Source organism: Jeongeupia sp. USM3 (assembly GCF_001808185.1).
In the GTDB taxonomy this organism is placed as follows: Bacteria; Pseudomonadota; Gammaproteobacteria; order Burkholderiales; family Chitinibacteraceae; genus Jeongeupia.
This window is the reverse complement of sequence record NZ_CP017668.1, coordinates 1,522,551-1,630,378: the sequence shown is the minus strand read 5'-3', so window position 1 is coordinate 1,630,378 and position 107,828 is coordinate 1,522,551. Positions and strand designations below refer to the sequence as shown.

Below are 107,828 nucleotides of genomic sequence, written 5' to 3'. Positions count from 1 at the left end.
TGCGTGGAAGGCGACCGCCGGCGTCGCCCGCGACGCATGCGCCGCCGCCGCGCGCTCGGCCGGGTACAAGCAGCTGAAGTTTCCCAGCCCGTATCAGGCCAGCAGCGGCGGTGTCAGCTGGTTTTTCAGCGGCCTGAAGAAGGGCGAGAGCGAACGTCAGCCGCTGTACTGCCGCTATGACGGCATGCGCAGCCGGGTCGAGGCCTTGCTCGCCTACAGCGCCGATTTCACGCCCGACTGAGCGGTACCGGTCAAAAGAAAAGCCCGTCGAATGACGGGCTTTTTTTTCGGCTGCACGATCCGGGTGCTTGTGGCGATCAGCCCGGCTGCTGGTAGATCACCAGCCGGATGCCCGGCGACAGCTTCTGCGGATTCCAGCGCTTCAGGTCGTCGGCATCGACGCGGTGTTTGCGCGCGATCGACGCCAGCGTGTCGCCGGATTTCACCACGTATTCGCGCTGGATCGGTGCCTTCTTGCCGGCAGCGGTACGCGTGACGCTGGCGACCTTGAGCGTCGTGCCGAGGCGGACATCGTCGCCGTCGAGCCTGTTCAGCTTGCGCAGGTCGGCAACGTTCATCCCGTAGCGGCTGGCGATGTTGTACAGCGTGTCGCCGCGGGTGACGCGATGCTTGAGGACGGCCAGCGGCGCGTCGCCGGCGCCGGTGTCGACCGGGTCGGCGGCGCGGTTGTCGTGCAGCGCGACCAGCGTCTGCCGGTCGGAGACATCGAGGCCCGGCACGTTCGGCACCAGAATGGTCTGGCCGCGCGCGATGCTGTCCTTGCCGATGTCGTTGATGTCCTTGAGCTCGTCGACGTCGATGCCGAACTGGCCGGCCAGCTGGGCGAACGATTCGCCGCGCTTGGTGACGTACGGCTGCCAGTTCAGCAGCGGCTTGTCGTAGTTGGCGAGGTTGCGCTGGAAGGCGGCGACCTTGTCGGCCGGGATCACCAGCTTGCGGTCGTCCTTGTACGCGATCACCGGGCGGATGAAGCCCGGGTTGAGCTTGAGCAGCTCCTGCACCGGGGTTTCCGACAGCTCGGCGGCGACCTGCACGTCCATGTGCCGGCCGGTGGTGATCGCGGCGAAGTAGGGCTTGTTCGGCACGCTGGCGAGCGTGACGCCGAAGGCCGACGGATTGGCGATGATGTTGCGCACCGCCATCAGCTTGGGCACGTAGTTGCGCGTCTCGTTCGGCATCTTGAGGTCGCTGTACGTCGTGCCGCCGCCGTTGGCCGCGCTCTTCTTCTGTGCCCGGGCGACGGCATTCTCGCCCCAGTTGTACGAGGCCAGCGCCAGTTGCCAGTCGTTGAACTGGCCGTGCAGGGTGTCGAGGTAGTCGAGTGCGGCGTCGGTCGCTGCGAGCACGTCGCGCCGGCCGTCGTACCACCAGGTGCGCTCGAGGCCGTACTGCTTGCCGGTCGCCGGGACGAACTGCCACATGCCGGCGGCCTTGGCCGACGATTCGGCCTTCGGGTTGTACGCCGATTCGATCATCGGCAGCAGCGCCAGCTCCATCGGCATGCCGCGGCGCTCGACGTCGCCGACGACGAAATACAGGTAACGGCTGCCGCGCTCGATGATCCGGTTCAGGTACTCGGGGCGGCTGGCGTAGTAGTTCTCCCATTTCTCGACCAGCGGGTCGTCGAGTTCGGGCATCGTGAAGCCGGCGCGCACGCGGCCCCACAGGTCGTCGTACGACTGCACCCGCGCGACTTCGCCGAACAGCACGTCGACGGTGCGGCTGGTGTCGTCGGTAACGCGGAACTGGGGGTTGTTCAGCTGGCCGTCAAGGCCGGAGGGCGCCGCGAAGGCGCTGGCAAAGCTCAGGCCGGCGAGCAGCCCGGCGAGGGGAAGGAACCGCATCTTGCGCGCTCGTTTTTTAATCAGTTGCAGGATGGTGCCGACCCCGGCGTGGCCTGTCAACGCAAGTGTCCGGTCTGGCGCCGGGCGGTCAGAACGTGTCTTTCCAGCGCCGGATCGCTGCGAGTACTTCCTCCCCGGTGTCGTCGATCGCACCATGATGTCGGGCTGCTCCAATCACGCCGGGCTCGGCGCAGCGCAGGTAGGGGTTGGTCGCCCGCTCCAGCGCCATGCTGCTCGGCAAGGTCGGCAGTCCCCGCGCACGTCTGGCCTGCTCGACCGTTTCGCGTTCGCGAAGGTCGGCATTGCCCGGCTCGACTGCCCTGGCAAATTTCAGGTTAGACAGCGTGTATTCGTGTGTACAGCACACCAGCGTGTCGCCCGGCAGTGCGGCCAGGCGGGAGAGCGAGGCGTGCATCTGCGCCGGCGTGCCCTCGAACAGCCGGCCGCAGCCGGCGGCAAACAGCGTGTCGCCGCAGAACAGCCAGGGCGCCGCGTGGTAGGCGAGGTGGTCGAGCGTGTGGCCGGGCACGGCGAGCACGTCGAAGTCGCGCCCGAGCGCGGTGACCGTCTCGCCTCCCGTCAGCGGCCGGTTGACCCCGGCGACGCGCGCCGGACCGTAGACCGGCAGCCCGGGGCGGGCGGCGACGAGCCCGGCGAGCCCGCCGGTGTGGTCGTGATGATGGTGGGTGACGAGCAGCGCGGCCAGTTGCAGGCCGCGCCCGGCGAGGAAGCGCTCGAGCGGCGCGGCCAGGCCGGGGTCGACGGCCAGCGCGTGGCGGTCGTCGTGCAAAACCCAGATATAATTGTCGTCGAAGATCGGCAACGGGGTGAGTGCCAGCATGACGGGTCCCGTGGACTGCAGTACATCGTTCGACCATTTTGCCGCCTGGCTGGCAACGCCGCTAGGGCAGGACGTCGCACGGCAGGAACGCGGCTGGTATGCGCGCACCGCGGCCGACCTGTTCGGCTACAAGGCGGTGCAGCTCGAACTGCCGCAGCTCGACGCGCTGGCGACCAACCGGATGTCGTGGCGGACCATCGCCGGCCGCAGCGCCGGCTGCGCGCTGCATTGCGTGCCCGAGCAGCTGCCGTTCGCGAACCAGTCGCTCGACCTGCTGGCCCTGCCGCACGTGCTCGACTTCTGCGCCGATCCGCACGCGGTGCTGCGCGAGGTCGAGCGGGTACTGGTGCCGGAAGGGCGGCTCCTGGTGACCGGTTTCAATCCGTGGAGCCTGTGGGGGCTGCGCAAATGGCGCGGCGGCGATGCGCCGTGGTCGGGGCATTTCGTTGCGCTGCCGCGTCTCAAGGACTGGCTGTCGCTGCTGGGCATGGAAACGGTGCGCGGCAGCTTCCTGTGCTACGGGCTGCCGGTGCAGCACGAACGCTGGATCGCCCGTGGCCACCTGTTCGACAATGCCGGCGACCGCTGGTGGCCGGCCGCCGGCGGGATCTACTGCCTCGACGCGGTCAAGCGCGTGCGCGGGATGCGGGTGATCGGTCCGGCGTGGCGCGGCAAGGTCGCGGTGCCGAAGGCCAAGCCGGCCGCGGCGATCGACCAGGTGGCGCTGATCGAGCGTTTGCGCCAGCGGGCCGGCAAGGACCGCTGCAAGTGAGCGCGGCTCAGGACGGGGACGGATCGCAGCGGCGCGAGGTTTCGACCAGCTCGCGCAGCAGCTTCTGGCCGTCGTCGCGGCCCTTGAGCGGGATCTTCACGTCGTGACCGCTGCCGAGGTTGCCGCCGCCGAAATAGAGCCGGGCCTCGGTGTCGGACAATTCGACATACTGGACCACGGTCAGGTTGACCCAGCGCTCGCTCTTGTCGGTGCCGGGCAGTTTGTACGGACAGAACGTCGCGGCCTGGGCCGTGGCGATACACAAAAGGAACAGGAGGGCGCGCATGGTCGCTCCTTCGCAAGCTATGACGACAGTTACGATTTATACCGATGGCGCCTGCAAAGGCAATCCCGGCCCCGGCGGCTGGGGCGCCTTGTTGCAGTACGGCGGGCAGGAGAAGGAGCTCTTCGGCGGCGAGCGCGACACGACCAATAACCGGATGGAGCTGACCGCGGTGATCGAGGCGCTGGCCGTGCTCAAGCGGCCGTGCGAGGTCGCGCTGTGGACCGACTCGCAATACGTGAAGAACGGCATCGAAACCTGGATCCACAACTGGAAGAAAAACGGCTGGAAGACCGCCGACAAGAAGCCGGTGAAGAACGCCGACCTGTGGCAGAAGCTCGACGCCGAGGTGGCGCGCCACGCGGTCGGCTGGCACTGGGTCAAGGGCCACGCCGGCCACGAATTCAACGAGCGCGCCGACCAGCTCGCCAACCGCGGCGTCGACATGGCGCTGGGGCGGATCTAAATGCGGCATCCTGATACCGGGTTCAAGCTCAACGAACACGCCGATCCGTTCGCGATCGGTGCGGCCGACGTCGCGATAGGGAGAGCCTGATGCGGCAGATCATTCTCGATACCGAAACCACCGGTCTGCGCGTCGAGGACGGCAACCGCATCCTCGAGATCGCCGCGGTCGAAATGATCGACCGCAAGCTGTCGCCGGCCGACCGCCACCTGCACCGCTACATCAACCCGGGGCGCGATTCGGAAGAGGGCGCGCTGAACGTCCACGGCCTGACGACCGAGTTCCTCGCCGACAAGCCGAAGTTCGCCGACATCGCCGACGAGTTCCTGCGCTTTGTCGACGGCGCCGAGCTGATCATCCACAACGCGCCGTTCGACGTCGGCTACCTGAACATGGAGCTCGGCAAGCTCGGCCGTGGCCCGATCACCGACTACGTGTCGGGCGTGGTCGACACGCTGAAGATGGCCAAGGACACCTTCCCGGGCAAGCGCAACAGCCTCGACGCGCTGTGCGACCGCTTCGAGATTGACCGCAGCGGCCGGACGCTGCACGGCGCGCTGATCGACTGCGAGCTGCTGGCGGAGGTCTACCTGGCGCTGACGCGCGGCCAGGACAGCCTGCTGATCGACTTCGCCGGCGGCGATGCCGGCGACGCCGCGGCGCTGTTTGGCAGGGGGAAACCGCGCAAGCCGCTGCTCGTGGCGGGCGTGCCGGCCGACGATCTGGCGCAGCACGAAGCCTACCTCGACGTGCTCGACAAATCGGTCAAGGGCACCTGCCTGTGGCGTGCGCTGACGGCGCCCGGGGCCGGGGAATGAGCGCGATCGCGCTGGTGCCGGCCGCCGGCAGCGGCAGCCGGATGGCGAGCGATACGCCGAAGCAGTACCTCGACCTGCTCGGCAAGCCGCTGATCTGGCACACGCTGAACGCCCTGCACCAGGTCGTGGCGCTGGAGCGCATCTTCGTCGTGATCTCGCCGGAGGACGAATGGTGGGACGGCTACGACTGGGACGGTTTCGGCCGGCTGGTGGTGATGCGCTGCGGCGGCGGCAGCCGTGCCGAGTCGGTGCTGAACGGCCTGCAGGCGCTGTCGCTGTTCACGCCGTCGGATGCCTGGGTGCTGGTCCACGATGCGGCGCGGCCGTGCGTCGATCCGGCGCAGGTCGACGGCATGATCGCGACGCTGGGCGATGACCCGGTCGGCGGCATCCTCGCGGTGCCGGTCGCCGACACGCTCAAGCGTGCGTGTAATGAGCCGCTCAAGCGTGCGCGCAGCGAGTCGCTCGGGCATGCCGGCGACGACACTCGGATCGCCGAGACCGCGCCGCGCGCCGGGCTGTGGCAGGCGCAGACACCGCAGATGTTCAGGCTGGCGATGCTCGCCGGCGCGCTCGAAACCGGCATGGGTCCGGACATCACCGACGAGGCAAGCGCACTGGAAAAGCAGGGCGCGTCGCCACGGCTGGTGATGGGCAGCCCGTGGAACCTCAAGGTGACCTATCCGCACGATCTGCAGCTCGCCGCGCTGATCCTCTCGGCACGAAAGGACGCGTGATGGCCGAAAGCCTGCATGTAGACGGTGACGACAAGGCGGCCCGCTACGCGTCGCTGCAGCCGCAACTGGCGGCGCTGCTGGCCGGCGAGCCCGACCTGACCGCCCGTCTCGCCAATGCCGCGGCGGCGCTCAGGCAGACCTTCGACTGGCTGTGGGTCGGCTTCTACCTCGTCGACGGCGACGAACTGGTGCTCGGGCCGTTCCAGGGGCCGGTGGCGTGCTTCCGGATCGCGCACGGCCGCGGCGTCTGCGGCAGCGCGTGGGCGCGCAACGAGACGCTGGTCGTGCCCGACGTCGATGCCTTCCCCGGTCATATCGCCTGCTCGTCGGCATCGCGCTCGGAGATCGTCGTGCCCTTGCACGACCGCGCCGGCCGGGTCGTCGGCGTGCTCGATGTCGACAGCGAACGGCTGGCCGAGTTCGACGAGATCGACGCCCGCGAACTGGCCGCCATCGCCGCCCTGCTGCCCGGATAAACCGTCCGGCGGCGGATGCGGACGGACGGCAAGCGGCCCGGCAGCGGCCGATGACCGCCTTCCTAAGCTGTAAGCATGAGCGCCGCCCCGATCGTTGCGGCGGCGTTGATGCTGGTGGGCTGCCACCGTCCGGATACGCAAGCCTGGCCTATCCTGCTGCACGCCGAAGCCAGGCTCAGCGACCGCGACGTGTTTGCCGCCCAGCGCGTCGATGCCGCACCGCAATCCCTGCCCTGGCCCCGCAGCCCCAAGCCGCTGGTCTGGCCCGGCCTGCCCGAAGCACAGGCCGGCGAGGCCCCCGAGGCGTGGCTGGCAAGGCAAAGCACGGTGGCCTTCCTGGTGATCAAGGACGGCCGCTTGCGCTACGAGCACTATTCCGGCGGCTATGCGGCCGGCGACCCGATTCCGTCGTTCTCGGTCGCCAAGTCGGTGGTGTCGGCGCTGGTCGGCGTCGGCCTGCAGGCCGGCTGGCTGCAGAGCGTCGACCAGCCGGTGACGCACTGGCTGCCCGAGCTGGCCCAGCGCGACCCGCGCTTCTCCAGGCTGACCTTGCGCGAGCTGCTGGCGATGCGCTCCGGGCTGGCGTGGGACGAGGCCGTCGGCAATATCGCCAGCGACGTTGCCTGGTACTACCTCGCTGCCGACCTGCGCGGCTGGTTCGATTCGCTCGACTTTGCCGGCGAGCCGGGCGACGCGTTCCGCTACCAGAGCGTCAACACCCAGCTGATCGCCGCAGCGCTCGAACGCGCGAGCGGCCAGAGCATCGCAACGCTGTTGCAGCGCTGGCTCTGGCAGCCGCTCGGCGCCGAGTACCCGGCGAGCTGGAGCGTCGATGCGCTCGGCACGGTCAAGGCCTTCTGCTGCCTCAACGCCGGTGCGCGCGATCTGGCGCGGATCGGCGAGCTGTACCTGGCGCAGGGGCGCTGGCGCGGCCGGCAGATCATCCCGTCGTCGTGGGTCGCCGAGAGCACGACGGCAATCGCCGGCGGCGAGTACGGGTTGCACTGGTGGACGCCGCCGAAGAGCGAGCCGCGGCGCGGCGACTACTACGCGCAGGGGCTGTCCGGCCAGTACCTCTACATCTACCCGGCGCGGCGCACGGTGATCGTCCGGCTCGGCGAGCGGAACGGCGAATGGTGGCCGGCGCTGATGCGGGCGATCGCCGAAGCCAACTGACGCGCATCCGCGCTACCATGCCGGGCTGTCAGAGCGAAGTGGAGAAAGGCAATGCGTATTGGTCAGGGTTGGGACGTGCACCGGCTGGTCGAGGGCCGGCCGCTGATCCTCGGCGGCGTGACGATTCCGTTCGAGAAGGGGCTGCTGGGCCATTCGGACGCCGACGCGCTGCTGCACGCAATCACCGACGCGGTGCTCGGCGCCGCCGGGCTCGGCGACATCGGCCGGCACTTTCCCGATACCGCGGCCGAGTTCAAGGGCGCCGACAGCCGCGTGCTGCTGCGCGAGGCGGTCCGGCGCGTGGCCGAGGCCGGCTGGCGCGTCGGCAATGTCGACGCGAGCATCCTGATCCAGCGGCCGAAGATGGCGCCGCACATTCCGCAGATGGTCGCCAATATCGCCGCCGACCTCGGCATCGAGATCACCGACGTCAACGTCAAGGCCAAGACCTACGAGAAGCTCGGCCCGGTCGGCGAATCCGAAGCGGTCGAGGCGCAGGCGGTGTGCCTGCTCGAACGCCGCTCGACCGTTTCCGGCCCCTGGGGCCGCTGAGACCGCCATGCGCGCGCCGCTGTCCGTGGTTGCCGCCATGCTCGCCGGTGTCACGCTGGCCGATGTCGTCGATACCGTCAGGTTGCGGCACAAGCCGGCGGCCGAGATCGTCCCGGCGCTGCAGCAGGCGTTTCCCGACGCCGGCATTTCGGGCTTCTACGACCAGTTGATCGTCCGCGCGCCCGACGCCGCGACGCTGGCGGCGATCGCCGCGCTGGTCGAACGGCTCGACACCAGGGCGCAGCGGCTGACCGTGAGCGTCGAGCAGCGCGAATCGGCTGCGACGGCCGGTATCGAGGCCGGTGGTGCGGTCGTCATCTCCAATCGCGGCAGTGCCGCTGCGGTCCGGCTGGGCGCGACGCAGTCGGGGGATACGCGCAGCGCGCTGCAGAAGGTCACGACGATGGACGGCGGCCGGGCGATGATCTCGCTCGGCGAGTCGCGTTTCGTTCCGACGCTGTCCTTCGTTTACCGGCCCGGCTACCGGATCGCCAGCTACGGCGGCCAGTGGCAGGACGCAGGCAGCGGCTTCTGGGCCGAGCCGCGGTTGCTGGGCGGGGAGGTTCGTCTGCGGCTGTATCCGCAAAGCAGCCGCTTCAATGCCGACGGCAGCGTGGCGTACCGGGGCGTCTACAGCGAAGTGGCCGGCGCGCTCGGCGAGTGGCTGCCGGTCGGCGAATCGACCCGGCAGGCGAGCGGCTCGGGCATCGGATCGCAATCGCAGTCGTCGACCCGCTATACGGTCTGGGTGCGCGTCGACGTGGCGCCCTGAGCCGGCGTTGACCGGACGGGGGGGTCAGGCCGTCGTGCCCGGGAACGGCCGGTCGTCGAGCGTGAGCATCGAGACGCCGTCTTCGGCGACCCGCAGGTAACCGCCGCTGCCGTCGTGCCAGTCGGGCAGCACCCAGCGCGTGCCGGCGGCTTCCGCATGTCGTGCCGGCCGGTGCGTGTGGCCGTGGATCAGCGTGGCGACGCCGGCATCTCGCATGGCCGCGGCGATCGCCCCGGCGTTGACGTCCATGATTGCTTCCGCCTTGCGCCGGTTCATCGCGGTCGATTTTTCCCGCAGCTTGGCCGCCTCGCGGTTGCGCCAGCGGTAGGGCAGCCGCCGCCACAGCCATTGCACCAGCGGATTGCGGACGATGCGGCGGAAACGCTGGTAGTCGGCGTCGTCGGTGCAGTAGGCGTCGCCGTGCGCGAGCAGCAGCGGTTTGCCGAACGGCGCAATCGTCAGTGGGTCGGCGATCAGCGTCAGCCCGGCCGCGGCGGCGAAGCTTTGACCGCAGAGGAAGTCGCGGTTGCCGGCCATGAAGTACACCGGCACGCCGCTGTCGGCGAGCGCGCGCAGTTCGGCGGCGCGCGCCGCGTAGAAGGGCTCGTCGAGCTGGTCGTCGCCGATCCAGACCTCGAACAGGTCGCCGAGGATGTACAGCGCCTGGGCGTGGCGGGCCCGGCCGGCGAGGAAGCGGCCGAAGGCGGCGACCGTCGCCGGGTCGGCAGGCGAGAGATGCAGGTCGGAAATCAGCAGTACGGAATCAGGCATCGGTTTCGCTGGCAGTGTGGCCGGTCGGCGTCGCGACGACGACGCGGTTTCGGCCGGTGGTCTTGGCATGGTACAGCGCCGTATCGGCCCTGGCGGTCAGTTCGGCCTGATCGCGGCCATCGTCCGGAAAGACGGCGATGCCGGCCGAGAACGTCAGGCCGGCCGGCTCGGCGGCATAGGCCAGCCTGAGCGCGTCGACGCGCGCGGTCGCCTGCACGGCGGCGCAGCCGGGCAGCAGCAACAGCCACTCCTCGCCGCCGTAGCGGAAGCAGTAGTCGTCGTGCCGGCCATGCTGCTGCCAGCAGCGGGCGAGATCGGCCTTGAGCGCTTGCTGCGTGCTCGCGTATTCGAACGCGGCCATGGCGCACCACTAGGTCAGCATCAGCGCACTGCCGGCGAGCAGTGCGAAGCTCGGCGCTTGCCAGGACCAGGTTGCGGACATCGGGGCCAGATACGACAACGCCGCCCGGACGGGGCGGCGCGGTCGCGGTGCCGTGGCGCTTAGGCGAGCACTTCGGCCTTGACGATCAGCACGTCGTCCTTCGGCACGTCCTGGTGGAAGCCGCTGCTGCCGGTCTTCACGCTCTTGATCGCGTCGACGACGTCCTTGCCCTCGACGACCTTGCCGAACACGGCATAGCCGTAGCCCTGCGGGGTCGGCGCGCGGAAGTTGAGGAAGTCGTTGTTGGCGACGTTGATGAAGAACTGTGCCGATGCCGAGTGCGGTTCCGGCGTGCGCGCCATCGCGACGGTATAGGCGTCGTTCTTCAGGCCGTTGTCGGCTTCGTTCTTGATGTTGTCGCGGGTGTCCTTCTGCTTCATGCCGGGGGCAAAGCCGCCGCCCTGGACCATGAAGCCGTCGATCACGCGATGGAACACGGTGTTGTCATAGTGGCCGTCCTTCACGTACTGGACGAAGTTGGCGACGGTGATCGGGGCCTTGACGTCGTCGAGTTCGAGCACGATGTCGCCGGCGCTGGTGGTGAGTTTTACCTGGGTCATGATTGATCCTCTGTCGTTGATATCGATAGCGTAGGGTTATTTGGCAGCTTTGCCGGCCGGCAGTTCACGTGCCGACTCGAGCACGACCGGGTCGACCGGGGCGTCGCCCGGCATCGTCTTGACCGCGCCGATCTTGTCGACGACGTCGAGGCCGGCGACGACCTTGCCGAAGACCGTGTAACCGGCGCCGTCGCGGCCGGGCCAGTTCAGGAAGTCGTTGTTCTTCAGGTTGACGTAGAACTGGCTCGACGCCGAGTTCGGGTCGCTGGTCCGCGCCATCGCGACGGTGCCGCGGTCGTTCTTCAGCCCGGCCTTGAACGCGGCCTGCGCCTCGTTCTTGATCGGTGCGCGCGTCGGCTTCTGGCTGCCCTTGGCGTCGAAGCCGCCGCCCTGGACGACGAAGTCGGCGATCACGCGGTGGAAGATCGTGCCGTCGTAATGCTTGTCCTTCACGTACTGCAGGAAGTTGGCGACGGTCACCGGCGCCTTGTCCGGATACAGCTCGAGCACGACCTTGCCCTTGTTGGTCACGAGCTCGACCTGCGGGTTGGCGGCAAAGGCGGACATCGCGGCCAGGCTCAGTGCGGCGGCGGCAAACAGCTTTTTCATCGTGTTCTGATCCGTGTCGGTGGCGGTGAAAATCCGCCGAATCATAGCATGCGGATAAATAGTAAAATCGGCGCCAAGGAGAACCGCTATGCTCAAACTGCCCGCCCTGCCCAAGCTGCCCAGCCTCGACGCCATCGTGACCGAGTTCGACACCGTGCTCCGCACGCTGGCGGCGCCGGCCACCAGCGGCCGCGCGCATCCCGACGCGCACATCGACGAGGCCGAGCTGAGCGACGCCGACAAGCACCACGCCGCCGGGCTGATGCGCGTCAACCACAGCGGCGAGATCTGCGCGCAGGCGCTGTACCAGGGGCAGGCGCTGACGGCGCGCGACCCGGCCAACCGCGAGGCACTGCGGCAGGCGGCGCAGGAGGAAGTCGAGCATCTGGCGTGGACCGAGCAGCGCATCGGCGAACTCGGCAGCCACAAGAGCGTGCTCAATCCGCTGTGGTACGCCGGCAGCCTGGCGATCGGCGTCACCGCCGGCCTCGTCGGTGACCGCTGGAACCTCGGCTTCCTGGCCGAGACCGAGCGCCAGGTCGGCGCGCACCTGCAGTCGCATCTGGACACGCTGCCGCCGCACGACGCCAAGAGCCGTGCCGTGGTCGAGCAGATGTACCACGACGAAATGCATCACGCCGAGCTGGCGGTCGGGCTCGGTGCCGCCGAACTGCCGCCGCCGCTGAAGGCGGTGATGGGGCTGAGCTCCAAACTGATGACATCGCTGAGCTACCGCTTCTGAGTGCGCGAGTGGCAAAGGTTGTGCACGGCAATCAAACTAGTCCGAAAGAACTAGGGTGAACCGCTTCGTTTGATCTGGATCAGTTCCGCTCGGTATTGGGTGCGCCGGGCGGAACTTGTACCAAAACTACATGATGGGCTCGGCGTATAACTCGACGTCATGTTCTATTGTTACAGGCCCGCCATGTCTGCCCCCGAAACGTCCTCGTCCGCACTCCGTTCCCCCGCGCAAATCGTCGGTTACATTGCCCATGCCGGCGCCGAAAAGGCACGCCTGCATCCGGGGCGGCTGATCGGCATCGCCGTGCTCGGCGGCATGTTCATCGGCATCGGCACCATCCTCGCCGTCATCGTCGCCGGTGGCTGTACCGGGCTGGCGGCGAGCAATCCGGGGCTGGTGAAATTCATCTTCGGCGCGCTGTTTCCGCTCGGCTTCATCGCGGTGACGCTGACCGGCGCCGACCTGTTCACGTCGAACTGTGCGCTCGGCGCATCGGCGGTGCTGCGCGGCGAACTGGGCGTCGGCGAGATGCTGAAGTTCTGGCTGCTGTCCTACTTCGGCAACTTCATCGGCGCGGTCGGCGCGGCCTACTTCCTCGTCTACCTGACACACCTGATCACGCCCGGCGATCCGGCGACCGCCTACCTGATCGGCATCGCGCAGGGCAAGACCTCGCACCCGTTCATGATGACCTTCATGAAGGGTGTGCTGGCCAATGTGCTGGTCTGCGTCGCGACGATGCAGGGCTACTCGGCCAAGGACACCTTCGGACGCGTGCTCGGCATCTGGTTCCCGGTGATGGCCTTCGTCACGCTCGGCATGGAGCACAGCATCGCCAACATGTTCATCATCCCGGCGGCCATGCTCGGCGGGCTCGACGTCAGCTGGGGGCACTTCATTGTCGCCAACCTGATCCCGGCGACGCTCGGCAACATCGTCGGCGGTGCGCTGGTCATCGGCCTGCCGTACACGCTGATCTACGGCGAGCAGAACGCACCGCGCTTCGGCCGGCCACGCCCGCAGGCCAAGGCAGAGGCGGAGCAGGGCGTGCCCGATACGGTGAAGTAGGCAGCAGGCCCGCAGCATGTAAAAAAGCCGCCATCGGGCGGCTTTTTGCCGGATGCAGGACGGCTCAGTCGGCCTCGACGATCTCGAAATCGTGGGTGATCTCGGCCATCTTGCCGAGCATGATCGACGCCGAGCAGTACTTCTCGGCCGACAGCCTGATCGCGCGCTCGACCTGTTCGGGCTTGAGCGCGCGGCCGGTGACGATGAAGTGCAGATGGATCCGGGTGAACACCTTCGGATCGACGTCGGCGCGGTCGGCATCGACCTCGACCACGCAGTCGCGCACGTCGGCGCGGCCCTTCTTGAGGATGTGGATCACGTCGTAGGTCGAGCAGCCGGTCATGCCCATCAACAGCATTTCCATCGGCCGCGGACCGAGGTTGCGGCCGCCGCCTTCGGGCGGGCCGTCCATCAGCACCGCATGGCCGGACTCCGACTGCGCCAGAAAGCTCACCGCTTCCACCCACTTCAGACGAACCTTCATGACTTCCCTTTCCCTGTGTGTACTGCCGACTCAAGCAAGGCCGAGATTGTAGTGAAACGCTTGATTAGGCGCAGCTTTTAAGGGTTTTACCTGATCAGTTGTTTGTCATTTTTGCCGCTTTGGCGTCTTGTTTGCCGTGGGCGCGCATGCAAGAATGGGTCTCGGCGTCGGGCTTGCCCGGCGTTGTCTCCTCCATCCTCCTTCTTTGGTGGAATTTACGCGCAATCCTCAGGGGTTGCGTTTTTTTTGGCAGATTGCGCTCGGCGGGTTTGACACGTTCTTTCTTGAAGGGATAAAATCTGCGACTTTCTCGAAATCGTAACGTGGACTAAGCAGTCATGAAAACCTTCTCTGCCAAGCCGCACGAGGTGAAGCGCGAGTGGCTCGTTGTTGATGCCACTGACAAAGTGCTGGGTCGCCTTGCGGCTGAAATTGCCAAGCGCCTGCGTGGCAAACACAAAGCCGAATACACCCCGCACGTCGATTGCGGCGACTACATCGTTGTGGTGAACGCAGACAAGCTGCGCGTGACCGGCGACAAGGCCCAATCGAAGATCTATTACCGTCACACCGGTCATCCGGGCGGCATTTACGAACGCACCTTCACCGAGATGCAGGACAAGTTCCCGGGTCGCGTGCTGGAAAAAGCCGTCAAGGGCATGCTGCCGAAGGGCCCGCTGGGCTACGCCATGCTCAAGAAGATGAAGGTTTATGCCGGTAATGAGCATCCGCATTCCGCGCAACAGCCGAAAGCGCTTGAAGTCTGAGCCCTGAACAAGGAATAGCAAAATGGTAGGTAAGTACAACTACGGTACCGGTCGCCGCAAGAGCGCCGTTGCCCGCGTGTTCCTGGCCAAGGGCTCGGGCAACATCGTCGTCAACGGCAAGCCGGTTGATCAGTATTTCAGCCGCGAAACCAGCCGCATGATCGTTCGCCAGCCGCTAGCCCTCACCGAAAACCTCGAAGCGTTCGACATTCTCGTCAACGTCAACGGTGGTGGTGAAACCGGTCAGGCCGGTGCGGTTCGTCACGGCGTGACCCGTGCACTGATCGACTACAACGCAGAACTCAAGGGCGCACTCAAGGCCGCCGGCCTCGTGACCCGCGATGCGCGTGAAGTCGAACGTAAGAAGGTCGGCTTCCACAAAGCCCGCCGCCGCAAGCAGTTCTCGAAGCGTTAATCGGGATTGCCTGCCACACCAAAGCCGCCTCCGGGCGGCTTTGTCGTATCCGGCGTCTGCGCCGGACAGCCGCCGCCCATCGGGGCGGCTTTTGTTTTATGATCGCAGCGATTGCTTACAAGGAGTTCGAGATGGTCAAGGTCGGGATTGTCGGCGGCACCGGTTACACCGGCGTCGAGTTGCTGCGTCTGCTTGCCGGACACGGCGGTGCACGCATCGAGGCGGTGACGTCGCGCAAGGAAGCGGGCATGAAGGTCGCCGAGATGTTCCCGAGCCTGCGTGGCCGTGTCGACATCGCGTTCTCGACGCCGGAAGAGGCCAGGCTCAAGGACTGTGACGTGGTGTTCTTCGCCACGCCGCACGGCGTGGCGATGGCGCAGGCGCGCGAGCTGCTCGACGCCGGCGTCAAGGTGATCGACCTCGCCGCCGATTTCCGCCTCAAGGACCCGGCCGAGTTCCAGAAATGGTACGCGATGGCGCACAGCTGCACCGATCTGCTCGACGAGGCGGTCTACGGCCTGGCCGAGGTCAACCGTGATGCGATCAGGGCGGCCCGGCTGATCGGCATGGCCGGTTGCTATCCGACGTCGGTGCAGCTCGGCCTCCTGCCGCTGCTCGAGAACGGCCTGCAACTGATCGAAACCGATACGCTGATTGCCGACTGCAAGTCGGGCGTGTCCGGTGCCGGCCGCAAGGCCGAGGTCGGCACGCTGTTCGCCGAGTCGAGCGACAATTTCAAGGCCTACGGCGTCAAGGGCCACCGTCATTCGCCCGAGATCAATCAGGGCCTCTCCGCGATCCATGGCGCGCCGGTGTCGCTGACTTTCGTACCGCACCTGACGCCGATGATCCGCGGCATCCATTCGACCATCTACGCACGCATCAAGCCCGAAGGCCGCGACACCGACTTCCAGAAGCTGTTCGAAGACCGCTACGCCGGCGAGGCATTCGTCGACGTGATGCCGGCTGGCAGCTGCCCGGAAACGCGTTCGGTGCGCGGCTCGAACGTCGCACGCATTGCCGTGCATCGTCCCGGCAACGGCGACCTGCTGGTGATCCTCGTTGTCGAGGACAACCTGGTCAAGGGCGCGTCGGGCCAGGCGGTGCAGGTGATGAACTTGATGTTCGGCCTGCCGGAAACGCAGGGTCTCGACGTCGTGCCGCTGTTGCCGTAAGCGTGCCGCTCAAGCGCCTGTACCGCCTGCAGCGCGCCCGGCTGACGGCGACACCGCTGACGCTGAGGCCGGCGCTGGACTGGCGCGGCCGGCTGTGGCGGGCCTTGCTCGGTCTCGGCCTGCTGGCCGTGGCGTTTGCAGCCGGCGGCTGGCTTGGCGAACGCCACGGGCGCGAGCGGGCGCAGGGGCAGGCGGCGCAGGAAAGGGCCGCGCTCGAGGCCGGGCTGGCGCAACGCGCGGCTCTGGCGGCGAATGCATCCGGCGTCCGGCAACAGCTCGACGTCAGCGAAGCGGCGCGCAAGGCGCTGGCGGCCGAGCTGGCCGGCGTGCAGCAGCAACTGGCGGCGCAGCAGCAGCGGCTGGCGTTCTTCGATACGCTGCTGACGCGCAACGACCGCAATCGTCCGGTCGAGCTGGTGCGCTGCGATTTCGAGCCGCTCGATGCAGGCCGCTGGCGCTGGCGCGTGCTCGCCACGCAGGGGGCCGGCCGCGATACGGCATTCGCCGGCCGGCTGCTGCCCGCGGCGACCTTGCGCGACGCCGGCGGCCGGCGTCGTGTCGAGCTGGCCGCTGCTCCGCTGGCCTTTCGGCATTACGGCAGCACCGAGGGCGAGCTTGCGCTGCCGGTCGGGGCAAGGATCGAACGGATCGAGCTGCGGCTCGTGACCGACAACGACAAGCAGCCGATCGCGAGCTGCAACAATCAGGAGGGATGATGTTCAAGAAGAAGAAGGGGAGCCAGCGGATCGACAGCCTGATCGGCCACGGTACGCAGTTCGATGGCGAGCTGCGCTTCTCGGGCGGTCTGCGCATCGACGGCACGGTGGCCGGCAGCGTCACCGCGCTCGATGCGCAGCACGGCACGCTGGTCGTGTCGGAGAAGGCGCGGATCGACGGTGGCGTGCGCGCGACGCACCTGATCCTCAACGGCGAGATCGCCGGGCCGATCGAGGTCAGCCACTATGTCGAGCTGCAGCCCAAGGCGCGCGTGCGCGGCGATCTGACGTACAAGACGCTGGAAATGCACCCCGGTGCGGTGATCGAGGGCCGGCTGATTCCGCTCGACGGCGCCAGGGTGATCACGGCGCCAGAAGTACCGGCGGACGCCGATTGACCCGCTGCCGGCGTCGGCGCGATAATCCTAGTTGTTTAGTCAACTATTACATGTGGAGTATGCGATGACCACCGCAACCACCGAGATGCCCAGCCCGTTCCTTTTCACCGACGCCGCTGCGAACAAGGTGGCCGAGCTGATCGCCGAGGAAGGCAATCCCGATCTCAAGCTGCGCGTCTTCGTGACCGGCGGCGGCTGTTCCGGCTTCCAGTACGGCTTCACCTTCGACGAGATCGTCAACGACGACGATACCGAAGTGAACAAGGCCGGCGTGACGCTGCTCGTCGACCCGATGAGCTACCAGTACCTCGTCGGCGCCGAAATCGACTACGTCGACAGCCTCGAAGGCTCGCAGTTCACGATCAAGAACCCGAACGCCCAGTCGACCTGCGGCTGCGGCTCGTCGTTCTCGGTCTGACCCGGTTTGCCCCGAACGAAAGGGAAGCGCCAGCGCTTCCCTTTTTCTTTGTCGCATACCTGAAACGGACTTGCCTTGTGGGCGCGCTTCGGACCGATAATGGCGGTTCGATACCCAAGGGGAGCAGCGCATGTTCGAATCGGCAAAACTGGGGCACAAGATCGCCAAGGACGACTATCGCAAGCGCGAGGCCGCACTGCGCGAGGCGCTGCTGGCGGCGCAGTTCAAACTCAAGCAGCTGGGCGAATTTCCGGTCGTGATCCTGCTTTCCGGCGTGCCGACCGGCGGGCGCGGCGAAATGGCCAGCCTGCTCAACGAGTGGATGGACCCGCGCCACATCGAGAGCCACGCCTTCGGCGTGCCGACCGACGAGGAAGCCGACCGGCCGCCGCTGTGGCGCTACTGGCGGGCGCTGCCGGCCAAGGGCAAAACCGCGATCTTCTTCGGCGGCTGGTACCTCGGCCCGGTGTGGGAGGCGCTGCGCGGCGGCCGCAAGGCCGATTTCGAGCGCGAGATCGAGCAGATCACCCGCTTCGAGCGGATGCTGGCCTCCGAGGGCGTGCTGCTGATGAAGTTCTGGCTGCACTTGCCCAAGGCCGACCTGAAGAAGCGGCTCAACCAGCTCGAATCCGATCCGCTGACCGCGTGGCGCGTCGGCGACGACGACCGCTGGTTCCTGAAGAACTATGACGAGATCCTCGGCGCCTGCCAGCAGATGCTGCAGGGCAGCAACCTCGCGTTCGCGCCGTGGCGCGTCGTCGAGGGCGGCGACGCCAACTACCGGTCGATCTCGGTCGGCCAGCAACTGCTCGACGCGCTGACCGCGCGTTTCGACAAGCAGTTCCGGCCCTACGGCGAGGCGGCGCCGCTGCTGCCGTCGGTCGATGGCGTCCGGCTGCTCGACCGGCTCGAGCTGAAGCACGCGCTCGACAAGAAGGACTATGAAAAGCGGCTGGCCGAAGCGCAGGGGCGGCTGAACCAGCTGACCCGCAAGCGCGGCTTCAGGAAGATGGGCGTCGTTGCCGTGTTCGAAGGCATGGACGCCGCCGGCAAGGGCGGCGCGATCCGGCGGATCACCGCCGCGCTCGACGTGCGCCAGTACGGCATCGTGCCGATCGCCGCGCCGACCGACGAGGAGCGCGCCCAGCCCTATCTGTGGCGCTTCTGGCGTCACGTGCCGCCGCACGGCCAGATGCGGATCTTCGACCGTTCGTGGTACGGCCGGGTGCTGGTCGAGCGCGTCGAGGGCTTTGCCAGCCAGTTCGACTGGATGCGCGCGTACAGCGAGATCAACGACTTCGAGGCGCAGCTCGACGCGGCCAACATCGTCGTGGTCAAATTCTGGCTGGCGATCGACAAGGACGAGCAGCTGCGCCGCTTCAAGGAGCGCGAAACGATCGAGTGGAAGCGCTTCAAGATCACCGACGAGGACTGGCGCAACCGCGACCGCTGGGACGACTACATCGTCGCCGCCAGCGACATGATCGACCGCACCAGCTCGGCGATCGCGCCGTGGCATCTGGTCGGCGCCAACAACAAGTATCATGCCCGCGTCGAGATCCTCGAGCGGCTGTGCGACGCGATCGAGGCCCGGCTCAAACGCAAGGAGTGAACATGTTCCAGACCCTGAGCGCCGCCGCGCTCGACCAGTTGTTCCGCGAGGCCCGCACCTTCAGTTATTTCGACGACCGTGCCATCGACGATGCGACGATCCACGCGCTGTACGAACTGACGAAGTTCGGCCCGACCTCGGCGAACAGCTCGCCGGCGCGTTTCGTGTTCGTGCGCTCGCCCGAAGCGAAGGAAAAGCTCAGGCCGGCGCTGTCGGAGGGCAACCGCGACAAGACGATGGCGGCGCCGCTGACGGTGATCGTCGGCCATGACCTGGCGTTCTACGACGCGCTGCCGACGCTGTACCCGCATGCCGACGCCAGGAGCTGGTTCGCCGGCAACGACGCGGCGATCCGGACCACCTGCCTGCGCAACGGCAGCCTGCAGGGCGCCTACCTGATGCTGGCCGCGCGTTCGCTCGGCCTCGACTGCGGGCCGATGTCGGGCTTCGACAACGCGGCCGTCGATGCGGCGTTCTTCGAAGGCAGCAACTGGCGCTCGAACTTCCTGGTCAACATCGGCTACGGCCTGCGCGAAAAGCTGCATCCGCGCAATCCGCGCCTGCCGTTCGAGACCGCATGCCGCATCGTCTGAACCGGTGCATGGCGCGATGACCGACTGGACGATCTGGCAGTCGCTCGACGACTGGCGGTCACGCCGGCGCGAACTCGAGCCGCTGTTCGCCCAGGCCGGCATCGCCCCCGAGCTGGAGTCGCAGGCCAACCGCATCCTCGTCGACCTGAAGCGCCAGCCACCGACGCCGCCGCTGGCATCGGGCGACAAGCAGCGCGACGAGGAGGAGCGGGCGCGCTACAACGCGGCCTTCGTGCGCCATTACGACGAGAGCCTGTTCAAGGCCGAGGCCCTGCTGCGCCTGCCGTGGGTGGCCGAGGCGGCCCCGATCGGCGATGCGGTCGCCGCCGAGGTCACGCGGCTGCGCGCGGCGCTGTTCGCCAATCCGGGTGCAACGCCGTCGTTTGCCGATCTCGAGGCCCTGCTCGGCCACTACCTGCGGCTCGACCATTCGCAGCTGACCATTGCGCCCGAGCTGCTCGCCGAGCGACGACGCCAGCTGGCCGAGATCGCCGGCTGGCCGCTGCTGGTCCAGCACGCGGCCACCCATCCCTTGAGCGACGAGCTGCCGCCGCTGGGTAGCGATGCCTTCCAGGCGCTGTATCAGCAGCAGCTCGAGCTTTACCTGGCGACGCCGTGGCTGCACAGCAAGGTCGTCAGCCAGTGGTACGCGACGCTGGCGCTCGACGCCGCGCTGGTGTGCAAGAAGCGCGAGGCGAGCGACGACGCGTTCATCGCATCGACGTTCACCCGCCGCTGGCCCAGCCTGTCGGCGTGGTTGCCGCGGCTCGAAATGGCCGATCAGCTCTGGTATCTGGCCTTGATCCTGGCGGCGATCGTCGCGCTGTTCAGCGAGCGCTGGCTGATCGCACTGGTGCTGATCGTCTGGCTCAACCTGTCGGTCGGCGCGCACCGGCGCCAGCGCAAACGGATCGATGCGCGGCGCGAGGAGCTGGTTGCGCGGGCGCAGACCCTGAAGAAGGTCCGCGACCGCTTTGCCGCCGGGCTGACCTCACCGGACAAGCTGGCCGTGCAGCTGCGCCAGCTCGATCCGGGCGACGAGACGTTCAGCGCGCTGTTTCATGCGCTGCTGCGTCTGCAACAGCGGAATCGCTAGCGCCGGCCGGTGCGCCGTCGACGAACATCAGCAGCTCGCCGGCGGCCATCCGGGTCCAGGTTTCGTTGTCGGTCAGCGGCTGGGTCGCGATCACCGCAACCCGGTCGTCGGGCGTCGTCACCGACGAGAAGTCGACGCTGACGTCGGCGTCGGCGAGGTGGGCGGTCGAGAACGGCGCGCGCCGGACGATGTAGTGGAGGTCCGTCGCGCAGCGTGCAAACAGCACATCGCCGTTCGAGAGCAGGAAGTTGAAGCTGCCGCGGCCGGCGAGCTCGGCGGCGAGCGGCATCAGCGCCGCGTACAGCTGCTCGCGCGTCGGTGCGGTCTCGAAGCGCTGCGCCAGTGCGTCGAGCAGCCAGCAGAATGCCTGTTCGCTGTCGGTGTCGCCGACCGGCTGGAAGCGGCTGCCCTGCAGCGAGGGCAGGCTGTCGAGATTGCCGTTGTGCGCGAAGATCCAGTACTGCCCCCACAGCTCGCGCCGGAACGGATGGGTATTGGCGAGATTGACGTTGCCCTGCGTCGCCTTGCGGATATGGGCGATGACGTTGCGGCTCTTGATCGGATAGGCGCGGACCAGCTCGGCGATCGGCGAACTGATCGAGGGCAGGTAGTCGAGGAAGAGCCGGCAGCCGCGCTCCTCAAAAAACGCGATCCCCCAGCCGTCGGCATGGTGGTCGGTCAGCCCGCCACGGCGGTGGAAGCCTTCGAACGAAAAAACGATATCGGTCGGCACGTTGCAGTTCATGCCCAGAAGCTGGCACATCGGCGTGCTCCGAATGGTGGTGATGTTTCATTGTGCACCGGCACGGGGCGGTGCTCAAAAGCAAAATGCCCGGCGCAGGCCGGGCATTTTGCAAGGGACGGTGCGGATTACTCCGATTTCTCGCCCAGTGCACCGGCGCCGATGCTGAAGCCGGCGTCGACGTGGAGGATCTCGCCGGTCATGCCCGAGGCCAGCGGCGACAGCAGGAAGGCGGCGACGTTGCCGACTTCTTCCTGGGTGATGTTGCGCTTGAGCGGCGTCGCGTCGGCGGCGGCCTTCAGCAGCTTGCCGAAGTTGGCGATGCCCGACGCGGCCAGCGTCTTGATCGGGCCGGCCGAAATGCCGTTGCAGCGGATGCCCTTGTCGCCACCGACCGCCGCAGCGATGTAGCGGACGTTGGCTTCGAGCGAGGCCTTGGCGAGGCCCATCACGTTGTAGTTCGGGATCGCGCGTTCGGCGCCCAGGTAGGACAGCGTGATCAGGCTGGCGTTCTGGTTCAGCATCGGGCGGGCGGCCTTGGCCAGCGCGGCGAAGCTGTACGAGCTGATGTCGTGGGCGATGCGGAAGTTCTCGCGGGTGACGGCGTCGAGGTAGTCGCCCTTGAGCGCGTCGCGCGGCGCAAAACCGATCGAGTGCACCAGGCCGTCGAGGCCGTCCCACCGCTTGCCGAGATCGGCGAACACCGCGGCAATCTGCTCGTCGCTGGCGACGTCACAGGGCAGCACGAGGTCCGAATCGAAATGCTTGGCCAGGTCGACGACGCGCTGTTTCAGGTCTTCGGACACATAGGTGAACGCCAGCTCGGCGCCTTCGCGCTTGCACGCCTGGGCGATGCCGTAGGCGATCGAGCGGTCGGACAGCAGCCCGGTAATCAGGATTTTTTTGCCGGCGAGAAAGCCCATGCGTGTAGTCCCCTTGGAGATATCGTTCTAAATAGAGTCGCGCGATTATAAACGAAACCGCCCGCGGCTGGCTGCGCGGGCGGTGCAGGCGGATTGCCGGTGATCAGTCGAGCGAGTAGGGCAGATCGAGCCGCGACAGCGCCGGGCCGTCGATGCTGCCCAGGTGCAGGCCGTGCTCGAGCGAGGCGGTCTGCGCCACGGCGAGCACCTCGAAGCCCCCGCGCGGGCTGGGCGCAGCGAGCATCAGTTGCCCGGAGGCCTGGCCGTTCATCTCCGGGCTGAACAGCGGATCGCCGGCCCTGGCCTCGGCGTCGACGTGCATCCGGAACATCCGGCGCTTGAGCTTGCCGAGGTATTGCGTCCGGGCGACGATCTCCTGGCCCGGGTAGCAGCCCTTGGTGAAACTCACGGCGCCGATCAGCTCCATATTGGCCATCTGCGCGACGAAGGCTTCCTGTGTCGCGGCGGTGATCCACGGCGCGCCGGCGCGGATTTCGGTCAGACGCCACACCGGCTCGCCGACCGGGCGTGCGCCGGCGTCGACCAGCGCCTGCCAGACCGAATCCGCCGCAGCGGCCGGGACGACGAGTTCGAAGCGGTCACCGCTCAGGCCGATCACCGTTGTGTGCTCGCCATGGATCACGGCCGTGGCAACCGCCAGCGCGGCCGGTGCGGCGGCGCCGGTGACGGCGGCAACCGTGGCTGCGGCATTCGGCCCGGCCACGCCGAGCAGGATGCGTTCGGCGCTGGCGTCGCCCGGCCTGGTCTTGGTGCGCAGGATGAACATGCCAAGGCGCTTCTGGATCGCCGGCTGCAGCTCGGCGGCAATCTGCAGGTAGTAGTCGTCGCCATCGCGGAACACGAGGAAGCTCGCGAGCATCCGGCCCTTGGGGGTCGAATAGCTCGAGTACTGCGCCGCATCGGCCGCCAGCGTGCGGACGTCGCTCGACAGCTGGCCATTGAGGAAGGCGGCGGTTTCCTCGCCGCTGAAACGGATCAGACCGAACTGACCCAGCGGAGAGACGACGGTCTGCGCGTCCAGCGCCGCCAGTTCGTCGGCGGCGTGGCCGAAATCGGTGATGCGGCCGGCGTCATCGCGCCGGGCGGATGCAAGTGTGTCGCTCCAGGACATGGGGGGCTCCATTGGCGCGGGATGGGAATGATCGTCAGATGGGGGCGGCGGGCGGAAAATCCAGCGCCGCCCCGGCCGGTCCGGGCGATTACGGTGCTTCCGGATCCGGGGTGTCGGTGCTCAGGTTGACCGGCTGCGGCTGCGGCCGGTTGGCGCTGGCGGTCGAGAGTTCGGGCGACTTGAGCACGCCGCCGGCGGTAATCCGGTTGGCAACGTTGATTGTACCGCCGGACAGCCGCGCGACGATCGCGCCATCGAGCTTGCGACCGGGGAGAATGCCCAGCTGACCGCTGGCGCTGAACTTGCCGCCGGCGAGTCTGGCATCGGCGATCCGTACGGTATCGCCGCGCACGACGAGCCGGCCGGTGAAGGTCTCGAAGCGCGTCTGGCCGCCGCGCGCGTACGTGGCCGGCTGGGTCGATTTCAGCGGCGTGACCAGATCGAAGTTGTGCAGCATGCCGTCGGTGACGTTGAATTGCGCGTCGATACCGGCGGTGTCGAAAATCTTGCGGTAGTCGTCGGCCTGGTAGGCGAAATTCGCCTCGCCGGTGAGGCGCCCCGAGACGTGGGTGACTTCGCTGAACACCTTGCTGAACGGTTCGGCCTGGATGCCGTTGGTGCGCAGCGTGCCGGCGAGTTTCCAGCCATCGCGCCAGTCGAGTTGGGCGCGGCCGGTCACGATGCCGCCGTACAGGTCGCCGCGGATATCCTCGATGTCGATGCCGTCGGCGTTCGCCAGCCCCTTCATCAGGAGGCGGTCGAACTGGACCGGGTAGCCGAACGGCAGTGCGTAGCCGCTCGCGGTCAGCGTGACCGCAAACTGCTGGCCCTTGGGCTGGACGTGGAAGTCGAGATGGCCGGCTTCGTCGCCGGCCTGCAGTTCGGCGAGCTGGCCGTCGGCGGCAAAACGCAGCGTGCCGTCGACCGGGCCGACCTTGCCGCTGCCGACCCGGACGGTCGACCGCTTGAGCTCGATCTGGGTCAGCCTCGGCTGATCGGCCTCGGGGCGGAGCTTTTCGGGCAGCTGCATCGCGAAGCGCGGGCTGAACTCGCCGCCTTCGAGGGTGACGCCGCGGATCTCGCGTCCCCAGTGCAGCAGGTTGTGGAGCGAAAGCGGGACGCTGATCCTGGCGATGCTGGCGGTCGCCGGGTCGCTGACGACGACGTCGTGCATCACCAGCGTCGGAGCAGGTGCGTATTCGATACCACTGTGGCCGATCTGGACCGGGCCGTGCAGTCGTTTCTGCAGCCCGTCGACGAGCTTGTTCCGGTAGAGCGAATCGGGAATGGCCAGCGGAAGCAGCCCGATCAGGATGATGATTAAAGCGATAAAAATCAGGATCTTCCGCGTTTTTTGCATGATCTCGTCAGTATTTATTGTTGGAATATGTTGACAACGTTCGAAACCGTTCCTATTATACGCATCTCTTCGGTTCCCCGATAGCTCAGTCGGTAGAGCAACGGACTGTTAATCCGTGTGTCCCTGGTTCGAGCCCAGGTCGGGGAGCCAACCCAATACCGAAGTCCCGGTCGAAGACCGGGATTTTCTTTTCCCTGATAGCTCAGTCGGTAGAGCAACGGACTGTTAATCCGTGTGTCCCTGGTTCGAGCCCAGGTCGGGGAGCCAAATACGAAAACCCCGGTCAGCAATGGCCGGGGTTTTTTGCGTCGAATGCTGCTGCACCCCCGGCAGGCGATCGGGCCGGTGCCGTTCTCGTCCGATGCGGACGGAGCCGGAATGGACGTGAAGTCCACGAGGACGCCCGAAGGGGGCGCCCCATGGGGCGCCGGACGAGGTGCACGAGGCTCGATTGCCCGGTGGGCAGGCGTTACCAGACGTAGCCGATACCGGCGCCGTAGGTCAGCTGGTTGCGGTCGCCGCGCTCGCGCACGAAGGAGCTGTCGGCCGCGTCGCCCATCAGCCGCTGCATGAAGGCGCCGGCGCCGCCCCACCAGTGACCCGATATCTGGCCGATCGCGCCGATCCAGCCGATCACCTGCTGGTTGCCGCCGCCGGCCTGGAACGGCGCCAGGCCCGACGCGGCCGCGTCGGCGTCGGTGACCCCGTAATAGGTATTCACATAGCTCGCGCTGGCCCACGTGGCGCCGATGCCGCTGCCGATGAAGAAGCGTTGCGACAGCGGCACCCACAGCGTTGCGCCGAGATTGAACCGTGCGCCGTCGTAGACCTGGCCGGCATTGGTCAGCACATTGGCGTTGACGCGGAAACGGTAGGGAATGCCGTGCAGATTGTCGTACTCGTAACCGATGAAGCCGCCGAACTCGAGCGTGGTGTCGATGTCGTGCAGCCTGTTGACGACATCGTCGCTGACGTCGCTGCGTCCCAGCTTGAGGTTGACGACCGGCCCCCACTGAAAGCCTGTCAGGCCGCCGAAGTTGTACTGCGCATACGGGCCGTACCATTCGAACAGCCGGCCCGATTCGGTCACGTAGCGGACGCCCGGCACCACGCCGACCGTCGTGTCCTTGCACCCCGAACATTCGGGCGTCACGCCGACGGCCAGACCGGCGAGGTTGGGCAGGTCCATCGACGGCAGGTCGATGGCGTGGGCGCCGGTGGCGGCGAGCAGCAGGGCAAGGCCGGCAAGCGGTCTGCGAATCCGGGACATGGGCGGGCTCTGGTGGTGTGAGGGGGTCAGTTCGGCGTGCGCGATTGCAGGAAGGCGAGGTACTTCGGGTCTTCGTCGTCGAAAATGCTGTCGTCGCCGTGGCCACGGATGCGCTGCAGCGATTCCGCGGCGAGGTCGAGCGCGCCGGTTTCGAACAGGGCTTGGCCAAGGCGCAGGTGGACGAAGGGGTTGCCCATGCCGGCCGGCGTGAACGAGGCCGCGGTCAGCGTCTCGACCGCCCTGGCGAAGTCGCCGGCGGCGAACTGCGTGTCGCCGATCGCGATCAGCAGGCTGGTACCGATCTCCCACTCTTCCTTCGGCGCCGGCACCAGCGCGTAGCCCGCCTTGTATCTGGCAATGGCCTGCGCGTAATCGCCGGCCTCGTACAGCGCGTCGCCGGCGTCGGACAGCGCTTCGATCTCGGCGAACAGTGTGGCGGGAATGGCGGGCATTGCTGGGCTTCCTGAAAGGGCGGTAGGCGATTCTACGACGAAACGCGCCCGGCCTTTCAGGCTTGCGCGAGCTTGGTCCGCGACAGCGGCGGGTTCTTGGCGAAATACGCCTTGATGCCGTTGACGATGCTCTGGGCCATTTTCTGCTGGTAGGCGTCGTCGATCAGCTTCTGCTCTTCGGCCGGATTCGAGATGAACGCCGTCTCGATCAGGATCGACGGGATGTCGGGCGCCTTGAGCACGGCGAAACCGGCCTGCTCGACGCTGTTCTTGTGCAGCCGGTTGATCTGCTTGAGCTGGCCGAGCATGGCGTTGCCGAACTTCATGCTGTCGTTCAGCGTCGCGGTCTGCGTCAGGTCCATCAGCGTCTTGGCGAGGTGGGCGTCCTTGACGTTGGCGATCTTCACCCCGCCGATCAGGTCGGCGTCGTTCTGCGTCTGCGCGAGCCACTTGGCCGCGGTGCTCGACGCGCCGCGGTCGGACAGCACGAACACCGACGAGCCGTTGGCGTCTGGCTTGATGAAGGCATCGGCGTGGATCGACATGAACAGGTCGGCCTGTACCGCGCGGGCCTTCTTGACCCGGACGCCGAGCGGCACGAAGAAGTCGCCGTCGCGCGTCATCACCACGCGCATGTTCGGCTCGGCCTCGAGCAGCGCCTTGACCTTTTTGGCGATCGACAGCACCACGGTCTTTTCATGGTTGCCCTGCGGGCCGATCGCGCCGGGGTCTTCGCCGCCGTGGCCGGGGTCGAGCACCACGGTGACCAGCCGGTCGATCTTCAGGTCCTTGCGGTCGACGGTCCTGGACGGCTGCTCGACCTGTTTGGGCGGGTCGGGCTGCTTGGCCGCCGGCGCCGGCGGCGCGGTCTGGTCGTCGAGGAAGGCGAGCAGCGGATCGTTCTGCACGGCCGGGTACAGGTCGATCACCAGCCGGTGCTGGTATTCGCCGACCGGTGCGAGCGTGAACACCTGCGGCTTGACCTCGCTCTTCAGGTCGAGCACCAGCCGCACCGTGCCGGGTTTGTTGCGCGCGGCGCGCAGTTGCTGGATGTACGGGTCGTCGCCGGCGACCTTGCCGGCCAGCGTCTGCAGCTCGCCGTTCAGGTCGATGCCGTCGAGGTCGACGACGAGGCGCTCGGGGTCTTTCAGCGAGAACTGCTTGAACGTCAGCGGCGCGGTCGATTCGATCGTGATCCGCGTATACGCCTGCGCCGGCCAGACGCGCACGGCGACGACGCGCGAATCGGTCGAGGCGAAGCCTTTCGGGATCACCGACAGCAGCAGGGTGGTGACCGCCGCGCGCAGCACGGTACGGCGGTGGGCATCGGGAATCAGCGGATGAGTCTGGCCAGGCATTGCGTTCCGTTCTTGGTCTTGGCGGTCAGGGTCAGGCGGCGGCCTTCGGCTTCGGGGGCGAGCTGGATCAGCCAGTCCGGTGCCGGGAGCAGCCCTTCGGCCTTGTCGGCCCATTCGATCAGGCAGACGCTGTCACGATTGAAGTAATCGCGGAAGCCGGCGTCTTCCCATTCGGATGGATCGCTAAAGCGATATAAATCAAAGTGATACAAGTATAAGTTCGAAACTGTATAAGGTTCAACCAGCGTATAGGTCGGACTTTTCACCCGGCCTTCGAAACCGAGGCCGCGCAGGATGCCGCGCGTCAGCGTGGTCTTGCCGGCGCCGAGGTCGCCTTCGAGGAAGATCACCAGGCCCGGCACGAGCGCCGCGGCCAGCCGTCCGCCCATCGCGAGCGTCCCGGCCTCGTCGGCGAGGAAGAGCGTGAAGGCGGTATCATCGGTGCTATGCATATGGATCTCGACAAGGGTCTCGACGTACGGGAACTGGCGGCCTCGATCAAGGCGTGGGGGCAGGCGCTCGGTTTCGCCAGGGTGGCGATTACCGGTACCGACCTTTCGCACGCCGAGCCGGGCCTGCAGGCGTGGCTGGATGCCGGTTTTCACGGCGAGATGGATTATATGGCACGGCATGGGCTAAAGCGTGCCCGGCCTGCCGAGCTCGTGCCCGGCACTAAAACCGTTGTCAGCGTCTTCCTGCCCTACCGGCCGCCCGGCGTGTCGTCGAGCGAGGCGGTGCTGGCCGACGGAGAAAAGGCGCACGTCTCGCGCTACGCACTCGGGCGCGACTACCACAAGGTGCTGCGCAACAGGCTGCAGAAGCTGGCCGACCGGATCGGTGCCGAGATCGGTCCGTTCGGGCACCGGGTGTTCGTCGATTCGGCGCCGGTGCTCGAGGTCGAGCTGGCGACGCAGGCGGGGCTGGGCTGGCGCGGCAAGCACACCTTGCTGATCAACCGCGACTACGGCTCGTACTTCTTTCTCGGCGAGCTGTTCACCGACCTGGCGTTGCCGCTCGATCCGCCCGAGGAGAACGAACATTGCGGCCGTTGCACCAAGTGCCTGGTCGCCTGTCCGACGCAGGCCATCGTTGCGCCGTATACCGTCGATGCGCGCCGCTGCATCTCCTACCTGACGATCGAGCTGCACGGCGCGATTCCAGAGGAATTCCGGCCGATGATCGGCAACCGCGTCTACGGCTGCGACGACTGCCAGCTCTGCTGCCCGTGGAACCGCTTTGCCGTCGATACGGCCGAGCCCGATTTCCATGTCCGCCACGGCCTCGACGACGTGACGCTGGTCGAGCTGTTCGCGTGGACCGAGGACGATTTCAGGGAAAAGCTCGCCGGCAGCCCGATCTACCGGATCGGCTATGCGCGCTGGCTGCGCAACCTCGCGGTCGGCCTCGGCAACGCGCCGTCGAGTCCGGCGGTGCTCGCCGCGCTCGCGTCGCGCGCCGATGACGGGAACGCGCTGGTGCGCGAACACGTCGGCTGGGCGCTGTCGCGTCACGCTGCACTGCAAAATGGGCCATGATGGAGGCATCGATGCCGATGCGATCCGCCATGCCCGAGTTGCTACCGTTCGTCCCCGTCACGATCCAGCCCTTTGGCGAAGCCGCGCTGGTCCTCAGTGTCGGCGTCAGCCTGGTGTTGCAACGGCGGCTGTGGGCGGCGTGGCACGCCTTGCGCGAGCGTGAACCGCAGGTCGAATGGGTGCTCGGCATGGGCAATCTGACCGGTTTTTTCGACCCGCTCGCGATTGCGCCGGCGCGGGTCGAAAAGGCGATCGAGCTTGCGTGGCAGGGCAGCGACGGGGCCGAGAGCGAAGCCGGCAAACGTGTCGAGATTCCGGTCGTCTACGGCGGCGAGGCCGGGCCCGATCTGGATGCGGTTGCCGAACACGCGGGCCTGAGCGCCAGCGCGACGATCGAATGCCATGCCGCGGCCGAATACACCGTCTACTGCCTCGGCTTCCTGCCGGGGTTCGCCTACCTCGGCGGTCTGGACCCGCGGCTCGCATGCCCGCGCCGCGCGTCTCCGCGCATTGCGGTGCCGGCCGGCTCGGTCGCGATCGGCGGTGCGCAGACGGCGGTCTACCCGCTCGCGTCGCCGGGCGGCTGGCAGCTGATCGGCCACACCGACGCCGCGCTGTTCGACCCGTACCGTGAAACACCGGGGCTGCTGTCGCCCGGTGACACAGTGGTTTTCGTACCGGTGGCGCGATGACACTGACCGTTCTCAAGCCCGGCCCGCTGACGAGCGTGCAGGATCTCGGCCACGGCGGTTACGCCGCGCTCGGCGTGCCGCATGGCGGTGCGTGCGACGCGCTGTCGTTGCGGCTGGCCAATCTCGTCGCCGGCAACGACGAAGGCGCCGCCGGGCTCGAGATCACGCTCGGCGGGGTGGCGCTGCGCTTCGAGTCGGCAACGACGTTCGCCTGGGCCGGTGCCGCGATGCCGGTGACGCTCGACGGCATCGCGCTGAATCCGGCGCACCGCTACACGGCCGGCGCGGGCGCCGTGTTGCGCTTCGGCTTTGTCGTACGCGGCGCGCGCGCGTATCTGGCCCTGGCCGGCGGCGTGGCGGTCGCGCCGGTGCTCGGCAGCCGCTCGACCGGGCTGATCGCCGGCATGGGCGGCTTTCACGGTCGGGCGCTGCGGCGCGACGACGTCATCGAATGCGGCGACGCCGGGCCGCGGGTGCCCGGGGTGGCCATTGCCCAGGCCGAGCGCGGCGAGCATCTGCGCGTGCTGGCGGGGCCGGACTGGTCGCAGCTCGGCCATGAGCAACAGCGCCAGCTGCTGACGACGCCATGGCAGGTGAGTCCGGCGAGCAACCGGATGGGAATGCGGTTGACCGGCGAGACGCTCGAACTCGATGCGCCGTCGCTCGATTCGCACGCGGTGATGCCCGGTTGCGTGCAACTGCCGCCGTCGGGCGAGCCCATCGTGCTGCTGGCCGATGCACAGACAACCGGCGGCTATCTGCGGCCACTGGTCGTCATCCAGGCCGACCTGTGGCGCGCCGGACAGTTCAAGCCCGGCGACACGCTGCGTTTTGTCGAAGTCGACCATCGCGCGGCGCTGGCCGCGCTGGCGGCGCAACGCGACTGGCTGGCGCGGCTTCGCTACGCGCTGGCCCGGGGAACCGCATGAATCAGCTGGAACTCAACGCCGATCTGGGCGAAGGCTACGAATACGATGCGGCGCTGATGCCGCTGATCGACGCCGCGAACATCGCCTGCGGCGGCCACGCCGGCGACGTCGATTCGATGCGCGACACCGTCGTGCTCGCGCGTGCGCATGGCGTACGCATCGGCGCGCACCCGAGCTATCCCGACCGCGAACACTTCGGCCGCGTCTCGCTGGTGATGCCCGAACCCAAGCTCATCGCCAGCCTGACCGCACAGTTGTGGGCACTCAAGGCCGTCTGCATCGAGGCTGGCGTCTCGGTCGCTTACGTGAAGCCGCACGGTGCGCTGTACAACGATGCGGCGCACGATCCGCCGCTGGCGGCGCTGCTGGCGCAGTCGATCTACGAGATCGACCCGTCGCTGGCGCTGATGGCGCTGGCCGGCAGCGAACTCGCCAAGGCCGGCGAAGCGGTCGGGCTGACGGTGATCCGCGAGGCATTCGCCGACCGCGCCTACCAGGGCGACGGCAGCCTGGTGCCGCGCGGCGAGCCGGGCGCGGTGCTCGACGACGTTGCCGCGATCGCCCAGGTCGAGAGCCTGTGGCGCAAGGGCGGCGTCTACGCGCAAAGCGGTGCCTGGCTGCCGCTGGCCGCCGATTCGGTCTGCATCCACGGCGACAATGCCCACGCGCTGAAATTCGCCCAAACCTTGCGCAAGCGCTTTCCCCGGCGCGTTTGATGCTGTTTTGCCCTTGCAGGCCGGCGTAGAATGCCCGCTTTCGGGGAACAGAATGCAGAACGCTCAACCATCGCACGCCATCGGCGTATTCGATTCCGGTGTCGGCGGCCTGACCGTGGTCCGTGCGCTGATGGACCGGCTGCCGTTCGAGAACATCATCTATTTCGGCGATACCGCGCGCGTGCCCTATGGCGTGAAATCGGTCGCCACCATCGAGCATTTCACCCAGCAGATCGCCGACTTCCTGCGCGAGCAGAACGTCAAGATGCTGATCATCGCCTGCAATACCATGGCCGCCGTCGCCGCCGACAAGGTGCGCGAGGCGTCGCCGGTACCGGTGCTCGACGTGATCGAGGCCGGCGCGTTCGAGGCGGCCCGGCGGACGAAGTCGGGCGGCATCGGCGTGATCGGCACGCCGACGACGATCAATTCCAACGCCTACGCCCGCGCGATCCACGCGCTCGAACCCGGCTACCGCGTCTATTCGCAGGCGTGCCCGCTGTTCGTGCCGCTGGTCGAGGAGGGCTGGATCGACCACCCGGTGACGCGGATGGTCGCGCAGGAATACCTGCGGCCGGTGTTCGTCGAAAGCATCGACACGCTGGTGCTCGGCTGTACCCATTACCCCTTGCTCAAGCCGATGCTGCTCGACGTCACCGGCAGCCGGATGCAGCTGGTCGATTCGGCGCTGGCGATCGCCGATCAGGCCGCCGGACTGCTGGCCGAGCAGGGGCTGGCCAACCCGAGCCGCGGCCGGCCGGACTATCGTTGCTATGTGACCGACGTACCGGTGAAGTTCCAGACCATCGGCGAACGTTTTCTGGGGCGGAGTCTGGGCAAGGTCGAACTCGTCAGCCTCTAGCGCGATGCATAAAACCCCGCTGGCTGCGTTGTGCTCGCTTGCCGTACTTGCTTGTACTGTCTGCGCTTCGCACGCCTTGCCAGCGTGGTTTTATGAATCGCGCTTGCCGCGTCGTCGGTGTGGTCGGGGTGTCAACGGACCGTTCGGGGGAGTTGCATAAGTGCTGTACGGATTCTGCGTGCTGGTGCTGTTCCAACTGATCGGCGAAGCCGGCTCGACCCTGCTGCACCTGCCGCTGCCCGGTCCGGTGCTCGGCATGCTGCTGCTGGCCGCATGGTGCGTCTGGCATCGCGAGGTCGACCCGCGGCTGGCGCAGGTTGCGCAGGGGCTGCTCGGCTATCTGGGGCTGCTGTTCGTACCGGCCGGTGTCGGGCTGATGCTGCTCGGCCCGGTGCTGCGCGATCAGGGCTTGGCGATGCTGCCGGTGCTGCTCGGATCGCTGGTGATCACCATGGCGGCGACGGCGCTGACGATGAAGGCGATGATGAACCGCCATCGCCGCAAACTGCGCAAGCGGGTGCTGGCGCGCCGGCAGAATCATCGGGGGAAGGCCGATGAACTTTGACGCCGCGTTCGCCTCGCTCAAGGCCGCACCGCTGTTGTGGCTGCTGGTCACCGGGCTCGCCTACCTGCTGGCCGAAAAGCTTTACCGCAAGAGCGGCCACAATCCGCTGCTGCACCCGGTGCTGGTCGCGATCGCGCTGATCATCGCCATCCTCGGCGTCGCCCGCGTGCCGTATCCGGATTATTTCAGCGGCGCGCGCTTCTTCCATCTGCTGCTCGGCCCGGCGACCGTCGCGCTCGCGGTGCCGCTGTACGACAACCTGCAGCGCGTGCGCTCGCTGCTCGTGCCGCTGTCGGTGTCGCTCTTCGTCGGCGGCGTCACCGGCATCGTCTCGGCGCTGCTGCTGGGGCGGCTGTTCGGCCTGTCGTGGCCGGTGCAGGTCTCGTTCGCGCCGAAGTCGGTGACCACGCCGATCGCCATGGCGCTGGCCGACAAGCTCGGCGGCTTGGCACCGCTGACGGCCAACCTCGTCATCATCACCGGCATCGTCGGCGCCATCATCGTCGTGCCGCTGATGCGCTGGCTCAAGGTCACCGGCGAAATCGAACAGGGCCTCGCGCTCGGCGTCGCCGCCCACGGCGTCGGCACTGCACGCGGCTTTCAGCTGTCGACGACAACCGGCGCGTTCTCCGGGTTGGCGATGGGGCTGAACGGCGTGCTGACGTCGATTGTGCTGCCGGTCATTCTGGCGTTCTGGCCGCATTGACGCTTGATCACTCCGGCCGCCGCCACAACCAGACCAGCACCACCGCCATCGAAATCCCGGCGAACCATACTGCGTTGCTGCGGATCAGCAGCGCGCTGATCACCAGGCTCGCGGCCATCATGATCGTCGCGAGCCATTTGGCCCGGCGCGGGACGGCGCCGCGGGCTTCCCAGTCTTTGATCAGCGGTCCGAAAACCCGGTGCCGCAGCAGCCAGGCGTGCCAAGCCGGTTCGCCGCGGGCGAAGCAGAACGCGGCGAGCAGGACGAACGGGGTCGTCGGCAACAGCGGCAGCACCACGCCGATTGCACCGAGCGCCAGTGCGATGACGCCGGCGATACGCCAGAAGTTGCGACGGACCATCGGCGTTCAGACCCGCAGCAGCGCTTCGCGCCCCGGCAGCCAGCGGTCGAGGTGCGGAATCGCCAGCTGCGGCTCGGTGGCGAGGATGTTCTCGGCGACCTCGCGCGCTGCATCCAGCAGATCGGCGTCGGCTTCCAGATCGGCGAAGCGCAGCATCGGCACGCCGGACTGGCGCACGCCGGCGAGCTCGCCCGGGCCGCGGATCTGCAGGTCCTGGCGGGCAATCTCGAAGCCGTCGGTGGACTCGTAGATGACCTTGAGCCGCGCCTTGGCGGTATCGCCCAAGGGGCCGGTGTAAAGCAGGATGCACAGGCTGGCGTGCGCGCCCCGGCCGACGCGGCCGCGCAGCTGGTGCAGTTGCGCCAGCCCCATCCGTTCGGCGTGCTCGATCACCATCAGGCTGGCGTTGGGGACGTCGACGCCGACCTCGATCACCGTGGTCGCGACCAGCACCTGGATTTCGTTGCGCTTGAACGCGTCCATCACCGCGGCTTTTTCGGCCGGTTTCATCTTGCCGTGGACGAGGCCGATGGCGATGCCTTCGAGTTCCTCGGTCAGCTGCGCGTGGGTGTCGACGGCGGTCTGCAGCTGCAGCGCTTCGGACTCCTCGATCAGCGGGCAGACCCAGTACACCTGTCGGCCTTCGAGCACCTTGCTGGCGATGCGCTCGATGATCTCGTCGCGGCGCGCGTCCGAGACGAGCTTGGTGACGATGGGCGTGCGCCCCGGCGGCAGTTCGTCGATGACGCTGACGTCGAGATCGGCGTAGAAGCTCATCGCCAGCGTGCGCGGGATCGGCGTCGCCGACATCATCAGCTGGTGCGGGCTGCCGCCTTTCTCGCGCAGCGCCAGCCGCTGGGCGACGCCGAAGCGGTGCTGTTCGTCGACGATGGCGAGGCCGAGGTTCTTGAACTCGACCGTGCCCTGAAAGATCGCATGCGTGCCGACGACCATCTGCGCATTGCCGAGCGCGGCGTCCTCGAGTGCGGCGCGCTTAGGCCGGGCCCTGAGGCTGCCGGTGAGCCAGGCGACCTTGACGCCGAGCGGCTCGAGCCACTGGACGAACTTGGCATAGTGCTGCTCGGCGAGGATTTCGGTCGGTGCGAGCATCGCGACCTGGTAGCCGGCCTCGATCGCGTGGCAGGCCGCGATCGCGGCGACGATGGTCTTGCCGGCGCCGACGTCGCCCTGCAGCAGCCGCTGCATCGGATGGCGCTGGCCGAGGTCTTTTGCGATGTCGAGCAGCACGCGGTTCTGCGCTTTCGTCAGCCCGAACGGCAGGCTGGCGACGAGCTGTGCGGCGAGCCGGCCCGGCGGTGCGATCACCGGCGCGGTGCGTTCGCGCCGCACCGCGCGCGCCATGCGCAGGCTCAGTTGCTGCGCCAGCAGCTCGTCGAACTTGATCCGCCGCCATGTCGGGTGGATGCGCTCGATCAGCTGGACGCGGGCGACGTCGGGCGGCGGGTTGTGCAGGAAGCGCACCGACTCGGCGAAATCGGGAAAACCGAAATCGTGGCGTACCGCGGCGGGCAGTGTGTCGGTGAGCGGCTCGTCCTTCAGCGCCTTGGCGATCAGTCTGGCAAGCTGCGCCTGCGAGAGGTTGGCGGTGGTCGGGTAGATCGGCGTCAGGCTGTCGTTGAGCGAGTCCTTGTCCGACAGCGTCTTGACCTTGGGGTGGACCATTTCGTCGCCCCAGAAGCCGTGGCGGATTTCGCCGTACAGCCGCACCCGCTTGCCGACGGCGAGCTGCTGGGCCTGGTTCGGGTAGAAGTGGATCAGTCGTACCACCAGCGTGCCGCTGGCGTCGCGAACCCGGGCGACGAGCTGTTTCTTCGGCCGGAACGTGGTCTCGCAGCCGGTGACTTCGCCTTCGACCAGCGCAGCGGTGCCGACCGGCGCTTCGGCGATCGGGTAGAGCTGGGTTTCGTCTTCGTAGCGCATCGGCAGGTGCAGCACCAGATCGAAGGCGCGGCTGATGCCGAGCTTCAACAAACGGGTGCGCAGGCCGGGCTGGAGTTGGGCAAGGTCCATCGGGCTAGAACGATTGTTCTGTTGCCTTGGACTGTAGCGGATTTGGCCGGTTTTGGCGAGGCGGGGCCGCGCCGGCTCAAGAATCGCGCCGGATTGCCGATGGCATGATATCCAGCAAGGAGCCTGTCATGTCGACGATCTCGGTCCCGAATCTCGGTACCACTACCCAGCCCGTTGCCGGCGGCGGCAACATCAACGAGCAGATCGAGCGGGTCAAGGAGAAGATTCAGGACACGCAGGACCGGATCAGCCAGCTCGTGCACGACGACTCGCTGGGGCCGAAGGAAAAGCAGGAAATCCAGCAGCTGCTGCAGGCGCAACTGGCGATGCTGCAGGAGCGGCTGCGCCAGCTGATCGAACAGCGCAGCGAGCGCGGCGACAAGCATGCGCCGGCCCGCGCAAGGCAGGAGGCCAACCCGGTGGCCGAAGCGGTGCGGGCGGTGACCGGTTCGGTGGACGTGAAGGTCTGAGCGCTTGCCTCCGTCCTGCGGGCGGATGAAAATCTGTTTGTTGATATTTCAGGATGAAATCATGACCGGTCCGGCGAACACCGAACAGCTCGGCAGCATCAACCGCAAGATCGTCGCCGACGGCGAAGTGCTGCCCGCGGTGCAGCTGAAGGACGGCAGCCGCGTCCAGACCGGCACCGTGGCGACGATGCTGCTCAACGTCGAGCTCTACAACAAGGGCGAGCGCGGCGCCGTCGAGGACGAGCTGAAACTGGCCGTGCCGACGCTGGCCAAGGTCGGGTTGTTCACGCTGTTCTCGCCGGACGAATGGATAGCCGGCGACAACGCCGGCCGGCGTTTCGTCGGCGAGCAGGCCAGGGTCTGGCTGGCGGCGCAGGCCGGCTGAACGAGTAGCTAACAAAACCCTGCTGGCTGCGTTGTACTCACTTGCCGTACTCCTTGTACTGCCTGCGTTTCGTACGCCTTGCCAGCACCGTTGCACTGGGTTTTGTTTGCCGCTCTCATTCCTGCGTCTGCCGCGCCAGCCGGACCAGCGCGTGCGCGACCTTCTCGACGCCGGCCTGCGAGCGGGTGTCGGTCAGCGCGCCGCCTTCGTCAAAGGCCTGATGCGCACCGCCGACCGCCTGCTGCTGCGGAGTCACCAGAAAGCCGAGGTTGCTCAGGTACTGGCGGCTGGCGATCAGCGAGCGCAATCCGCCCAGCGCGCCCGGTGACGCCGACAGCAGCCCGGCAACCTTGCCCTCCAGGAAACGCAAGCCGGACTGGCCGCTGGCATCGGCGCGGCTGACCCAGTCGAGCGTGTTCTTCAACAGCGGTGGAAACATGCCGTTGTATTCGGGCGTAGCCAGCAACAGGCCGTGGTGGGCGGCGAACTGCTGCTGCAGCCGCGCAGCGGCGTCGGGCAGGCCGTCGCGGGCTTCGAGGTCGCCGTTGTACAGCGGCAGCTCGTAGTCGAGCAGGTCGATCAGCGTGACCTCGGCGCCGGCATCGCGTGCGGCCTGTGCGCCGACGGCGATCAGCTTGCGGTTGAACGAGGCGATGCGGGTGCTGGCGGAAAAGGCGAGCAGTCGGACGGTCATGCTTTACTCCGTGAGGGTGGTGGCGATGGCGATCTGGCCGGTCAGCAGTTTGTGGACCGGACAGGCGTTGGCGATGGCCAGCAGCCGCGAACGCTGCTCGGTATCGAGCGCGCCGACGAACTCGACCCGACGCTCGATCCGGGCATCACCGTCCTTGTGGTCGGGCGCATAGGCAAGCCGAACCCGCACGTCGTCCAGCGGCCATCCCTTGCGCGCCGCGTACATCTTCACCGTGATCGCCGTACAGGTACCGAGCGCGGCGAGCAGCTGCGCGTGCGGGTCGGGGCCGGCGTCCATGCCGCCCGATTCGCGCCCGACATCGCCGAACCAGTCGTGACGGCCGTCGGTAAGCAGCGTGCGGTACGGCTCGCCGGACAGGTGGGCCTCTATGTGGTCGTAAGCCATCATTCCCCCCTCAGTTTTGGCACGGCCGGCGCCGGCAGCCGGTCGCCGTCGTAGCCGTGGACCTCGCCGAAGCGCGCGTCGCCGGCGTTCCATTCGTCGGTGGCTTCGCGGATGTCGGCGCCGTCGCGGCCGACGAAGTTCCAGTACAGGATCCGTTCGGACCTGAACGGCTCGCCGCCGACGATGAGGATGCGCGTTGCCGCGTCGGTTTCGACCTGCAGCGCATCGTGGCCGCAGCCGAAATACAGGCATTCGCCCGGCGCCAGCGGCTCGCCGTTCAGCCGCGCCTCGCCGACGAGCACGATCGCGCCGTATTCGAAGTCGCGGCGCAGCGGCAGCGTCGTCGCCGCGGCGCCGGCGGCGTCGAGGTCGAGCCCCAGCAGCGGCGTGTAGACGCGCGCCGGCGACACATGGCCCATGAGTTCGCCGGCGAGCACGGTGACCAGATAGCCGCCATCGTCGAAGGTCGGCAGCGTCGGATAATGCTCGAAGCCCGGCGGGCGCTCGAACTGCTCGTCCGGCAGCGCGATCCACAGCTGCGCGCCATGCATGATGGCACTGTGGTTCGGTGGCGACTCTTCCGAGTGGGCGATGCCATGGCCGGCGGTCATCAGGTTGACCTGGCCGGGGCGGATCAGCTGTTCGAAGCCGAGGCTGTCGCGATGGTAGACCTCGCCTTCGAGCAGCCACGAGAACGTCTGCAGGCCGATATGCGGGTGCGGGCCGACGCGCATGCCGCGGCCGCCGCTGATGTCGACCGGGCCGAAGTGGTCGAGAAAGCACCACGCGCCGATCATCCGCCGTTCGCGGTTGGGCAGCGCGCGGCGGATCTGCATGCCCTCGCCGAGCACGGCATTGTGCGCGGCAAAGCGCTGCACGAACGGCGGTGCCGGGCAGTCGGTCGAGATCGAGACTTCATGTTCGGTGCTGCTCATCACGGCTCCTTGTCATGGTTGCGCCCCGCACTTGGCGCGGGGCGACGTTGCCAGCCTGCGGTACTGCTTGGGTCAGAACTTGCCTTCCTGGTAGTCCACGAATGCCTGCTGGACCTCTTCGGCGGTGTTCATCACGAAGGGGCCGTAGCGGGCGACCGGTTCGTTCAGCGGCTTGCCGGCGACGACGATGAAGCGGACTTCCTCGTCCAGGGCACCGACAGCGATCGTGTCGCCCTGCGTCAGTGCAGCGAGTTCGCCCTGCCGCACCGGCCGCTCCTGCGGGCCGTCGACGATGCTTAGTACATTCTGGTAGACGTAGATGAAGGCATGATGTTCCGCCGGCATGGCCAGATCCAGCGTCGCGCCTGGCGGCAACACCACATCGTAATAACTCGGCTGCGTTGCCACGCCGCTTACCGGACCGGTCACGCCGTCAAACGTCCCGGCGATCACCTTGACCGAGCCGCCGCCGGCAAGCTGCACCTGCGGAATCTCGCCGGCGGCGAACTCCTGATAGCGCGGCGCGGTCATCTTGTCGCTGGCGGGCAGGTTCACCCACAGCTGGAAGCCCTGCAGCAGGCCGTTTTCCTGTTGCGGCATTTCCGAGTGGACGATGCCGCGGCCGGCGGTCATCCATTGCACGCTGCCCGGGCCGAGATTGCCGGTGTTGCCCTTGTTGTCGCCGTGCTGCATCTGGCCGGCGAGCATGTAGGTCACCGTCTCGAAGCCGCGGTGCGGGTGTTCAGGAAAACCGGCGATGTAATCGTCGGCGTTGTCCGAACGGAATTCGTCGAGCAGCAGGAAGGGGTCGAGCATCGGCATGTCCTGGCTGCCGATCACGCGGTTGAGCCTGACGCCGCCGCCGTCGGAGGTGGCCATGCCGCGGACGATGCGGGCGATACGGCGGTAGGAAGCGGTGGTCATCTCGGGGTCTCTCCAATCGGTTGCGATGGATTGATAATGGACCAGATGACAATGAATGATAATCCACCGCCATGACGACTGACTGTCCTGTCAGTGGAACAGTCACTGCCGCCGGCTAGCGCCGTGGCGGGGTTCGCTCCAGCTCGCCGATCGCATCGGTCAGCGTGTCGAGCCGCTTGGCGATTGCCGCCTGCGCGTCGAGCAGGCCGCGGTTGTAGCACTGCGTGCCGATTTCCTTGATGACGTAATCGAGCAGGAACTCGGCGTCGAAGCCGCCGAGCTCGAGCCCGATCTCGCGGTCGCACCAGTGGCGCAGCCGGGCGGCGAGTTCGGCACGCTCGGCCGGGTCGAGGCGGATCAGCGGCTCGCTCATTGCGCCGCCGCGCTTCGGGCGACGATCAGCGCCTGTTGTTTCTCGGCGATCTTCTGTTTGATTTGCGGAATCGCCGCCAGCGCGGCCTTCTCGCCCTCGAGGATGGCCTGGTTCTTCTGGTCGAAATCGGTCGGGCCGATCTTGCCGACCTTGGGCCGGATCACCACGTCGGCACGCGCCAGCTCCTGCTCGCCGAGCTTCTGGCCCATGATCACCACCGCCTGGTTGACGGTGCCGATCAGCCCGCTCGGCGCCTTGTTGCCGGCCTTGGCCGAGATGTCGACGGCGATCACCAGATCGGCACCGAGCTCGCGCGCCGCATCGACCGGCACCGGGCTGACCACGCCGCCGTCGACATAGCGTTTGCCGGCGATCAGCGCCGGCTCGAACACGCCGGGAATGCTGCTCGACGCGCGGATCGCCTGGCCGGCGTTGCCGCGGACGAAGACCGTGCGCTTGCCGGTGTCGAGCTCGGTCGCGACCGCGCCGAAGGGTTTGGCGAACTTGTCGATCGGCCGGTTGGTGACGAGCTGGTTGACGAAGTCCTGCAGCTTCTGGCCCTTGACGATGCCGCCGTTGAGCAGGCTGACGTCGCGGATCTGCGCCTCGTCGAGGCCGAAGGCCTTTTCCTGCAAGGCAAACGCATCCATGCCGCTCGCGTACAGGCCGCCGACGACGCTGCCGGCGCTGGTGCCGGCAACGGTGTCGACCCTGATGCCGTTGGCTTCGAGCATCTTGATCACGCCAATATGGGCGAAGCCCTTGGCGGCGCCGCCGCCGAGTGCCAGGCCGACGCGGACCTTGGGGGGCGGGGCGGCCGGGGTCGGCGGCGCGGGCGGGGTGGTCGTGCATGCAGCGAGCAGCACGGCGAAGAAGAGTAGGAGTGGCTTCATGTTGATCCTGCAGGTTCGATCGCGTCGACGCGGGCGATGCCGTCGGCGACGCGGAATTTCACGTCATAGCAATACAGGCGCACACCGTAGCTGCGCGCCGGGTCGTCGGCGTAGGCCGGGCGGGGGTCCTGTGCCAGCACTTCGTCGATCAGCGCCGCCAGTTGCGGGTGTCCGGGGGCCGCGACGGCGAGCTGGGCCAGTGCCTGCTCGCCGTAATGCACCGCCAGCCGGGGCGGCGATGCGTCGGCGAAGCCGCCCGCCGCGTCGGGCACGCTCTCGGCATAAGGCAGGTAGGGCTTGATGTCGACGATCGGCGTGCCGTCGACGAGGTCGACGCCGCGAAAACGCAGCACCACGCCGTCGTCGGTGTCGACACCGGCGAGTTCGACCAGCGAAAGGCCGAGCGAGTTCGGCCGGAACGGGCTGCGGCTGGCGAACACGCCGACACGCGCATTGCCGCCGAGCCGCGGCGGCCGCACCGTCGGCTGCCATTTCCCCTGGGTCTGGTGAAAGACGAAGGTGAGCCAGACGTGCGAAAACGACACGAGTTCGCGCACTGCCTCGCTGCGGTCATACGGCGGCAATAGACTCAGCGTGCCGACGGCATGCGGCGCAAGGCGCGGCTGGCGCGGAATGCCGAACTTGTCGGCAAACGGCGTCGAGATGTAGCCCAGTGGCGAAATCTGGAAGGTATCGGTGTTCACGGCAGGATTGTGCCTTCTCCGGCGTCGCCGACCAAGTGATGCACCGCACCAACGCCGCCCGCCCGTGCCGCGGATCGAGGCGGCAGGCGGCTTGGCCAGTGTTATATTCATCAAACGCAATATTCCCGAAGCGACGACGTGAAACGATTGCCCGCCGCCCTGAGCCGTGTGCCCCGCCCCAAGGCGCTGGCGCTGCTCGTCCTGATGATCGGCCTGATGATCTCCGCGCTGGTGTCGCAGCTGCTCGCACGGACCGAGCAGCGTGCGCTCGACGTCCGTTTCCGTTCCGAGGCGCAAAGCATCACCGGCCAACTGGCACGTGGCGTCACGCAGGACCTCGGTGGCCTGCGCGCCGCCGCACGTTTCATGGCGCTGTCGACCTCGGTGTCGGCGGGCGAGTTCGGCCTGTTCATCGAGCCTTACCTCGGTGCGTTCGGCGGTATCGCCTGGATCGGGCTCGACGCTGCCACCGACGGCGAATCGACGATGCGGGTCCGTTATGCCGAGCCTGGCGGCTCGCGCGGGTCCTTCGTCGGCACCGACCTGACCCGCGATCCGACACGCGGCCCGATCCTGCGGCGCGCGCTCGAGCGGCGCGCCCCGGCGACGTCGGCAACGATGCAGTTGCGCGGCGATTACACCGGCGAGCAGGGGTTCGCGATCGCGATTCCGGTCTTCCGTCCCGGTGCGGCACAGCCGATCGGCTTCGTCTGGGGGACTTACCGGCTCAAGCTGCTGCAGCAGCAGCTGACCCGGCTTGGCGAAGAGCGGCAGGTGTCGCTGGCGCTTGAGGACGAGCAGGGCCGGACCGTCGTTGCCGGCGACAAGGCCGATCCGGCCAACATGGGATCGCACTTCCAGCCCATCCTGATCGGCGACCGGGCGCTGACGCTGAGGGTGCAGGCCAATCGCGCATTCGCCCGCAAGGCCGACTGGGTCGATGTCGCGACGATCTGGGGGCCGGGCGTGCTGATCCCGGCATTGCTCGCGCTGCTGGTCTACGTGCTGGCCAACCGCCAGCGCTATGCCGAGTCGCTGGCCGAATCGCGCGCGCGCGCGCTGGGGCAGAACGAGGAGCGGCTGCGGCGCATCTTCCACGCGATCGACGATGCGCTGTTTCTGGTCGACATCCACTGGACGGTGCGCAAGGCGAATCAGGCCGGCGAAGCGCTGCTGGCCGACTGGCGCGTCGCGCCGGGCAAGGAGAAGGGCGCCTTCGTCGGCGTGGCGACGCTGGCCGGGCTGGAAGACGACATTGCCGCGCTGCTGGCCGGCGGCGAGCCGTTCCAGCTCGACCGGGCGATCGCTGGCCATAGCTACGCGGTATCCGGCGTGCGGGTGTCGCGCCCCGGCGCGAGCGAGGACGACGTGCTGATCCGGATATCCGACCTGTCCGAACAGCGCCGGACGCTGCTCGAACTGCAGGACACCCGCGCCTATCTGGGCAATGTGCTCGACGCGGCGTCACGGGTCGCCGTCGTCGCGACCGATCCGGACGGTACGGTGATGCTGTTCAACCGCGGTGCCGAGAACCTGCTCGGCTACCGTGCCGACGACGTGGTCGGCACGGTGTCGGTGCTGGATTTCCACAAGGCGGCCGAGATCGACGAGCGCATTGCCGAGCTCGGCGGCGAGTACGGCCGGGCGGTCGGCCGTTTCGAGGCGCTGACGCTCGGCGCCGAGCGCCACGGCATGGAAACCCGGGTCTGGAGCTATCTCACCCGCGGCGGCGAGGTGCGCCAGGTCGAGCTGACGGTGACGCGCATCGTCGGCGCGCAGGAGGCCCACGCCGGCTACCTCGGCATCGCCGTCGACATCACCGAACGCCGCGTTGCCGAAACCGAGCTGATCCGGCGTGACCGGCTGCTGTCCAAGCTGTCAGAGCGCGTGCCGGGGATGATCTACCAGTTCCAGCGCCACGCCGACGGCCGCTCGGTGTTTCCGTACGCGAGCGATGCGATCCAGCAGATCTACGGCATCAGCCCCGAGGCAGCCGCCGAGGATGCCCGCGGCGTGCTCGGGCGCATCCTCCCCGAAGACATGCCGGTGCTGGTCGAGTCGATCGACCGCTCGGCGCTGCAACTGAGCCTGTGGCGCTGCGATTACCGGGTCGACCTGCCCGGCCGCGGCGTGCGCTGGCTGCGCGGCGAGTCGTCGCCGGAGCGCCAGGACGACGGCAGCACGATCTGGTACGGCTTCATTTCCGACATCACCGAGCAGAAGAAGGCCAGCGAGCAGATTTCGCTGCTGGCGAGCGTGATCGAGGCCAGCTCGCTCGGCGTGCTGATCGTCGACGCCAACGCCGACGACCTGCCGCTGATCTTCGTCAACACCGCGTTCGAGCAGATGACCGGCTACGCCCGCCACGAGGTGCTCGGCAAGAACTGCCGCTTCCTGCAGGGGCGCGACCGGCTGCAGCCCGAGTTCGAAACGCTGCGCCGGCTGATCGCCGAGCACCGGGCCGGCCGGGTGAGGGTGCGCAACTACCGCAAGGACGGCAGCATGTTCTGGAACTCGCTGTCGCTGACGCCGCTGACCGATGCGCAGGGGCGGCTGACGCACTATATCGGCGTCAGCGAGGACATTTCGGACCGGGTCGAGGCGCAGCACGCGCTCGAAGCGAGCGAGGAGAAGTTCCGCACCTTCTTCGAGTCGTCACCGGTCGGCATGGCGCTGATCCGCCACAGCGACGGGCATTTCGTCGATGCCAACACGGCGTTCTGCAATCTGCTCGGCTATGGCGTCGACGAATTGCGCGCGCAGACGCTGGCGGCGGTCACGCCCGACGATTATGCGCAGCAGGACCGCGAGCTCGTCTACGAGCTCTACCAGCACCAGCGCTACGGGCCGTACGAGAAGGAATACCTGCATCGCGCCGGCCACCGGGTGCCGGTGCTGATCAACGGCTTCCTGATGCCGAGCAAGGAGGGCAAGGGGCTCGCGTGGTGCATCGCCGAGGACATTTCCGAGCAGAAGCGCCTGCAGCGCGAGCTGGAGCAGATGTCGATCACCGATCCGCTGACCCAGCTCTACAACCGGCGCTACTTCAATATCGCGATCGAGCGCGAGGTCGGCCGCGTCAACCGCTACGGCGTGCCGCTGTCGCTGCTGATGTTCGACCTCGACCACTTCAAGCGCATCAACGACCAGTTCGGCCACGACGTCGGCGACAAGGTGCTGCAGCATTTCGCCCAGCTGGTGCGCCAGCGGGTCAGGACGAGCGACATCTTCTGCCGGCTCGGCGGCGAGGAGTTCCTGCTCGTCTGCCCCGAAACGGCTTTCGACGCTGCAGAACTGCTGGCGCAGCAACTGCTGCAGGCGCTGCGCGACGAGCCGTTCGAGGTCGTCGGCCGGGTGACGTCGAGCATCGGCGTCACCCAGTACCAGCCGTTCGAGCGCATCGACGAGGCGCTCAAGCGCGTCGACAACCTCGTCTACGAGGCCAAGGAGCGGGGCCGCGACCGGGTCGCCGTCGCCTAGAGCGGCTATCCTGCTGGTGGTACTCACTTGCGGTGCTACGCGTACCGTTGCGACCGCAGGGAGTCCCCGTGGGACGTGTGCGTACGCCTTGCCAGCACCGCTGCGCTGGATTTGCGCCCGGCAGGAAGTGCCCTTGGGGCATTAGCCGCTCTTGGTACGGCGCCCGCTATTCCCGTTGCGCGCGTGGCCGGCGCGCAGCAAAAAGGCCGGCAATGCCGGCCTTTTTGTCGGGTCGCGATGCGACTCAGAGGTTGTGGTACCAGATCACGCCGATGACGATCGGCGCCAGCACCGCGCAGATCAGCCGGAATGCCGGCAGTACCGCGGCCGAGCCTTCGCTGGTCAGCTCGTGGCGGATCTTCGGCCAGATCGCCCAGCCGACGAACAGCGCGACGAAGAGGCCGCCGGCCGGCATCATCATGTTCGACGCGACGTAGTCCATCAGGTCGAACGGCGACTTGCCGAACAGCTGCACGTCGGCCATCGGCCCGAACGACAGCGCGGCCGGGATGCCGATCACGAACGAGGCGATGGCGACGGCGAAGGTCGCGGTCTTGCGCGACCAGCCGAACTCGTCGATCAGGAACGACACGATCGGCTCGAGGATCGACACCGACGACGTCAGCGCGGCGAACAGCAGCAGGAAGAAGAACGCGATGGCGAAGAACTGGCCGAAGGGCATCTGCGCGAAGATCGCCGGCATGGTGATGAAGGTCAGCCCCGGGCCTGCGGCCGGGTCGACGTGGAAGGCGAACACCGCCGGCAGCACCATCAGCCCGGCGAGCACGCAGGCGAGCGTGGCCAGCGAACTGACCCACAGCGTTGCGCCGACGAGCTTGGTGTCCTGCGGCAGGTAGGAGCCGTAGGCGATGATCATGCCGCCGCCGAGCGACAGCGAGAAGAACGCCAGGCCGAGTGCGTCGACGATCATGCTGGCGGTCAGCTTGGAGAAGTCCGGGGTGATGAAGTACTTCACGCCATCCCAGGCGCCCTCCAACGTCAGCGAGCGGGCGATCAGGATCAGCATCAGGATGAACAGCGCCGGCATCAGCACCTTGCTCATCCGCTCGATGCCCTTCTCGACGCCGCCCATCACCACGGCGACGGTCACGCCGAGGAAGGCCGCGGTGTAGCCGAGCGCCTGGCCCGGGTTGGCGATGAAGGCGCCGAAGGCGCTCGACAGCGCCTTGGTGTCGCTGGTCAGTGCCTCGCCGGTGATCGAGCGGAAGATGTAGGCGATCGTCCAGCCGCCGACGACGCAGTAGTAGGACAGGATGATGAAGATGCACAGCACCGACAGCCGGCCGGCCCACGGCCACAGCCCGCCCTTGAGGTCGCGGAAGGCGGTGGTGGCGGATTTCTTTGCGGTGCGGCCGATCAGCATTTCGGCGAGCAGGAGCGCGATGCCGATGGTGAACACGCAGACGAGGTAGGCGATCAGGAAGGCGCCGCCGCCGTTCTTGCCGGCGACGTAGGGGAATTTCCAGATGGCGCCGAGGCCCACGGCGGAGCCCGATGCGGCGAGAATGAAGCCCAGCTTGGAACCCCAGTTTGCCCGGTTGGCGGTGTCAGACATCAATATCTCCAATAAATCAACCGATTAGCTTGCCTGCCTGTTGCGGCGGATTTCAAGTGCAAAAAGCACCGATTGTGATCTTGCACAAACCCGTGCATGGGTTTGGCGACGCACGGGCGAAAAAAACGGGCCATGCGGCCCGTGTGAAGGTCGAGTGCTCTGATCGGTGACGTGCTATTTCGGGCCGCCGAGGACCGCAACCAGCTGGTTGTAGCGGCGGTAGAGCCGCTTCTCGCGATCGGTGCGTTCGGCGTCGGACTGTCTGGCGAGGTTGAGCTTGAACAGGTCGAGGTAGAGTTGCAGGTCGGTCACCTCGCGCAACTGGCGGTTGCCCGACGGCAGGAAGCCCGACAACTGGTCGGCATAGTAGAGCCGGGTCTTTTCCTTGGCCGCGTTGGCGCCGTTGCGGCCGTAATCGAGGAAGAAGCGCGCGATTTTCTGTCTGGTCGCCGCCGGCAGGTCCTTGCGGTAGACGAGCGGGTCGTACGAGAACGCCGGCGACTGCCACAGCACGCGCATGTTCTTGAAGTCGCGCGGATACGTTTCGCGCAGCTTGTCGAGGTCGTCGCTGTTGCTGACCGCGACATCGACCCGCTTTTCGGCCAGCGCCCGGAAGCCGTCCTCGGCGTTGCCGGTCTTCATTTCGCGGAAGAACGCTTCGGGCAGCACATTGCGCTTGGCGAAGGCGTGATAGGCGGGGATCAGGTAGCCGGCCGTCGACGTCGGCGCGCCGGTCGCGATCGTCCAGCGCTGCTTGTCGCGCAGCAGCGCGTTGAGGTCGGCCGGCCCGTCGTTGCGGACCAGCAGCAGCGAGCGGTATTCGGCGACGCCGCCGGTGAGCGCCAGCCGGGCGAAGATCTCGCCGTTGCCGTGCTCGATCAGCGACAGCGCGGTGCCGGTATCGGCACGGGCGATCTGGATTTCCTTGCTGGCAAAGCGGCGTGCAAGCTCGGTGTCGTCCTTGACCGCGACGATCCTTACCGGCTGGCCGAGCGATCTGGCGAGGTCGTCGGCAATCGGCTGCCAGTCGGCGACGACATCGCCTTCGCCCTTGCCGGCGAGCAGGCCGAGCGTGAGATCGGCGCGCGCCGTGCCGGCGAGCAGCATGCCCATCGTGAACCAAAGCCGCCATTGCCGCATCGCCGTCCCCCCGTGTTGTCAGGGGCGCGACTGTAAGCTTTGTTTATGACGTTGAAATGACAAGTCTGCGGGCGGTGCCGGCGGGCCGCCGGCCGGTACCGCCCGGGCTGCGCCGGGCACGATGACGCGGAGGCTGTTGGATCAGGCCGTGCCCGGCACGATGACGCGGAGGTTGTTGGATCAGGCCGCGCCCAGCACGATGGCGCGGAGACGGTGGGATCAGGCCGCGCCCGGCACGATGGCGCGGAGGCTGTTGGGTCAGGCCGCGCCCAGCACGATGGCGCGGCAATTGTCCGGCGTCAGCGTGCCGTGCTCGCCGAGCGCGAGCCGCTTGTGGCGGGTCAGCTGCGCGGCGACGCCGTCGGCCGCCGCCGCCGCGTCGATGCCGTAATCGCCAAGCCGGGTTTTCAGCCCGACCGACTCGAAGAAGCGCCGCGTCGCGACGATCGCGGCGCGCGCGACGGTGTCGTCGTCGCCGGCCAGCCCCCAGACGCGACGGCCGTATTGCGCCAGCTTGGCGCGCTTGGTCTCGAAGGTGTAATCGAGCAGGCTCGGCAGCGCCACCGCCAGCGTCTGCGCGTGATCGAGGCCGTACAGCACCGTCAGCTCGTGGCCGATCGCGTGCGTTGCCCAGTCGAGCGGCTGGCCGAGCGGCACGAGGCCGTACATCGCCTGGTCGGCGGCCCACATCAGGTTGGCCTGCGCGTCGTAGTCGCCCTGGTCCTTCAGCAACTGCGGCGCGATCTCGACCAGCGTCGACAGGATGCCTTCGGCCAGCCGGTCCTGCACGCGCGCTTCGGCGGGGAAGGTCAGGTATTGCTCGGTCGTGTGCACGAAGGCGTCGACAAGGCCGTTGCCGAGCTGGCGCGCGGGCAGGCTGGTGATGACGGTCGGGTCGAGCACCGAGAAGCGCGGAAACACCGCCGGGTTCTTGAACGACAGCTTGTCCTGCGTCTCGCGCCGGGTGATCACGCCGGTGAAGTTGGCTTCCGACCCGGTTGCCGGCAGCGTCAGCACGCAGCCGATCGGCAGCGCCGACTTGAGCGGCGTCTTGTTGCCGACGATCAGCCACGGGTCGATGCCCGGATCGAGCGCCAGCGCCGCGGCGATGAACTTGCTGCCGTCGAGTACCGAGCCGCCACCGACGCCGAGCACCCAGTCGACCTGCGCCTCCTTGCCGAGTGCGACCGCGTCCATCAGCGTTTCGAACTCCGGATTGGCCGGCACGCCGGCGAATTCGACCACGGTCCGCCCGGCCAGCGCGGCGATCACTTGGTCATAGACGCCGTTGCGCTTGATGCTGCCGCCACCGTAGACGACCAGCACGCGCGCGCCGGCAGGGATCTCGTTGCCGATCTGGGCGATCTGCCCCTTGCCGAAATGCAGGCGAGTCGGATTGTGGAAACTGAAGTTCTTCATCGGCGGAATCCTTGCGGCAAATCTCGACACTGGCCGCGCATCGATCAACCGGCGACCTCTTGCACATAGTGTATTGGGATTCGCCGTGGTGGTCCCGGCGCGCGGTAATTATTACCGCTCGTCGGATCAAGATCGAAAGTATTTATGCTTTTGTTTCTTCGATTTGTTTTTCTTTCATTTGTCATATATCCGAAACGCCGTTTTTCATTTTCCGGTAACAATCTTTCATATCCGGGGATTTCTCGGCATTCATCCGGCATCGTGTTTGTGCTTTCTTGATTGTTTATTTCGTTTAATCAGCATGTTGTGCTGTTTGTGGCTGTCCGGGCGGATTTGTAGTTTTACGCAAATCCGCCGCCGGAGCGGCCTGTCGAGTCGGTGGAAACTCGCAAGTTTTGATTGGCTTTAATCGAAAGTTGTTGCGTTGACCTGCTTTTGTTGTACGGCCTACAGTCTGGTCAACGCAATGCGCTGCAACGGATCCGGATCACCGTTCGGCGCACGAAAAACGGACGCCAGGACACAGCCATGGATCGGGTACAGCAACGCCGCAACCGCATCGTGCAACTGATGCGCGAACAGGAGAGCTGCAACGTCAGCGACCTTGCCGACGCGCTCGGCGTCTCGACGGTGACGATACGCGGCGACCTCGATTTCCTCGAAGACAGCGGCTGCATCAGCCGCAGCTACGGCAAGGCGATCCTCAGCCCGCATTTCGCCTTCGAGCTCGATTTCCGAGAAAAGGAAAAAACCCGCAGCGAGGCCAAGCAGCTGATCGGCCGCGCCGCGGCGCAACTGGTCGACGACGGCGATGCACTGATCATCGACTCGGGTTCCACCGTCGGCTTCGTGCCGCGCTACATCGAGCCGCACAAGCGCTGCACCTTGATGACCAACGCGCTGAACCTCGCCAACGAGCTGATCGGCGACGTGCGCTTCGAGCTGATGATGACCGGCGGCACCGTCCGCGCCGACTCGTACTCGCTGTGCGGGCCGATCGCCGAACAGGCGGTGCGGCTGCACCACTTCGACACGCTGTTCATCGGTGCCGACGGCATCGACCTCAAGGCCGGCGTGACGACCACCAATGAACAGGATGCCCAGCTCAACCGCGCCATGATCAAGGCGGCCGACAAGGTCGTGCTGCTGGCCGATTCGAGCAAGTTCGGCCGCCGCGGCTTCTGCGTGATCTGCCCGCTGCCGCAGGTGCACACGCTGATCACCGACAGCGGCATCACCGACGAATACCGACGTGCGCTGACGCTCTCCGGCGTCAACGTGATCGTCGCCGACGAATGAACAAGGAGAAAGCCATGAGTCTGTTGCTCGACATCATCCACAGCCACAAGGCCGGCCAGCCGACCGGGATCTACTCGGTATGCTCGGCGCACCCGCTGGTGCTCGAGGCGGCGCTGCTGCAGGGGCTGGAGGACGACAGCGCGATCCTGATCGAGGCGACGTCGAACCAGGTCAACCAGTTCGGCGGCTACACCGGCATGAAGCCGGCGGACTTCCGCGATTTCGTCCTCGGTCTGGCGAAAAAGGTCGGTTTCGACCCGGCCCGGCTGATCCTCGGCGGCGACCACCTCGGCCCGAACGCGTGGAAGAAGGCAACGGCGGGCGAAGCAATGGCGATGGCCGGCGACATGGTCCGCGATTACGTGAGGGCCGGCTTCCGCAAGATCCACCTCGATTGTTCGATGTCGTGCGCCGGCGATCCGGTGCCGCTGTCCGATGCGGTGGTCGCCGAACGCGCGGCGCAGCTGTGCGCGATTGCCGAGGCCGCGTGGCGCGATGCCGGTGGCGAAGCACCGGTGTATGTGATCGGGACCGAAGTGCCGGTGCCGGGTGGCGCGAACGAGGAACTCGGCGAGCTGGAAGTCACGTCGCCGCAGGCCGCCGGGGCCACGCTCAAGGTCCACCGCGAGGTGTTCGCCGCCGCCGGACTCGCCGATACGTTCGAGCGCGTCATCGCGATGGTGGTCCAGCCGGGCGTCGAGTTCGACCACCACAAGGTCGTCCGCTACAACGCGGCCAAGGCCGAAACGCTGAGCGCCTTCATCGAATCCGAGCCGCTGGTGTTCGAGGCGCATTCGACCGACTACCAGAGCGACACCGCACTGGCCGAGCTGGTGCGCGACCACTTCGCCATCCTCAAGGTCGGCCCGGGGCTGACGTTCGCGATGCGCGAGGCGCTGTACGCGCTCGACGTGATCGAACGCGAAACCATCGGCGAACTCGGTGCCTCGCACCTGAAATCGGTGATCGCGCAGGTGATGCAGGAAGAGCCCGACTACTGGCTGCCGTACTACAGCCAGCCCGGCCACCAGCAGTACCTCGACCGCAACTACAGCCTTTCGGACCGGATCCGCTACTACTGGCCGCACCCGAAGGTCGTTGCCGCGCAGGAGACGCTGTTCGCCAACCTCGGCAAGCAGCCGCTCCTGATGACCCTGGTCAGCCAGTACCTGCCCGAGCAGGCCAAGCGCGTTGCCGAAGGCCGCATCGCCCCGACCGCCGAGGCGCTGGTGATCGACAAGGTGATGGAAGTGACCCGCAGCTACGCCCGTGCCTGCGGCATGGCCCGGCCTGCCGAACTGCGGAGGGCTGCATGATGAGCTGGCTCGACCATGATCCGGACTGGCTCGTCGCCCACGGCGCCATCCACACCGCCCGCGAAATCGCCCAGCAGCCGCGGCTGTGGCGCGAAATCACCGCCACGCTGCAGGCATCGGCCGCCGACTGGCAGCCGTGGCTGAACGACCTGCTCGCCACGCCGGGCCTGCGCGTGGTGATGACCGGCGCCGGCACCTCGGCCTTTGCCGGCAGGACGCTGGCACCGGTGCTGCGCGAACGCAGCGGCCTGCGCATCGACCCGGTCGCGACCACCGACATTGTCGGCGACCCGCAAGCCTGGCTCGATCCGCGTCTGCCGACCCTGCTGGTGTCGTTCGCCCGTTCGGGCAACAGCCCGGAAAGCGTCGCCGCGGTCGAACTGGCCGACCAGTTGCTGCCGGACTGCCGTCACCTGATCCTGACGTGCAATCCGGACGGCGCGCTGGCGCGCTACGCCGCCGGCAATCCGCGGGTGCGCTGCGTGCTGATGCCCGACGGCGCCAACGACCAGAGCTTTGCGATGACGTCGAGCTTCACGTCGATGTTCGTCGCCGCGGCGCTGATGCTCGGCGCGGTGCCGCTGAACGACGCGACGGCGCGGGTCGAATCGGTCGCGGCGCTGTGCGAGCAGAAACTCGCGACCTGGCCGAAGCGGGCACGCCAGCTCGCCATCGAAGGCTTCGAACGTGTCGTCTATCTCGGCAGCAACGGCCTGACCGGGCTGGCCGAAGAGGCGTCGCTCAAATTGCTCGAGCTGACCGCCGGCAAGATCGCCACGCGCTTCGATTCGACGCTCGGCGTGCGCCACGGCCCGAAGTTCATGATCGACGCCCGCACCTGCGTGCTGGTGTTCAAGTCGTCCAGGCCGTACACGCGCCGCTACGACGACGACCTCTACGCCGAGCTGGTCGGCAACGGCATCGCGCCGCAGGTGATCGCGCTCGGGACCGAACCCGGCGACACGCTGCCGGTGGCGCTGCCCGACGCCGACGACCTGTGGCTGGCGTTGCCCTACCTGCTGTTCGCGCAGCTGTTCGCGTTCGAGGCCTCGCTCGCCGCCGGCCTGACCCCGGACAATCCGTGCCCGACCGGCGAAGTGAACCGCGTCGTCCAGGGCGTGACGATCTACCCGTATCCGAACTGACCTGCGAGAAAACACCATGCCGAACATTCTCTTGACCCGCATCGACAACCGCCTGGTCCACGGCCAGGTCGGCGTGACCTGGACCGGCAGCCTCGGTGCCAACCTGGTCCTCGTCGCCAACGACGCTGCCGCGAACGACCCGGTGCAGCAGAACCTGATGGACATGGTCGTCGCCGAGGGCGTGCAGACGCGCTACTTCACGCTCGCCAAGACCACCGAAGTCATCCACAAGGCCGCCGACCGCCAGAAGATCCTCATCGTCTGCAAGACGCCGCAGGACGTGCTGGCGCTGGTCAAGGGCGGCGTACCGATCACGTTTGTCAACGTCGGCAACATGCACTTTGCCGAGGGCAAACGCCAGATCCACAAGACGGTGTCGGTCGACGACGCCGATGTGGCGACGTTCCGCGAGCTGGCCTCGCTGGGCGTGACCTGCGAGATCCGCCGCGTTCCCGACGAGGCCGGCGAACTCGTTTCGAAGTTGCTCTGACTCTGGGAGGGGTTGAGACATGTTGATCGAAGCACTGCTGATTGCGCTGCTGGCCGGCTTGGCGGGGGTGGACCTGTTTGACGGGTTGACCCACTTCCACCGTCCCGTGGTGCTCGGCCCGCTGGTCGGGCTGATTCTGGGGGATGTCCATACCGGCCTCTTGGTCGGGGGGACACTGGAACTCGTGTGGATGGGCATGGTGCCGCTGGCCGGCGCACAGCCGCCCAACGTCGTCATCGGCGGCGTCATCGGCACGGCGTTTGCGATCCTGACCAAGGCCGATCCCAAGGTCGCGATCGGGGTGGCGGTGCCGTTCTCGATCGCGGTGCAGGGGTGTATCACCATCCTGTTCACCGCGTTCTCGCCGATGATGCACAAGTGCGACGAGATGGTGAAGAAAGGCAACTGGCGCGGGATCGAGCTGGTCAACTATTTCGGCATGGCCATCCTGTTCTGCTTCTACTTCATCGTGGCCTTCCTGCCGATCTACTTCGGTGCGGATGCCGCAGGTGCCGTGGTCAAGGCCGCACCGCAGTGGGTGCTCGACGGCCTCGGCGTGGCGGGCGGCATGATGCCGGCGATCGGTTTCGCGCTGCTGATGAAGATCATGCTCAACAAGAACTATGTCGCCTACTTCATCCTCGGCTTCGTCGGCGTGACCTACCTGAAGCTGCCGATCCTGGCGATCGCGCTCGGCGCACTGGCGATCGCGATGATCGATTTCTTCAACAGCAACCGTGCCCAGCCGCAGGCGGCCGCTGCCCGGAATGTGGAGGTGGAAGATGGCATTTAACGACAACGAAGCCGCACTGGCCGCCAAGGCCGAGAAGCGGATGGAACAGGCGCTGGCCACGAGTTCGGTCGAACGGGACGACTATGTCGACACCTCCCCGGCCGAAGCGCTGACCAAGAAGGACATCAACCGCATGGCGTGGCGCTCGCTCGCGCTGCAGGCATCGTTCAACTACGAACGGATGCAGGCCGGCGGCTGGCTGTACACGCTGATCCCGGCACTGCGCAAGATCCACAAGAACCCGGAAGACCTGTCGAACTCGATGAAGATGCACCTCGAGTTCATCAACGTCCACCCGTTCGACGTGACCTTCCTGTCCGGCCTCGTGCTGGCGATGGAGCAGAGCAAGGAGAAGATCTCGACCATCCGTGCGGTCAAGGTCGCGCTGATGGGCCCGCTGGGCGGCATCGGCGACGCGATGTTCTGGCTGACCTGGCTGCCGATCTGCGCCGGCATCGGTGCGGCACTGGCGCTCGAAGGCTCGCTGTTCGGCCCGATCGTCTTCCTGCTGCTGTTCAACGCGCTGCACTTCGGCCTGCGTTTCGGTCTGGCGCACTACGGCTACCGGGCCGGGCTGGGCGCGATCAACGTGCTCAAGAACAGTACCAAGAAGATCTCGCACGCGGCGTCCATCGTCGGGATGACGGTGATCGGTGCGCTGGTCGCGTCCTACGTGCGGCTGAGTACGCCGCTGGAGATCCACGCCGGCGAAGCCAAGATCGCGCTGCAGTCCGGCGTGCTCGACAAGCTGATGCCCAACCTGCTGCCGCTCGGCTTCACCCTCGTCGTCTACTGGCTGATGAAGAAGGGCTACTCGCCGGTGAAGCTGATCGGGCTGACGGTGGTGCTGGGGCTCGCCGGCAAATTCCTCGGCTTCCTGTAGCACCATTCCGTTCGGCGGCTGCGCCTGCGCATCTCGCAGCCGTCCGATGCTCGGAATCCTCATGGACCACATGTCCATTCCGGTTCCTGCGCTTCGGGCGGCTACGACCTGCTTTGGCTCGCTCGCCGACCAGAACGGTGCTGGTGAATGGGCTGCGCTGAGTTAGCCCGAATTGAACGGACATTGCGGCCAAAGCCGCATGGAGCAAGACAATGATTTCCCTGATCCTGACCGGCCACGGCCGCATTGCCAGTGGCATCAACGAAGCGATCACCCAGGTGTTCGGCGCGCAGGCGGACCTGCACGTCGTCGATTTTCCCGACGGCATGGGGACCGGTGATCTTGAGGCGAAGCTGAGCGAGGTGCTGGCCGGCTGTGCGGGCGACGTGGTGTTCTTCACCGACCTGCTCGGCGGTTCGCCGTTCCGGATTGCGTCGACGCTGGCGCAGGCCCGCCCGGGCACCGAGGTCGTCGCCGGGATGAATCTGGCGATGTTCGCCGAGATGCTGTTCGAGCGCGACGACATCGCCACCGCCGCCGAATTCCGCCTGCGGGCAATTCCGGCCGGGCAGGGCGGCATCACCAGCCTGGCCGACCGGCTGGCAAGGCAGCAAAAGCGCGCGGAGGCCGTCGATGGCCTGTGATCCGGTCAGAATCCGCGCGGCGCGGGTACTGACGTCGCAGGGCTGGCTGGACGACGGTGTCGTCCACGTCGGCGACGACGGCCGCATCCGCGCGGTGAAGGCCGCCGGCGGGTTCGACGGCGGATTTGATCGGGATCTGGGCGATGCCTGGCTGATGCCGGCACTGGTCGACAGCCACGTGCACGGCGCGATGGGCGCCGACGTGATGGACGCCAGCCACGACGCGCTCGACACGATGTCGGCGTACTTCGCCCGCCACGGTGTCGGCGCTTTCGCCGCGACCACGGTCACCGCACCGGTCGAAACGATCGAAGCGGCGATCGTCCAGGTGCGCGACAGCCGCAGGCACGGCGTCTCGGGCGCCGAGATCGTCGGCACCTATCTGGAAGGGCCGTACTTCACCGCCAAATGCTGCGGCGCGCACCCGGTGCCGCTGATGCGGCCGATCAGCGTGCCCGAGCTGGCGCGCTGGCATGCACTGGCCGACGGCACGCTGAACACCGTCGCGCTGGCGGCCGAGCTGCCGGGCGCCGACGAAGCGATCGCCTGGCTGCGCGAGCGCGGCGTGCGCACGCTGATCGGTCATTCGGATGCGAGCTATGACGAAACCGTCGACGCGATGCTCGCCGGCGCGCGCGGCGTCGTCCATTGCTACAACGGCATGCGCGGGCTGCATCACCGCGACCCGGGCGTCGTCGGCGCCGGGCTGACCCGGCCCGAGGCCGATGTCGAGCTGATCGCCGACGGCCACCATGTCCACCCGGCAGCGGCGCAGATCGCGCTTGCCAGCGTCGGCGAGGAGCGGCTGATCCTGATCACCGATGCGATGCGCGCGACCGGCATGCCCGACGGCGACTATGCGCTCGGCGAGTTCACCGTCCACATGCATGCCGGCGTCGTGCGGACCGATGTCGGCGGCCTCGCCGGCAGCACCCTGCACCTGATCGCCGCGGTCGGCCATGCAATGGACTGGTTCGGCCTGCCGCTCGAACGCGCATGGGCGCTGGCAAGCCGCAACCCGGCGCGCGCCTTGCGCCGGCCCGATCTGGGCAGCATCGCCCCGGGGCAGACCGCGAGCCTGACGGCCATCACGCCGCAGCGCGACATCGTTGCGACCTGGGTACAGGGCCGCTGCGTGTTCGGCTGAAGTTCACCTCCCGGTGCCGCCTACCCTCGGCACCGATCTGGCCCCGGGCTTGCCCGGGGTTTTTTTCGCCGCGATCAGCGCGAGATCAGCAGTCCGAGCGAGTCGCGCATCGGCCCGTCGACGAAATCGGCCAGCGCGTTCAGCCGGCGCTGTGCCTGCATCCGCTCGCCGCGGTATTCGCCGGCGCGGGCGGTGAAGTCGTCCGGCAGGGCTTCGAGCGCGCGCTGCGCGTCGTCGAGCCGGCTGTTCAGTTCGTCGACGACCTCGTCGCGGCCGCGGCTTTTCAGGTAGTCGTCGAAACCGACGCCGTCCGGTGCGCCGAGCAGCACCGTGCGGATGGCGCCGAAGCCGGCGAGCAGCCCGGCACGTGTCTGGCCCGACAGCGCATCGGGAAAATGCGCCGCCGCCGGCGCGATCTCGTCCTTGCCCAGTTTGAAGCCGGCCAGCTCGTGCAGGCCGGCGACGCTGCGGGTGAGCATTTCGGTCATCAGCGGGCGCGGGTAGGTCGGGTCGTAATTGAGGCCGCGGCGCATGCCCTGCCATTCCATCACCAGGATCTGCGACTGGCGCGCCAGCGAGGCCGCCTGCCACTGCGCAAAGCCGCAGTGCTTGCCCGACCTGAGCTGCGCGAGCTGCCGGGCCGGCGTCTGGCCGAAGAGCTGGGCTTCGATCGCCGGCAGGCCGCTGCCGCCCTTGGGCTGGCGCATCCACAGCTCGAACGAGTACGGATCGGCCGGCTTGGCCGGCGTTGCCGCCAGCGAGGCGGCGAGCACCTTGGGCGCCAGCGGCCACGGGTCGATCCGGTTGATGAACTCGTCCTGCCGCAAGGGGCCGACGCGGTCGCTTTCCACCCGGCGCCAGGCCGTGCTGGTCGTACGCCACGCGGCCTGCGCCGCGGCGAGCCGCTCGGCATCCGGTTGGGTGCAGAGCGCGTCGACGCGCTGCTGCAGTGTGGCCGATTCGGACTGCAGCGCCTGCAGGCCGGGCAGATAGACCCGGTCGGCGAGCGAGCGGACCAGCTCGGGCGCCTGCAGTGGCGCGGCCTGATCGGCGGGCCGGGGGGGCGGCTGGTCGGCGAGGGCGGATGCGGACAGCAGGACGAGCAGGGTGCAGAGCGGTTTTTTCACTGTTCTTGTTCCGTGTTGTTGTCTCCCGCGCCTTTCTTACCACAAGTGCCTGTGCGGCGCAGCCGGTGTGCCGCCGGCCGGTGCGCGCTTGCTACGGCGTTGCAATGGCTTGCCAACGGTGGTGCCGGCAAGCAACACTTCGGCGGGAACGAATCGCCCCGACGGGCGGTCTGGTGTTTGTTTAAGGAGAAGTCAATGGCGTTTTACTTCCGGGCCGACGATGTGCCCGAACTGCGTGGCCTGTCGAAATGGGATCAACGCGTGCTGCTGCGCGGCACCTTCCTGAGGGAGCGGGCGATCTCGACGCTGGTGCTGCTGCTGATCGTGATCGGCTCGATCCAGTTCGTCATCAACCCGCTGGTCGAATCGCTGGCGCCGGGCTTCCGGAACAACACGCTCGGCTACGCCGCGGTGCTGATCGTCTGGCTGCTGGCGCTGATGAGCGCACGCGACATCGTGATGATGAACATCCTGCGGCCGAAGATCGCCGCCAAGCGCGCGGAGAAACAGGCCGCCGAGCTGGCCGCGGCGAAGGCCGCCAACGAAGGCGATGCGGCCGGTTAAGCCGGCCGTCTGGGCTGTGCTCGCCGCGTGTGCGGGGACGGCCCAGGCTGCGACGATCGCCGTCGACGTCGGCCATTACCTGGCCGCGCCGGGGGCGACCAGCGCCTACGGCGAGACCGAGTTCGGCTACAACCTCGCGCTGGCCCGCGTCGTCGCGCAGCGGCTGCGCGCCGACGGCCACGTGGTGCTGCTGATCGGCGCGAACGGCGACATGGACAGCCTGAAGGCCCGGCCGGCGATGGCCGCCGGTGCCGACCTGTTCATCTCGATCCACCACGACTCGGTCAACGAGCGCTACCTGTCGACGTGGACGGTGGCCGGCAAGCCCCAGCGCTACAGCGACATCTCGCACGGCTATTCGGTCTTCGTTTCGCCGGACAACCCCCAGTATGCGGCGAGCCTTGCGTGCGCCGGGGCCGTCGGCGGTGCGATGAAGCGCGCCGGATTCGCGCCCAACCTGCATCACGTGATGAACGACGCCGGCGAAGGCTATGTCGTGCTCGATCCGGACCGGGCCGTCTACCAGTCGTCGCTGATCGTGGTGAAGTACGCGACGGTGCCGGCGCTGCTGCTCGAAGCCGGCGTGATCATCAACCGCGACGAAGCGCTCACGATCAAGCGGCCCGAAACGCGCCGCAGGATCGCCGAAGCGGTCGCCTCGGCGATGTCCTGCCTGGCGCCGGCATAAAAAAACCCCGCCGGGCAGCGGGGCCGAACGGGAAGATTCCCAAGATGATCGTGCGTTGATGCCCGCCTAGATCACGCCCTGCGCCAGCATGGCGTCGGCAACCTTGACGAAGCCGGCGATGTTGGCGCCGTCGACATAGCTGACGCTGCCGTCGTCGCGCCGGCCGTAACGCAGGCAGGCGGCGTGGATGCCCTGCATGATCTGCAGCAGCCGGGCGTCGACCTCGTCGCGCGACCACGACAGCCGCATCGCGTTCTGGCTCATTTCCAGCCCCGACGTCGCGACGCCGCCGGCGTTGCTGGCCTTGCCCGGTGCATACAGCACGCCGTGCGCCGAGAAGAGGCGTACCGCGTCGGCCGTCGACGGCATGTTGGCGCCTTCGGCCACGCAGATCGTGCCGTTGGCGATCAGCTGCGCGGCGTCATGGCCGTCGAGCTCGTTCTGCGTTGCGCACGGCATCGCCACGTCGACCGGCACCTGCCACGGCCGCATGCCGGCCTCGAATCGCGTACCGGTGCGTTCGGCATAATCGCTGACGCGGCCGTAGTGGCGGTTCTTGATGTCCTGCAGGATCGCCAGCTTCTCCGGCGTAAAGCCGTCGGGGTCGACGACGGTGCCGGACGAGTCCGACACCGTCAGCACCCGGGCGCCGAGCGCCATGGCCTTTTCGATCGCGAACTGCGCAACATTGCCCGAGCCGGACACCGCGACGCTGAGCCCTTCGAGCGAACGGCCGGCGTGGCGCAGCATTTCCTCGGCGAAATAGACCGTGCCGTAGCCGGTGGCCTCGGGCCGCATCACCGAGCCGCCGAATGCGAGCCCCTTGCCGGTGAACACGCAGTCGTTCCGGTTCGAGAGTTTTTTCATCATTCCGGCCATGAAGCCGACCTCGCGCGCGCCGACGCCGATGTCGCCGGCCGGGATGTCGGTATCGGAACCGATGTGCCGGTAGAGCTCGGTCATGAACGCCTGGCAGAAGCGCATCACCTCGCCGGGGCTCTTGCCCTTGGGGTCGAAGTCCGAACCGCCCTTGCCGCCGCCCATCGGCAGCGTTGTCAGTGCGTTTTTCAGCGTCTGCTCGAAGGCGAGGAACTTGAGCACCGACAGGTTCACCGACGGGTGAAAGCGGATGCCACCCTTGTACGGGCCGATGGCCGAGCTTTGCTGGATGCGGTAGCCGCGATTGACGCGCACCTCGCCCTTGTCGTCGACCCAGGCAATGCGGAAGATCAGCGTGCGCTCGGGTTCGACCAGCCGGTCGAGCAGGCCGTTGCCGGCGTACTGCGGGTGCAGGCGGATGAACGGCCAGAGGCTCTCGATCACCTCGCTCACCGCCTGCAGGTACTCCGGCTGACCCGGATTGCGTTCGGCGACGGTATTGAGAAACGCGCTGGCCTGCTGGTACTGCATGGCTCACCCCTTGAGGAACGGATTGAACTCGAAGTGTGAATAATGCACGGCGGCGCGGCCGCCGGTATTGATTCAGCGCAGCTCCGGATGCCGGTGCCGGCGTCAGGGCGCCGGTTTCAGTGCCTTCTTCAGCACCCGGCCGCCGTCGACGGCGATCCAGGCGATCGCCAGCGCGACCAGCCACAGCGCGGTGCGCAGGCCGGCGTGCTCGGCGACGAAGCCGATCAGCACCGGGCCGATCAGCATGCCCACGTAGGCAAGCCGCGCCACGGCGGCGATCGCTTCGCCGGCGTGCAGGCCGGGCAGGCGCGACGCGGCGACGAAGAAGATCGGCACGAGGTTGGCGCAGCCGAGGCCCATCAGCAGGAAGCCCAGCAGCGCCGCCCACGGGTTCGGCCACGCCAGCGCCAGCACGATGCCGGCAACGCCGACGATGCCGCTGGCGCTCAGCAGCTTGAGCATCCCCATGCGTGCGCGCAGTGCGTCGCCCGAGAACCGCCCGATTGCCATGCCGCCGGAGAACGTCGCGTAGCCGAAGCTGGCCAGCGTGACCGATTTCGCGACGTCGCGCAGGTAGATCGCCGTCCAGTCGTACATCGCGCCTTCGGCGACGAGGCCGAGGAAGGCGAGGAAGCCGATCACCCACAGCAGCCGGCCAGAGCGCGCGTGCCCGCCATGATCCGTGCTCGCCGGCGCCGTGTCGGCGATCAGCTTCGGCCGCGCGAGCACGCCGGTGATCGCGATCAGCAGCCCCATGCCGACGAAATGCAGCCACGGCGGCACGCCGAGAGAAATGATTCCGCCGCCGACGCTGGCGCCGACCATGCCGCCGACGCTGAACAGGCCGTGCAGCGTCGACATGATCGGCTTGTCGCTGCCGGCCTCGACCGTCGCCGCCTGCGCGTTCATCGCCACGTCGTAGGCGGCGTTGGCGATGCCGAAGCCGATCAGCACCGCCAGCGTCAGCCAGAGGCTCGGCATCAGCATCAGCAGCGCCGTCGTCGCGGCAAAGCACCATGCCGAGATGCCGACGATCCTGTCGCTGCCGTGCCGCGCGATCAGCTTGCCGACCGGCTGCATCGCGACGATGGCGCCGAGCGCGACGGCGAACATCGCCACCGACAGCCACGCCGGCGACAGCGCGAAGCGGTCGCGCAGCGTCGGGATGTGGATGCCCCAGGTGGCATAGGTGGCGCCGGCGACGAAGAACAGCGCCATCGTCGCGTGTCGGGAGCCGGAGGCGGTAGGGAGCGGAAGCGTCTGGCGCTGCATCTGTGTCAAACCGGTTTGAATTTGTGCGTTGTGACCATTGTGCCACCGATGCCTTGCGCCGCTGCCGGGATAATTCCGACCGCTCCGCGCACAGGCAGGCAGAGCGGGGCGGCTTTGGTAGAATCAGCGGTTTCCCGATTGCCGACCGACACTGCCATGCGCACTTCGCAACTGTATATCTCGACCCTCAAGGAAGCCCCGAACGAGGCCGAACTGATTTCGCACAAGCTGATGCTGCGTGCCGGCCTGATCAAGAAACTCGGCTCCGGCCTCTACACCTGGATGCCGCTGGGCCTGAAGGTGCTGCGCAAGGTCGAGGCAATCGTGCGCGACGAGATGGACAAGGCCGGCGCGCAGGAACTCCTGATGCCGGCGGTGCAGCCGGCCGAGCTGTGGCAGGAAACCGGCCGCTGGGATCTCTTCGGCCCGCAGATGCTCAAGATCCGCGACCGCCACGAGCGCGACTTCTGCTTCGGCCCGACGCACGAGGAAGTGATCACCGACATCGCCCGCACCGAGCTGCGCTCGTACAAGCAGCTGCCGGTCAACTTCTACCAGATCCAGGTCAAGTTCCGCGACGAGATCCGCCCGCGTTTCGGCGTGATGCGCGCGCGCGAATTCACCATGAAGGACGCGTACTCGTTCGACGCCAGCTTCGAAGGCCTGCAGGTCACCTACGGCAAGATGCACCGGGCGTACTCGAACGTGTTCACCCGGCTGGGCCTGAAGTTCCGCGCGGTTGCCGCCGATACCGGCGCGATTGGTGGTTCGGGCTCGCACGAGTTCCACGTCCTTGCCGACGCCGGTGAAGACCTGCTGGCCTACTGCCCGGATTCGGACTTCGCCGCCAATGTCGAACTCGCCGAAGCGCTGGCGCCGGCCGCACCGCGTGCCGCGCCGGCCGAGGCGCTGCGCGATGTCGATACGCCGAAGCAGACCACCTGCGAAGACGTCGCCAGGCTGATGGAAATCGGCATCGAGAAGACCGTCAAGCTGATCGCGCTGGTCGCCGGCGACGGGCGCTTCGTGATCGCGTTGATCCGTGGCGATCATTCGCTCAACGAGGTCAAGCTCTCTAAGGTCGACGGCATCGGCGAGTTCCGCTTTGCTTCTGAGGAGGAAATCCGCGCCAAATTCAACTGCCCGCCGGGCTTCCTTGGCCCGGTCGGCGTCGCTGCCGACATCCGGGTCATCGCCGACCGCACCGTCGCCGCGATGAGCGACTTCGTCTGCGGCGCCAACAAGCCGAAGTTCCACATCGCCGGCGTCAACTGGGGCCGCGACCTGCCCGAGCCGCACGTCGTTGCCGACATCCGCAACGTCGTCGCCGGCGATCCGAGCCCGGACGGCAAGGGGGTGATCGAGCTGTGCCGCGGGACCGAAGTCGGCCACATCTTCCAGCTGCGCACCAAGTACTCAAAGGCGATGAACTGCATGTTCGTCGACGAGAACAACCAGCAGCAGCCGATGGAAATGGGCTGCTACGGCATCGGCGTGTCGCGCATCGTTGCCGCCGCGATCGAGCAGAACTTCGACCAGCGCGGCATCGTCTTCCCCCCGGCGCTGGCGCCGTTCACCGTCGCCGTTGTCGCGGTCGGTTATCACAAGTCCGAGGCGGTGAAGGCCGCCGCCGACAGGATGTACGCCGAACTGGTCGCCGCCGGCGTCGACGTGCTGCTCGACGACCGCAACGAGCGTCCGGGCGTGATGTTCGCCGACATGGAACTGATCGGCATCCCGCACCGCGTCACCATCGGCGACAAGGCGCTGGCCGACGGCCAGGTCGAATACGTCGCGCGCGCCGGCGGCGAGATGCAGAAGATCGCGCTGGCCGACGCTGTTGCCTTCGTGCAGCAGCAATTGGCATAAATCACCGATCGGCTTGCCGATCGCTGCAGCGGGGCTTAGCGTTGATCGCTGGCCCCGTTTTTACGAGCGTCCAACAAAACCCAGCTGGCTGCGTTGTACTCGCTTGCCGTACTACTTGTACTGTCTGCGCTTCGTACGCCTTGCCAGCTGTGCTTTGTTGGCCGCCCTTCATTCCCGTACTGTCCATATGAACAAGCTTGTCCTTGCCGCCATCCTGTCGTTGTCCGTCTGTACCGCCTTTGCCGGCGCGCAGAAGGAGGAGGCGCTGTCGTCATCGGTGCAGTCGGCGATGTCGCGGGCGATCGGCGACGGCGCGCAGGCGCGGCTGATCTTCCCGACGCAGGCCGAGGCCGACGCGTGGATGGCCGAAATGAGCGCGAAGCTCGCGAAGCGGATTCCCGACGAGTTCATGCGCCGCAAGATCCTGACCGCGGTGCAGTACGAGGCGACCCGGGCCGGGCTCGACCCGCAACTGGTGCTCGGGCTGATCCATATCGAAAGCGGCTTCAACCGCTACGCGATCAGCCCGGTCGGCGCGCGCGGGCTGATGCAGGTGATGCCGTTCTGGCAGCGCCTGATCGGCACGTCCGACCAGAACCTGCTCGACGTCAGCACCAACCTGCGCTACGGCTGCACCATCCTGCGCCACTACCTCGACATCGAGAACGGCGACTACTTCCGCGCGCTCGGCCGCTACAACGGCAGCCTCGGCCGCGCCGAATACCCGAACCTCGTCTACGGCGCGTGGAAGAACAACTACGTCTGGAGTGCGGGCGGCAACAGCGTCGCACAGCGCTGAGCCCCGGGTGGGGGCGGCCCGGCGGCCTTGCCCTCCGGTGTGATCGTTCGCCCGGTCTGCGGCTGCGCGTTCGAATATGCCGCTTAGGGTTTGCCGGCCTTCCCGAGGCCGCATCGGCGGATCTATCCTGCCTTCCTCCCCACCCCGATGAGGATGCGCCGATGCCGATCTGGATCCGCCCGTTCACCCCCGCCGACCTCGACGCGATGTGCGCCAATACCGCGGTCGAACACCTCGACATCCGCTTCACCGAAGTCGGTGACGACTACCTCGTCGCGACGATGCCGGTGGACCACCGCACGGTGCAGCCGATGCGGCTCCTGCACGGCGGCATTTCGTGCGCGCTGGCCGAAACGCTCGGCAGCGTAGCCAGCAACCTGATCGTCGATACCGGCAAGCAGCTCGCCGTCGGCACCGAAATCAACGCCAGCCACGTACGCTCGGCGTCGAAAGGGCGGGTGACCGGCACCGCGAGGCCGATCAGGCTGGGCCAGAGCCAGCATGTCTGGGAGATCCGCATCGACGACGAGGCGGGCCGGCTGCTCAGCATCGCCCGCCTGACCAACGCGATCGTGCCGCGCCGTTAATTTGTCACATTGCGGCGGCAAGGTGCGCCGGCTTGATCTGTCGCGACCTGCCTTCGCGGCCGATCTGGCATGCTGACGGGATCGGTGCAGGCGGGGGACGGCGATGAAATGGATGCATGCACTGGTCGGGCGCGAGCGCACGCTGGCCGCCGACCAGAAGCTCGGGTTGTCGCTGGCCTTCGTCGCCGGCGCGGCCAATGCCGGCGGCTTTCTCGCCGTCGGCCAGTACACCTCGCACATGTCCGGCATCGTCTCGACGATGGCCGACGAGTTCGTCCTCGGCAACCTCAGGCTGGTGCTTGCCGGCTTCGGTGCCTTCGTCTGCTTCACCGCCGGCGCGGCGACGTCGTCGCTGCTGATCAACTGGGCACGGCGGCGGCGCATGCACAGCGAGTACGCACTGTCGCTGCTGGTCGAGGCGGTGCTGATGCTCGGCTTCGGCCTGCTCGGCGGCTGGCTGAGCACGCACACCGGCTTCATCGTGCCGTTCACGGTGATGTGGCTGTGCTTCCTGATGGGGCTGCAGAACGCCATCGTCACCAAGCTCTCGAGCAAGCGCATCCGCACGACCCATGTCACGGGCCTCGTCACCGACATCGGCATCGAGCTTGGCCGGCTGCTGTACTGGAACCGCAACCGCAGTCCGGACATGCCGCGCGTCGTTGCCGACCGGGGTTTGCTGGCGCTGAACCTCGGGCTGCTGTTGCTGTTTCTCGTCGGCGGCATCGCCGGCGCCTGGGCATTCCAGCGCGTCGGCTTTGTCGCGACGATCCCGCTGGCGCTGTTCCTGCTGGTGCTGGCGGTGATGCCGGTGTGGGAAGACCTGCAGGTCCGCGGCCGGCTGCTGCGGCTGCGCTATGGCCGCCGCTGAGCGGAAAACCGGCCATTCATCCTCTGTTATCTTGTTGATTCACTTGCATGTTCGATCGAACGAACGCCTGAATGGAATTTGAACCTTCGGGTTCATGCCTTCGCGATGCAAGGGGGAGCGAAGGTCTCCCCCTATCTGCATGGAGGCAGCACCATGGCGTTCAATCTGATCGAAGCCCTGCAGGGGGCGGCGGGACCGGTCCTGTCCGGCTTTGCCGGCAAGGCACTGGGCATGGAGGCCGCGGCGGCGGACGCGGCGGTGTCGCAGACGCTGCCGGCGCTCGTCGGTGGCCTCGTCAAGCAGGCCGGTGATCCGCAGGCGGCACGCAGCCTGTTCGAGCTGATTTCCGGCCCCAAGGTCGATGCCGGCGTGCTCGACAGCCCGACCGTACAGGCGGGCGATCCGGGCGTACTGGCCGGGCTGGTCGAGCGGGGCCGGGACCTGCTGCCGGCGCTGCTCGGCGGCCAGACCAGCCAGGTCGCCGCAGCGGTGGCCGGCAAGGCCGGCGTCTCGGCCGAATCGGCAACATCGCTGCTCGCGCTGGGTGCACCGATGCTGCTGTCGCTGCTCAAGCGCAAGCTCGGCGAATCCGGTGGCGGCTATGCAGGCTTTGTCGGCCTGCTGACCGAGCAGCAGGGCTGGCTGGCCAGGCTGCTCGACGGCCATCTGCTGCAGGCGCTCGGCGTCGGCAGCCTTGCGAGCCTGTTCGGCGGGCTGAGCTCGCACGCCGGTACGGCGCTCGACGCGGTGGCCGAGGCCGGCGGCGAGGCCAAGCGCAAGATCGGCTCGGCGGTCGAGTCGGCCGAAACCGCGGTCAAATCAGGTCTGCCACGCTGGTTGTTGTGGGCGGTACCGCTGGCGATCCTGGCCTTTCTCGGCCTGCGCTACTGCACCACGCCCAGGGCGCCGGACGTTCCCGAGATCGACGTCAAGGCGCCGATGGCATCGATGGTCGCCGGCGCGCCGGCACTGTTCAAGCTGGCCGGGATCGAGGTCGACGTGCAGTTTGCCACCGACAGCGCGACGATCGAGCCGCAGTACCACGCGGCGCTCGACAAGTTCGCCGACGATCTCAAGGCCAGCGGCAAGCAGGGCGAGATCGCCGGCCATACCGACAACGTCGGCGACGCCGTGCGCAACAAGACGCTGTCCGAACGGCGTGCCGCCGCGGTGCGCGATTACCTGATCGGCAAGGGCGTCGCGGCCGATGCGCTGACCGCGGTCGGATACGGCGACAGCCGGCCGCTGGCCGACAACGGCAGCGAAGACGGCCGGCGCCAGAACCGGCGGATCGAGTTCGTCGCCAAATGAGCCTCAGCCCGGCAGCTCGTCGGGACGGATCAGCCGGACATGGCCGGCCTCGAGCGCGATCAGCCCGTCGTCGACCCAGGCGTTCAACTGCTTGTTGACGCTTTCGCGGCTGGCGCCGACGAGGTTGGCGATTTCCTGCTGCGTCAGCCTCAGGTCGATCAGCACGGTGTCGCCATCCTGCGCGCCATGCTGATCGCCGAGTTGCCGCAACGTCTTGGCCAGCCGCTGCGGCAAGGGCAGGAACAGCGTGTCCTGCAGCAATTCGTCGGCGCCGCGCAGCCGGTGGCACAGCGCGGCGATCAGCTGGCGCATCACCTTCGGGTGCGAATCGAGGTGCTGCATCACCGCGTCGCGGCGCAACACCAGCAGCTCGCACGGCTCGAGCGCCTCGACGCTGGCGGTGCGCGGCCCGCCGTCGAGCATCGCGACTTCGCCGAACACTTCGCCGGCCTCGAGGATCGCCAGCGTCGCCTCGCGGCCCTCGTCGCTGCTGCGCAGCACCTTGAGCCGGCCGTGCAGCACCGCGTACATCGCGTCGCCGGTCGCGCCCTGGGCGACGACGATCTCCTTGGCGCGCACGCTGCGCGGTTGTGCATGGGCGGCAAGGCCGGCGAGCTCGTCGGTCGAGAGCTCGCAGAACAGGCTGCTGCCCGACAACAGTTTGATCTTGTCCATGCAGTCCTCAGTCGGCAAGGGTGGCGAGCGTCGCCGGTTCGTCGGCGCGGCGGCCGGATGAATTGTCGACCACGATGTCAGTCGGCAAAGGTGGCGAGCACCGGGGTGTGGTCGGACGGCCGCTCGGCCTTGCGCGGTTCGCGGTCGATCTCGCACGCGGTGAGCCTTTGCGACAGCGCCGGCGTGATCAAGAGATGGTCGATGCGCAGGCCGGCGTTCTTCCTGAAGCTGAAGCCGCGGTAGTCCCACCACGAGAACGATTTTTCCGGCTGCTCGAACGCGCGGAACGCGTCGGCCAGGCCGAGGCCGACCAGCGTCGTGAACGCCTCGCGCTCGGGCGGCGACACCAGCACGCCGCCTTCCCACTTGCTGATGTCGTGGACGTCGCGGTCCTCGGGAGCGATGTTGTAGTCGCCGGCGAGGATCAGTTGCGGATGCTGCGCCAGCTCGGCCCTGAGCCACGCAGTCAGCGCTTCGAGCCAGCCGAGCTTGTACGGGTATTTGTCCGAATCGAGCGCCTGGCCGTTCGGGACATAGGCGCAGACGAAGCGCACGCCGCCGATGGTGCCGGTGATCACGCGCTTTTGCGGATCGTCGAAGCCGGGGATGTTGATCACGACGTCGTCGATCGGCGCGCGGCTGATGATGGCGACGCCGTTGTACGTTTTCTGGCCGGCGTAGGCGACGTGAAAACCCGCGGCCTCGATCTCGGCCTGCGGAAAGTTGTGGTCTTCGAGCTTGGTTTCCTGCAGCGCCAGCGCCGTGAGCTCGGGGCGGCTTTGCAGCCACTCGAGCACCTGCGGCAGGCGGACCTTGAGGCTGTTGACGTTCCAGGTGGCAAATTGCATGGGGCGGGTCGCAAGGCGGAAGAATGCTCCGATTCTATCAGGCCGGGCGCTTCTTGCCGGGCGGCGCGCGGCGCGCCTCCCGGCGGCAGGCACTCACAGCGCGTATTGCTGCAGCGTCTGCATCTGCTGCGCGGCCAGCTGGTCGAGCGAGCGCGCGCTGCTGCGGCTGCGCTCGGCGGCGGCGCTGGCCTGCTCGGCCATTTGCGCGATCCGTTCGATCTGGCCGGCAATGGTATTACTGGCCGCGCCGTGCTCGCGGATCGACAGGGCGATTTCCCCGACGACGTCCGCGGTGGCGCCGGCCGATTCGCCGATCCGGTGGATGGCCGAGTCGGTGGCGTCGACCCGCTCGACGCCGTCACGGGCGCGGGTCTCGGCCGACAGCATCTTGTCGTTGGCGCTGGCGGCACTGCTGCGCATGGCCTCGATGGTGCCGGCGATCTGCTGTGTTGACTGGGTCGTGCGCTCGGCCAGCTTGCGCACTTCGTCGGCAACGACGGCGAAACCGCGGCCGTTTTCTCCGGCGCGGGCGGCCTCGATCGCGGCATTCAGTGCCAGCAGATTGGTCTGGTCGGCGACTTCCTTGATCACCTGCACCACCGAGCTGACTTCGGCGCTGTGCGTTTCGAGCTCGCGGATGGTGGCCGCGGCGGTCTGCACCGCATCGGCGATGCTGCGGATGTCCTGCACCGTCTGGCTGACGGTGGCCGAGCCGGAGGCGGCCAGCTGGCCCGATTGCGCGGCCATCTGCCGGGCATCGGTCGCGCGTTCGGCGACCTGGCTGACGCTGACGGTCATTTCCTCGACCGTGGCGGCGATGCTGGCCGACGCCTCGCTCTGCGAGCTGGCAGCCGTGGAGACCTGCTCCGCCGATTCGTTCAGCGTACGCGCCGAGCCGGCGACCTCGCTGGCGAGCGCCATCATCGACTTGAGGTTGGCCTGCAGGCGGTCGAGCAGGCGGTTGAATGCCGTCGCGGTCAGGCCGATTTCGTCATTGCGCCGCGAGCGAACGCGCTGGGTGAAGTCGAGCGTTTCGGCAACGTGCCTGAGCGTGTGCTGGATCGCCGCCAGGCCGGTGCGGATGTGGGCGAACAGCTGGCCGGCGAGGAGGGCGGTCAGCAGCAGGCACGCGAGCACCACGCCGATGGTCCAGCGCATGGTGTGCTTGTAGGCAGCGGCATTGGTCGCCGCCAGCGCTGCGGCTTCGCGCATATTGTGTTCGATATGCGCATTCAGTTTCTGGTGCAGCTCGCTGCCGCGATTCTGGTTCAGCGCGGCGCGGGCGCCGTCCAGATCGCGCGCACGCGAGTGCGCCAGCGCGGTGGCCAGCTGCGTGCGATAGGCGGCCCAGCCGGCCTTGTCGGCGGCCAGCAGGCGTTGGTCTTCGGCATCGAACACATAGGTTGTTGCATAGTTTTGCAGCGCGTTGTCGACCGTGACCAGACGCTGGTCGATGTCCTTCTGCCAGCGCTGCTGCTCGGCGGCGTTGCTGCTCAGCACATGCTTGTAGGCCGAAAGGCGCAGGCTGTCGACGCCATCCTTGGCGCGATTCAGTTCGGTGAAACTGGCAAGGCTGCGGATCTGGACGTCGTCGAAGCGCTGTTGCGCCTGCTTCAGTTGCCAGAGTCCGAAGCCGCCGATGAACAGCAGGGAAAACAAGGCGATGGCAAAGGTGAGGACCAGCCGGGCTGAGATGGACATCTTGAAGCTCCGCACACGAGAAAGGTGATCCCGTTATAGCGTTTGCCTTCATATTTCTGTCATTCAACTTGCTTGAAGCTTTGTTATTTCCGTCGGGCGGCAATTGTGGCCTGGTCGCTGGCCGCAGGCCGGGCGGGGGCGGGCCGGCAATGGCCGGGGCTTGACCTGATCGAAGGTCCGGTCCGGTCAAGCCGGTTAGGCTGTCCGGTTGTTCCATTCCGCGGAGCCGTGCCATGCCCACCTCGCTCGTTCCGTTCCAGCCCGTACCGCATGGCTGGCGCCACCGTCTGTACACGGTGATCTTCGAGAACGATACGCCGGCAGGCCGGGCCTTCGATGTCGGCCTGATGGCGGCCATCGTCGTTTCGGTGCTGACGGTGATCCTCGACAGCGTCGCCAGCCTCCGTGCGCAGTGGGGCGGCGTGTTCATGGTGCTCGAATGGGGATTCACGCTGCTGTTCACCGCCGAGTACCTGCTGCGCATCGCCTGCGTTGCGCGGCCGTGGCGCTATGTGTTCAGCCCGCTGGGGCTGATCGACCTGCTGTCGATCCTGCCGACCTATCTGGGGCTGCTGCTGCCGCAGAGCGTCTACCTGAGCGATATCCGCGTGCTGCGGCTGATGCGGGTGTTCCGCGTGCTCAAGCTCGCCGGTTTCCTGCACGCCGGCAGTTCGATCACCCGGGCGCTGGCGGCCAGCCGGCGCAAGATCCTGCTGTTCATCTACGTGATGCTGATGATGGCCGTGGTGCTCGGCACGCTGATGTTCGTGATCGAGGGCGAGGCCAACGGCTTCACGTCGATTCCGCGCGGCATCTACTGGGCGATCGTGACGCTGACGACGCTCGGCTACGGCGATCTGACGCCGAAAACCGGCGCGGGCCAGGCGCTGGCGGCGGTGGTGACGCTGATGGGCTACGGCATCCTCGCCGTGCCGACCGGCATCGTCACCGCCGAATTCGCCCGCGTCCGCGACGACGAAGACCGGCGGCGCTGCCCGGCCTGCGCGACGGCCGGGCATGACGGCGAGGCGCGTTTCTGCAAGGACTGCGGCCAGCCCTTGCCGGGCTGAGCTACTCGGGCCGGAACACCTTGTGGCACGCCGCGCATGATTCTTCGACCGCGGCAAAGCGCGGCCGGATGTCGGCCATGCTCGCCGCCGGGCCAGCCTGCGCGGCGAGCTGCGTCGTCGCGGTCTCGAGCTGTTGCGCTGCGGCCTTGAATTGCCCAGCGCTGGCATGGCTGGCGCCGCTGGCGTCGAATTCGGGGAAGTGCGACCACGGTGCCGATGCCAGCGCCTTGAGCTTCAGCGCGTCCCGGCTGAACACGGCCGGATCGTAGCTTGTGCGGCCGCGGACCATGCCGCCGAGCGTTTCGCTGGTCCGGAGCATGTCCTTGAAGATGGCCTGGCGCAGCGCGCCGGGCGAGTTCGGGTCGGTCTTCGAGCAGCCGGCTAGCAGCGCGGCGGTACAGCACAGCAGGATCAGGGGTTTCATCGGGCACATCGGTGGGGAAACGGAAATACAACGCCGGTGGCGCCGGCGCGTTGACGGCTCAGCGCTTGGTCGCCGGGTAGCCGGCCTTGGCGAGCGCCGCCGACCAGAGTTGCGGATCCCAGATCCGGAACACGTCGTTGCCGATCTGCAGGACCGGCGGGATCAGCTGGGTCTGGCCGGTTGCCTGGTAGAACGCCAGCAGTTGCGCTTCCGAGCTGGACGGGTTGCGCACCTCGTATTCGACTTTACGCGCGTCGAGCAGCGCGACCGCGTCGGCGCAGGTCGAACCGCATTGCGGATTGGTGTAGAGCACGACGGTTGCGCCCTTGGGCTGCGGCGCGCTGGCCGCGACCGGTTTGGCGTTGCCGACGACGTTCGGGCGTATCGTCCGCTCGCGGCTGGTCTGGCCGGCCGGCGGCTGGTCGGTGTAGTGCACCTGGCCGTCGGCGTCGCGCCACTGGTAGACCTTGGCGGATGCGGTCAGCGACAGCAGCAGGGCGGCAACGGCGATGGGCAGGCGGGGCATGGGCGGCTGCGCGGGAGCAAAAACCGCATTGTTCCAAATCCGGCCGCCAGCGTCATCCACCGGCGGCCGGATGTGGCGACGCGTCGTCACCGGCGAATACCGCCCGGGCCAGATAGCGCCGCAGCCAGCCGAGGATCGGCCAGCCACCGCGGCCGGTGCGCCAGCACAGCCGGACTTCGAGCGCGCTGAACGCGACATCGTCGCCGGCCAGCTCGACCAGCCGGCCGGCAAGCGTCGGGTAGCGCGCGACGTTGCGCGGCACGACGGCCCAGCCGACGCCGAGCGCCGCCAGTTCGGCCACCGCGTACAGGCTGTCCGAATACCAGATCTGGGCGCTGATGCGCTCGTCGCCATCGTCGTTGCCGGTGCGCGGCGTGACGATCAGCTGGCGGTGCCGGGCGAGCGCGCTGCGGCCGATCGCCTCGTCTTGCGCCAGCGGATGGCCGACGCCGGCGACGATGACCCGCGGCACCGCGCCGACCGCTTCGGACTCGACCGCGCTGTTGTCGCCGAGCCGGCGGAACGACAGCCCGGCGTCGACCTGGCCGCCGGCAACCCATTCGGCGATCTCGGCCGCCGAGCAGTTGAGCACGGTGACGGCGAGCTGCGGGTAGGCGGCGGCGAAATCGGCCAGCAGGCGCATCGCCGGCAGGTAGGGCAGGCCCTCGTCGAGCGCCAGCGTGATCCGGCCGGGAGCCTGGCTGCCGAGTGCGAAGGCGCGGTTCTCGAAGTGCTGGCGCTGCCGCAGCAGCTCGCGCGCCTCGTCGAGCAGCGCCACGCCGGCCTCGGTCAGCACCGGCATGCGCGCACTGCGGTCGAACAGCGTGACGCCGAGGCTGGCTTCGAGCAGGGCGATCGCGCTACTGACGGCCGATTGCGCGCGGCCCAGCTGGCGTGCGGCGGCCGAGAACGAGCCGGCATCGACGGCGGTGACAAAGGTGGCGAGTTGGTCGTGGGTCCAATTCATCCATCCGATTATCAGATGGTTTCTAACTTAGTGCCATCGCCTTCTCAGGCTACGATGCGCCGCATTCGCAGGAGGAAACACAATGAATGCATACCTGATGCTCGGTCTGGCCATTGTCGCCGAGGTCATCGCAACCAGCAGCCTCAAGGCGTCCGACAGCTTCAGCCGGCCGCTGCCGAGCGTACTCGTCGTGCTCGGCTACGCCAGCGCGTTCTATCTGCTGATGCAGGTGATGAAGACGGTGCCGGTCGGCGTGGCCTATGCGATCTGGTGCGGCGCCGGCATCGTGCTGGTGACGCTGGTCGCCAGCGTGCTGTACCGCCAGTTGCCCGATCTGGCGGCGTGGCTCGGCATCGGGCTGATCATCGCCGGGGTCGCCGTGATCCAGCTGTTCTCGACGATCAGCAGCCACTGACGCCGCTACGGTTGCGAGCGGGTCAGCAGCACGATGCGGTTGCGGTCGATGTCCAGTGTCAGCTGCCAGTCCTGCCGCTTCTGGCTGCAGACCGGCAGGATCGTCGACGCGCGCCATTGCTCGCCGTCCTGCTGCAGCGTGTAGCGGGCGCTGCCCATGTCCATCCCGGCCATCGCCCACTCGGCGCTGACCTTGTCGGCCTTGCCGCTCAGCACCAGTTCGACCGGTGCCCTGGTGCCGACCGGGCCGGCGCTCTTGAGCTCGTACTCGTGGTTTTCCAGCCGGAAGCGGCAGCCGGCGGCGAGATCGTCGCACTGCTGGGTGACGATGGTGTTGGCGTGCGGTTTGCTGAACCAGTACTGCGGGTGAATCCAGCCGTAATACCAGCCGGCGCCGAAGGCGATCAGCAGCACTGCAGCGACGCGCAGCAGCGCGCGTTTCAACATCTTGTCTTTCATGTCTTGCTCCATGCGGCTGAAAGTTGCGCAATGCCGTGGCCGCCGTGCGCCTGCGCGTTTGCGACATCGCTGCCGTCCATGCCGCCGATCGCGTAGACCGGGAAGGGCCAGCCGGCACCGGTCAGCGCGGCAAAGCCGTCCCAGCCCAGCGTGGGCTGGCCGGGGTGGGACGCGGTGTCGGCAACGTGGCCGACGAGGGCGTAATCGGCGCCGATGCGCCGGGCGACGGCGAGTTCGGCCTCGTCGTGCGCCGACACGCCGAGCCAGTCGATGCCGCGGGGGCGGCGTTCGAGCGTCGCGGCGACGCGTGCCGGCAGCTGCACGCCGTCGGCGCCGAGTTGCTGCGCCAGCGCGATGTCGCCGTGCAGCAGCACGCGGCAGCCGTGACGGCGGCAGCGGGTCAGGACTTCGGTGACCAGTGTGCGGTAGTCGGCGGCGTCGAGCTGCGGCTCGCGCAGCACCAGCCAGCGCAGGCCGTTTGCTAAGCGTTCGTCCAGCCGTGCGAGCCAGTCGTCGATCCCGAGGCCGGCCGCATTCGACAGCGCCAGCACCGGCGGCAAGGCCAGCCCGCGCAGGATCGGCCCGTTGGCCGGCAGGATCGGCGACACGTTCAGCGCGCCGGGCGTCTGCCAGGCAAACGACTGGCCTTCGTGCGGATGCGGCTCACCCGCCCAGCCGGTGACGCGGAAGAACTGCAGCCGCACCGTTGCGTGCGGGTAGGTGAAGGTCTGCACCAGCCACGGCGTTGCCGCGGTGACGACAATGCCCATCTCCTCGTGCAGCTCGCGCTTGAGCGCATCCAGCCCGGTTTCGCCGGCCTCGAGCTTGCCGCCGGGGAACTCCCAGTAGCCGGCGTACGGCTTGCCGGCCGGGCGGCTGCCGAGCAGGAAAGTGCCGTCGGGCCGCAGCAGGATGCCGGCGGCGACGTGGGTGATGCGCGGTACGGTCATGGCGGAAACGGGCAGGGAGGGGAGGCGGCGATTGTACCGTGCCGACGGCCGTGGCACGGTGGCAATCCTGCGAATCGCACCGGCGCCGGGAGCCGTTGGCACAATCCGGTGCAACGGCGCTGGCGCCCTTCAGGGGCCGCGCGGGGATTCCCTTCGGTCACAACAAGCGGTACGGCAAGTGAGCGCAACACTGCCAGCAGGATTTGCGTCCGGCACGAAGTACCCTTGGGGCATGAGCGGCGCTCAGCCGGCCTTGCCGGCCCAGTCGCGGGCGAACTGCCAGGCAACCCGGCCGCTGCGCGAACCGCGCCCCTGCGCCCATTGCAGCGCCCCGCGCTCGGTCTGCTCGTTCCAGCCGGCGATGCCGAAGTGGTCCAGCCACAGCCTGCAGGCGTTCAGGTAGTCGTTCTGGTCGAAGCCGTAGAACGACAGCCACAGCCCGAAACGTTCGGACAGCGCGACCTTTTCCTCGATCGCTTCGGACAGGTGGATCTCCTCGCCCTGATACCGGGTCTGCGCGTTTTCGCTGAGATATTCCGGCACCAGATGGCGGCGGTTCGACGTCGCGTAGATCAGCACATTGGCGCTTGGCGCAGCGATCGAGCCGTCGAGCGCGGTCTTCAGCGCCTGATAGCCCCAGTCGCCTTCCTCGAAGCTGAGGTCGTCGCAGAACAGGATGAAGCGCTCGGGCCGGCCGGCAACCTGCTCGACGATGTCGGGCAGGTCGGTCAGGTGGGTCTTCTCGACCTCGATCAGCCGCAGCCCCCGGTCCTTGAATTCGTTCCACGCCGCCTTGACCAGCGAACTCTTGCCGCAGCCGCGCGCGCCGGTCAGCAGCACGTTGTTGGCAAGCCGGCCTTCGACGAACTGGCGGGTATTGGCGACGAGCAGCGCCTTCTGCCGGTCGATGTTGCACAGCGAGGAGAGCGTGATCGTATGCGGGTGCAGCACCGGCTGCAGTGCGCAGCGGTCGCCGAAGGCGCGCCAGCGGTAGGCCTGCGCCTGCCAGTCGTTGGCCGGCGGCAGCGCCGGCAGCCGGCGCTCGTATTCGTTCAGCAGGCGCTCGCCGCGGGCAAGCAGGTCGAGCAGCGGGGGAAGCCAGTTGTCGTTCATCGTTGTTCCGGGCAAAGGGCGGTCAGCCATCTTACCCGGCGCGGTGCGTGCGGCGCAGATACAGAAAAAGGGGCACGAGGCCCCTTTTTTGTACCGGTCGATGGCAGATCAGAAGCGCACGCCCAGGCCGCCGTAGATGCCGTCGGCAATGCGGATCTCGCCGCCGTTGTCGCGGTCGATCGCGGTATAGCGGTAGCCGACGTCGATCGACAAGGGCTTGATCACGTTCCAGCGCACGCCGATCGCCGCATCGGTGAAGGTCTTGACGTCGCCGCTGGCAAAACCGTCCGGCGCATAGTAGGCGCTGCCGTAGACGGCGAAGTGTTCGCCGAGCGGTACGGTCAGGCGGCCGCCGAGCGCGCCGGCGTATTCGCTGTCCATGTCGTTCGGCGACAGGTAGACGGCCTTGACGCCGAGTGCGGCGTCGACGACCGGCACCGGCAGCTTGATGCCGAGGCCGACACCGCCGACTTCGCCCTTATGGTCGTTGTGGGTCCAGTCGGCCGAGAAGTCGATGCCGAGCAGCGAGGCATTGCCGTCGATGTGCTGGTATTCGTCGCCAGCGCTGGCGGTCACTTCGATGGCCTGGGCCGCCGTGGCGGAAAGGACGAGGAGGGCAGCGAGCAGTGTTTTCTTCATCACGGTATGCATCCTTTGTATTCGCGCCGGCACTGGCGGCCGGCTTCAAACCTTCCAACTGATATGCCGGCGAGGATAAACGCCCGCGCGCGGCTTGTGCGGTGTGATTATTTGGGCTTGAGTTGGTTCCGGGGGCTTGTCCGCCCGCGGGGCTGTCACCGGCACGACGCGGATCGGCGCTACACTGCGGTTTTCCGCCCTTTCTAATGGACGCCCGCGCATGCACGACGACCTCCATCTGACCGAAACCCGCATCGACGGCGAACGTGTTTACGACGGCGCACTGTTGCATATCAACCGCGATCGCGTGCGCCTGCCCGACGGCACCGAGGCGGTGCGCGAGTACGTCGTGCACCCGGGCGCGGTGATGATCATTCCGGTGTTGCCGGACGGCCGCCTGCTGATGGAACGGCAGTTCCGCTATCCGCTGAACCGGGTATTCGTCGAGTTCCCGGCCGGCAAGCTCGACCCCGGCGAAGAACTGCTCGCGTGTGCGCGGCGCGAGCTCGAAGAGGAAACCGGCTATACGGCCGCGCAGTGGGATTACCTCGGTGTGACCCATCCGGTCATCAGTTATGCGACCGAGGAAATCCACCTCTTCCTCGCCCGCGAGCTGACCGCCGGGGAGGCGAAGCTCGACGACGGCGAGTTCGTCGAGACCGTCGCGATGCCGCTGTCGACGCTGCTCGCCGGCGTGCTCGACGGCAGCATCACCGACGCCAAGACCGTCGCCGGCATCTTCTGGGCGCAGCAGAAGCTCTGAATCTGCAGGCCCCAAACGAAACAACCCCGCTCGCAGGCGGGGTTGTCTTTTCAATGTGTTATCGGCTCATTCGCCGTCGTCGATCTCGCACATCAGCGCGCCCTGGACGATGTCGCGCGAGAGCTGCGGCGCGAACAGCGAGATGAAGTCGAAGGCGTAGCCGCGCAGGTAGGCGTCGCGGCGCACGCCGATCCGCGTCGTCGACGGCTCGAACAGGTGGCCGGCGTCGATCGCGACGAGGCCGTGGTCGCGGTCGGGCTCGAACGCCATGGCCGCGATGATGCCGACGCCGAGGCCCAGCGACACATACGTCTTGATCACATCGGTGTCGATGGCGGTCAGCACGACGTTCGGCGCCAGCCCGGCGGCCTCGAACGCATTGTTGATCTTGTTGCGGCCGGTAAACGCGAAGTCGTAGGTGATCAGCGGGTAGGCGGCGACGTCGGCGAGCGCCAGCGGCCGGGTCAGCCCGGTCAGCGGGTGGTCCTGCGGCACGACGATGTCGCGGTTCCAGTCGTAGCAGTCGAGCATCGCCAGCTCGGGATAATGGTCGATGCCTTCGGTGGCGATCGCGATGTCGGCCTCGCCGTCGACGACCATTTCGCTGATCTGCGTCGGGCTGCCCTGCTTGATGGACAAACGCACCTTCGGATAGCGCGACAGGAAGGCCTTGATCGTTCTCGGCAGCGCGTAGCGCGCCTGCGTGTGCGTGGTCGCGATCGTCAGGCTGCCGCCCTCGACGTTGACGAACTCCTCGCCGATGCGCTTGAGGTTCTGCGCCTGCATCAGCATCCGCTCGGAAATGCGCAGGATCTCGCGCCCCGGCGCGGTGACGTCGACGACGCGCTTGCCGTTGCGGATGAAGATCTGCACGCCGAGCTCGTCCTCGAGCAGGCGGATCTGCTTGGAAATCCCCGGTTGCGAGGTGTGCAGTTTTTCCGCCGCTTCGGACACGTTCAGGCCCTGTTTGGCGACTTCGACGAGGTAGCGCAGCTGTTGCAGTTTCATGGCGGATATCAAATAACCGAGGATTCTATTATCCTAACATATCAATCTAAGTTGCTATAAAAGCCGTTGCTATCATCGCCGCTCGAATCGAGGAATGGCGCGGCATGGAACTGGCTTACATCATTGCGGGGCTCGCGGTCGGCTTCGTCGTCGGCATGACCGGCGTCGGCGGCGGCTCGCTGATGACGCCGATCCTGCTGTACTTCGGCATCAGCCCGGCCACGGCTGTCGGCACCGACCTGCTCTATGCGGCGATCACCAAGGCGGGCGGCGTCGTCGTCCACCAGCGTGCCCGCAACATCGACTGGAAGATCACCGGCTGGCTCGCCGCCGGCAGCGTGCCGGCCGCCGCGGCCACGGTGTTGCTGCTGCACAACTGGCACGGCGATACCGACACCATCAACCGCGTCATCAAGCACGGCCTCGGCATTGCGCTGCTGCTGACGGCGGTCGCGATCATCTGCAAGCAGCCGCTGCTGAAACTGGCGCAACGCCACGCTGGCGACTGGCTGGCCATGCCGGACGAGCGCCGCAATATCTATACCGTGGTCGTCGGCGTGCTGCTGGGAGTCATCGTCACGCTGACGTCGATCGGCGCCGGTGCGCTCGGCACCGTCGCGCTGTTCCTGCTGTATCCGCTGCTGCCGACGACCCGCCTCGTCGGTACCGAAATCGCCCATGCCGTGCCGCTGACCCTGGTCGCCGGCCTTGGCCACGCCGGCCTCGGCAACATCGACTGGCACCTGCTGCTCAACCTGCTGATCGGCTCGCTGCCGGCGATCTATGTCGGCAGCAAGCTTGCCGGCAAGGTCCCCGACCAGGTGCTGCGGCCGCTGCTGGCGGTGATGCTGGTGGTGACCGGCGGCAAGCTGGTATTTTGATCGGTACACGTCCGCAACCCAACCCACCCGGAGTTCGCATGAGCCTCGACGACAAACTGGCGGTGACGCTGGCGCTGCTCAAGCGCATCGCCGCCGACTACAGCCCGGCGGTCTTCGCCAATTCCTTCGGCGCCGAGGACATGGTGCTGACCGACCTGATCGCCCGGCACGAGATCGGCATCGGCATCTTCAGCCTCGATACCGGCCGGCTGCCTGCCGAAACGTATGAGCTGATGCAGAAAACCGCCGAGGCGTATCCGGCGACGCAGGTGGTGACGTTCTTCCCGAGCGCCGCATCGGTCGAAGGCTACGTCAACGCCAACGGCATCAACGCCTTCTACCAGTCGGTCGAACTGCGCAAGGAATGCTGCCGCATCCGCAAGCTCGAACCGCTGGCGCGGGCGCTGTCGGGCAAGCAGGCCTGGGTGACCGGGCTGCGCCGCGAGCAGTCGCCGACGCGGACCGACATGGCGCATCAGGAGTTCGACGACGCCAACGGAATGGAAAAATTCAATCCGCTGCTCGACTGGACCGAAAAGGACGTCTGGGCGTACATCCGCGACAACAAGGTGCCGTACAACGCGCTGCACGACAAACACTACCCGTCGATCGGCTGTGCGCCCTGTACCCGCTCGATCGCGATGGGCGAGGATGTGCGCGCCGGCCGCTGGTGGTGGGAGAACCCCGAGTTCAAGGAGTGCGGGCTGCACGCCAAGCACTGAGGCGAACGCATCGCCGACCCGACGCCCGCTGCCGCGGGCGTTGTTGTTGATGCAGGTCTATCAGCGTTCGTTGACATAGCGGGCGGCGCGCACATAGATTGGTGTTCTTGACCGGCAACATCTGGTTCGCAGCGATTCGACGGTTTTCGCGGTCCGGATGGCGCCTGGCGGGATACAGCGCAGGGCACTGGTATTGAAATGCCGATCCAGTGGTCTTAAAGCGCGGCAAATATAACGATGAAGAAGAGGACGGGTCATGAGTCAAATTGAATATCTGATCGGCGTCGACGGTGGCGGCACCGGTACGCGCATCTGTATCGCCGGTCTCGACGGTGTCGAGAAGGTCCGGGCCGAAGCCGGTGCTTCGGCGCTGGGGCAGGGCGTCGACAAGGCATGGGCCAACATCCTGCAGGCGATCCGCGACGGCTTCGCCGCGATCGGCGTCGCCGCGCCGGACTTCTCGCGCTGCGCGGTCGGCCTCGGCCTCTCGGGCGTGCACAACCGCGCCTGGGCCGACGAGTTCGAACAGAAGAATCCGGGTTTCGCAAAGATCATCGTCGAAACCGACGGCTTCTCGACGCTGCTCGGCGCACACAAGGGCGCATTCGGCGCGATCATCGCGATCGGCACCGGTTCGATCGGCGAAGCGTGGCTTGCCGATGGCTCGCGGCTCGAAGTCGGCGGCTGGGGTTTCCCGACTTCGGACGAAGGCTCGGGCGCTTTCCTCGGCCTCAAGGCGATCAACCACGTCCAGCGCGTGTTCGACGGCCGCCAGCCGCTGACCGATTTCGGCCGCAAACTGATGAGCGTCGTCGGCGAGACCAAGGAAGCCATCTTCGCCTGGATGGGGTCGATGAAGCAGGGCGAGTGCGCGTCGCTGTCGCCGATCGTCGTCGAATTCGGCGAACGCGATCCGGTCGCCAAGGCCTTCCTGCTCGACGCCGGCCGCGAGATCGAGGTGATCGGCAAGGCGCTGCGCCGGGACGATGCCTCGCTGCCGATCGCGATCTGCGGTGGCGGCCTGTCCGAAGCGCTGCGGCCGTACATCCCGGTCGATTTCCTCGCCAGCACTTCGCGGCCGCAGGCCGATTCGTGCGCCGGTGCGCTGATCCTGATCCGCCGCGCCGTCGTCTGATCCGCCCGCAGGAGGCGTCGCCATGCAAGCATCGGCCAAGTTGCTCGTCCTCAAGCCCGATCCGGACAGTGCGACGCCGCTTTACCTGCAGCTCGGCCACAAGCTGGCCGCTGCGATCCACGCGGGCTTCTGGAAGGCCGACGAGCCGCTGCCGTCCGAGCGGACCTTCTGCGACGTGCTCGGCGTCTCGCGCGTGACCGCGCGCAAGGCGCTCGATCTGTTGTACGAGCAGGGCATGATCATCCGGCGCCAGGGCGCCGGCACCTATATCACCCCCAAGCTCGAGCAGCCGCTGACCCGGCTGACCAATCTGTCGGAAATGCTCAAGCAGCGCGGCTTCACCCCGGGCTCTCGCTGGCTCAAGCGCGAGGTCGCGACCGCGACGCCCGAGGAGCTGCTCAGGCTCAACCTCGCGCCCAACAGCCGCGTCAGCCGGTTGCAGCGTGTCCGGACTGCCAGCGACGTGGTCATGGCGATCGAGGAAACATCCTTGCCCTATCATCTGGTGCCGGAGCCGGCCGAGGTAGGGGATTCTCTTTATGAATTCATGCGTGATCGACACCTCGGTGTTGTACGTGCGATACAAAACATCGGTGCGATCAATGCCTCCGAGGCGCTGGCGACGCTCGCCAAAGTACCCGTCGGCGCGGCGATGCTGCACCTGACCCGGGTCGGCTACCTGGAAAACGGCCTGGCAGTTGAGCTGACGCATTCGTACTTTCGAAGCGATTACTACGATTTCGTCGTCGAGCTCCATTGTTAATTGGCTGATTCGACAACGGAAAATAATACCTTTCGCCGGTTGTCATGTAGTTGCTTGCCTGTCTGCTTGGTTGTCGGCTACGTCCTGCACCCGGTATGTCGCCCGGGTAGACCGATCCGCGGTCTTTTTCCTTTCCGTTCATCGTTCTGACGAAGCGCCTAGGCAATGTCTGCGCGCTTTCAAATTGCGGTAATCTGGCCCGAACCGTTCAGATACGGCCTCGCGGGGGGAACCCGGGGTGCCGGAATCGAGCGAGTCTTACGCACGCCGGTCAAGTCGTTCCGCCGCTGCTGCAGCGACGCAACGGTCATTTGACGGCATACGAGTGAGTGACTAAGGTTTTCCCGACCCGATGGCTAGTCGGGTATTACCCGCCTGGAAGGAGTTGATTGTCATGAAGTTGAAGCGCACCGTCGCACTGGCCGCAGCCGTGTTTGCAGCCACCTCGTTCAATGCTCTGGCCGCCGACAAGGTGCAGGTCGAGTACTGGTCGAACAGTCTGTCGCCGAAGTTCGATAGCGTCATGAAGGAACTGACCGGCAAGTTCAATGCCTCGCAGACCGAAATCGAAGCCAAATGGGTCGACGTGCCGTGGGATGCCTTCCAGGCACGCATGGTCGCTGCGGTCGCCAGCGGCACCGTCCCGGGCCTGGTGAACCTGCCCAAGCCGTGGATGGACCAGTACGCGCAGTCGAAGATGATCGTGCCGATCACCAAGCAGGCCAGCGGCTTCAAGGGTGTTTACACCGAAGGCGCCAACAAGGACGCAAGCTACGACGGCCAGATCTACGGCCTGCCGTGGTATCAGGTGACCGGCGTGCTGTTCTACAACAAGGATCTGCTGGCCAAGGCCGGTGTCAAGGAAGCGCCGAAGAGCTTCAGCGAGCTGATGCAGACCGCCAAGCTCGTCAAGGAAAAGACCGGCGTGGCGGGCTTCTCGCCGAAGCTGAACGACGGCTTTACCGGCTGGTTCCTGTATGAAGGCCTGCCGGTCCTCAAGGACGGCAAGGCCGCGTTCAACAGCCCGGCACACGTCAAACTGGTCGAGCAGTTCGCTGCCGCCTACAAGGCCGGCGTGTTCCCGAAGGACGTCTTCAAGATGCAGTTTGAAGACCAGATCGCCGCATTCGGTTCGCAGAAGATCGCGATGTTCGCCGAAGGTGCCCATGCACTGAAGCGCACCAAGACCGATTCGCCGAAGGTCTACGCCGAAACCGGCGTTGCCGGCTTCCCGCAGGCCGGCGGCAAGACCCCGTTCGGTGGCTTCCTGTTCCTGTGGTCGGTGCCCAAGGGCTACAAGAACGTCGACGCGGCGGTCAAGCTCGGCAAGTTCCTGACCAACGACGAAGCCCAACTGGCGTTCGCCAAGGCATCGGCGACCTTCCCGTCGACCAACAAGGCGCTCGACGACGCGTACTTCCAGGCCGGTGCCAAGTCGGCCGACCCGATCGAACGCGCCACTTCCGTTGCCGCGACGGCCATCAAGGCTTCGCGCACGCTGACCGTCTCGGGGCTGCCGGACGAAGCCGCGATGAACAAGAAGCTCGACGATGAAGTCCAGGCCGCCGTTACCGGTCGCAAGTCGGCCAAGCAGGCGCTGGACGATGCCGCCGCGTTCTGGAACGGCAAGCTCGCCGCCAAGTAAGGTGTTTGTGTTATTGCCGCTAATCAAATTTTGCCGGGTTGGAAATCTGTTAGACTAGCCCGGCAAAATAAACAATCCGCATGATTTAGTGGTGACACTGGGTCGAATGTGGTGTACCGCAAGGACCTCAGTCCTGGCGTTTCTGTCGATAACTCCAAGAGGAAGACAAGATGAAGCTCAAAAAAATGTTGACCGCTGGCGCGGTGGTGTTCGGCTTCGCAGCTCTCCAGGCTCAGGCTGCAACCGAACTCGAATTCTGGACCATGAACCTCGCGCCGAAGTTCAACGGTTACTTCGAGCAAGCCGTTACCAAGTTCAACGCTGCCAACCCGGGCCTGCAAGCCAAGTGGGTTGACATGAACTGGGACCAGATCCAGCCGAAGCTGATCGCTTCGATCGCCGCGGGCAACCCGCCGGCGCTGGTGAACTTCAACGTGCCCTGGGTGCATGAATACGCCCAGCAAGGCAACATCCTGCCGCTGGATCAGTACCTCGGCGCCGACAAGAACGTCTACCTGGCTGCAGCCCTCCGTGACGTGACCGTCAACGGCAAGGTGTACGCGTTCCCGTGGTACAACTCGGTTTCGATCATTGCCTACAACAAGGACATCTTCGCCAAGGCTGGCGTGAAGTCGGCTCCGAAGAACTTCGACCAGCTCGTTGCTGATGCCAAGCAGATCAAGGCCAAGACCGGTCTGGCTGCCTTTGCACCGAAGATGGGCAACATGGTCGGCTGGTTCTACTACGCCGGTCTGCCGGTCGTTGAAAACGGCAAGGCCGTGTTCAATTCGCCGAAGCACGTTGCCTTCGTGCAAAAGTTCGCTGACCTGTACAAGGCTGGCGTGATGCCGAAGGACGTCTTCAAGATGGAATTCGAGCAGGAAATCGCTGCGTACAACTCGGGCAAGATCGCGATGATGACCACCGCGCCGCAAGCTCTGAAGCGTACCGAAACCGATGCCAAGGCCATCTACGAGAAGACCGGTGTTGCACCGTTCCCGGCTGATGCTGGCAAGATGGCATTCGGCGCCTGGATGATGGACTTCGTGGTTCCGAAGGGCACCAAGGACCCGGCCGCTGCTGCCAAGCTCGGCAAGTTCCTGACCTCGGACGACCAGCAAGTCGCGTTCTCGAAGGCCACCGAAACCACCTTCCCGTCGACCAAGAAGGCTAACCTCGACCCGTACTTCCAAGCCGGTGCCAACAGCGCCGACGCGGTTGACCAGGCTCGTGCCGTTGCTGCCAAGTCGATGGACAACGCTCGCACTCTGACCATTGCTCCGGGCGTGCTGCCGGACGAAGCTGCAATGACCAAGAAGCTGCAAGACGAAGTTCAGAGCGCTGTTGAAGGCCGCAAGTCGGTCAAGGCCGCCCTGGATGAAGTGGTTGCTGCCTGGAACGAGAAGCTCGGCAAGAAGTAAGCATCCGCTTCTTCTGCTTCTCTGAAGACGGGGCCGCCGGTAACGGTGGCTCCGTTTTCCCCGCCGTACAATAAATACATACAGTCGAGTTGCGCCGTGAAAAACTCCAGCAGCTATACCGCCATTGCTTATCTGTTTCTGGCTCCCGCCTTGATTCTGATGGGCATCTTCACGTTCTGGCCAGTAGGGTATAACACTTATCTGGCGTTCAATAACTACAGCATTGCCGACGGCACTGCGACGTGGAACAACTTCGAGCACTTCAAGTACATTGCGCAGGAAGAACTCTTCCACAATGCGCTGAAGAACTCGCTGCTCTACCTGCTGGTTGTTCCGGTCATCCAGATTGCCGCGCTCGTCGTGGCCAAGCTGGTCAACAACAAGCTGCCCGGGATGACGTTCTTCCGTGCGGCATATTACATTCCGGTCATTACCGCGATCTCGATCGCCGGCGTCGTCTGGGCCAACGTCTACAAGTACGACGGCATGCTGACCTGGCTGATGCAGGCGCTGCACCTGGTGCCGCAAGGACACGAGGGCCAGATCGACTGGCTCGGCAATCCGGACATCGCCCTCTACATGGTGATGCTGTTCACCTTCTGGAAGGGGATCGGCTACTACATGGTGCTCTACCTTGCAGGCCTGCAGGCGATTCCGGCCGAGGTTGAAGAGGCTGCGATCCTCGACGGTGCCAATGCATGGGACCGCTTCTGGAAGATCACCGTCCCGATGGTCAAGCCGACGATCCTGCTCTGTACGCTGCTGTCGACGATTGCCGCGATCCGTGCCTTCCAGGAAATCATCGTGCTGACCCGCGGTCAGGCCGATACCTATACCGCGCTCTACTACGTGTACGACCAGGCGTTCCGCAACTACAACTTCGGGCGCGGCGCAGCTGCCGGCCTCGTGGTGACGTTCTTCTGCCTGATCCTGTCGGCGATCCAGTTCCGATTCTTCGGCGAAAAGAAGTAAGGAGCCGCACATGTCCGCTAGTCACTCCGCCGAGAAGGTGCTGTCCTCGCCTGCGAAGGACGGTCGCAATACACAGAAAAGGTCCCGTAACATGGCAGCTAGTCGTACGACCCGACGTGCGCTGGCGCTGGCTGGGCAGTATGCCGGCCTGATCGCCTTCGCCATCTTCACCTGCTTCCCGTTCGTCTGGGCGCTGGCCGTCGGCCTGTCGACCGACCCGTCGAACATCTGGCTGTTCCCGCGTTCGTTCTGGCCGACCGAGCCGGGGTTGATGTGGTTCGAGCGCGTCTTCACCGAAATGCCGTTCCTGGCGTATCTGAAGAACTCGACGCTCATGTCGTTTTGGACCATTGTTGCCGTGGTGGTGATTTCGGTGCTGGCCGGCTACCCGCTGGCACGGCTGAAGTTCCCGGGCCGCAACCTGATCTTCGTTGCGATCATCGCGACGCTGATGCTGCCGTCCGAAGTCAACATCATCCCGAACTTCATCACGCTGAAGCATCTGGGCCTGCTCGATTCGTACACCGGCGCGATCATCCCGAACTTCGCCGGCGCGTTCGGCATTTTCCTGATGAAGCAGGCATTCGAGCAGATTCCGCAGGACCTGATCGACGCGGCCCGTGTCGACGGTGCGACCGAACTGCAGATCCTCTGGCGCGTGATGGTGCCGGTGTCGGCGCCGTCGATTGCCGCGCTGTCGATCTTCACCCTCGTCAACGCTTGGAACGACTACCTGTGGCCGTCGATCGTGATGACCACCCGCGACAAGCTGCCGCTGGCCGTTGGCGTCTTCAACGACCTGACCGGCCCGTTCGCGGTGTCGACCAGCCTCGTCATGGCCGCGATCGTGCTGACCGTGTTGCCGGTGCTGATCTTCTTCGCCTTCACGCAGCGTTACTTCATCTCCGGCCTTGATGGCGCCGTGAAGTAAGCGTGTCGTGATCGGTTAATGCTCAAGAACTGAATTTGCAAGGAAATCGAAAATGGCTTCGGTTACGCTCAAGAACATCAAGAAGAACTACACCAAGGACGTTACCGTCATCAAGGGTGTGGATCTGGACATCCAGGACGGCGAATTCGTCGTTTTCGTCGGCCCGTCGGGCTGCGGCAAGTCGACCATGCTGCGGATGATCGCAGGCCTGGAAGACATTACCGACGGCGAGCTGTACATCGGCGATACGCTGGCAAACGACATCCATTCGTCCAAGCGCGGCATCGCGATGGTGTTCCAGTCGTATGCGCTGTATCCGCACATGACGGTCGCCCAGAACATGGGCTTCGCACTCAAGCTCGCCGGTACGCCGAAGGCGGAAATCGACGAGCGCGTGAACAAGGCGGCCGACATCCTGCAGATCACCCATCTGCTCGAACGCAAGCCGAAAGCCCTGTCGGGTGGCCAGCGCCAGCGTGTGGCGATCGGTCGTGCCATCGTTCGCGAACCCAAGGTCTTCCTGTTCGACGAACCGCTGTCGAACCTCGATGCATCGTTGCGCCTGAACATGCGCGTCGAGCTGTCCAAGCTGCACCAGGACCTGAAGACCACGATGATCTACGTGACCCACGACCAGGTCGAGGCGATGACGCTGGCCGACCGTATCGTGGTGTTCAACGCCGGCATCATCCAGCAGGTCGGCAGCCCGCTCGAGATGTACGAGAACCCGTCGAACCTGTTCGTCGCCGGCTTCCTCGGTTCGCCGAAGATGAACCTGCTCGAGGCCCAGCTGGTCGGCGTCGAGCAGGGTGCGGCGGTGATGCGCCTGCCGAAGGGCATCACCGTGCGCAGCGCGGTCGATGCCAGCCGCGGCAAGGTCGGCGACAAGGTGACGCTGGGCATTCGTCCGGAACACATCCAGCTGGCCGATGCGCAGGACGCCAATGCGATCCCGGCGCGCGTCGACCTGATCGAGCACCTCGGCGACATCGTGCTGGCCTATATCGAGATCCCGGGTATCAACGAGATCATCTGCGTCAAGCTGCCGGGCCACATGACCGGCCTCAAGTACGGTGACAGCGTGCGTATCACCTTCCCGGAGAAGAACGTGATGCTGTTCGACGCCGAAGGTCTCGCGTACAAGCGGACCTGATCCGGCCCGGCCGACGACAAAGCCTGCCCTTGCGGCAGGCTTTTTCTTTGCACGCCGCCGGTGGACAAGCACGGCAAACCGGTTTTGCCCCGAGCGTCTTTAGAATGGCTGGACGATCAAGGAGGGGCAGATGAACTTCAGAGCATGGGTGGTGACGCTGATGATGCTGTGTACCGGGATGGCAGGTGCTGCGGGCAAGACGCAGAAAATCCGCACGCCTTATCTGGAGGGCTGGGAGCAGATCCCGCTCGCGGTGATGGAGCGCCAGGCCGCGGCGTTTCCGGGCACCTACTGGATCGAAGGCCCCGGTACCCGCAAGCAGATCGCGCTGACCTTCGATGACGGCCCGAGCGCGAATACGCCCGAGCTGCTGAAGGTGCTGAAGAAGCACGGCGTCCACGCGACGTTCTTCTGGCTCGGTGCGCAGGTCGAGCAGCATCCGGCGCTGGCGCGGGAAGTCGCCGCGCAGGGGCATACGATCGCCAACCACTCGTACAACCACCCGTATTCGAGCAAGCTGATCCCGGCGGTGTTCTGGCGCGACCAGGTCGAGAAGACCCAGCAGATCATGCAGCAGACGCTCGGCTTCGCACCGACCCTGTTCCGCCCGCCGTACGGCGACATCAGCGATGCCGAAGTGCGCTGGCTGCAGGAGCGTGACATGAAGGTGATCAGCTGGTCGATCGACACCCGTGACTGGTGGGTGGCGTGGAAGAAAGGTGACCCGGTCGAGATCGAGAAGATGGTCACCGACTATCTTCACCCCGAGGCGATCGTGCTGATGCACGACGGTGGCGGTGCGCGCGACCGGACGATTGCCGCGGTCGATGCGATGATTCCCAAGCTGAAAGCGCAGGGGTACACGCTGGTCACCGTCGATGCGCTGCTCGGGGTTCCGGGCAAGCAGGTGTTGAAGGCGTCGGCGGTCGCGGCGAACTAGGAGGCAAGAAAAAAGCCGGTCGGAGACCGGCTTTTTTCATCGGATTTTCATCGGAGAGCGATTCAGACCCGTTCTGCGACGTAGCGCTTCAGCGCGTCGACATCGGCTTCGAGGGTATCGAAACGCTGCGGCAGGTTTTCCAGTCCGGCGAGGTGGGCGGGGCGTTGCGGTTGCGTGCCGAGCGCCTCGATCATCGTTGCCTCGAACTTGGCCGGCAGCGCGGTTTCGAGGATCACCATCGGCACGTTCGCATCGCGGTGGGCCTTGGCCGCCTTGTAGCCGTCGGCGGTGTGCGGATCGATCTGCACGCCGTAACGTTCGGCGACTTCGCGGATGCTGGCGAGCCGGTCGGCGTGGCTGCTCTTTTCCGAGCGGAAGCCGTAGGCGTCGTGCATGCGCCTGAAGTCACCTTCGGACAGCGCAAAGCCGTCGGCCTTCTCGACCTGTTGCCACAGCGCGGCGAGCTCGTCGCCATCGCGGCCGATCAGGTCGAACACGAAGCGCTCGAGGTTCGACGCCTTGGTGATGTCCATCGACGGGCTCGACGTCTCGTAGGTGCGGTCGAGACCGCGCGGCTGGTAGCGGCCGGTCTTGAAGAACTCGTCGAGGACGTCGTTCTCGTTGGTCGCGACGACCAGGTGGCGGATCGGCAGGCCGAGCTGGCGCGCGATATGGCCGGCGCAGACATTGCCGAAGTTGCCCGACGGCACGCAGAAGTCGACCGGATCGCCGACTTTCTTGGCGACGGCGAAGTAGCCCTTGAAGTAATAGACGACCTGGGCGATGACGCGGCCCCAGTTGATCGAGTTCACGGCGCCGACCTTGTGTCCGGCCTTGAACGCCGCGTCGTTGTTCACCGCCTTGACCATGTCCTGGCAGGCGTCGAAGAAGCCCTTGACCGCGACATTGTGGATGTTCGCGTCCTGCAGGCTGAACATCTGCGCGCGCTGGAACGGGCTCATCTTGCCGGCCGGCGACAGCATGACGACATTGACGCCGTGCTTGCCGCGCATCGCGTACTCGGCGGCCGAACCGGTGTCGCCCGAGGTGGCGCCGACGATGTTGATCGTCTCGCCCTTTGCGGCCAGCACGTATTCGAACAGGTTGCCCAGGAGCTGCATGGCCATGTCCTTGAACGCCAGCGTCGGGCCGTTCGACAGTTCCTGCAGGTAGAGGTTTTCGTCGAGCTTCGTCACCGGGGTGATCTCGGCTGCGCGGGCCGGATCGCGGCCGTTGCAGTAGACCTCGGCGGTATAGGTTCTGGCGATCAGCGCCTTCAGGTCGGCTGCCGGGATGTCGTCGACGAAGTGTTCGATGATCTGGAAGGCGAGGTCGGCGTACGACAGCGTCGACAGGCGCTCGAGCGCGTCGAGGCCGAAGCGCGGGTAGGCCTCGGCGATGGCGAGGCCGCCGTCGGGCGCGAGGCCGCCGAGCAGGATGCTTGAGAACGATTGCGGGGCCATGCCGCCGCGGGTCGAGATGTATTTCATGATCGGCTCGATTCGACCGCGCGATAGTGCTCGACGGTCGGGAAGGGGTCATAGAAATGATGCAGGAGGGCTTTCCACTGCTGGTACTGGGGCGAGCCGCGGAAGCCCTGCGTGTGCGCTTCCAGTGAGCTCCAGCGCACAAGCAGGACATAGCGATTGGGCCGTTCGAGGCAACGTTGCAGCTCGTGCTCCAGATAGCCGTCGATGGTGCTGATCAGGGCTTGCGCGACGCCGAAGGCCGACTCGAAGTCGGCCTCCTGTCCGGGAATCACATCAAGGTGGGCGACTTCCAGAATCACGCGGAGCCTCTCGGTCAGCCGTTCAGGTGCTCGAGTCGCAGCTTGACGATCTTGCCGTTGATGGTGGGCAGCGCCTCGATCCTGGCCAGGGCGGCGTCGACGTTTTTCTCGATCGCCAGATGCGTGATGATCACCACGTCGTCGTGGCCGTCGTCGCTGGCCGTGTCGCTCGGGCGCTGCAGCATCGCGTCGACCGAGATGGCGTGGTCGGCGAGGATGCGGGTGACGTCGGCGAGCACGCCGGTCTGGTCGAGCGCGTTCAGGCGCAGGTAGTAGCAGCTCTCGACCTCGCCGATCGGTAGGATCGGCAGGTCGGCCAGCTGCGACGGCTGGAACGCCAGGTGCGGCACGCGGTGTTCCGGGTCGGCGGTGTGCAGCCGGGTGATGTCGACCAGGTCGGCGATCACCGACGAGGCGGTCGGCTCGGCGCCGGCGCCCGGGCCGTAGTACATGGTGGCGCCGACGGCGTCGCCCTTGACCAGCACGGCGTTCATCACGCCGTCGACGTTGGCGATCAGCCGTTTGTGCGGGATCAGCGTCGGCGCGACGCGCAGTTCGATGCCGTTCTCGCGGCGGCGGGTGACGCCAAGCAGCTTGATCCGGTAGCCGAGCTCCTGCGCGTACTTGATGTCGGCGGCCTGCAGCTTGCTGATGCCTTCGAGGTAGGCCTTGTCGAACTGGACCGGAATGCCGAAGGCGATCGCGCTCATGATGGTGAGCTTGTGCGCGGCGTCGTGGCCTTCGATGTCGAAGGTCGGGTCGGCTTCGGCGTAGCCGAGGCGCTGCGCTTCGGCGAGTACGTCGGCAAAGGCGGCGCCCTTGTCGCGCATTTCGGTGAGGATGAAGTTGCTGGTGCCGTTGATGATGCCGGCGACCCATTCGATGCGGTTGGCGGTCAGGCCCTCGCGCAGCGCCTTGATCACCGGAATACCGCCGGCGACCGCGGCCTCGAATGCGACGATCACGCCCTTTTCCTGCGCACGGGCGAAGATTTCGTTGCCGTATTCGGCGATCAGCTTCTTGTTGGCGGTGACGACGTGCTTGCCGTGCTCGATCGCGGTCAGCACCAGTTCCTTCGCGATGGTGGTGCCGCCGATCAGCTCGACGACGATGTCGATGTCCGGATGGCGGGCGACGGCCAGCGCATCGTCGACGACCTCGACCTCGCTGCCACAGACTTCGCGCGCGCGCGCGAGGTCGCGGTTGGCGGCCATCTTCACGCTGATCGGCCGGCCGGCGCGGCGGGCGATTTCCTCGGCGTTGCGTTTCAGGACGGTGGCAGTGCCGCCGCCGACGGTGCCGACGCCGCACAAGCCTACATAGATCGGTTTCATCACGGTCAACCCTCGGGCCTGTCAGGCCATTTTCAAATTTTTCTTGAAGCTGTAGGAAGCGATGCTCATCCCTTCCCGGAAATAAAAGCGGTGTGCGCCGGCGCGCTGCACGCCCGAGTCGAGCGCGAGTACGTCGCAGTCCAGCGCGTGCGCCCGTTCGGTGAGCCAGGCGAGGAGTACGCGGCCGACGCCTTGTGAGCGTGCGGCCGCGTCGGTGACCAGATCGTCCACGTAAAGACGCCGGCCTTCATAGGTATTCTCGATCAGGCGCCACAGCGCGAGCCCGAGTACGCGTTCACCGTCGACCACGATGACCAGACGGGCACCGGCAGCGCAAACTGCCGCGATCCGGCCGGCGTAATCCCGAGGCAGCATCGGGCGCAACTGGCGGTGCACCGGTTCGGCGGCGGACAGCCATTCGGGTGCGATCAGCGCGCCATGGTCGTCGGTGAGCGGCAAGACCTGCATTATGCGGTACCGTGGCGTTTTCGGTAAGACGCGAGGAAGCGATCGAGCCGGTTCAGCGCGTCGGTCAGGTCGTCGATATTGGGCAGGAAAACCACGCGGAAGTGGTCGGGCTGGTGCCAGTTGAAGCCGGTGCCCTGGACCAGCAGCACTTTTTCCTGCTGCAGGAAGTCGAGCACGAACTGCTGGTCGTCGGCGATCGGGTACACGTTCAGGTCGAGCTTGGGGAACATGTAGAGCGCGGCCTTGGGCTTGATGCACGACACGCCGGGCATGGCGTTGAGCATTTCGTGCGCCAGATCGCGCTGCTTGGCGAGCCGGCCGCCGGGGCGCACCAGGTCGTCGATGCTCTGGTAGCCGCCGAGCGCGGTCTGGATCGCGTACTGCGCCGGGACGTTGGCGCACAGCCGCATCGTCGAGAGGATGTTCAGCCCCTCGATGTAGTCGCGGGCAATCTTCTTGTTGCCCGACACGATCATCCAGCCGGCGCGGTAGCCGCAGGCACGGTAGTTCTTCGACAGGCCGTTGAAGGTGACGAAGAGCACGTCGTCGGCGAGCGAGGCGATCGACGTATGCTTGGCGTCGTCGTACAGCACCTTGTCGTAGATTTCGTCGGCGTAGACGATCAGCCCGTGTTCGCGGGCGATCTGCACCAGCTCGCGCAATACCTCGTCCGGGTACAGCGCGCCGGTCGGGTTATTCGGGTTGATGATGACGATGGCCTTGGTCTTGTCGCTGATCTTGGCACGGATGTCGTCCAGTGCCGGCAGCCAGCCGTTGGCCTCGTCGCACAGGTAATGGCGCGGGCGGCCGCCGGCCAGGCTGACCGCGGCGGTCCACAGCGGGTAGTCCGGCATCGGCACCAGCACTTCGTCGCCGTTGTTGAGCAGGCCCTGCATCGCCATTACGATCAGCTCGGATGCGCCGTTGCCGATATAGATGTCGTCGACGGTGACGTCGGCGATGTTCTTCTCCTGCGTGTAATGCATGATCGCCTTGCGCGCCTGGAACAGGCCCTTCGAGTCGACATAACCCGATGCGTTTGGCAGGTTGCGGATCACGTCCTGCACCACTTCTTCCGGCGCATCGAAACCGAACGGCGCCAGGTTGCCGATGTTCAGCTTGATGATGCGGTGGCCTTCCTCCTCCATCTGCCGCGCTCGCTCCGGAATCGGGCCGCGGATTTCGTAGCAGACGTTGAGCAGTTTGTTGGACTTGAGGATGGCTTCCATGACGCGCAGGCCGATAGGGGTGGGGGACTGATCATTCTATCGAAAGAAACCGCCCGCGGCGCATACAGCATGGTGCGACGATGCGGAACACAGTTCGGCTAAAATGGCGGCTGTACGCATCCGGACCCCGACCATGAAACTGCACCACACCGTGACCGAGCACCTGAACCAGTTTGCCAGCTACGGCGACGGTTTCGTCAAGGTCAACGACGTCCGTTACGAGGGCAGCCTGATCGTCACGCCCGAGGAAATCCGCGAATGGCGGCCGACCCGTTTCGAGACGCTGACGCCCGATGATTTTGCCGTGCTGCTCGAACTCAAGCCCGAGCTGGTGCTGCTCGGCACCGGCAATGCCTTGCGCTTCCCGCATCCGCGGCTGACCGCCGCACTCGCCGCCGCGCACGTCGGTTTCGATGCGATGGATACCGGCGCGATGTGCCGGACCTTCAACATCCTCACCGCCGAGTCGCGGCGGGTGATCGCGGTGGTGCTCGGCGGCTGAAAACCGATCTCGATCGTCGGCTGCGCCTTCACATCTTGGCGCCGTCCGGTGCGCCTCACACCCCAAGGGTGCTTCCTGTCGGGCGTCCTCATGTACCGCTGTGTGCATTCCGGTTTCTGTGCTCCGGGCGGGGCCAAACTGCTTTGGCTCGCTCGCCTGCTGAGATAGGTTTGGATTGATTCGATCGATACAGGCCGGCATTGCCGGCCTTTTTCGTTTCTGCCGTTCGCCGGTCTGACTTGTTGAATAGAACAGTCGTTCTATATCATCAAGGCATGAAAACGCAGCATTCCGGCCTGGGCGAGGTGCTCAGGCATCCGGCGATCTGGCGTGGCGACGGTCGTGCCGCGGCGGTCGCGTGCGTGCCGAGCGGCCATGCGGCGCTCGATGCCGTGCTGCCGGGCGGCGGCTGGCCGCTGGCCGGTGTCAGCGAGATCGTCGTGCCCCGGCCGGGCATGGGCGAGCTGGCGCTGCTGTGGCCGGTGCTGCGCCGGTGTGCCGGCCAGACGGTCTGCCTGATCCGGCCGCCGCTGTTGCCGTACGCGCCGGCGTGGGCCGCTGCCGGGATCGCGCTCGAACGGCTGATCTGGCTGCGGCCGGGCGACACGGCCGGCGCGCTGTGGGCCATGGAGCAGGCACTGCGCGAGCCCGGTTGCGGCGCGGTGCTCGGCTGGATCGACGGCGTCGACGACCGCGCGGCACGGCGCCTGCTGCTGGCAAGCCGCGAGGGTGGCGGCTGCGGCTTCCTGCTGCGGACCCGGGCGGGGCAGACCTCGCCGCTGCCGCTGCGCCTCGGCGTCGAACCGCTGCCCGGCGGCGTGGCCGTGCGGGTGCTCAAGTATCGCGGCCTGCCGCTGGCCAAACCCATCTTGTTGAGGAGTGAGGCGCATGCTCTGGCTGGCGCTCTATTTGCCGAATCTGCCGCTGGACGTCTGCCCGGCCACGGCGACGCCGCCTAGGCCCAGGCTGGTGGTCGAGTCGGCCGGCCGGCTCGAGCGGGTGGTGGCGGTTGATGCACTGGCGCAGTCGCTGGGCATCCGCGCCGGGATCGGGCTCTCGGCCGCGCTGGCGTTCGTCAACGAACTCGACGTGCACCGGCGCAAGCCGCAGGCCGAAGCCGAGGCGCTCACCGCGCTGGCGTGCTGGGCGCAGCAGTTCACGCCGACCGTGGTGATCGTCGAACCGGCGATGCTGCTGCTCGAGATCGGTGGCTGCCTGCGCTATTTCGGCGGGCTGGATGCGTTGCGCGGGCGGGTCGAGGCCGGGCTGGCCGCGCTGGGCTATGCGGCGCAGACCGGGTGTGCACCGACGCCGCTGGCGGCGGGCTGGCGCGCGGAGCAGGGAATGGCCGGGGCGATCACCGAACTGGCCGGTGTGCGCAGCGGCATCGCGCCCCTGCCGCTGACGGTGCTGCGGCTGGATGCTCGCCGGCACGAGGGGCTGGCGCAGCTCGGCGTAAGCACGCTGGCCGAACTGCTGGCGCTGCCGCGCGCCGGTGTCGGCCGCCGCTTCGGGCCCGAGGTCGGGCTGTGGCTCGACCGGGCGCTCGGCGTCGTTGCCGACCCGCGTACTCCCTTTGTGCCGCCCGACCGTTTCGTCCGTTGCATCGACCTCGATTACCCGTTCGAGCAGGTCGACGTGTTCGTGAGGCTGGCCGAGCGGCTGCTGGCCGAGCTGGCCGGTTATCTGGGCGGACGCGGCCTCGGCGTGCAGTCGGTGGCCTTCCGCTTTGTCTACGACGCGCTGCCTGCAAGCTTGCTCGACGTCGGCTTCGGCCGGCCGCTGCGCCGCTGCGACGACATGCTCGCGGTGCTGCGCGAACGCGCCGGGCGGATCGTGCTCGATGCACCGGTCTTCGCGGTCGAGTTGCGCGCCGAACGGCTGCACGAACTCGACGGCCAGCCGCTATCGCTGCTCGACCAGCGCCAGCGGCACGGCGATCTGCCGCTGCTGCTGGCGCGGCTGCGCGCGCGGCTCGGCGACGATGCGGTCTGCCGGATCGCGGCCGTGCCCGACCACCGGCCCGAGCGGGCGTGGCGGATCGCCGGCGACGGCGACACCGGTACGCTTCAGCCCGATCTGGTCTTGGGCGAACGCCCCGGCTGGCTGCTGCCCGAACCGCTGGCGCTGGCCGTGCGCGACAACCGGCCCTGGCACGACGAGCCGCTGCGCGCCATCGGCCGCGCCGAACGGATCGAGTCGGGCTGGTGGGACGACGGCAGCATGGTGCGCGATTACTGGCAGGCCGTCGGCCCGTCGGGGCGGCGGTACTGGATTTTCCAGGACCGGCACAGCCTCGGCTGGTGGTTGCACGGGGTGTTCTGACATGGGCGGCATGATCCCGGAGGGCGCGGCCTTGCCCGACTACGCCGAGCTGCACTGCCTGTCGAACTTCTCGTTCCAGCGCGGCGCCTCGCATGCCGAGGAGCTGGTCGAGCGCGCGCGCGACCTCGGCTACGCGGCGCTGGCGATCACCGACGAGTGCTCGCTCGCCGGCATCGTCCGCGCCCACCGCGCGGCCAGGGAGGTCGGGCTGAAGCTGGTCGTCGGCGCCGAGTTTCTGCTCGACGACGGCCTGAAGCTGCTGCTGCTGGCACCGGACAAGCCCGGCTACGGCGATCTGGCCGAGCTGATCACCCGTGGCCGGCGCAATGCCGCCAAGGGCGAATACCGGCTGGGCCGGATGGACGTCGCCGATTTCGCCGGCCGGCTGCTGGCGCTGTGGCTGCCGCCGGCCGATCCCGACCCGGCCGACGGCCGGTGGCTGGCCGGGCACTTTGCCGACCGCTGCTGGATCGCCGCCGAGCTGTTCGCCGGCCCGGACGATGTGGGCAGGCTGGCACAATTGCGCTGGCTGTCCGCGGCAACCGGGCTGCGCTGCGCCGCTGCCGGCGACGTCCACATGCACGCGCGGGCGCGCAAGCCGCTGCAGGACGTGCTGACGGCGATCCGGCTCGGCAAGCCGGTGGCGCGATGCGGGATGGCGCTGCAGCCGAACGCCGAGCGGCACCTGCGCGCCCGGGCGCGGCTGGCGCGGCTGTATCCGGCCGACTGGCTGATGGAGACCGTGGCGATTGCCGCGCGCTGCCGCTTCTCGCTCGACGAGCTGCGTTACGAGTATCCGGACGAGCTGGTGCCGGCCGGGCGCACGCCGGCTGCGCATCTGCGCGCGCTGACCGAGGCCGGGCTGGCGCGGCGTTACCCGGCCGGCGCGCCAGCCAAGGTCGTGGCACAGATCGACACCGAGCTCGCGCTGGTCGCCCGGATGCAGTACGAGGCCTACTTCCTCACCGTCGAGGACATCGTCGCCTTTGCGCGCAGCCGCGGCATCCTGTGCCAGGGGCGCGGATCGGCGGCCAATTCGGCGGTGTGCTACGCGCTCGGCATCACCGAGGTCGATCCCGAAAGCGGCAATCTGCTGTTCGAGCGCTTTGTGTCCGAGGAACGCGCCGAGCCGCCCGACATCGACGTCGATTTCGAGCACGACCGGCGCGAGGAGGTGATCCAGTACCTGTACGGCAAGTACGGCCGCGACCGCGCGGCGCTGGCGGCGACGGTGATCACCTACCGGACCAAGTCGTCGCTGCGGGACGTCGGCCGCGCGCTCGGCCTGTCGGAGGACCAGCTCGACCGGCTGACGCGCTCGCTCGCGTGGTGGGACGACCGGCGCGCGCTGGCGCAGCGGATGATCGAGGTCGGCCTCGATCCGGACAGCCTGCCGGTGCAGCAGTTGCTGCAGCTCACCGCGACGCTGCGCGGTTTTCCGCGGCACCTGTCGCAGCACGTCGGCGGCTTCGTCATCGCGCGCGGGCCGCTCTCGCGGCTGGTGCCGATCGAGAATGCGGCGATGGCCGACCGCACCGTGATCGAGTGGGACAAGGACGACCTCGACGCGGTCGGGCTGCTCAAGGTCGACGTGCTGGCGCTCGGGATGCTCTCGGCGCTGCGGCGCACGCTGCAGCTGGTGTCGGCGCTGCGGCGGACGCCGATGAGCCTGCAGCAGATTCCGCGCGAAGACCCCGAGGTCTACGCAATGCTCAGCCGCGCCGACAGCATCGGCGTGTTCCAGGTCGAAAGCCGGGCGCAGATGAGCATGCTGCCGCGGCTCAGGCCGGAGACATTCTACGATCTGGTGATCGAGGTCGCGATCGTCCGGCCGGGACCGATCCAGGGCGGCATGGTCCACCCGTATCTGCGGCGCAAGCAGAAACTGGAAAAGGCGACATACCCGAGCGACGCGATCCGGGGCGTGCTCGAACGCACGCTGGGCGTGCCGATCTTCCAGGAGCAGGTGATGCAGATCGCCGTCGTCGCAGCCGGCTACTCGCCGGGCGAGGCCGACCAGCTGCGCCGGTCGATGGCGGCGTGGCGACGCACCGGCAAGCTCGAGCAGCATCGCGAGCGCCTGATCGCCGGCATGCTCGGCAACGGCTACGAACTCGATTTTGCCGAGCGCATCTTCCGGCAGATCGAGGGCTTCGCCGAATACGGCTTCCCCGAGTCGCACGCGGCGAGCTTCGCGATCCTCGTCTACGCATCGGCGTGGCTCAAGCGTTACGAGCCGGCGGCGTTCTGCTGCGGGCTGCTCAACGCGCTGCCGATGGGTTTCTACTCGGCGTCGCAGCTGATCCAGGACGCGCGCCGGCATGGCGTCGAGGTCCGGCCGGTCGAGATCGGCCACAGCGACTGGGACTGCACGCTGGAACCGGGGCACGGGCCGCAAGCGGCGGTGCGCCTCGGCTTGCGGCAGGTCAAGGGGCTGGGCGAAGACGCCGGCCGGCGCATCGTCGCGGCCCGGCCGGCCGGCGGCTACGGTTCGGTCGACCAGCTGTTGCGGCTGAGCGGCGCCGACCCGCGCACGCTGGCGGCGCTGACCGAATCCGACGCGCTGGCCGCGCTCGCCGGCCACCGCCGCGAAGCGTGGTGGCAGGTCAGCGGCGCCGGGCAGCAGCAGGATCTGGCGCTGGCCGAGCCCGACGACGTACCGGCGCTGCCACCGTTGTCGCTGGGCAAGAACATCGTCGCCGACTACCGGGCAACCGGCCTGAGCCTGCGCGCGCACCCGCTGAGCCTGCTGCGCGCGCCACTGCGGAAGGAGCGGCTGCTGACCGCCGCCGAACTTGCCGGGCTGCCTGCCGGCATGCCGGCACGCGCCTGCGGCCTTGTCGTCGGCCGGCAGCGGCCGGGCACGGCGAGCGGCGTGGTCTTCGTCACGCTCGAGGACGAGACCGGCAACGTCAACGTGATCGTCTGGTCCGATCTGGCCGAACGGCAGCGACGCGAGCTGCTCGGTGCGCAGCTGCTGGCGGTGTACGGCGTGGTGCAGCGCGAAGGCGAGGTTGTGCACCTGCTGGCGAAAAGGCTGGCCGACAAGAGCGGGCTGCTGGGCGAGTTGCGGGTGAATAGCCGCGACTTCCATTGAGTCGCGGCGGTGCCGGGGGCTCAGTACAGCGAGACGACGCGGCCGTTGCGTACCCGCATCGTCACGTATTTGTGCGCACTGGCGTTGTACCAGCGGTGGCCGCCGATGTTCTCGAAGCCGCTTTGTGCCAGCGCGTCTTCGACGAGCGAACTTTTCTGTCCGATCATCGAATCGAGCATTTCGCGCTTCCGGCTGTCGTCGTTGGCGTCCTCGCTCGCGGTCTGCCTGCCGGCGTCGAGCGTGCGCCAGTATTTGCGCTTGGCGTCGGTGATATAGGGCGTGCAATCGGCGGCGCCGGTCGGTGTCACGGTGCCGCTGGCGCGTTCTTCGATGGCGCAGGCCCCGGTGTCATGGTTGTAAAGCCGGACGTACTGCGCGTCCGCTTGCACCACGTCGTAGCCGTTGCGGACGAACGATGCGGCGGTTTCGCCGGCCGATGCGTGGCCGGTGGCGAACAGGGCGAGCAGGAGGAGGGCGGTTCTGGTCATGGCGGATACTCCTTGAGTGATGCAGGTTGAATGAAGCGGAAATCAGCGCCGCCAGCGGGCAGCCAGCGCGTGGGCCAGCCACATGACGATGAGGATCGGCAGCGGCGAAATCATCAGCAGCAGGCCAAGGCCGATGTTGGCGCCGCCCCCGGCGTGGAAGAGGCCGTCGTAGTAGTAGCAAGCCCAGAGCAGTGCCGAGCAGGCGAAACCGGTGCGCCAGGCCAGACCGGCTGCGGGGTCGTCGTCGGCCCAGGACCGCCAGTGCGCCAGCAGCCAGAACAGCCCGAAGGGCAGGAACACCAGCAGCGTGCGAACGAGCCGCGGACCCGCGTCGTCGGCGCTGCCGAAGCCACGGCCCGTCACGAGGCCGAAAAGCCATTCGCCAATCCAGATGACCAGCACGGCGTAGACCGTGGCGGCCGCCAGACGGTCGGCCTGGGTGTTCAGGTGCATGGTTTTCTCCCGGTCCGGCCGGTGCACTTAGTGGCGCGAGGCGCAGGCGTCGTGGCGGGCGTTGCCGATCTGGCCGATCTGGCGATGGCCCTTCAGCTGGACATCGGCGCAGCTGCCGGTTTCGTCGTTCCACCACAGCTGGCGGGCCTCGAGCGCGCTCGAGTACACCAGCCGGTAGCCGCGCTGCTGCATTTCGCGCTGGGCGAATTCGAGCCCCTGACCATCGAGATCGGCCAGTTCGGTCGCGGCGTCGACGTACCGGCGACCGTCGTGGTGGCCGTGCGGCGCATCGGCCCGGTTCTGCGCCGCGAGTTCGTGCATCCGGCATTCGCGTGGCGAGGCATTGCCCACGCCGCCGATCTTGCGGTTGTTTTCAAGTCCGATCCGGGCACAGGTTTCGGTGGCGTCGTTCCACCAGCGCTGCATGCCGTCGGGCGAGTCCGAAGAAACGAGCCGGTAGCCGCGCTGCTGCAGCGTGCGCTGGGCAAAATCGACCCCCTGATAACTGATGTCGGCCAGGTCGACCGAGGCGTTGCCGGCCAGGGCCGGTGCGGCGCCCAGTGCGGCGCCCAGTACGGCGGCGGTGGCAAGGCCGAGGACGATGCGGGTGCTCATGATGGTTTCCTTTGCAGGTGGGGCCGGCTCAGCCGCCGATCAGCGTGTGCGGGATCAGGTGCTGCTCGACGCCGTCGATCTCGACCCGCCAGTCGCGGCCCTGCCGTTGCCAGCGCAGGTCGGCATGGTCGTCGCTGGTGAAACGGTTGTTGGCAAAGAACAGCACCCGGAAGGCGCCGGCCCGGCTGGCGCGGGGCAGCCAGATTTCGGTTCGGGTGGTGTGACGGCGAAGCTTGGGCGGTTTCATGGTCTTCTCCGGGCTAGCCGCCCAGCAGGGCGGCGTCGGGAATCAGGTAATGCTCGCGCCCGGCGACGTCGACCAGCCAGTTGTCGTCCTGCCGCCGTGCGCTGACCGGATCACCGTCCCTGTCGCGGAGCGTGTTGCCGGTCAGTTGCAGCACCCGGTAGCGGATCACGCCGCTGTACGCTGGGTTGGCGATCCAGATGTCGGCCTTGCGCTGCCTGAGGTTGCGGACCACGCGAAAGCCGCACTGCCGCTCGAACCCGCTGTGGCCGAGCGTGCAGCCCACGCTGCCACTGGCGTCGTAGCGGGCCGGCCCGGTATCGGCGGGCACGCGCCGGGTGCTGCCGGCATCGGCGTCGGTCAGCGCGATATGCAGCTGGTAGGGCACCGGCCGGCCGGACTGGCGCAAGGCGCCGGCCAGATGGGTGTGGATCGTGTAGCGCCCGTCCTGGGGCACGCGCAGTTCAAGGCGCGGCCCGTCCGTCATGCTGTCGAACACGGGTCTGGCCCGCCCCTGGGCGTGGACGGTGAAGTACACGCCGCTGCTTGCGTGCAGGCTGATGGCCAGCGTGTGGGCCTGCCTGGCGTTGACCACGTAGTCGCGGGTGTCGCCGCCGGCCAGTGTATGGTCGTAATACTCGGACTGCGTCCCCTGGGCGAAGACCACGCGTTGCAGTTGCGGGCCGGAGCGGGCCATCGCCGACGAGGCGGCCAGCGCCGACAGCATCAGCGTCATTGCGGGCAGGCAGGATCTGTTCATGGCATCGGTTCCGCGTGATCAGTTGCACTCGGCCGGATCGACCGTGGTCAGCTTGCTGTAGCGGCCGTTGGCGGTGGTGACTTCGACGCACTGGCCGTTGTTGTGCCAGAGGGTATGGCTCTTGCCGCCGTGCTTGCTGCCGCCGGCCGGCTGGAAGCCGCGCCGCTGCAGCTCGGCTTCGCCGCCTGCCGCACGGGCCCCGACCAGATCCGACAGGTCTACCGTGTTGCCGGCGCCCGCTTTGCCTGCCGCAGGTTGCGGGCCGGTGATGCCGATCGCCAGCGTGTAGGCGCTGGTCTTGCCCGACGAGGCCGCGCCGCCCATCTGGTAGACGCGCACCGTGTAGTTGCCGTCGTGCGGCAGTGTCACGCTGGCGTGGCTGCCGTTGATCGAACCGTTGTACAGGGCGGCATCGCTGTCGGCGGGCAGGATGTTGAAATAGACGTTGGCCGGCCTGAGGTCGACGGCCAGGGTCTGGCCGGCGCGGGCGCCGAGCACGTAGTCGCGGATGTCCTTGCCGGCGATCCGGTGCTGGAACCGGGCCGACGAGCTGCCGCGGGCGAAATGCACGGTCTGGGTCGCGTCGGCGGCGTGTGCGGCAGTGGCCAGCGGCATGGCCAGCGCCAGCGCAATCAGGGTGGTGCGAAGCATGGTGAGTCTCCTTGGCAACGGGCTTGTGCCCGTGCCGGTCGGGGCGGTTAGCGGGGCGGGCGGGGCGAATTGCTGACCAGTGCGATCCGGAATTCGCCGAAGTTGCAGCCGAGCACGAACTTCATCGTCAGGAGCGAGAGCGCCAGCCCGACCACGCTGGCGATCGAGGCCAGGACGAGCTGCGGAATCTCGGTCGACGCACCGGCCTTGCTGAGCACGGTGGCGATCACGATGCCGGCGACGATGCCGAACAGCGCGGACGCGGTCATCGTGAGCACGAGGGCGCGCCAGAAGTACGCCCACCAGACACGGATGACCCTGTGCCAGGTCATTTCCAGTTCCATGGTTTCTCCTTGGGCCGATCGGCCGGGTGATGGTTGAAGCGCCGCCTCAGGCACAGTTGCCGGCATCGACGACGCTGACCCGGTCGTAGCGGCCGTCGCGGGTGACGACCTGCACGCATTCGTTGGCCCGTTCGTTCCACCAGCTCGTGTAGGCGTTGTGCCAGCCCTTGCTGCCGTCGATGTTGCGGAAGCCGCGATTGACCAGATCCGTCTCGGCATACGAGGCGCGCACGCCGACAAGGTCGGAGACGTCGACATAGGCATCCCGATCCCTGCCGTGGCGATGGCGACGGTTGGCGTGCCGGTTGTTGTATTCGTCGATCCCGGCGTTGTAGCCCGAGGTGTAGGCGTCGCCGCCGTTGCTGCTGGACCGGTTGTCCAGCCCGTCCTGATACCCTTGCTGGTAGTCGTTCTGGCCGGACTGATCGTTGTCGTGGCGGTGCTTGTTGTGGTTGTACAGCGCGATGCCGCCGATCAGCGCCGCCGCGCCGGCGGCCAGCGCCAGTGCGGTGCCGTGGCCGGACGTGCTGCCCGCGTACTGCTGGCACTCGTGTGCGACGGTCGGCTGGACCGCGATGTAGCGGGCGTTCTTCACCGACGTGACCAGACAGTCCTTGCTGTCGTCATTCCACCAGCTCACCCAGTTGCGGTCGCTGCCGTTCTCGGTGTGGACCTGCTTGTAGCCGTTGTTCTGCAGGATCTGCTCGGCGGTGTCGGACGACGTGCCGATCAGCGCGCCGGTGTCGATCGCCGGGCTTGCGCCGGCCAGTGCGGGGTTCAGCGCCAGCGCCGAGACCAGCAGGGCGGCGAGCGTGCGTTGGGGCAAGGTAATCGTCATGGCTGTACTCCTTTCAAGTCGGTGTCCGTTCGTGGCCCGGCCGCTGTGCCGGTATCCGGAAATCAGCCGCAGTGGTCGTCTCGGGTATCGCGGATATCGCGCACGTGCCCGTCGTCCGTCCTGAGCCGCACGCACTGGTGTGTGCGGCTGTTGCGCCAGATTTCGACGGCATTGCCGTTGTGCCGGTCCCTGCGGTCGACCATTGCAAAGCCGCGGTTGCGCAATGCCGATTCGGCGGCATGGCCGTCGTCGCCGGCGAGATCCTGGACATTGACCGGCTGGGTGGCCTGGCCGTCCTGATGATCGCGGTGCTTGCCGGCGTAATAGCCGACGGCGCCCGCTGCGGTCAGCGCCGCGGCCCCCAGGGCCAGATTCCGGGTATCGGTGCTTTCACAGCCGGCCAATAGCAGGCTGGCAATCAAGCCGCCGGTCAGCAGCGTGCGTTTCATGGTGTGTTCCTTTGAATGAAGCGGATTCATCCGGATTGCAGAACGTCGCGCTTTCCGGAATGCCGATGATGTCCAGGCCCGAAAGTGCGGATTCAAATCGGTAGCCAAAACCGTCTAGCGTTTTCAGACAGCGGCATTCGGGGTCGGCATTGGCCAGTCGCCGGCGGATTTGCGCTATCGCCGCACTCAGCAAGGCCGCACCATTCCCGTGGCCGGCAAAGACCAGCGCCTGCAGGTATTCGCGGGAGAACGGCCGGCCGTCATGCTGCGCAAGGTGGCGCAGCAGGGTGCATTCGCGCCGCCCCATCCGGATGCCGCAAGGCTGCGGCCGCCCGCTGGCGACGCTGTGCGTCAGCCCCGTGTCGAGGTCGATGTAAAACTGCCGTGCCCAGTGGAGGATCAACATGCCGTGTGCCCTGCCGTCCGCATCATGATCGGCGGTGTTTGCGGAAGTCGTCTGTCGGTGCCGATGACCCGACTCTGGCGATGGATGCCAGCCGGGTAAACATATTAAAAATTATTAAAACTAATAAAAAAGAATGGCTTATCAGCGGTTTGACGCTGAAATGGCTTGGGTTATGATGTTGACACCCACCGCAGCGGCGATTCCGCCATGCCGAATCCTCCCCCGTGAATTTGCACACCAAGGAAATGAGCGTGCCCACGACCCGTTTTATCTTCGGAACGTTCGTGTTCCAGCCCGAGCTTCGCTACCTGAGCCGCCAGTCGGGCGACGGACCGGCGTCGCGCGTCCGGCTGGCCGGTGCCGAGGCGGCGATCCTGGCGCACCTGCTGACGCACCCGGACGAGGTCTGCAGCAAGGACGATCTGCTGGCGATCGGCTGGCAGGGGCGTCAGGTCAGCACCAATTCGCTGCCGGTGGCCATCGGCAATTTGCGCCGGCATTTGCACATGGCGCCGTATGAAGTCGAAATCCGCAATCTGCCGCGCCAGGGCTATTTGCTGAATGCCCTGGTGGCAGTGAGCATCGAACGGCAATTGCCGGCCGCGGCCGATGCTCCGGCCGGAATCGATACTGCGCCGCAAGCCGGTGCGGGAACGGATGAATTGGCCGAATCGACCAAGTCAATCGAGCCGGCCGAATCGGCCGCACCCGCCGATTTGCCGCCGCCAGCGGCATTGTTGCCGGTGGCGCGGCAATCGAAACCTGCGCCCTCACGGTGGCTGCAGCGGCTGTGGCTTCTCAATATCGTGATCGTTACCGGCGGTATTGCGCTGGCGCTGGTCAGTTATCACGAATGGATCGATATCCGCTGCCGGAGCGATCGGCAGGGCACGGTGTGCGAGGTGGCCGACCGGGCCAATCCCGACGTTGCGCTGCCGGCGCAACGGCAGGGCAAGCTGGTGCTGGTGTCCGGCGCCTATGTACAGGTTGTCGACGCGGAAAAGACGGAACAATGAAAAAGCGCCATCTGTTACTGCTGATTCTGCCCGCCGCGCTGGTCATGGCTTCCGGCTTCGTCGTCGTCAACAGCCTGGGCTGCAATTACGAACTCACGCTCAACCACCGCGATCTGCGCTATTACGGCGTCTGCCGCTGGGGCATGGTGAACTTCCTCGAATCGGACGAGCGCACCGGCTCGAAATGGTCGGTGTCGGCTTTCCAGATTTCGCTGGCCGACCAGCTGCTGTTCGTGATCCGCGAACGGCGGCAACTGCGCGAGGGCCGTGGCGACGTGCAGCTGCTCGACAACTACAACCAGTCGCAGAGCGTATACCGGCTGGTCAACTACGCATGGATGCCGGTCGACCGGAAGCGGATCGCCATGTTCCAGGTCGCGCCACATCACGACGTGTGGATCGCCGAGCGCGAGGGGCCGATGGACCTGATGGACGCCCTGTATCCGCGGCCCGCGCCGGCGTGGCCCGGCCGGGCGGGCGCTCAGTAGATCGTCCGCGTCTGCGGCCTGAGCGCCGCGGCGATGTCGCCGGCCAGTGCCCCGGCATCGGCAAGCGCCAGGGTAGCCAGATGCCGGGCCGTCGCGGTTTCCGGCAGCCTCTGCACCGAGCTCGGTTGACAAGATCGTCGGGCAGGCGCCTCAGGCTCGTGACGTGGCGTCCCGCAGCCAGTCGCGCGGGGAGGCGCCGAACTTCTGCTTGAACGCCTTCGAGAACGCCGATGCGCCGCTGTAGCCGAGTGCGTCGGCGATCACCTTGATCGGCCGGCCGGCGCGCAGCTCGCCGACGGCGAGGCTCAGGCGCCAGTCGCTCAGGTAGCAGGCCGGCGTCA

123 protein-coding genes and 2 tRNA genes (2 of these 125 cut by a window edge) are annotated in these 107,828 nt (G+C 66.8%); 66 read left to right on the top strand and 59 right to left on the bottom strand.

The features are described from left to right. A protein-coding gene (locus BJP62_RS07735; protein WP_070528573.1) for a hypothetical protein crosses the window boundary here: on the top strand, positions 1–241 show its 3' portion. Its footprint begins 53 nt before the window's first position; the window shows 241 of its 294 coding nt (coding positions 54–294); the start codon falls outside the window, past its left edge; the stop codon is at positions 239–241. Between the two features lie 76 nt (positions 242–317). Here the strand turns inward: BJP62_RS07735 and BJP62_RS07730 are convergent, their stop codons facing one another. Both BJP62_RS07730 and gloB read right to left on the bottom strand, forming a co-directional pair. Next, positions 318–1,865, bottom strand: a complete 1,548-nt coding sequence (locus tag BJP62_RS07730) for a LysM peptidoglycan-binding domain-containing protein (RefSeq protein WP_070528570.1) — start codon at positions 1,863–1,865, stop codon at positions 318–320. An 88-nt stretch (positions 1,866–1,953) separates the two neighbouring features. Continuing rightward, positions 1,954–2,706 (bottom strand): hydroxyacylglutathione hydrolase, encoded by a 753-nt coding sequence (gene gloB, locus BJP62_RS07725; protein WP_205700980.1) that lies wholly within the window; start codon positions 2,704–2,706, stop codon positions 1,954–1,956. On the opposite strand from gloB, the gene BJP62_RS07720 reads away from it, so the two are divergent. After that, the gene (locus tag BJP62_RS07720; RefSeq protein WP_070528567.1) at positions 2,705–3,478 is read left to right on the top strand and encodes a methyltransferase domain-containing protein; all 774 of its coding nucleotides are present in this window, start codon (positions 2,705–2,707) and stop codon (positions 3,476–3,478) included. The two genes, gloB and BJP62_RS07720, sit on opposite strands and share 2 nt — an antisense overlap. Before the next feature lie 7 nt (positions 3,479–3,485). On the opposite strand, the gene BJP62_RS07715 is transcribed toward BJP62_RS07720, so the two are convergent. Next, the gene (locus tag BJP62_RS07715; protein WP_070528564.1) at positions 3,486–3,764 is read right to left on the bottom strand and encodes a hypothetical protein; all 279 of its coding nucleotides are present in this window, start codon (positions 3,762–3,764) and stop codon (positions 3,486–3,488) included. A 19-nt stretch (positions 3,765–3,783) separates the two neighbouring features. Between BJP62_RS07715 and rnhA the strand changes: the two genes are divergently transcribed. The 7 genes from rnhA to BJP62_RS07680 all read left to right on the top strand — a co-directional run bounded on the left by rnhA (position 3,784) and on the right by BJP62_RS07680 (position 8,758). Further along, the gene (rnhA, locus tag BJP62_RS07710) at positions 3,784–4,227 is read left to right on the top strand and encodes a ribonuclease HI (protein WP_070528562.1); all 444 of its coding nucleotides are present in this window, start codon (positions 3,784–3,786) and stop codon (positions 4,225–4,227) included. A gap of 89 nt (positions 4,228–4,316) precedes the next feature. Next, complete coding sequence (gene dnaQ / locus BJP62_RS07705) at positions 4,317–5,045, top strand: DNA polymerase III subunit epsilon (protein WP_070528559.1); 729 nt, start codon at positions 4,317–4,319, stop codon at positions 5,043–5,045. Further along, complete coding sequence (ispD, locus tag BJP62_RS07700) at positions 5,042–5,782, top strand: 2-C-methyl-D-erythritol 4-phosphate cytidylyltransferase (RefSeq protein WP_070528557.1); 741 nt, start codon at positions 5,042–5,044, stop codon at positions 5,780–5,782. Before dnaQ ends, ispD begins: the two co-directional genes overlap by 4 nt. Further along, positions 5,782–6,258: a GAF domain-containing protein gene (locus BJP62_RS07695; RefSeq protein ID WP_070528555.1), complete on the top strand. Its 477-nt coding sequence runs from the start codon at positions 5,782–5,784 to the stop codon at positions 6,256–6,258. Before ispD ends, BJP62_RS07695 begins: the two co-directional genes overlap by 1 nt. A 75-nt stretch (positions 6,259–6,333) precedes the next feature. Continuing rightward, entirely contained in the window at positions 6,334–7,434 is a 1,101-nt protein-coding gene (locus BJP62_RS07690) for a serine hydrolase (RefSeq protein ID WP_070528552.1), read from the top strand. A 51-nt stretch (positions 7,435–7,485) separates the two neighbouring features. After that, positions 7,486–7,986 carry a 2-C-methyl-D-erythritol 2,4-cyclodiphosphate synthase gene (gene ispF, locus BJP62_RS07685; protein WP_070528548.1) on the top strand — a complete coding sequence of 167 codons (501 nt, stop codon included), beginning with the start codon at positions 7,486–7,488 and terminating at the stop codon, positions 7,984–7,986. 7 nt (positions 7,987–7,993) lie between these two features. Next, the gene (locus tag BJP62_RS07680) at positions 7,994–8,758 is read left to right on the top strand and encodes a hypothetical protein (protein WP_070528545.1); all 765 of its coding nucleotides are present in this window, start codon (positions 7,994–7,996) and stop codon (positions 8,756–8,758) included. A gap of 24 nt (positions 8,759–8,782) precedes the next feature. Here the strand turns inward: BJP62_RS07680 and BJP62_RS07675 are convergent, their stop codons facing one another. The 4 genes from BJP62_RS07675 to BJP62_RS07660 all read right to left on the bottom strand — a co-directional run bounded on the left by BJP62_RS07675 (position 8,783) and on the right by BJP62_RS07660 (position 11,140). After that, on the bottom strand, positions 8,783–9,529 hold the full coding sequence (locus BJP62_RS07675) for a UDP-2,3-diacylglucosamine diphosphatase (RefSeq protein WP_070528541.1): 747 nt from the start codon (positions 9,527–9,529) through the stop codon (positions 8,783–8,785). Beyond that, positions 9,522–9,890 carry a GGDEF domain-containing protein gene (locus BJP62_RS07670; RefSeq protein WP_070528538.1) on the bottom strand — a complete coding sequence of 123 codons (369 nt, stop codon included), beginning with the start codon at positions 9,888–9,890 and terminating at the stop codon, positions 9,522–9,524. Before BJP62_RS07670 ends, BJP62_RS07675 begins: the two co-directional genes overlap by 8 nt. A 140-nt stretch (positions 9,891–10,030) precedes the next feature. Then, a complete protein-coding gene (locus BJP62_RS07665; RefSeq protein WP_070528534.1) occupies positions 10,031–10,531 on the bottom strand; it encodes a peptidylprolyl isomerase in 501 nt (166 codons plus the stop codon). Between the two features lie 36 nt (positions 10,532–10,567). Further along, complete coding sequence (locus BJP62_RS07660) at positions 10,568–11,140, bottom strand: peptidylprolyl isomerase (protein ID WP_070532462.1); 573 nt, start codon at positions 11,138–11,140, stop codon at positions 10,568–10,570. 88 nt (positions 11,141–11,228) lie between these two features. On the opposite strand from BJP62_RS07660, the gene coq7 reads away from it, so the two are divergent. Further along, positions 11,229–11,882 (top strand): 2-polyprenyl-3-methyl-6-methoxy-1,4-benzoquinone monooxygenase, encoded by a 654-nt coding sequence (coq7, locus tag BJP62_RS07655; RefSeq protein ID WP_070528531.1) that lies wholly within the window; start codon positions 11,229–11,231, stop codon positions 11,880–11,882. Between the two features lie 183 nt (positions 11,883–12,065). After that, positions 12,066–12,950, top strand: a complete 885-nt coding sequence (locus tag BJP62_RS07650; protein ID WP_168163815.1) for a formate/nitrite transporter family protein — start codon at positions 12,066–12,068, stop codon at positions 12,948–12,950. A gap of 64 nt (positions 12,951–13,014) precedes the next feature. Here BJP62_RS07650 and BJP62_RS07645 read toward each other — a convergent pair whose 3' ends face one another. Continuing rightward, positions 13,015–13,434, bottom strand: coding sequence for an OsmC family protein (locus tag BJP62_RS07645; protein WP_070528526.1), 420 nt, complete (start codon positions 13,432–13,434; stop codon positions 13,015–13,017). A 338-nt stretch (positions 13,435–13,772) separates the two neighbouring features. Between BJP62_RS07645 and rplM the strand changes: the two genes are divergently transcribed. The 9 genes from rplM to BJP62_RS07600 all read left to right on the top strand — a co-directional run bounded on the left by rplM (position 13,773) and on the right by BJP62_RS07600 (position 20,624). Next, positions 13,773–14,201 (top strand): 50S ribosomal protein L13, encoded by a 429-nt coding sequence (rplM, locus tag BJP62_RS07640; RefSeq protein ID WP_070528524.1) that lies wholly within the window; start codon positions 13,773–13,775, stop codon positions 14,199–14,201. Positions 14,202–14,223: 22 nt separating this feature from the next. Then, on the top strand, positions 14,224–14,616 hold the full coding sequence (gene rpsI, locus BJP62_RS07635; protein WP_070528521.1) for a 30S ribosomal protein S9: 393 nt from the start codon (positions 14,224–14,226) through the stop codon (positions 14,614–14,616). A gap of 131 nt (positions 14,617–14,747) precedes the next feature. After that, positions 14,748–15,791 (top strand): N-acetyl-gamma-glutamyl-phosphate reductase, encoded by a 1,044-nt coding sequence (gene argC, locus BJP62_RS07630; RefSeq protein WP_070532459.1) that lies wholly within the window; start codon positions 14,748–14,750, stop codon positions 15,789–15,791. A 2-nt stretch (positions 15,792–15,793) separates the two neighbouring features. Further along, a complete protein-coding gene (locus BJP62_RS07625) occupies positions 15,794–16,507 on the top strand; it encodes a DUF6776 family protein (protein WP_070528518.1) in 714 nt (237 codons plus the stop codon). Further along, on the top strand, positions 16,507–16,905 hold the full coding sequence (locus tag BJP62_RS07620; RefSeq protein ID WP_070528515.1) for a polymer-forming cytoskeletal protein: 399 nt from the start codon (positions 16,507–16,509) through the stop codon (positions 16,903–16,905). The genes BJP62_RS07625 and BJP62_RS07620 overlap by 1 nt, the downstream gene beginning before the upstream one ends. 85 nt (positions 16,906–16,990) lie before the next feature. Continuing rightward, positions 16,991–17,323, top strand: coding sequence for an iron-sulfur cluster insertion protein ErpA (gene erpA / locus BJP62_RS07615; protein WP_236943698.1), 333 nt, complete (start codon positions 16,991–16,993; stop codon positions 17,321–17,323). 130 nt (positions 17,324–17,453) lie between these two features. Beyond that, positions 17,454–18,935: a polyphosphate:AMP phosphotransferase gene (gene pap / locus BJP62_RS07610; protein ID WP_070528509.1), complete on the top strand. Its 1,482-nt coding sequence runs from the start codon at positions 17,454–17,456 to the stop codon at positions 18,933–18,935. Between the two features lie 2 nt (positions 18,936–18,937). Next, the gene (locus BJP62_RS07605; RefSeq protein WP_070528508.1) at positions 18,938–19,528 is read left to right on the top strand and encodes a malonic semialdehyde reductase; all 591 of its coding nucleotides are present in this window, start codon (positions 18,938–18,940) and stop codon (positions 19,526–19,528) included. A 16-nt stretch (positions 19,529–19,544) separates the two neighbouring features. Then, the gene (locus tag BJP62_RS07600; RefSeq protein ID WP_070528506.1) at positions 19,545–20,624 is read left to right on the top strand and encodes a hypothetical protein; all 1,080 of its coding nucleotides are present in this window, start codon (positions 19,545–19,547) and stop codon (positions 20,622–20,624) included. Here the strand turns inward: BJP62_RS07600 and BJP62_RS07595 are convergent. The 4 genes from BJP62_RS07595 to BJP62_RS07580 all read right to left on the bottom strand — a co-directional run bounded on the left by BJP62_RS07595 (position 20,575) and on the right by BJP62_RS07580 (position 24,781). Continuing rightward, a complete protein-coding gene (locus BJP62_RS07595) occupies positions 20,575–21,387 on the bottom strand; it encodes a class II glutamine amidotransferase (RefSeq protein ID WP_070528503.1) in 813 nt (270 codons plus the stop codon). The genes BJP62_RS07600 and BJP62_RS07595 overlap by 50 nt on opposite strands. Before the next feature lie 107 nt (positions 21,388–21,494). Continuing rightward, on the bottom strand, positions 21,495–22,289 hold the full coding sequence (gene fabI / locus BJP62_RS07590) for an enoyl-ACP reductase FabI (RefSeq protein WP_070528500.1): 795 nt from the start codon (positions 22,287–22,289) through the stop codon (positions 21,495–21,497). 103 nt (positions 22,290–22,392) lie between these two features. Further along, the gene (locus BJP62_RS07585; protein WP_070528497.1) at positions 22,393–23,421 is read right to left on the bottom strand and encodes a folate-binding protein YgfZ; all 1,029 of its coding nucleotides are present in this window, start codon (positions 23,419–23,421) and stop codon (positions 22,393–22,395) included. An 88-nt stretch (positions 23,422–23,509) separates the two neighbouring features. Beyond that, the gene (locus BJP62_RS07580) at positions 23,510–24,781 is read right to left on the bottom strand and encodes an AsmA-like C-terminal region-containing protein (RefSeq protein ID WP_070528495.1); all 1,272 of its coding nucleotides are present in this window, start codon (positions 24,779–24,781) and stop codon (positions 23,510–23,512) included. 74 nt (positions 24,782–24,855) lie between these two features. On the opposite strand from BJP62_RS07580, the gene BJP62_RS07575 reads away from it, so the two are divergent. Continuing rightward, a tRNA-Asn gene (locus BJP62_RS07575) sits at positions 24,856–24,931 on the top strand. A 41-nt stretch (positions 24,932–24,972) separates the two neighbouring features. Further along, a tRNA-Asn gene (locus tag BJP62_RS07570) sits at positions 24,973–25,048 on the top strand. A gap of 202 nt (positions 25,049–25,250) precedes the next feature. On the opposite strand, the gene BJP62_RS07565 is transcribed toward BJP62_RS07570, so the two are convergent. The 4 genes from BJP62_RS07565 to tsaE are packed head-to-tail and all read right to left on the bottom strand — an operon-like array spanning position 25,251 to position 28,313. Then, positions 25,251–26,051: a MipA/OmpV family protein gene (locus BJP62_RS07565; RefSeq protein ID WP_070528492.1), complete on the bottom strand. Its 801-nt coding sequence runs from the start codon at positions 26,049–26,051 to the stop codon at positions 25,251–25,253. A 26-nt stretch (positions 26,052–26,077) separates the two neighbouring features. Further along, positions 26,078–26,503: a M48 family metallopeptidase gene (locus BJP62_RS07560; protein WP_070528488.1), complete on the bottom strand. Its 426-nt coding sequence runs from the start codon at positions 26,501–26,503 to the stop codon at positions 26,078–26,080. 56 nt (positions 26,504–26,559) lie between these two features. Further along, positions 26,560–27,861, bottom strand: coding sequence for an N-acetylmuramoyl-L-alanine amidase (locus BJP62_RS07555; RefSeq protein ID WP_070528485.1), 1,302 nt, complete (start codon positions 27,859–27,861; stop codon positions 26,560–26,562). Beyond that, complete coding sequence (gene tsaE, locus BJP62_RS07550) at positions 27,837–28,313, bottom strand: tRNA (adenosine(37)-N6)-threonylcarbamoyltransferase complex ATPase subunit type 1 TsaE (protein WP_070528482.1); 477 nt, start codon at positions 28,311–28,313, stop codon at positions 27,837–27,839. Before tsaE ends, BJP62_RS07555 begins: the two co-directional genes overlap by 25 nt. Between tsaE and queG the strand changes: the two genes are divergently transcribed. From queG to BJP62_RS07515, 7 genes are all read left to right on the top strand, one after another. Then, positions 28,308–29,396, top strand: a complete 1,089-nt coding sequence (queG, locus tag BJP62_RS07545) for a tRNA epoxyqueuosine(34) reductase QueG (protein WP_236943679.1) — start codon at positions 28,308–28,310, stop codon at positions 29,394–29,396. The two genes, tsaE and queG, sit on opposite strands and share 6 nt — an antisense overlap. A gap of 11 nt (positions 29,397–29,407) precedes the next feature. Then, positions 29,408–30,088 carry a 5-oxoprolinase subunit PxpB gene (pxpB, locus tag BJP62_RS07540; protein WP_236943678.1) on the top strand — a complete coding sequence of 227 codons (681 nt, stop codon included), beginning with the start codon at positions 29,408–29,410 and terminating at the stop codon, positions 30,086–30,088. Further along, a complete protein-coding gene (locus BJP62_RS07535; RefSeq protein ID WP_070528477.1) occupies positions 30,085–31,017 on the top strand; it encodes a biotin-dependent carboxyltransferase family protein in 933 nt (310 codons plus the stop codon). The genes pxpB and BJP62_RS07535 overlap by 4 nt, the downstream gene beginning before the upstream one ends. Continuing rightward, the gene (gene pxpA / locus BJP62_RS07530; protein ID WP_070528474.1) at positions 31,014–31,733 is read left to right on the top strand and encodes a 5-oxoprolinase subunit PxpA; all 720 of its coding nucleotides are present in this window, start codon (positions 31,014–31,016) and stop codon (positions 31,731–31,733) included. Before BJP62_RS07535 ends, pxpA begins: the two co-directional genes overlap by 4 nt. 52 nt (positions 31,734–31,785) lie before the next feature. After that, the gene (gene murI / locus BJP62_RS07525) at positions 31,786–32,595 is read left to right on the top strand and encodes a glutamate racemase (protein WP_070528472.1); all 810 of its coding nucleotides are present in this window, start codon (positions 31,786–31,788) and stop codon (positions 32,593–32,595) included. Between the two features lie 160 nt (positions 32,596–32,755). Next, positions 32,756–33,160 (top strand): CidA/LrgA family protein, encoded by a 405-nt coding sequence (locus BJP62_RS07520; RefSeq protein WP_070528470.1) that lies wholly within the window; start codon positions 32,756–32,758, stop codon positions 33,158–33,160. Further along, positions 33,150–33,866, top strand: coding sequence for an LrgB family protein (locus BJP62_RS07515; RefSeq protein ID WP_070528469.1), 717 nt, complete (start codon positions 33,150–33,152; stop codon positions 33,864–33,866). Before BJP62_RS07520 ends, BJP62_RS07515 begins: the two co-directional genes overlap by 11 nt. 7 nt (positions 33,867–33,873) lie before the next feature. Here the strand turns inward: BJP62_RS07515 and BJP62_RS07510 are convergent, their stop codons facing one another. Further along, the gene (locus BJP62_RS07510) at positions 33,874–34,227 is read right to left on the bottom strand and encodes a YbaN family protein (RefSeq protein WP_070528466.1); all 354 of its coding nucleotides are present in this window, start codon (positions 34,225–34,227) and stop codon (positions 33,874–33,876) included. Positions 34,228–34,233: 6 nt separating this feature from the next. Further along, positions 34,234–36,300 (bottom strand): ATP-dependent DNA helicase RecG, encoded by a 2,067-nt coding sequence (recG, locus tag BJP62_RS07505; RefSeq protein WP_257785866.1) that lies wholly within the window; start codon positions 36,298–36,300, stop codon positions 34,234–34,236. A gap of 86 nt (positions 36,301–36,386) precedes the next feature. Between recG and BJP62_RS07500 the strand changes: the two genes are divergently transcribed. Both BJP62_RS07500 and BJP62_RS07495 read left to right on the top strand, forming a co-directional pair. Then, complete coding sequence (locus BJP62_RS07500; protein WP_070528460.1) at positions 36,387–36,728, top strand: FlxA-like family protein; 342 nt, start codon at positions 36,387–36,389, stop codon at positions 36,726–36,728. 61 nt (positions 36,729–36,789) lie between these two features. Further along, positions 36,790–37,113 (top strand): hypothetical protein, encoded by a 324-nt coding sequence (locus BJP62_RS07495; RefSeq protein ID WP_070528457.1) that lies wholly within the window; start codon positions 36,790–36,792, stop codon positions 37,111–37,113. Between the two features lie 115 nt (positions 37,114–37,228). Here BJP62_RS07495 and BJP62_RS07490 read toward each other — a convergent pair whose 3' ends face one another. The 7 genes from BJP62_RS07490 to tsaA form a co-directional block, all read right to left on the bottom strand. Further along, positions 37,229–37,807 (bottom strand): NADPH-dependent FMN reductase, encoded by a 579-nt coding sequence (locus BJP62_RS07490; RefSeq protein ID WP_070528455.1) that lies wholly within the window; start codon positions 37,805–37,807, stop codon positions 37,229–37,231. Between the two features lie 3 nt (positions 37,808–37,810). Next, positions 37,811–38,212, bottom strand: a complete 402-nt coding sequence (locus BJP62_RS07485; RefSeq protein ID WP_070532454.1) for an OsmC family protein — start codon at positions 38,210–38,212, stop codon at positions 37,811–37,813. After that, the gene (locus BJP62_RS07480) at positions 38,212–39,147 is read right to left on the bottom strand and encodes a pirin family protein (protein ID WP_070528451.1); all 936 of its coding nucleotides are present in this window, start codon (positions 39,145–39,147) and stop codon (positions 38,212–38,214) included. The genes BJP62_RS07485 and BJP62_RS07480 overlap by 1 nt, the downstream gene beginning before the upstream one ends. Before the next feature lie 72 nt (positions 39,148–39,219). Continuing rightward, positions 39,220–40,071 (bottom strand): pirin family protein, encoded by an 852-nt coding sequence (locus tag BJP62_RS07475; RefSeq protein WP_070528448.1) that lies wholly within the window; start codon positions 40,069–40,071, stop codon positions 39,220–39,222. Between the two features lie 115 nt (positions 40,072–40,186). Further along, on the bottom strand, positions 40,187–40,444 hold the full coding sequence (locus BJP62_RS07470) for a DUF2164 domain-containing protein (RefSeq protein ID WP_070528445.1): 258 nt from the start codon (positions 40,442–40,444) through the stop codon (positions 40,187–40,189). Further along, positions 40,441–41,337, bottom strand: coding sequence for a patatin-like phospholipase family protein (locus BJP62_RS07465; protein WP_083300777.1), 897 nt, complete (start codon positions 41,335–41,337; stop codon positions 40,441–40,443). Before BJP62_RS07465 ends, BJP62_RS07470 begins: the two co-directional genes overlap by 4 nt. Continuing rightward, positions 41,334–42,041: a tRNA (N6-threonylcarbamoyladenosine(37)-N6)-methyltransferase TrmO gene (gene tsaA / locus BJP62_RS07460; RefSeq protein ID WP_070528436.1), complete on the bottom strand. Its 708-nt coding sequence runs from the start codon at positions 42,039–42,041 to the stop codon at positions 41,334–41,336. Before tsaA ends, BJP62_RS07465 begins: the two co-directional genes overlap by 4 nt. Before the next feature lie 138 nt (positions 42,042–42,179). Between tsaA and BJP62_RS07455 the strand changes: the two genes are divergently transcribed. Further along, on the top strand, positions 42,180–45,521 hold the full coding sequence (locus BJP62_RS07455) for a PAS domain S-box protein (protein ID WP_145927146.1): 3,342 nt from the start codon (positions 42,180–42,182) through the stop codon (positions 45,519–45,521). Positions 45,522–45,765: 244 nt separating this feature from the next. Here BJP62_RS07455 and BJP62_RS07450 read toward each other — a convergent pair whose 3' ends face one another. From BJP62_RS07450 to BJP62_RS07440, 3 genes are all read right to left on the bottom strand, one after another. Continuing rightward, on the bottom strand, positions 45,766–47,097 hold the full coding sequence (locus BJP62_RS07450; RefSeq protein ID WP_070528432.1) for a sodium-dependent transporter: 1,332 nt from the start codon (positions 47,095–47,097) through the stop codon (positions 45,766–45,768). Between the two features lie 174 nt (positions 47,098–47,271). Continuing rightward, positions 47,272–48,237, bottom strand: a complete 966-nt coding sequence (phnD, locus tag BJP62_RS07445; RefSeq protein ID WP_083300775.1) for a phosphate/phosphite/phosphonate ABC transporter substrate-binding protein — start codon at positions 48,235–48,237, stop codon at positions 47,272–47,274. Positions 48,238–48,495: 258 nt separating this feature from the next. Continuing rightward, positions 48,496–49,656 carry an iron-containing alcohol dehydrogenase gene (locus tag BJP62_RS07440; RefSeq protein ID WP_070528428.1) on the bottom strand — a complete coding sequence of 387 codons (1,161 nt, stop codon included), beginning with the start codon at positions 49,654–49,656 and terminating at the stop codon, positions 48,496–48,498. A gap of 528 nt (positions 49,657–50,184) precedes the next feature. On the opposite strand from BJP62_RS07440, the gene agaR reads away from it, so the two are divergent. The 8 genes from agaR (at position 50,185) to nagA (ending at position 57,373) form a co-directional block, all read left to right on the top strand. Beyond that, positions 50,185–50,955, top strand: coding sequence for a transcriptional repressor AgaR (gene agaR / locus BJP62_RS07435; RefSeq protein WP_070528426.1), 771 nt, complete (start codon positions 50,185–50,187; stop codon positions 50,953–50,955). Between the two features lie 14 nt (positions 50,956–50,969). Next, complete coding sequence (locus BJP62_RS07430) at positions 50,970–52,271, top strand: D-tagatose-bisphosphate aldolase, class II, non-catalytic subunit (protein WP_070528424.1); 1,302 nt, start codon at positions 50,970–50,972, stop codon at positions 52,269–52,271. Further along, positions 52,268–53,416: an SIS domain-containing protein gene (locus tag BJP62_RS07425; RefSeq protein WP_070528421.1), complete on the top strand. Its 1,149-nt coding sequence runs from the start codon at positions 52,268–52,270 to the stop codon at positions 53,414–53,416. Before BJP62_RS07430 ends, BJP62_RS07425 begins: the two co-directional genes overlap by 4 nt. 16 nt (positions 53,417–53,432) lie before the next feature. Further along, positions 53,433–53,906 carry a PTS N-acetylgalactosamine transporter subunit IIB gene (agaV, locus tag BJP62_RS07420; protein WP_070528418.1) on the top strand — a complete coding sequence of 158 codons (474 nt, stop codon included), beginning with the start codon at positions 53,433–53,435 and terminating at the stop codon, positions 53,904–53,906. A 19-nt stretch (positions 53,907–53,925) separates the two neighbouring features. Continuing rightward, positions 53,926–54,699, top strand: a complete 774-nt coding sequence (gene agaW, locus BJP62_RS07415) for a PTS N-acetylgalactosamine transporter subunit IIC (RefSeq protein ID WP_070528415.1) — start codon at positions 53,926–53,928, stop codon at positions 54,697–54,699. After that, on the top strand, positions 54,689–55,582 hold the full coding sequence (locus tag BJP62_RS07410; RefSeq protein WP_070528414.1) for a PTS system mannose/fructose/sorbose family transporter subunit IID: 894 nt from the start codon (positions 54,689–54,691) through the stop codon (positions 55,580–55,582). The genes agaW and BJP62_RS07410 overlap by 11 nt, the downstream gene beginning before the upstream one ends. A gap of 212 nt (positions 55,583–55,794) precedes the next feature. Then, positions 55,795–56,226: a PTS galactosamine/N-acetylgalactosamine transporter subunit IIA gene (gene agaF, locus BJP62_RS07405; RefSeq protein WP_070528411.1), complete on the top strand. Its 432-nt coding sequence runs from the start codon at positions 55,795–55,797 to the stop codon at positions 56,224–56,226. Continuing rightward, positions 56,216–57,373: an N-acetylglucosamine-6-phosphate deacetylase gene (gene nagA / locus BJP62_RS07400; protein ID WP_070528408.1), complete on the top strand. Its 1,158-nt coding sequence runs from the start codon at positions 56,216–56,218 to the stop codon at positions 57,371–57,373. The genes agaF and nagA overlap by 11 nt, the downstream gene beginning before the upstream one ends. A 74-nt stretch (positions 57,374–57,447) precedes the next feature. Here the strand turns inward: nagA and BJP62_RS07395 are convergent, their stop codons facing one another. After that, on the bottom strand, positions 57,448–58,500 hold the full coding sequence (locus tag BJP62_RS07395) for an imelysin family protein (RefSeq protein WP_070528406.1): 1,053 nt from the start codon (positions 58,498–58,500) through the stop codon (positions 57,448–57,450). A 195-nt stretch (positions 58,501–58,695) separates the two neighbouring features. Here BJP62_RS07395 and BJP62_RS07390 point away from each other — a divergent pair, with 195 nt between their 5' ends. Together BJP62_RS07390 and BJP62_RS07385 are read left to right on the top strand one after the other, a co-directional pair. Continuing rightward, a complete protein-coding gene (locus BJP62_RS07390; RefSeq protein ID WP_070528404.1) occupies positions 58,696–59,064 on the top strand; it encodes a hypothetical protein in 369 nt (122 codons plus the stop codon). Next, positions 59,051–59,752, top strand: a complete 702-nt coding sequence (locus BJP62_RS07385; protein WP_070528402.1) for an N-acetylmuramoyl-L-alanine amidase — start codon at positions 59,051–59,053, stop codon at positions 59,750–59,752. The genes BJP62_RS07390 and BJP62_RS07385 overlap by 14 nt, the downstream gene beginning before the upstream one ends. A 66-nt stretch (positions 59,753–59,818) precedes the next feature. Here BJP62_RS07385 and gdhA read toward each other — a convergent pair whose 3' ends face one another. Both gdhA and BJP62_RS07375 read right to left on the bottom strand, forming a co-directional pair. Further along, positions 59,819–61,162, bottom strand: coding sequence for an NADP-specific glutamate dehydrogenase (gdhA, locus tag BJP62_RS07380; RefSeq protein ID WP_070528401.1), 1,344 nt, complete (start codon positions 61,160–61,162; stop codon positions 59,819–59,821). Positions 61,163–61,264: 102 nt separating this feature from the next. Continuing rightward, positions 61,265–62,434, bottom strand: a complete 1,170-nt coding sequence (locus BJP62_RS07375) for an MFS transporter (protein ID WP_070528399.1) — start codon at positions 62,432–62,434, stop codon at positions 61,265–61,267. Positions 62,435–62,590: 156 nt separating this feature from the next. Here BJP62_RS07375 and BJP62_RS07370 point away from each other — a divergent pair, with 156 nt between their 5' ends. From BJP62_RS07370 to BJP62_RS18385, 5 genes are all read left to right on the top strand, one after another. Further along, the gene (locus BJP62_RS07370) at positions 62,591–64,303 is read left to right on the top strand and encodes a proline--tRNA ligase (protein WP_070528396.1); all 1,713 of its coding nucleotides are present in this window, start codon (positions 62,591–62,593) and stop codon (positions 64,301–64,303) included. Positions 64,304–64,490: 187 nt separating this feature from the next. Next, complete coding sequence (locus BJP62_RS07365; protein WP_070528393.1) at positions 64,491–65,102, top strand: lytic transglycosylase domain-containing protein; 612 nt, start codon at positions 64,491–64,493, stop codon at positions 65,100–65,102. Positions 65,103–65,263: 161 nt separating this feature from the next. Next, a complete protein-coding gene (locus tag BJP62_RS07360; RefSeq protein ID WP_070528391.1) occupies positions 65,264–65,689 on the top strand; it encodes a hotdog fold thioesterase in 426 nt (141 codons plus the stop codon). A 103-nt stretch (positions 65,690–65,792) separates the two neighbouring features. Further along, positions 65,793–66,560 carry a YoaK family protein gene (locus BJP62_RS07355; protein ID WP_070528389.1) on the top strand — a complete coding sequence of 256 codons (768 nt, stop codon included), beginning with the start codon at positions 65,793–65,795 and terminating at the stop codon, positions 66,558–66,560. A 153-nt stretch (positions 66,561–66,713) separates the two neighbouring features. Beyond that, the gene (locus BJP62_RS18385; protein ID WP_070528387.1) at positions 66,714–67,871 is read left to right on the top strand and encodes an OmpA family protein; all 1,158 of its coding nucleotides are present in this window, start codon (positions 66,714–66,716) and stop codon (positions 67,869–67,871) included. 3 nt (positions 67,872–67,874) lie between these two features. On the opposite strand, the gene BJP62_RS07345 is transcribed toward BJP62_RS18385, so the two are convergent. From BJP62_RS07345 to BJP62_RS07335, 3 genes are all read right to left on the bottom strand, one after another. Then, positions 67,875–68,546 (bottom strand): Crp/Fnr family transcriptional regulator, encoded by a 672-nt coding sequence (locus BJP62_RS07345; RefSeq protein WP_070528385.1) that lies wholly within the window; start codon positions 68,544–68,546, stop codon positions 67,875–67,877. A 77-nt stretch (positions 68,547–68,623) separates the two neighbouring features. After that, entirely contained in the window at positions 68,624–69,394 is a 771-nt protein-coding gene (gene xth, locus BJP62_RS07340) for an exodeoxyribonuclease III (RefSeq protein ID WP_070528382.1), read from the bottom strand. Between the two features lie 93 nt (positions 69,395–69,487). Further along, on the bottom strand, positions 69,488–71,095 hold the full coding sequence (locus BJP62_RS07335; RefSeq protein ID WP_070532452.1) for a methyl-accepting chemotaxis protein: 1,608 nt from the start codon (positions 71,093–71,095) through the stop codon (positions 69,488–69,490). Between the two features lie 233 nt (positions 71,096–71,328). Between BJP62_RS07335 and BJP62_RS07330 the strand changes: the two genes are divergently transcribed. Further along, the gene (locus tag BJP62_RS07330; protein ID WP_070528380.1) at positions 71,329–72,165 is read left to right on the top strand and encodes an ion transporter; all 837 of its coding nucleotides are present in this window, start codon (positions 71,329–71,331) and stop codon (positions 72,163–72,165) included. Position 72,166: 1 nt separating this feature from the next. Here BJP62_RS07330 and BJP62_RS07325 read toward each other — a convergent pair whose 3' ends face one another. From BJP62_RS07325 to BJP62_RS07315, 3 genes are read right to left on the bottom strand one after another with little or no spacing between them, the layout of a single operon-like run. After that, positions 72,167–72,589, bottom strand: coding sequence for a cytochrome c (locus BJP62_RS07325; protein WP_070528377.1), 423 nt, complete (start codon positions 72,587–72,589; stop codon positions 72,167–72,169). Positions 72,590–72,647: 58 nt separating this feature from the next. Beyond that, the gene (locus BJP62_RS07320; RefSeq protein ID WP_070528376.1) at positions 72,648–73,115 is read right to left on the bottom strand and encodes a DUF4124 domain-containing protein; all 468 of its coding nucleotides are present in this window, start codon (positions 73,113–73,115) and stop codon (positions 72,648–72,650) included. A gap of 52 nt (positions 73,116–73,167) precedes the next feature. Further along, positions 73,168–74,082 carry a LysR family transcriptional regulator gene (locus BJP62_RS07315; RefSeq protein ID WP_070528374.1) on the bottom strand — a complete coding sequence of 305 codons (915 nt, stop codon included), beginning with the start codon at positions 74,080–74,082 and terminating at the stop codon, positions 73,168–73,170. An 82-nt stretch (positions 74,083–74,164) separates the two neighbouring features. On the opposite strand from BJP62_RS07315, the gene BJP62_RS07310 reads away from it, so the two are divergent. Then, positions 74,165–74,497, top strand: a complete 333-nt coding sequence (locus BJP62_RS07310; protein ID WP_070528371.1) for a multidrug efflux SMR transporter — start codon at positions 74,165–74,167, stop codon at positions 74,495–74,497. A gap of 5 nt (positions 74,498–74,502) precedes the next feature. On the opposite strand, the gene BJP62_RS07305 is transcribed toward BJP62_RS07310, so the two are convergent. The 4 genes from BJP62_RS07305 to BJP62_RS07290 all read right to left on the bottom strand — a co-directional run bounded on the left by BJP62_RS07305 (position 74,503) and on the right by BJP62_RS07290 (position 77,657). After that, a complete protein-coding gene (locus BJP62_RS07305; protein WP_070528369.1) occupies positions 74,503–74,955 on the bottom strand; it encodes a hypothetical protein in 453 nt (150 codons plus the stop codon). Next, positions 74,952–75,905 carry a Nudix family hydrolase gene (locus BJP62_RS07300; RefSeq protein WP_070528367.1) on the bottom strand — a complete coding sequence of 318 codons (954 nt, stop codon included), beginning with the start codon at positions 75,903–75,905 and terminating at the stop codon, positions 74,952–74,954. The genes BJP62_RS07305 and BJP62_RS07300 overlap by 4 nt, the downstream gene beginning before the upstream one ends. 243 nt (positions 75,906–76,148) lie before the next feature. After that, a complete protein-coding gene (locus tag BJP62_RS07295) occupies positions 76,149–77,018 on the bottom strand; it encodes an ATP-binding protein (RefSeq protein WP_070528365.1) in 870 nt (289 codons plus the stop codon). Between the two features lie 108 nt (positions 77,019–77,126). Next, positions 77,127–77,657, bottom strand: a complete 531-nt coding sequence (locus tag BJP62_RS07290) for a YfaZ family outer membrane protein (protein ID WP_070528363.1) — start codon at positions 77,655–77,657, stop codon at positions 77,127–77,129. Positions 77,658–77,877: 220 nt separating this feature from the next. On the opposite strand from BJP62_RS07290, the gene BJP62_RS07285 reads away from it, so the two are divergent. After that, positions 77,878–78,420 carry an NUDIX domain-containing protein gene (locus BJP62_RS07285; protein ID WP_070528362.1) on the top strand — a complete coding sequence of 181 codons (543 nt, stop codon included), beginning with the start codon at positions 77,878–77,880 and terminating at the stop codon, positions 78,418–78,420. Positions 78,421–78,486: 66 nt separating this feature from the next. Here BJP62_RS07285 and cysB read toward each other — a convergent pair whose 3' ends face one another. Beyond that, entirely contained in the window at positions 78,487–79,428 is a 942-nt protein-coding gene (cysB, locus tag BJP62_RS07280; protein ID WP_070528357.1) for an HTH-type transcriptional regulator CysB, read from the bottom strand. 104 nt (positions 79,429–79,532) lie between these two features. Here cysB and BJP62_RS07275 point away from each other — a divergent pair, with 104 nt between their 5' ends. The 10 genes from BJP62_RS07275 (at position 79,533) to BJP62_RS07230 (ending at position 89,991) form a co-directional block, all read left to right on the top strand. After that, positions 79,533–80,309 (top strand): sulfite exporter TauE/SafE family protein, encoded by a 777-nt coding sequence (locus tag BJP62_RS07275; RefSeq protein ID WP_070528351.1) that lies wholly within the window; start codon positions 79,533–79,535, stop codon positions 80,307–80,309. A 38-nt stretch (positions 80,310–80,347) separates the two neighbouring features. Next, positions 80,348–81,031 carry a phosphoadenylyl-sulfate reductase gene (locus BJP62_RS07270; protein WP_070528349.1) on the top strand — a complete coding sequence of 228 codons (684 nt, stop codon included), beginning with the start codon at positions 80,348–80,350 and terminating at the stop codon, positions 81,029–81,031. Positions 81,032–81,287: 256 nt separating this feature from the next. Continuing rightward, positions 81,288–82,166, top strand: coding sequence for a BadF/BadG/BcrA/BcrD ATPase family protein (locus tag BJP62_RS07265; protein ID WP_070528347.1), 879 nt, complete (start codon positions 81,288–81,290; stop codon positions 82,164–82,166). Between the two features lie 22 nt (positions 82,167–82,188). After that, on the top strand, positions 82,189–82,929 hold the full coding sequence (locus BJP62_RS07260; protein WP_070528346.1) for a GntR family transcriptional regulator: 741 nt from the start codon (positions 82,189–82,191) through the stop codon (positions 82,927–82,929). A gap of 394 nt (positions 82,930–83,323) precedes the next feature. Next, on the top strand, positions 83,324–84,574 hold the full coding sequence (locus BJP62_RS07255; RefSeq protein ID WP_070528339.1) for an ABC transporter substrate-binding protein: 1,251 nt from the start codon (positions 83,324–83,326) through the stop codon (positions 84,572–84,574). 170 nt (positions 84,575–84,744) lie between these two features. Continuing rightward, positions 84,745–85,995 carry an ABC transporter substrate-binding protein gene (locus BJP62_RS07250; RefSeq protein ID WP_070528338.1) on the top strand — a complete coding sequence of 417 codons (1,251 nt, stop codon included), beginning with the start codon at positions 84,745–84,747 and terminating at the stop codon, positions 85,993–85,995. 96 nt (positions 85,996–86,091) lie between these two features. Beyond that, positions 86,092–86,967: a carbohydrate ABC transporter permease gene (locus tag BJP62_RS07245; RefSeq protein WP_070528336.1), complete on the top strand. Its 876-nt coding sequence runs from the start codon at positions 86,092–86,094 to the stop codon at positions 86,965–86,967. 91 nt (positions 86,968–87,058) lie between these two features. Next, a complete protein-coding gene (locus BJP62_RS07240) occupies positions 87,059–87,898 on the top strand; it encodes a carbohydrate ABC transporter permease (protein ID WP_070528334.1) in 840 nt (279 codons plus the stop codon). A gap of 52 nt (positions 87,899–87,950) precedes the next feature. Continuing rightward, positions 87,951–89,051, top strand: coding sequence for an ABC transporter ATP-binding protein (locus BJP62_RS07235; protein ID WP_070528331.1), 1,101 nt, complete (start codon positions 87,951–87,953; stop codon positions 89,049–89,051). A 130-nt stretch (positions 89,052–89,181) separates the two neighbouring features. Then, the gene (locus BJP62_RS07230) at positions 89,182–89,991 is read left to right on the top strand and encodes a polysaccharide deacetylase family protein (RefSeq protein ID WP_083300768.1); all 810 of its coding nucleotides are present in this window, start codon (positions 89,182–89,184) and stop codon (positions 89,989–89,991) included. A gap of 62 nt (positions 89,992–90,053) precedes the next feature. Here the strand turns inward: BJP62_RS07230 and thrC are convergent, their stop codons facing one another. Genes thrC through BJP62_RS07205 form a run of 5 tightly spaced genes read right to left on the bottom strand, consistent with a single transcriptional unit; the run spans position 90,054 to position 94,811 of the window. Then, complete coding sequence (gene thrC / locus BJP62_RS07225) at positions 90,054–91,481, bottom strand: threonine synthase (protein WP_070528330.1); 1,428 nt, start codon at positions 91,479–91,481, stop codon at positions 90,054–90,056. Then, positions 91,478–91,780: an antibiotic biosynthesis monooxygenase gene (locus BJP62_RS07220; RefSeq protein ID WP_070528327.1), complete on the bottom strand. Its 303-nt coding sequence runs from the start codon at positions 91,778–91,780 to the stop codon at positions 91,478–91,480. Before BJP62_RS07220 ends, thrC begins: the two co-directional genes overlap by 4 nt. 14 nt (positions 91,781–91,794) lie before the next feature. Further along, entirely contained in the window at positions 91,795–93,114 is a 1,320-nt protein-coding gene (locus tag BJP62_RS07215) for a homoserine dehydrogenase (protein ID WP_070528326.1), read from the bottom strand. A 21-nt stretch (positions 93,115–93,135) separates the two neighbouring features. Beyond that, positions 93,136–93,573 (bottom strand): GNAT family N-acetyltransferase, encoded by a 438-nt coding sequence (locus BJP62_RS07210; RefSeq protein ID WP_205700979.1) that lies wholly within the window; start codon positions 93,571–93,573, stop codon positions 93,136–93,138. Positions 93,574–93,581: 8 nt separating this feature from the next. Beyond that, complete coding sequence (locus BJP62_RS07205) at positions 93,582–94,811, bottom strand: pyridoxal phosphate-dependent aminotransferase (RefSeq protein WP_070528322.1); 1,230 nt, start codon at positions 94,809–94,811, stop codon at positions 93,582–93,584. Positions 94,812–94,944: 133 nt separating this feature from the next. Between BJP62_RS07205 and BJP62_RS07200 the strand changes: the two genes are divergently transcribed. The 4 genes from BJP62_RS07200 to BJP62_RS07185 all read left to right on the top strand — a co-directional run bounded on the left by BJP62_RS07200 (position 94,945) and on the right by BJP62_RS07185 (position 100,735). Then, the gene (locus BJP62_RS07200) at positions 94,945–95,313 is read left to right on the top strand and encodes an Mth938-like domain-containing protein (protein WP_070528320.1); all 369 of its coding nucleotides are present in this window, start codon (positions 94,945–94,947) and stop codon (positions 95,311–95,313) included. A gap of 275 nt (positions 95,314–95,588) precedes the next feature. Then, positions 95,589–96,272, top strand: a complete 684-nt coding sequence (gene imuA / locus BJP62_RS07195) for a translesion DNA synthesis-associated protein ImuA (RefSeq protein WP_145927144.1) — start codon at positions 95,589–95,591, stop codon at positions 96,270–96,272. After that, on the top strand, positions 96,202–97,638 hold the full coding sequence (locus tag BJP62_RS07190; protein WP_083300767.1) for a DNA polymerase Y family protein: 1,437 nt from the start codon (positions 96,202–96,204) through the stop codon (positions 97,636–97,638). The genes imuA and BJP62_RS07190 overlap by 71 nt, the downstream gene beginning before the upstream one ends. 1 nt (position 97,639) lies before the next feature. After that, positions 97,640–100,735 (top strand): error-prone DNA polymerase, encoded by a 3,096-nt coding sequence (locus BJP62_RS07185; RefSeq protein ID WP_269466104.1) that lies wholly within the window; start codon positions 97,640–97,642, stop codon positions 100,733–100,735. A gap of 20 nt (positions 100,736–100,755) precedes the next feature. On the opposite strand, the gene BJP62_RS07180 is transcribed toward BJP62_RS07185, so the two are convergent. From BJP62_RS07180 to BJP62_RS17960, 10 genes are all read right to left on the bottom strand, one after another. Next, positions 100,756–101,223 (bottom strand): hypothetical protein, encoded by a 468-nt coding sequence (locus BJP62_RS07180; RefSeq protein ID WP_070528318.1) that lies wholly within the window; start codon positions 101,221–101,223, stop codon positions 100,756–100,758. A 42-nt stretch (positions 101,224–101,265) separates the two neighbouring features. Next, positions 101,266–101,676 carry a hypothetical protein gene (locus tag BJP62_RS07175; RefSeq protein WP_070528315.1) on the bottom strand — a complete coding sequence of 137 codons (411 nt, stop codon included), beginning with the start codon at positions 101,674–101,676 and terminating at the stop codon, positions 101,266–101,268. 27 nt (positions 101,677–101,703) lie between these two features. Next, on the bottom strand, positions 101,704–102,291 hold the full coding sequence (locus BJP62_RS07170) for a hypothetical protein (protein ID WP_070528312.1): 588 nt from the start codon (positions 102,289–102,291) through the stop codon (positions 101,704–101,706). 28 nt (positions 102,292–102,319) lie between these two features. Further along, complete coding sequence (locus tag BJP62_RS07165) at positions 102,320–102,538, bottom strand: hypothetical protein (protein WP_070528311.1); 219 nt, start codon at positions 102,536–102,538, stop codon at positions 102,320–102,322. 13 nt (positions 102,539–102,551) lie between these two features. Beyond that, positions 102,552–103,295: a hypothetical protein gene (locus tag BJP62_RS07160; RefSeq protein ID WP_145927143.1), complete on the bottom strand. Its 744-nt coding sequence runs from the start codon at positions 103,293–103,295 to the stop codon at positions 102,552–102,554. An 18-nt stretch (positions 103,296–103,313) separates the two neighbouring features. Then, positions 103,314–103,946, bottom strand: coding sequence for a hypothetical protein (locus tag BJP62_RS07155; RefSeq protein WP_070528305.1), 633 nt, complete (start codon positions 103,944–103,946; stop codon positions 103,314–103,316). A 47-nt stretch (positions 103,947–103,993) separates the two neighbouring features. Then, entirely contained in the window at positions 103,994–104,290 is a 297-nt protein-coding gene (locus BJP62_RS07150) for a hypothetical protein (RefSeq protein ID WP_070528303.1), read from the bottom strand. A gap of 46 nt (positions 104,291–104,336) precedes the next feature. Next, positions 104,337–105,128 carry a hypothetical protein gene (locus tag BJP62_RS07145; protein ID WP_070528300.1) on the bottom strand — a complete coding sequence of 264 codons (792 nt, stop codon included), beginning with the start codon at positions 105,126–105,128 and terminating at the stop codon, positions 104,337–104,339. Between the two features lie 62 nt (positions 105,129–105,190). Continuing rightward, positions 105,191–105,577, bottom strand: a complete 387-nt coding sequence (locus BJP62_RS07140; RefSeq protein ID WP_070528298.1) for a hypothetical protein — start codon at positions 105,575–105,577, stop codon at positions 105,191–105,193. Then, complete coding sequence (locus BJP62_RS17960; protein WP_083300766.1) at positions 105,519–105,983, bottom strand: helix-turn-helix domain-containing protein; 465 nt, start codon at positions 105,981–105,983, stop codon at positions 105,519–105,521. The genes BJP62_RS07140 and BJP62_RS17960 overlap by 59 nt, the downstream gene beginning before the upstream one ends. 230 nt (positions 105,984–106,213) lie before the next feature. Here BJP62_RS17960 and BJP62_RS07135 point away from each other — a divergent pair, with 230 nt between their 5' ends. Then, a complete protein-coding gene (locus BJP62_RS07135; RefSeq protein WP_145927142.1) occupies positions 106,214–106,999 on the top strand; it encodes a transcriptional regulator in 786 nt (261 codons plus the stop codon). Continuing rightward, entirely contained in the window at positions 106,996–107,487 is a 492-nt protein-coding gene (locus BJP62_RS07130; protein WP_070528294.1) for a hypothetical protein, read from the top strand. The genes BJP62_RS07135 and BJP62_RS07130 overlap by 4 nt, the downstream gene beginning before the upstream one ends. Here BJP62_RS07130 and BJP62_RS19175 read toward each other — a convergent pair. Further along, positions 107,481–107,603, bottom strand: a complete 123-nt coding sequence (locus tag BJP62_RS19175; RefSeq protein WP_257785855.1) for a hypothetical protein — start codon at positions 107,601–107,603, stop codon at positions 107,481–107,483. The two genes, BJP62_RS07130 and BJP62_RS19175, sit on opposite strands and share 7 nt — an antisense overlap. Before the next feature lie 34 nt (positions 107,604–107,637). Beyond that, positions 107,638–107,828: the final stretch of an AraC family transcriptional regulator gene (locus BJP62_RS07125; RefSeq protein ID WP_145927141.1), read on the bottom strand. 682 nt of this gene lie beyond the right edge of the window; 191 of the gene's 873 nt are visible here — the last part of the coding sequence; its start codon lies beyond the right edge, outside the window — the gene reads right to left on this strand; its stop codon occupies positions 107,638–107,640.

Coding starts and splice junctions, on each gene's coding strand:
- BJP62_RS07250 (WP_070528338.1), top strand. CDS start 84,745: ATGAAGCTCAAAAAAATGTTGACCGCTGGCGCGGTGGTGTTCGGCTTC.
- BJP62_RS07465 (WP_083300777.1), bottom strand. CDS start 41,337: ATGAAGCCACTCCTACTCTTCTTCGCCGTGCTGCTCGCTGCATGCACG.
- BJP62_RS07155 (WP_070528305.1), bottom strand. CDS start 103,946: ATGCTTCGCACCACCCTGATTGCGCTGGCGCTGGCCATGCCGCTGGCC.
- BJP62_RS07475 (WP_070528448.1), bottom strand. CDS start 40,071: ATGACCACCGCTTCCTACCGCCGTATCGCCCGCATCGTCCGCGGCATG.
- BJP62_RS07480 (WP_070528451.1), bottom strand. CDS start 39,147: ATGAGCAGCACCGAACATGAAGTCTCGATCTCGACCGACTGCCCGGCA.
- BJP62_RS07290 (WP_070528363.1), bottom strand. CDS start 77,657: ATGAAGAAAACACTGCTCGCTGCCCTCCTCGTCCTTTCCGCCACGGCG.
- BJP62_RS18385 (WP_070528387.1), top strand. CDS start 66,714: ATGGCGTTCAATCTGATCGAAGCCCTGCAGGGGGCGGCGGGACCGGTC.
- BJP62_RS07680 (WP_070528545.1), top strand. CDS start 7,994: ATGCGCGCGCCGCTGTCCGTGGTTGCCGCCATGCTCGCCGGTGTCACG.
- BJP62_RS07665 (WP_070528534.1), bottom strand. CDS start 10,531: ATGACCCAGGTAAAACTCACCACCAGCGCCGGCGACATCGTGCTCGAA.
- BJP62_RS07310 (WP_070528371.1), top strand. CDS start 74,165: ATGAATGCATACCTGATGCTCGGTCTGGCCATTGTCGCCGAGGTCATC.
- BJP62_RS07150 (WP_070528303.1), bottom strand. CDS start 104,290: ATGGAACTGGAAATGACCTGGCACAGGGTCATCCGTGTCTGGTGGGCG.
- tsaE (WP_070528482.1), bottom strand. CDS start 28,313: ATGCATAGCACCGATGATACCGCCTTCACGCTCTTCCTCGCCGACGAG.
- BJP62_RS07535 (WP_070528477.1), top strand. CDS start 30,085: ATGACACTGACCGTTCTCAAGCCCGGCCCGCTGACGAGCGTGCAGGAT.
- BJP62_RS07715 (WP_070528564.1), bottom strand. CDS start 3,764: ATGCGCGCCCTCCTGTTCCTTTTGTGTATCGCCACGGCCCAGGCCGCG.
- BJP62_RS07660 (WP_070532462.1), bottom strand. CDS start 11,140: ATGAAAAAGCTGTTTGCCGCCGCCGCACTGAGCCTGGCCGCGATGTCC.
- fabI (WP_070528500.1), bottom strand. CDS start 22,289: ATGGGCTTTCTCGCCGGCAAAAAAATCCTGATTACCGGGCTGCTGTCC.
- phnD (WP_083300775.1), bottom strand. CDS start 48,237: ATGCGGCAATGGCGGCTTTGGTTCACGATGGGCATGCTGCTCGCCGGC.
- BJP62_RS07565 (WP_070528492.1), bottom strand. CDS start 26,051: ATGTCCCGGATTCGCAGACCGCTTGCCGGCCTTGCCCTGCTGCTCGCC.
- BJP62_RS07485 (WP_070532454.1), bottom strand. CDS start 38,212: ATGGCTTACGACCACATAGAGGCCCACCTGTCCGGCGAGCCGTACCGC.
- BJP62_RS07325 (WP_070528377.1), bottom strand. CDS start 72,589: ATGAAACCCCTGATCCTGCTGTGCTGTACCGCCGCGCTGCTAGCCGGC.
- pap (WP_070528509.1), top strand. CDS start 17,454: ATGTTCGAATCGGCAAAACTGGGGCACAAGATCGCCAAGGACGACTAT.
- BJP62_RS07275 (WP_070528351.1), top strand. CDS start 79,533: ATGGAACTGGCTTACATCATTGCGGGGCTCGCGGTCGGCTTCGTCGTC.
- BJP62_RS07580 (WP_070528495.1), bottom strand. CDS start 24,781: ATGCAAAAAACGCGGAAGATCCTGATTTTTATCGCTTTAATCATCATC.
- agaV (WP_070528418.1), top strand. CDS start 53,433: ATGCCGAACATTCTCTTGACCCGCATCGACAACCGCCTGGTCCACGGC.
- BJP62_RS07695 (WP_070528555.1), top strand. CDS start 5,782: ATGGCCGAAAGCCTGCATGTAGACGGTGACGACAAGGCGGCCCGCTAC.
- agaW (WP_070528415.1), top strand. CDS start 53,926: ATGTTGATCGAAGCACTGCTGATTGCGCTGCTGGCCGGCTTGGCGGGG.
- BJP62_RS07555 (WP_070528485.1), bottom strand. CDS start 27,861: ATGCCTGGCCAGACTCATCCGCTGATTCCCGATGCCCACCGCCGTACC.
- nagA (WP_070528408.1), top strand. CDS start 56,216: ATGGCCTGTGATCCGGTCAGAATCCGCGCGGCGCGGGTACTGACGTCG.
- BJP62_RS07185 (WP_269466104.1), top strand. CDS start 97,640: ATGGGCGGCATGATCCCGGAGGGCGCGGCCTTGCCCGACTACGCCGAG.
- BJP62_RS07240 (WP_070528334.1), top strand. CDS start 87,059: ATGGCAGCTAGTCGTACGACCCGACGTGCGCTGGCGCTGGCTGGGCAG.
- BJP62_RS07470 (WP_070528445.1), bottom strand. CDS start 40,444: ATGAGCGAGCCGCTGATCCGCCTCGACCCGGCCGAGCGTGCCGAACTC.
- BJP62_RS07430 (WP_070528424.1), top strand. CDS start 50,970: ATGAGTCTGTTGCTCGACATCATCCACAGCCACAAGGCCGGCCAGCCG.
- BJP62_RS07205 (WP_070528322.1), bottom strand. CDS start 94,811: ATGGAAGCCATCCTCAAGTCCAACAAACTGCTCAACGTCTGCTACGAA.
- gloB (WP_205700980.1), bottom strand. CDS start 2,706: ATGCTGGCACTCACCCCGTTGCCGATCTTCGACGACAATTATATCTGG.
- BJP62_RS07650 (WP_168163815.1), top strand. CDS start 12,066: ATGTCTGCCCCCGAAACGTCCTCGTCCGCACTCCGTTCCCCCGCGCAA.
- pxpB (WP_236943678.1), top strand. CDS start 29,408: ATGCCGATGCGATCCGCCATGCCCGAGTTGCTACCGTTCGTCCCCGTC.
- BJP62_RS07385 (WP_070528402.1), top strand. CDS start 59,051: ATGCGGCCGGTTAAGCCGGCCGTCTGGGCTGTGCTCGCCGCGTGTGCG.
- BJP62_RS07190 (WP_083300767.1), top strand. CDS start 96,202: ATGCTCTGGCTGGCGCTCTATTTGCCGAATCTGCCGCTGGACGTCTGC.
- BJP62_RS07175 (WP_070528315.1), bottom strand. CDS start 101,676: ATGCACCTGAACACCCAGGCCGACCGTCTGGCGGCCGCCACGGTCTAC.
- ispF (WP_070528548.1), top strand. CDS start 7,486: ATGCGTATTGGTCAGGGTTGGGACGTGCACCGGCTGGTCGAGGGCCGG.
- dnaQ (WP_070528559.1), top strand. CDS start 4,317: ATGCGGCAGATCATTCTCGATACCGAAACCACCGGTCTGCGCGTCGAG.
- queG (WP_236943679.1), top strand. CDS start 28,308: ATGCATATGGATCTCGACAAGGGTCTCGACGTACGGGAACTGGCGGCC.
- BJP62_RS07335 (WP_070532452.1), bottom strand. CDS start 71,095: ATGTCCATCTCAGCCCGGCTGGTCCTCACCTTTGCCATCGCCTTGTTT.
- BJP62_RS07320 (WP_070528376.1), bottom strand. CDS start 73,115: ATGCCCCGCCTGCCCATCGCCGTTGCCGCCCTGCTGCTGTCGCTGACC.
- BJP62_RS07690 (WP_070528552.1), top strand. CDS start 6,334: ATGAGCGCCGCCCCGATCGTTGCGGCGGCGTTGATGCTGGTGGGCTGC.
- coq7 (WP_070528531.1), top strand. CDS start 11,229: ATGCTCAAACTGCCCGCCCTGCCCAAGCTGCCCAGCCTCGACGCCATC.
- BJP62_RS07560 (WP_070528488.1), bottom strand. CDS start 26,503: ATGCCCGCCATTCCCGCCACACTGTTCGCCGAGATCGAAGCGCTGTCC.
- BJP62_RS07600 (WP_070528506.1), top strand. CDS start 19,545: ATGACCGACTGGACGATCTGGCAGTCGCTCGACGACTGGCGGTCACGC.
- BJP62_RS07315 (WP_070528374.1), bottom strand. CDS start 74,082: ATGAATTGGACCCACGACCAACTCGCCACCTTTGTCACCGCCGTCGAT.
- BJP62_RS07170 (WP_070528312.1), bottom strand. CDS start 102,291: ATGAGCACCCGCATCGTCCTCGGCCTTGCCACCGCCGCCGTACTGGGC.
- BJP62_RS07265 (WP_070528347.1), top strand. CDS start 81,288: ATGAGTCAAATTGAATATCTGATCGGCGTCGACGGTGGCGGCACCGGT.
- agaF (WP_070528411.1), top strand. CDS start 55,795: ATGATTTCCCTGATCCTGACCGGCCACGGCCGCATTGCCAGTGGCATC.
- BJP62_RS07200 (WP_070528320.1), top strand. CDS start 94,945: ATGAAACTGCACCACACCGTGACCGAGCACCTGAACCAGTTTGCCAGC.
- BJP62_RS07500 (WP_070528460.1), top strand. CDS start 36,387: ATGTCGACGATCTCGGTCCCGAATCTCGGTACCACTACCCAGCCCGTT.
- BJP62_RS07130 (WP_070528294.1), top strand. CDS start 106,996: ATGAAAAAGCGCCATCTGTTACTGCTGATTCTGCCCGCCGCGCTGGTC.
- rnhA (WP_070528562.1), top strand. CDS start 3,784: ATGACGACAGTTACGATTTATACCGATGGCGCCTGCAAAGGCAATCCC.
- agaR (WP_070528426.1), top strand. CDS start 50,185: ATGGATCGGGTACAGCAACGCCGCAACCGCATCGTGCAACTGATGCGC.
- rpsI (WP_070528521.1), top strand. CDS start 14,224: ATGGTAGGTAAGTACAACTACGGTACCGGTCGCCGCAAGAGCGCCGTT.
- erpA (WP_236943698.1), top strand. CDS start 16,991: ATGCCCAGCCCGTTCCTTTTCACCGACGCCGCTGCGAACAAGGTGGCC.
- BJP62_RS07440 (WP_070528428.1), bottom strand. CDS start 49,656: ATGAAGAACTTCAGTTTCCACAATCCGACTCGCCTGCATTTCGGCAAG.
- imuA (WP_145927144.1), top strand. CDS start 95,589: ATGAAAACGCAGCATTCCGGCCTGGGCGAGGTGCTCAGGCATCCGGCG.
- BJP62_RS07675 (WP_070528541.1), bottom strand. CDS start 9,529: ATGCCTGATTCCGTACTGCTGATTTCCGACCTGCATCTCTCGCCTGCC.
- BJP62_RS07295 (WP_070528365.1), bottom strand. CDS start 77,018: ATGAACGACAACTGGCTTCCCCCGCTGCTCGACCTGCTTGCCCGCGGC.
- BJP62_RS07375 (WP_070528399.1), bottom strand. CDS start 62,434: ATGCAGCGCCAGACGCTTCCGCTCCCTACCGCCTCCGGCTCCCGACAC.
- BJP62_RS07355 (WP_070528389.1), top strand. CDS start 65,793: ATGAAATGGATGCATGCACTGGTCGGGCGCGAGCGCACGCTGGCCGCC.
- ispD (WP_070528557.1), top strand. CDS start 5,042: ATGAGCGCGATCGCGCTGGTGCCGGCCGCCGGCAGCGGCAGCCGGATG.
- BJP62_RS07270 (WP_070528349.1), top strand. CDS start 80,348: ATGAGCCTCGACGACAAACTGGCGGTGACGCTGGCGCTGCTCAAGCGC.
- BJP62_RS07645 (WP_070528526.1), bottom strand. CDS start 13,434: ATGAAGGTTCGTCTGAAGTGGGTGGAAGCGGTGAGCTTTCTGGCGCAG.
- BJP62_RS07345 (WP_070528385.1), bottom strand. CDS start 68,546: ATGGACAAGATCAAACTGTTGTCGGGCAGCAGCCTGTTCTGCGAGCTC.
- BJP62_RS17960 (WP_083300766.1), bottom strand. CDS start 105,983: ATGTTGATCCTCCACTGGGCACGGCAGTTTTACATCGACCTCGACACG.
- rplM (WP_070528524.1), top strand. CDS start 13,773: ATGAAAACCTTCTCTGCCAAGCCGCACGAGGTGAAGCGCGAGTGGCTC.
- BJP62_RS07230 (WP_083300768.1), top strand. CDS start 89,182: ATGAACTTCAGAGCATGGGTGGTGACGCTGATGATGCTGTGTACCGGG.
- BJP62_RS07605 (WP_070528508.1), top strand. CDS start 18,938: ATGTTCCAGACCCTGAGCGCCGCCGCGCTCGACCAGTTGTTCCGCGAG.
- BJP62_RS07425 (WP_070528421.1), top strand. CDS start 52,268: ATGATGAGCTGGCTCGACCATGATCCGGACTGGCTCGTCGCCCACGGC.
- BJP62_RS07215 (WP_070528326.1), bottom strand. CDS start 93,114: ATGAAACCGATCTATGTAGGCTTGTGCGGCGTCGGCACCGTCGGCGGC.
- BJP62_RS07305 (WP_070528369.1), bottom strand. CDS start 74,955: ATGAAAGACAAGATGTTGAAACGCGCGCTGCTGCGCGTCGCTGCAGTG.
- argC (WP_070532459.1), top strand. CDS start 14,748: ATGGTCAAGGTCGGGATTGTCGGCGGCACCGGTTACACCGGCGTCGAG.
- BJP62_RS07585 (WP_070528497.1), bottom strand. CDS start 23,421: ATGTCCTGGAGCGACACACTTGCATCCGCCCGGCGCGATGACGCCGGC.
- BJP62_RS07510 (WP_070528466.1), bottom strand. CDS start 34,227: ATGGTCCGTCGCAACTTCTGGCGTATCGCCGGCGTCATCGCACTGGCG.
- BJP62_RS07160 (WP_145927143.1), bottom strand. CDS start 103,295: ATGAACAGATCCTGCCTGCCCGCAATGACGCTGATGCTGTCGGCGCTG.
- BJP62_RS07165 (WP_070528311.1), bottom strand. CDS start 102,538: ATGAAACCGCCCAAGCTTCGCCGTCACACCACCCGAACCGAAATCTGG.
- murI (WP_070528472.1), top strand. CDS start 31,786: ATGCAGAACGCTCAACCATCGCACGCCATCGGCGTATTCGATTCCGGT.
- BJP62_RS07360 (WP_070528391.1), top strand. CDS start 65,264: ATGCCGATCTGGATCCGCCCGTTCACCCCCGCCGACCTCGACGCGATG.
- BJP62_RS07300 (WP_070528367.1), bottom strand. CDS start 75,905: ATGACCGTACCGCGCATCACCCACGTCGCCGCCGGCATCCTGCTGCGG.
- BJP62_RS07515 (WP_070528469.1), top strand. CDS start 33,150: ATGAACTTTGACGCCGCGTTCGCCTCGCTCAAGGCCGCACCGCTGTTG.
- BJP62_RS07595 (WP_070528503.1), bottom strand. CDS start 21,387: ATGTGCCAGCTTCTGGGCATGAACTGCAACGTGCCGACCGATATCGTT.
- BJP62_RS07620 (WP_070528515.1), top strand. CDS start 16,507: ATGTTCAAGAAGAAGAAGGGGAGCCAGCGGATCGACAGCCTGATCGGC.
- BJP62_RS07730 (WP_070528570.1), bottom strand. CDS start 1,865: ATGCGGTTCCTTCCCCTCGCCGGGCTGCTCGCCGGCCTGAGCTTTGCC.
- BJP62_RS07140 (WP_070528298.1), bottom strand. CDS start 105,577: ATGAAACGCACGCTGCTGACCGGCGGCTTGATTGCCAGCCTGCTATTG.
- BJP62_RS07330 (WP_070528380.1), top strand. CDS start 71,329: ATGCCCACCTCGCTCGTTCCGTTCCAGCCCGTACCGCATGGCTGGCGC.
- cysB (WP_070528357.1), bottom strand. CDS start 79,428: ATGAAACTGCAACAGCTGCGCTACCTCGTCGAAGTCGCCAAACAGGGC.
- BJP62_RS07255 (WP_070528339.1), top strand. CDS start 83,324: ATGAAGTTGAAGCGCACCGTCGCACTGGCCGCAGCCGTGTTTGCAGCC.
- BJP62_RS07720 (WP_070528567.1), top strand. CDS start 2,705: ATGACGGGTCCCGTGGACTGCAGTACATCGTTCGACCATTTTGCCGCC.
- BJP62_RS07260 (WP_070528346.1), top strand. CDS start 82,189: ATGCAAGCATCGGCCAAGTTGCTCGTCCTCAAGCCCGATCCGGACAGT.
- BJP62_RS07490 (WP_070528455.1), bottom strand. CDS start 37,807: ATGACCGTCCGACTGCTCGCCTTTTCCGCCAGCACCCGCATCGCCTCG.
- BJP62_RS07410 (WP_070528414.1), top strand. CDS start 54,689: ATGGCATTTAACGACAACGAAGCCGCACTGGCCGCCAAGGCCGAGAAG.
- BJP62_RS07670 (WP_070528538.1), bottom strand. CDS start 9,890: ATGGCCGCGTTCGAATACGCGAGCACGCAGCAAGCGCTCAAGGCCGAT.
- BJP62_RS07450 (WP_070528432.1), bottom strand. CDS start 47,097: ATGTCTGACACCGCCAACCGGGCAAACTGGGGTTCCAAGCTGGGCTTC.
- thrC (WP_070528330.1), bottom strand. CDS start 91,481: ATGAAATACATCTCGACCCGCGGCGGCATGGCCCCGCAATCGTTCTCA.
- BJP62_RS07495 (WP_070528457.1), top strand. CDS start 36,790: ATGACCGGTCCGGCGAACACCGAACAGCTCGGCAGCATCAACCGCAAG.
- BJP62_RS07235 (WP_070528331.1), top strand. CDS start 87,951: ATGGCTTCGGTTACGCTCAAGAACATCAAGAAGAACTACACCAAGGAC.
- xth (WP_070528382.1), bottom strand. CDS start 69,394: ATGCAATTTGCCACCTGGAACGTCAACAGCCTCAAGGTCCGCCTGCCG.
- BJP62_RS07285 (WP_070528362.1), top strand. CDS start 77,878: ATGCACGACGACCTCCATCTGACCGAAACCCGCATCGACGGCGAACGT.
- pxpA (WP_070528474.1), top strand. CDS start 31,014: ATGAATCAGCTGGAACTCAACGCCGATCTGGGCGAAGGCTACGAATAC.
- BJP62_RS07180 (WP_070528318.1), bottom strand. CDS start 101,223: ATGACCAGAACCGCCCTCCTCCTGCTCGCCCTGTTCGCCACCGGCCAC.
- gdhA (WP_070528401.1), bottom strand. CDS start 61,162: ATGCAGTACCAGCAGGCCAGCGCGTTTCTCAATACCGTCGCCGAACGC.
- BJP62_RS07365 (WP_070528393.1), top strand. CDS start 64,491: ATGAACAAGCTTGTCCTTGCCGCCATCCTGTCGTTGTCCGTCTGTACC.
- BJP62_RS07390 (WP_070528404.1), top strand. CDS start 58,696: ATGGCGTTTTACTTCCGGGCCGACGATGTGCCCGAACTGCGTGGCCTG.
- BJP62_RS07370 (WP_070528396.1), top strand. CDS start 62,591: ATGCGCACTTCGCAACTGTATATCTCGACCCTCAAGGAAGCCCCGAAC.
- BJP62_RS07145 (WP_070528300.1), bottom strand. CDS start 105,128: ATGACGATTACCTTGCCCCAACGCACGCTCGCCGCCCTGCTGGTCTCG.